At 60.6% G+C, this 101,882-nt stretch carries 99 protein-coding genes (1 of these 99 running past the window's edge); 65 read left to right on the top strand and 34 right to left on the bottom strand.

The features are described from left to right. Nucleotides 1-42: 42 nt before the first annotated feature. Nucleotides 43-756 carry a 4'-phosphopantetheinyl transferase family protein gene (locus NA619_RS02300; RefSeq protein WP_255959522.1) on the bottom strand — a complete coding sequence of 238 codons (714 nt, stop codon included), beginning with the start codon at nucleotides 754-756 and terminating at the stop codon, nucleotides 43-45. A gap of 513 nt (nucleotides 757-1,269) precedes the next feature. Next, nucleotides 1,270-2,172 carry an HTH-type transcriptional regulator ArgP gene (locus tag NA619_RS02295; RefSeq protein WP_255959519.1) on the bottom strand — a complete coding sequence of 301 codons (903 nt, stop codon included), beginning with the start codon at nucleotides 2,170-2,172 and terminating at the stop codon, nucleotides 1,270-1,272. A gap of 124 nt (nucleotides 2,173-2,296) precedes the next feature. On the opposite strand from NA619_RS02295, the gene NA619_RS02290 reads away from it, so the two are divergent. Both NA619_RS02290 and NA619_RS02285 read left to right on the top strand, forming a co-directional pair. After that, nucleotides 2,297-2,923 (top strand): trimeric intracellular cation channel family protein, encoded by a 627-nt coding sequence (locus NA619_RS02290; RefSeq protein WP_255959518.1) that lies wholly within the window; start codon nucleotides 2,297-2,299, stop codon nucleotides 2,921-2,923. Nucleotides 2,924-3,051: 128 nt separating this feature from the next. Then, nucleotides 3,052-5,805 (top strand): response regulator, encoded by a 2,754-nt coding sequence (locus NA619_RS02285; protein ID WP_255959516.1) that lies wholly within the window; start codon nucleotides 3,052-3,054, stop codon nucleotides 5,803-5,805. Between the two features lie 250 nt (nucleotides 5,806-6,055). On the opposite strand, the gene ggt is transcribed toward NA619_RS02285, so the two are convergent. Next, nucleotides 6,056-7,849 carry a gamma-glutamyltransferase gene (ggt, locus tag NA619_RS02280; protein WP_255959514.1) on the bottom strand — a complete coding sequence of 598 codons (1,794 nt, stop codon included), beginning with the start codon at nucleotides 7,847-7,849 and terminating at the stop codon, nucleotides 6,056-6,058. 232 nt (nucleotides 7,850-8,081) lie between these two features. On the opposite strand from ggt, the gene cysM reads away from it, so the two are divergent. The 6 genes from cysM (at nucleotide 8,082) to NA619_RS02250 (ending at nucleotide 15,834) form a co-directional block, all read left to right on the top strand. Next, nucleotides 8,082-8,981, top strand: a complete 900-nt coding sequence (gene cysM / locus NA619_RS02275) for a cysteine synthase CysM (RefSeq protein WP_255959512.1) — start codon at nucleotides 8,082-8,084, stop codon at nucleotides 8,979-8,981. A gap of 27 nt (nucleotides 8,982-9,008) precedes the next feature. After that, entirely contained in the window at nucleotides 9,009-10,364 is a 1,356-nt protein-coding gene (gene rlmD / locus NA619_RS02270; protein ID WP_255959510.1) for a 23S rRNA (uracil(1939)-C(5))-methyltransferase RlmD, read from the top strand. A 96-nt stretch (nucleotides 10,365-10,460) separates the two neighbouring features. Further along, nucleotides 10,461-12,707, top strand: a complete 2,247-nt coding sequence (relA, locus tag NA619_RS02265) for a GTP diphosphokinase (protein ID WP_255959506.1) — start codon at nucleotides 10,461-10,463, stop codon at nucleotides 12,705-12,707. 829 nt (nucleotides 12,708-13,536) lie between these two features. Further along, the gene (gene mazG / locus NA619_RS02260; protein ID WP_255959505.1) at nucleotides 13,537-14,367 is read left to right on the top strand and encodes a nucleoside triphosphate pyrophosphohydrolase; all 831 of its coding nucleotides are present in this window, start codon (nucleotides 13,537-13,539) and stop codon (nucleotides 14,365-14,367) included. Between the two features lie 120 nt (nucleotides 14,368-14,487). Then, a complete protein-coding gene (locus NA619_RS02255) occupies nucleotides 14,488-15,027 on the top strand; it encodes a DUF2058 domain-containing protein (RefSeq protein ID WP_255959504.1) in 540 nt (179 codons plus the stop codon). A 657-nt stretch (nucleotides 15,028-15,684) separates the two neighbouring features. Continuing rightward, the gene (locus tag NA619_RS02250; protein WP_255959502.1) at nucleotides 15,685-15,834 is read left to right on the top strand and encodes a hypothetical protein; all 150 of its coding nucleotides are present in this window, start codon (nucleotides 15,685-15,687) and stop codon (nucleotides 15,832-15,834) included. Nucleotides 15,835-15,840: 6 nt separating this feature from the next. Here NA619_RS02250 and NA619_RS02245 read toward each other — a convergent pair whose 3' ends face one another. Then, nucleotides 15,841-16,518 (bottom strand): phosphoribosyltransferase, encoded by a 678-nt coding sequence (locus NA619_RS02245; protein ID WP_255959501.1) that lies wholly within the window; start codon nucleotides 16,516-16,518, stop codon nucleotides 15,841-15,843. A 3-nt stretch (nucleotides 16,519-16,521) separates the two neighbouring features. Beyond that, entirely contained in the window at nucleotides 16,522-17,853 is a 1,332-nt protein-coding gene (locus tag NA619_RS02240; protein ID WP_255959500.1) for an erythromycin esterase family protein, read from the bottom strand. Between the two features lie 184 nt (nucleotides 17,854-18,037). On the opposite strand from NA619_RS02240, the gene NA619_RS02235 reads away from it, so the two are divergent. Continuing rightward, nucleotides 18,038-18,271: a hypothetical protein gene (locus tag NA619_RS02235; protein ID WP_122164329.1), complete on the top strand. Its 234-nt coding sequence runs from the start codon at nucleotides 18,038-18,040 to the stop codon at nucleotides 18,269-18,271. A gap of 7 nt (nucleotides 18,272-18,278) precedes the next feature. Here the strand turns inward: NA619_RS02235 and pdeM are convergent, their stop codons facing one another. The 6 genes from pdeM to NA619_RS02205 form a co-directional block, all read right to left on the bottom strand. Then, entirely contained in the window at nucleotides 18,279-18,935 is a 657-nt protein-coding gene (gene pdeM, locus NA619_RS02230) for a ligase-associated DNA damage response endonuclease PdeM (RefSeq protein WP_255959497.1), read from the bottom strand. 677 nt (nucleotides 18,936-19,612) lie between these two features. Continuing rightward, nucleotides 19,613-22,213 carry a ligase-associated DNA damage response DEXH box helicase gene (locus NA619_RS02225; protein ID WP_255959495.1) on the bottom strand — a complete coding sequence of 867 codons (2,601 nt, stop codon included), beginning with the start codon at nucleotides 22,211-22,213 and terminating at the stop codon, nucleotides 19,613-19,615. After that, nucleotides 22,210-22,503: a hypothetical protein gene (locus NA619_RS02220; protein ID WP_255959493.1), complete on the bottom strand. Its 294-nt coding sequence runs from the start codon at nucleotides 22,501-22,503 to the stop codon at nucleotides 22,210-22,212. Before NA619_RS02220 ends, NA619_RS02225 begins: the two co-directional genes overlap by 4 nt. A 50-nt stretch (nucleotides 22,504-22,553) precedes the next feature. Beyond that, nucleotides 22,554-24,263 (bottom strand): ATP-dependent DNA ligase, encoded by a 1,710-nt coding sequence (locus NA619_RS02215; RefSeq protein WP_255959491.1) that lies wholly within the window; start codon nucleotides 24,261-24,263, stop codon nucleotides 22,554-22,556. Nucleotides 24,264-24,981: 718 nt separating this feature from the next. Next, nucleotides 24,982-25,995: a ligase-associated DNA damage response exonuclease gene (locus tag NA619_RS02210; protein ID WP_255959489.1), complete on the bottom strand. Its 1,014-nt coding sequence runs from the start codon at nucleotides 25,993-25,995 to the stop codon at nucleotides 24,982-24,984. A gap of 81 nt (nucleotides 25,996-26,076) precedes the next feature. Then, nucleotides 26,077-26,652 (bottom strand): hypothetical protein, encoded by a 576-nt coding sequence (locus tag NA619_RS02205; protein ID WP_255959477.1) that lies wholly within the window; start codon nucleotides 26,650-26,652, stop codon nucleotides 26,077-26,079. 248 nt (nucleotides 26,653-26,900) lie between these two features. Between NA619_RS02205 and NA619_RS02200 the strand changes: the two genes are divergently transcribed. The 4 genes from NA619_RS02200 to mdoH all read left to right on the top strand — a co-directional run bounded on the left by NA619_RS02200 (nucleotide 26,901) and on the right by mdoH (nucleotide 34,404). Continuing rightward, on the top strand, nucleotides 26,901-27,440 hold the full coding sequence (locus tag NA619_RS02200) for a DUF3087 domain-containing protein (protein WP_255959474.1): 540 nt from the start codon (nucleotides 26,901-26,903) through the stop codon (nucleotides 27,438-27,440). Nucleotides 27,441-27,732: 292 nt separating this feature from the next. Continuing rightward, entirely contained in the window at nucleotides 27,733-30,024 is a 2,292-nt protein-coding gene (bglX, locus tag NA619_RS02195; protein WP_255959472.1) for a beta-glucosidase BglX, read from the top strand. A gap of 287 nt (nucleotides 30,025-30,311) precedes the next feature. Next, nucleotides 30,312-31,829: a glucan biosynthesis protein G gene (locus NA619_RS02190; protein WP_255959548.1), complete on the top strand. Its 1,518-nt coding sequence runs from the start codon at nucleotides 30,312-30,314 to the stop codon at nucleotides 31,827-31,829. Between the two features lie 4 nt (nucleotides 31,830-31,833). Continuing rightward, on the top strand, nucleotides 31,834-34,404 hold the full coding sequence (gene mdoH / locus NA619_RS02185; protein ID WP_423836787.1) for a glucans biosynthesis glucosyltransferase MdoH: 2,571 nt from the start codon (nucleotides 31,834-31,836) through the stop codon (nucleotides 34,402-34,404). Between the two features lie 45 nt (nucleotides 34,405-34,449). Here mdoH and NA619_RS02180 read toward each other — a convergent pair whose 3' ends face one another. From NA619_RS02180 to NA619_RS02150, 7 genes are all read right to left on the bottom strand, one after another. Continuing rightward, nucleotides 34,450-35,121: a c-type cytochrome gene (locus tag NA619_RS02180; protein WP_255959468.1), complete on the bottom strand. Its 672-nt coding sequence runs from the start codon at nucleotides 35,119-35,121 to the stop codon at nucleotides 34,450-34,452. Between the two features lie 12 nt (nucleotides 35,122-35,133). Next, nucleotides 35,134-36,081 (bottom strand): copper resistance protein B, encoded by a 948-nt coding sequence (locus NA619_RS02175; RefSeq protein ID WP_255959466.1) that lies wholly within the window; start codon nucleotides 36,079-36,081, stop codon nucleotides 35,134-35,136. After that, nucleotides 36,071-36,400 (bottom strand): hypothetical protein, encoded by a 330-nt coding sequence (locus NA619_RS02170; RefSeq protein WP_255959464.1) that lies wholly within the window; start codon nucleotides 36,398-36,400, stop codon nucleotides 36,071-36,073. Before NA619_RS02170 ends, NA619_RS02175 begins: the two co-directional genes overlap by 11 nt. A gap of 11 nt (nucleotides 36,401-36,411) precedes the next feature. After that, nucleotides 36,412-38,244 carry a copper resistance system multicopper oxidase gene (locus tag NA619_RS02165; RefSeq protein WP_255959462.1) on the bottom strand — a complete coding sequence of 611 codons (1,833 nt, stop codon included), beginning with the start codon at nucleotides 38,242-38,244 and terminating at the stop codon, nucleotides 36,412-36,414. A 157-nt stretch (nucleotides 38,245-38,401) separates the two neighbouring features. Further along, nucleotides 38,402-38,752 (bottom strand): DUF3147 family protein, encoded by a 351-nt coding sequence (locus NA619_RS02160; protein WP_255959460.1) that lies wholly within the window; start codon nucleotides 38,750-38,752, stop codon nucleotides 38,402-38,404. Between the two features lie 49 nt (nucleotides 38,753-38,801). Beyond that, nucleotides 38,802-39,257, bottom strand: coding sequence for a DUF411 domain-containing protein (locus tag NA619_RS02155; protein ID WP_255959458.1), 456 nt, complete (start codon nucleotides 39,255-39,257; stop codon nucleotides 38,802-38,804). 26 nt (nucleotides 39,258-39,283) lie between these two features. Continuing rightward, nucleotides 39,284-39,556 (bottom strand): heavy-metal-associated domain-containing protein, encoded by a 273-nt coding sequence (locus tag NA619_RS02150; RefSeq protein WP_255959456.1) that lies wholly within the window; start codon nucleotides 39,554-39,556, stop codon nucleotides 39,284-39,286. Nucleotides 39,557-39,774: 218 nt separating this feature from the next. Here NA619_RS02150 and NA619_RS02145 point away from each other — a divergent pair, with 218 nt between their 5' ends. Next, complete coding sequence (locus NA619_RS02145) at nucleotides 39,775-40,458, top strand: heavy metal response regulator transcription factor (protein ID WP_255959455.1); 684 nt, start codon at nucleotides 39,775-39,777, stop codon at nucleotides 40,456-40,458. Then, nucleotides 40,455-41,816: a heavy metal sensor histidine kinase gene (locus tag NA619_RS02140; RefSeq protein WP_255959453.1), complete on the top strand. Its 1,362-nt coding sequence runs from the start codon at nucleotides 40,455-40,457 to the stop codon at nucleotides 41,814-41,816. The genes NA619_RS02145 and NA619_RS02140 overlap by 4 nt, the downstream gene beginning before the upstream one ends. Here NA619_RS02140 and NA619_RS02135 read toward each other — a convergent pair whose 3' ends face one another. Both NA619_RS02135 and NA619_RS02130 read right to left on the bottom strand, forming a co-directional pair. After that, the gene (locus NA619_RS02135) at nucleotides 41,817-42,269 is read right to left on the bottom strand and encodes a DUF305 domain-containing protein (RefSeq protein WP_255959451.1); all 453 of its coding nucleotides are present in this window, start codon (nucleotides 42,267-42,269) and stop codon (nucleotides 41,817-41,819) included. A 136-nt stretch (nucleotides 42,270-42,405) separates the two neighbouring features. Next, nucleotides 42,406-42,528: a hypothetical protein gene (locus NA619_RS02130; protein WP_255959449.1), complete on the bottom strand. Its 123-nt coding sequence runs from the start codon at nucleotides 42,526-42,528 to the stop codon at nucleotides 42,406-42,408. Nucleotides 42,529-42,596: 68 nt separating this feature from the next. Between NA619_RS02130 and NA619_RS02125 the strand changes: the two genes are divergently transcribed. Then, nucleotides 42,597-43,052 carry a hypothetical protein gene (locus NA619_RS02125; protein WP_255959447.1) on the top strand — a complete coding sequence of 152 codons (456 nt, stop codon included), beginning with the start codon at nucleotides 42,597-42,599 and terminating at the stop codon, nucleotides 43,050-43,052. Between the two features lie 23 nt (nucleotides 43,053-43,075). On the opposite strand, the gene trhA is transcribed toward NA619_RS02125, so the two are convergent. From trhA to NA619_RS02100, 7 genes are all read right to left on the bottom strand, one after another. Beyond that, nucleotides 43,076-43,693, bottom strand: coding sequence for a PAQR family membrane homeostasis protein TrhA (gene trhA, locus NA619_RS02120; protein WP_255959445.1), 618 nt, complete (start codon nucleotides 43,691-43,693; stop codon nucleotides 43,076-43,078). A 27-nt stretch (nucleotides 43,694-43,720) separates the two neighbouring features. After that, on the bottom strand, nucleotides 43,721-44,407 hold the full coding sequence (locus NA619_RS02115) for a DUF4197 domain-containing protein (RefSeq protein WP_255959443.1): 687 nt from the start codon (nucleotides 44,405-44,407) through the stop codon (nucleotides 43,721-43,723). 147 nt (nucleotides 44,408-44,554) lie between these two features. Further along, nucleotides 44,555-46,189 (bottom strand): choice-of-anchor Q domain-containing protein, encoded by a 1,635-nt coding sequence (locus tag NA619_RS02110; RefSeq protein WP_255959441.1) that lies wholly within the window; start codon nucleotides 46,187-46,189, stop codon nucleotides 44,555-44,557. Between the two features lie 148 nt (nucleotides 46,190-46,337). After that, nucleotides 46,338-48,821 carry a glycerol-3-phosphate 1-O-acyltransferase PlsB gene (gene plsB / locus NA619_RS02105; RefSeq protein WP_255959439.1) on the bottom strand — a complete coding sequence of 828 codons (2,484 nt, stop codon included), beginning with the start codon at nucleotides 48,819-48,821 and terminating at the stop codon, nucleotides 46,338-46,340. 306 nt (nucleotides 48,822-49,127) lie between these two features. Beyond that, complete coding sequence (locus NA619_RS25185) at nucleotides 49,128-49,424, bottom strand: hypothetical protein (RefSeq protein ID WP_423836786.1); 297 nt, start codon at nucleotides 49,422-49,424, stop codon at nucleotides 49,128-49,130. Beyond that, nucleotides 49,370-49,783, bottom strand: coding sequence for a VOC family protein (locus NA619_RS25180; protein WP_423836785.1), 414 nt, complete (start codon nucleotides 49,781-49,783; stop codon nucleotides 49,370-49,372). Before NA619_RS25180 ends, NA619_RS25185 begins: the two co-directional genes overlap by 55 nt. An 83-nt stretch (nucleotides 49,784-49,866) precedes the next feature. Further along, the gene (locus tag NA619_RS02100) at nucleotides 49,867-50,190 is read right to left on the bottom strand and encodes a YdhR family protein (protein ID WP_255959437.1); all 324 of its coding nucleotides are present in this window, start codon (nucleotides 50,188-50,190) and stop codon (nucleotides 49,867-49,869) included. Nucleotides 50,191-50,415: 225 nt separating this feature from the next. On the opposite strand from NA619_RS02100, the gene NA619_RS02095 reads away from it, so the two are divergent. The 5 genes from NA619_RS02095 to NA619_RS02075 all read left to right on the top strand — a co-directional run bounded on the left by NA619_RS02095 (nucleotide 50,416) and on the right by NA619_RS02075 (nucleotide 55,129). Continuing rightward, on the top strand, nucleotides 50,416-50,892 hold the full coding sequence (locus tag NA619_RS02095) for a YqhA family protein (RefSeq protein WP_255959435.1): 477 nt from the start codon (nucleotides 50,416-50,418) through the stop codon (nucleotides 50,890-50,892). Nucleotides 50,893-51,178: 286 nt separating this feature from the next. Beyond that, complete coding sequence (locus NA619_RS02090; protein WP_255959433.1) at nucleotides 51,179-52,102, top strand: ABC transporter ATP-binding protein; 924 nt, start codon at nucleotides 51,179-51,181, stop codon at nucleotides 52,100-52,102. Beyond that, nucleotides 52,099-52,830, top strand: a complete 732-nt coding sequence (locus tag NA619_RS02085) for an ABC transporter permease subunit (protein WP_255959432.1) — start codon at nucleotides 52,099-52,101, stop codon at nucleotides 52,828-52,830. Before NA619_RS02090 ends, NA619_RS02085 begins: the two co-directional genes overlap by 4 nt. A 10-nt stretch (nucleotides 52,831-52,840) precedes the next feature. Next, nucleotides 52,841-54,676, top strand: coding sequence for a GldG family protein (locus NA619_RS02080; RefSeq protein WP_255959431.1), 1,836 nt, complete (start codon nucleotides 52,841-52,843; stop codon nucleotides 54,674-54,676). A 243-nt stretch (nucleotides 54,677-54,919) separates the two neighbouring features. Then, on the top strand, nucleotides 54,920-55,129 hold the full coding sequence (locus tag NA619_RS02075; protein ID WP_255959430.1) for a cold-shock protein: 210 nt from the start codon (nucleotides 54,920-54,922) through the stop codon (nucleotides 55,127-55,129). Between the two features lie 246 nt (nucleotides 55,130-55,375). Here the strand turns inward: NA619_RS02075 and NA619_RS02070 are convergent, their stop codons facing one another. Next, nucleotides 55,376-57,031, bottom strand: coding sequence for an electron transfer flavoprotein-ubiquinone oxidoreductase (locus NA619_RS02070; protein WP_255959429.1), 1,656 nt, complete (start codon nucleotides 57,029-57,031; stop codon nucleotides 55,376-55,378). Between the two features lie 332 nt (nucleotides 57,032-57,363). Between NA619_RS02070 and NA619_RS02065 the strand changes: the two genes are divergently transcribed. The 7 genes from NA619_RS02065 to NA619_RS02035 all read left to right on the top strand — a co-directional run bounded on the left by NA619_RS02065 (nucleotide 57,364) and on the right by NA619_RS02035 (nucleotide 63,270). Further along, the gene (locus tag NA619_RS02065) at nucleotides 57,364-58,113 is read left to right on the top strand and encodes an electron transfer flavoprotein subunit beta/FixA family protein (RefSeq protein WP_255959428.1); all 750 of its coding nucleotides are present in this window, start codon (nucleotides 57,364-57,366) and stop codon (nucleotides 58,111-58,113) included. Further along, nucleotides 58,114-59,043: an electron transfer flavoprotein subunit alpha/FixB family protein gene (locus tag NA619_RS02060; protein ID WP_255959427.1), complete on the top strand. Its 930-nt coding sequence runs from the start codon at nucleotides 58,114-58,116 to the stop codon at nucleotides 59,041-59,043. Between the two features lie 126 nt (nucleotides 59,044-59,169). Beyond that, nucleotides 59,170-59,994: a substrate-binding periplasmic protein gene (locus NA619_RS02055; RefSeq protein ID WP_255959426.1), complete on the top strand. Its 825-nt coding sequence runs from the start codon at nucleotides 59,170-59,172 to the stop codon at nucleotides 59,992-59,994. 48 nt (nucleotides 59,995-60,042) lie between these two features. Next, the gene (locus tag NA619_RS02050; RefSeq protein ID WP_255959546.1) at nucleotides 60,043-60,354 is read left to right on the top strand and encodes a DUF4398 domain-containing protein; all 312 of its coding nucleotides are present in this window, start codon (nucleotides 60,043-60,045) and stop codon (nucleotides 60,352-60,354) included. After that, entirely contained in the window at nucleotides 60,351-61,157 is an 807-nt protein-coding gene (locus NA619_RS02045; protein WP_255959423.1) for an OmpA family protein, read from the top strand. Before NA619_RS02050 ends, NA619_RS02045 begins: the two co-directional genes overlap by 4 nt. Before the next feature lie 118 nt (nucleotides 61,158-61,275). Next, nucleotides 61,276-62,706, top strand: a complete 1,431-nt coding sequence (locus NA619_RS02040; protein WP_255959422.1) for a PLP-dependent aminotransferase family protein — start codon at nucleotides 61,276-61,278, stop codon at nucleotides 62,704-62,706. A 24-nt stretch (nucleotides 62,707-62,730) separates the two neighbouring features. Then, nucleotides 62,731-63,270: a hypothetical protein gene (locus NA619_RS02035; protein WP_255959421.1), complete on the top strand. Its 540-nt coding sequence runs from the start codon at nucleotides 62,731-62,733 to the stop codon at nucleotides 63,268-63,270. Between the two features lie 200 nt (nucleotides 63,271-63,470). Here NA619_RS02035 and NA619_RS02030 read toward each other — a convergent pair whose 3' ends face one another. Beyond that, entirely contained in the window at nucleotides 63,471-63,638 is a 168-nt protein-coding gene (locus NA619_RS02030; RefSeq protein WP_255959419.1) for a DUF2897 family protein, read from the bottom strand. Nucleotides 63,639-63,797: 159 nt separating this feature from the next. Here NA619_RS02030 and pyrF point away from each other — a divergent pair, with 159 nt between their 5' ends. Beyond that, nucleotides 63,798-64,493 (top strand): orotidine-5'-phosphate decarboxylase, encoded by a 696-nt coding sequence (gene pyrF, locus NA619_RS02025; RefSeq protein WP_255959417.1) that lies wholly within the window; start codon nucleotides 63,798-63,800, stop codon nucleotides 64,491-64,493. A 27-nt stretch (nucleotides 64,494-64,520) separates the two neighbouring features. Here pyrF and NA619_RS02020 read toward each other — a convergent pair whose 3' ends face one another. Next, nucleotides 64,521-65,525 carry an NADP-dependent oxidoreductase gene (locus tag NA619_RS02020; RefSeq protein WP_255959415.1) on the bottom strand — a complete coding sequence of 335 codons (1,005 nt, stop codon included), beginning with the start codon at nucleotides 65,523-65,525 and terminating at the stop codon, nucleotides 64,521-64,523. Nucleotides 65,526-65,740: 215 nt separating this feature from the next. Here NA619_RS02020 and NA619_RS02015 point away from each other — a divergent pair, with 215 nt between their 5' ends. Beyond that, entirely contained in the window at nucleotides 65,741-66,502 is a 762-nt protein-coding gene (locus tag NA619_RS02015; RefSeq protein ID WP_255959413.1) for an SDR family oxidoreductase, read from the top strand. Here NA619_RS02015 and NA619_RS02010 read toward each other — a convergent pair whose 3' ends face one another. Continuing rightward, nucleotides 66,503-67,714 carry a benzoate/H(+) symporter BenE family transporter gene (locus NA619_RS02010; RefSeq protein WP_255959411.1) on the bottom strand — a complete coding sequence of 404 codons (1,212 nt, stop codon included), beginning with the start codon at nucleotides 67,712-67,714 and terminating at the stop codon, nucleotides 66,503-66,505. Nucleotides 67,715-68,017: 303 nt separating this feature from the next. Between NA619_RS02010 and fliE the strand changes: the two genes are divergently transcribed. From fliE to flhB, 18 genes are all read left to right on the top strand, one after another. Continuing rightward, nucleotides 68,018-68,347, top strand: a complete 330-nt coding sequence (gene fliE / locus NA619_RS02005; RefSeq protein WP_255959409.1) for a flagellar hook-basal body complex protein FliE — start codon at nucleotides 68,018-68,020, stop codon at nucleotides 68,345-68,347. Nucleotides 68,348-68,361: 14 nt separating this feature from the next. Then, nucleotides 68,362-70,149, top strand: a complete 1,788-nt coding sequence (gene fliF / locus NA619_RS02000; protein WP_255959407.1) for a flagellar basal-body MS-ring/collar protein FliF — start codon at nucleotides 68,362-68,364, stop codon at nucleotides 70,147-70,149. After that, nucleotides 70,142-71,161 carry a flagellar motor switch protein FliG gene (gene fliG / locus NA619_RS01995; protein ID WP_255959405.1) on the top strand — a complete coding sequence of 340 codons (1,020 nt, stop codon included), beginning with the start codon at nucleotides 70,142-70,144 and terminating at the stop codon, nucleotides 71,159-71,161. Before fliF ends, fliG begins: the two co-directional genes overlap by 8 nt. A gap of 17 nt (nucleotides 71,162-71,178) precedes the next feature. After that, complete coding sequence (fliH, locus tag NA619_RS01990; protein ID WP_255959404.1) at nucleotides 71,179-71,967, top strand: flagellar assembly protein FliH; 789 nt, start codon at nucleotides 71,179-71,181, stop codon at nucleotides 71,965-71,967. After that, on the top strand, nucleotides 71,957-73,315 hold the full coding sequence (gene fliI, locus NA619_RS01985) for a flagellar protein export ATPase FliI (RefSeq protein ID WP_255959403.1): 1,359 nt from the start codon (nucleotides 71,957-71,959) through the stop codon (nucleotides 73,313-73,315). The genes fliH and fliI overlap by 11 nt, the downstream gene beginning before the upstream one ends. Nucleotides 73,316-73,318: 3 nt before the next feature. After that, a complete protein-coding gene (fliJ, locus tag NA619_RS01980; protein WP_255959402.1) occupies nucleotides 73,319-73,771 on the top strand; it encodes a flagellar export protein FliJ in 453 nt (150 codons plus the stop codon). A 168-nt stretch (nucleotides 73,772-73,939) separates the two neighbouring features. Further along, a complete protein-coding gene (locus NA619_RS01975; RefSeq protein WP_255959401.1) occupies nucleotides 73,940-74,245 on the top strand; it encodes an STAS domain-containing protein in 306 nt (101 codons plus the stop codon). Continuing rightward, nucleotides 74,245-75,948, top strand: a complete 1,704-nt coding sequence (locus tag NA619_RS01970) for an ATP-binding SpoIIE family protein phosphatase (protein ID WP_255959400.1) — start codon at nucleotides 74,245-74,247, stop codon at nucleotides 75,946-75,948. Before NA619_RS01975 ends, NA619_RS01970 begins: the two co-directional genes overlap by 1 nt. Nucleotides 75,949-76,024: 76 nt before the next feature. Then, a complete protein-coding gene (locus NA619_RS01965; RefSeq protein WP_423836789.1) occupies nucleotides 76,025-76,333 on the top strand; it encodes an Hpt domain-containing protein in 309 nt (102 codons plus the stop codon). A gap of 133 nt (nucleotides 76,334-76,466) precedes the next feature. Then, a complete protein-coding gene (locus NA619_RS01960; RefSeq protein WP_255959398.1) occupies nucleotides 76,467-77,699 on the top strand; it encodes a flagellar hook-length control protein FliK in 1,233 nt (410 codons plus the stop codon). Nucleotides 77,700-77,901: 202 nt separating this feature from the next. Beyond that, entirely contained in the window at nucleotides 77,902-78,432 is a 531-nt protein-coding gene (gene fliL / locus NA619_RS01955) for a flagellar basal body-associated protein FliL (protein WP_255959397.1), read from the top strand. 12 nt (nucleotides 78,433-78,444) lie between these two features. After that, entirely contained in the window at nucleotides 78,445-79,416 is a 972-nt protein-coding gene (gene fliM, locus NA619_RS01950; RefSeq protein WP_255959396.1) for a flagellar motor switch protein FliM, read from the top strand. Between the two features lie 40 nt (nucleotides 79,417-79,456). Beyond that, nucleotides 79,457-79,927 carry a flagellar motor switch protein FliN gene (gene fliN, locus NA619_RS01945; protein WP_255959394.1) on the top strand — a complete coding sequence of 157 codons (471 nt, stop codon included), beginning with the start codon at nucleotides 79,457-79,459 and terminating at the stop codon, nucleotides 79,925-79,927. 1 nt (nucleotide 79,928) lies between these two features. Further along, complete coding sequence (fliO, locus tag NA619_RS01940) at nucleotides 79,929-80,348, top strand: flagellar biosynthetic protein FliO (RefSeq protein ID WP_255959392.1); 420 nt, start codon at nucleotides 79,929-79,931, stop codon at nucleotides 80,346-80,348. Continuing rightward, nucleotides 80,348-81,124: a flagellar type III secretion system pore protein FliP gene (gene fliP, locus NA619_RS01935; protein ID WP_255959389.1), complete on the top strand. Its 777-nt coding sequence runs from the start codon at nucleotides 80,348-80,350 to the stop codon at nucleotides 81,122-81,124. Before fliO ends, fliP begins: the two co-directional genes overlap by 1 nt. Before the next feature lie 19 nt (nucleotides 81,125-81,143). Further along, nucleotides 81,144-81,413: a flagellar biosynthesis protein FliQ gene (fliQ, locus tag NA619_RS01930; protein ID WP_255959387.1), complete on the top strand. Its 270-nt coding sequence runs from the start codon at nucleotides 81,144-81,146 to the stop codon at nucleotides 81,411-81,413. 36 nt (nucleotides 81,414-81,449) lie between these two features. Further along, nucleotides 81,450-82,229 (top strand): flagellar biosynthetic protein FliR, encoded by a 780-nt coding sequence (gene fliR, locus NA619_RS01925; protein ID WP_255959385.1) that lies wholly within the window; start codon nucleotides 81,450-81,452, stop codon nucleotides 82,227-82,229. A gap of 36 nt (nucleotides 82,230-82,265) precedes the next feature. Beyond that, on the top strand, nucleotides 82,266-83,402 hold the full coding sequence (flhB, locus tag NA619_RS01920; protein WP_255959383.1) for a flagellar biosynthesis protein FlhB: 1,137 nt from the start codon (nucleotides 82,266-82,268) through the stop codon (nucleotides 83,400-83,402). Between the two features lie 191 nt (nucleotides 83,403-83,593). Here the strand turns inward: flhB and sodC are convergent, their stop codons facing one another. Continuing rightward, entirely contained in the window at nucleotides 83,594-84,115 is a 522-nt protein-coding gene (gene sodC / locus NA619_RS01915; RefSeq protein WP_255959381.1) for a superoxide dismutase [Cu-Zn] SodC, read from the bottom strand. 239 nt (nucleotides 84,116-84,354) lie between these two features. Here sodC and flhA point away from each other — a divergent pair, with 239 nt between their 5' ends. The 15 genes from flhA (at nucleotide 84,355) to NA619_RS01840 (ending at nucleotide 99,173) form a co-directional block, all read left to right on the top strand. Next, the gene (gene flhA / locus NA619_RS01910) at nucleotides 84,355-86,475 is read left to right on the top strand and encodes a flagellar biosynthesis protein FlhA (protein ID WP_255959379.1); all 2,121 of its coding nucleotides are present in this window, start codon (nucleotides 84,355-84,357) and stop codon (nucleotides 86,473-86,475) included. 16 nt (nucleotides 86,476-86,491) lie between these two features. Beyond that, the gene (gene flhF, locus NA619_RS01905; protein WP_255959377.1) at nucleotides 86,492-87,766 is read left to right on the top strand and encodes a flagellar biosynthesis protein FlhF; all 1,275 of its coding nucleotides are present in this window, start codon (nucleotides 86,492-86,494) and stop codon (nucleotides 87,764-87,766) included. 92 nt (nucleotides 87,767-87,858) lie between these two features. Continuing rightward, nucleotides 87,859-88,686 carry a flagellar synthesis regulator FleN gene (fleN, locus tag NA619_RS01900; protein ID WP_255959375.1) on the top strand — a complete coding sequence of 276 codons (828 nt, stop codon included), beginning with the start codon at nucleotides 87,859-87,861 and terminating at the stop codon, nucleotides 88,684-88,686. A 16-nt stretch (nucleotides 88,687-88,702) separates the two neighbouring features. After that, nucleotides 88,703-89,428, top strand: coding sequence for an RNA polymerase sigma factor FliA (gene fliA / locus NA619_RS01895; RefSeq protein ID WP_255959373.1), 726 nt, complete (start codon nucleotides 88,703-88,705; stop codon nucleotides 89,426-89,428). 117 nt (nucleotides 89,429-89,545) lie between these two features. Continuing rightward, nucleotides 89,546-89,920 carry a chemotaxis response regulator CheY gene (locus tag NA619_RS01890; protein WP_172830728.1) on the top strand — a complete coding sequence of 125 codons (375 nt, stop codon included), beginning with the start codon at nucleotides 89,546-89,548 and terminating at the stop codon, nucleotides 89,918-89,920. A gap of 23 nt (nucleotides 89,921-89,943) precedes the next feature. Beyond that, complete coding sequence (locus NA619_RS01885; protein WP_255959371.1) at nucleotides 89,944-90,738, top strand: protein phosphatase CheZ; 795 nt, start codon at nucleotides 89,944-89,946, stop codon at nucleotides 90,736-90,738. A 12-nt stretch (nucleotides 90,739-90,750) separates the two neighbouring features. Beyond that, the gene (locus NA619_RS01880) at nucleotides 90,751-92,943 is read left to right on the top strand and encodes a chemotaxis protein CheA (RefSeq protein ID WP_255959369.1); all 2,193 of its coding nucleotides are present in this window, start codon (nucleotides 90,751-90,753) and stop codon (nucleotides 92,941-92,943) included. A 47-nt stretch (nucleotides 92,944-92,990) separates the two neighbouring features. Continuing rightward, on the top strand, nucleotides 92,991-94,103 hold the full coding sequence (locus NA619_RS01875; RefSeq protein WP_255959368.1) for a protein-glutamate methylesterase/protein-glutamine glutaminase: 1,113 nt from the start codon (nucleotides 92,991-92,993) through the stop codon (nucleotides 94,101-94,103). Continuing rightward, on the top strand, nucleotides 94,103-94,843 hold the full coding sequence (locus tag NA619_RS01870) for a flagellar motor protein (RefSeq protein WP_255959366.1): 741 nt from the start codon (nucleotides 94,103-94,105) through the stop codon (nucleotides 94,841-94,843). Before NA619_RS01875 ends, NA619_RS01870 begins: the two co-directional genes overlap by 1 nt. Nucleotides 94,844-94,982: 139 nt before the next feature. Then, on the top strand, nucleotides 94,983-95,810 hold the full coding sequence (motD, locus tag NA619_RS01865; RefSeq protein WP_255959363.1) for a flagellar motor protein MotD: 828 nt from the start codon (nucleotides 94,983-94,985) through the stop codon (nucleotides 95,808-95,810). Nucleotides 95,811-95,899: 89 nt separating this feature from the next. After that, nucleotides 95,900-96,688 carry a ParA family protein gene (locus NA619_RS01860; protein WP_255959361.1) on the top strand — a complete coding sequence of 263 codons (789 nt, stop codon included), beginning with the start codon at nucleotides 95,900-95,902 and terminating at the stop codon, nucleotides 96,686-96,688. 86 nt (nucleotides 96,689-96,774) lie between these two features. After that, nucleotides 96,775-97,611, top strand: coding sequence for a CheW domain-containing protein (locus tag NA619_RS01855; RefSeq protein WP_255959359.1), 837 nt, complete (start codon nucleotides 96,775-96,777; stop codon nucleotides 97,609-97,611). 85 nt (nucleotides 97,612-97,696) lie between these two features. Continuing rightward, the gene (locus NA619_RS01850) at nucleotides 97,697-98,176 is read left to right on the top strand and encodes a chemotaxis protein CheW (RefSeq protein ID WP_122164264.1); all 480 of its coding nucleotides are present in this window, start codon (nucleotides 97,697-97,699) and stop codon (nucleotides 98,174-98,176) included. 3 nt (nucleotides 98,177-98,179) lie between these two features. Next, entirely contained in the window at nucleotides 98,180-98,593 is a 414-nt protein-coding gene (locus NA619_RS01845; RefSeq protein WP_255959357.1) for a DUF2802 domain-containing protein, read from the top strand. Nucleotides 98,594-98,732: 139 nt separating this feature from the next. Beyond that, a complete protein-coding gene (locus NA619_RS01840) occupies nucleotides 98,733-99,173 on the top strand; it encodes a rhodanese-like domain-containing protein (protein ID WP_255959356.1) in 441 nt (146 codons plus the stop codon). Here the strand turns inward: NA619_RS01840 and NA619_RS01835 are convergent. Next, entirely contained in the window at nucleotides 99,154-99,486 is a 333-nt protein-coding gene (locus tag NA619_RS01835) for an EscU/YscU/HrcU family type III secretion system export apparatus switch protein (RefSeq protein WP_255959354.1), read from the bottom strand. The two genes, NA619_RS01840 and NA619_RS01835, sit on opposite strands and share 20 nt — an antisense overlap. Further along, nucleotides 99,483-101,006 (bottom strand): flagellar hook-length control protein FliK, encoded by a 1,524-nt coding sequence (locus NA619_RS01830; RefSeq protein WP_255959352.1) that lies wholly within the window; start codon nucleotides 101,004-101,006, stop codon nucleotides 99,483-99,485. Before NA619_RS01830 ends, NA619_RS01835 begins: the two co-directional genes overlap by 4 nt. A 130-nt stretch (nucleotides 101,007-101,136) precedes the next feature. Here NA619_RS01830 and ccmA point away from each other — a divergent pair, with 130 nt between their 5' ends. Both ccmA and ccmB read left to right on the top strand, forming a co-directional pair. Then, complete coding sequence (gene ccmA / locus NA619_RS01825) at nucleotides 101,137-101,772, top strand: cytochrome c biogenesis heme-transporting ATPase CcmA (RefSeq protein WP_255959350.1); 636 nt, start codon at nucleotides 101,137-101,139, stop codon at nucleotides 101,770-101,772. Next, nucleotides 101,769-101,882: the beginning of a heme exporter protein CcmB gene (ccmB, locus tag NA619_RS01820; RefSeq protein WP_122164258.1), read on the top strand. Its footprint extends 558 nt past the window's final position; 114 of the gene's 672 nt are visible here — the first part of the coding sequence; its start codon is at nucleotides 101,769-101,771; its stop codon lies beyond the right edge, outside the window. The genes ccmA and ccmB overlap by 4 nt, the downstream gene beginning before the upstream one ends.

The following is a 101,882-nucleotide window of genomic DNA, read 5'->3' as shown; positions in this document are numbered from 1 at the left end:
TTGCACCACGTAGGACGGGTTGAGCTTGCGATACCCATCAGCTCACGCCGGAATGCTCACCAGACTCAGCAGATAATCCTCGAATTGCACGAATTGCCCGTCCAGCTCAGCGCCTGATTTCCATTCATCCGACAGGTCGCTCAGCAGACGCAGGCGGGCGTGGCCGGTGTTGTCGTGGTGGATGAGTTCGGCTTCCTGGAAATAGAAGCGCTTATTCACCAGTGGGTAGAGCGCCTTGAACAGGCTTTCCTTTATTGAAAAGGTCAGGGTCACGAGCAGTGCGCGCTGGGCCTCGTCCAACTCGGCGTAACCCTCAAGCTCCCGCGGGGTGAGGATTTCGGCAACGAGGCGGTCGGCGCGGGCGGCGGGCAGCCGTTTTTCCACATCTAGCCCGAGACCGCGCCACTGTTCGCGGCATGCCACGACGGCCGCCGCCCAACCGGCACCATGAGTTATTGACCCGACCGCTCCCGTCGGCCAGCAGGGCGAACGATCTTCGTTCACCGCTGGGGTGGAGGGCTCGCCGGTCGCCTTGCGCAGGGCTTCGCGGGCGCATATTCGACCGGCGAGGAATTCGGTCTGACGTTTGCTCACGGCGCTCATGCTCGGCACGCCGCAGCGGGGGAAGTCCTCAGGGTCGAGCAGGGTGGGATCGAAACGGGTGCTGATCAACTGCACGCCCGGCAAGGCAAAGGGCAGCGGCCAGTGATCCTGCAAAGGTGAGCAGCAAGCTGGATGATGTGAAATAGGCGTCATGGCGTAAGTTTGCCTCACTGCTTGGGCCGACGCAGCTCGCGATGCGCGCTCGTTCTTCGCGTAGTTGGAATACGGCTATGTGGCCCCGGTGTTTTTCGCTGCCTTTGATCGCCAGCAAGCTGGCTCCTACGGATTCATTTAGGGTTGGGATGGCCCCACCGTTTCTTTACCAGCCCCAGCACGCGCATCGCAGCATCGGCTTGCATGCTCTTCGCATAGTTTGAATGCAACTACGAGGCCCCGGTGTTTTCCGCTGCCTTTGATCGCCAGCAAGCAGGCTCCTACGGATTCATCTAGGGCCGGGATGGCCGCGCCGTTTCTTCACCAACCCCAGCACCCGCATCGCAGCATCGGCTTGCATGCTCTTCGCATAGTTTGAATGCAACTACGTAGCCCCGGTGTTTTTCGCTGCCTTTGATCGCCAGCAAGCTGGCTCCTACGGATTCATTTTAAGGGTCGGGATAGCCGCACCGTTTACTTGCTAACCCCAGCGCAATACCGGCTTGCACGCGATTACGTTCCTTCAGGTCGCGCAAGAATTCTTGGCGCAGCCTCGACGATCTGGCGAGAGAGATTTTCCATGCGCGGCGATTGCACCTTCCAGGTGTGCCAGTACAAGGCAATATCCAGTGGCGCATCGGGGGCCAGATCGACCACGGCGCCATCACTCTTCGGATCGGGTAACAGCAGCTCCGGCACCATGCCATAGCCGAGGCCGAAGCGGATCGCACTGAAACGCGGCTCGGCGCCGGGGACGTAATGACAGGGGTAGGCACCGTCGGGCAGGCCCAGATGCTGCAGCAGAAAGGAGGACGTGAGGCGGTCGCGACGGGTATAGGCGACCACCGGCGCGTGGCGCGCAGCATTGCGATTGAGCCCGTTGGGGAAGTACTGCTGGCGAAAGCCGCTGGAAGCTACTAGTCGGTAGCGCATGCTGCCCAGCGCGCTCGCCGTACAGCCTCGCATGGGTTTGGGTTCGGTGCTGATGCAGCCGATGGCCAGGCCTGTCTCGAGCAGGCTGTAGGTGTGGTCCTGATCCTCGACGGTGAGATCCAGCAGCACCCGCTCCTTGAGCAGCACTTCGGCCAGCGCGGGGAAAAACCAGGTGCCGACGCTGTCAGCGTTCAGCGCTGCAACGACTACCAGCGGCGCGTCACTGCGTTCGGCGAGTTCGGCCATCAGGTCTGCTTCGAGCAGGGTGGCGCGCTTGAGGTATTGCATCAGGCGCTGGCCGGTTTCGGTCGGGCGGCAGGGCCGGCTGCGAACCACCAGTGCACTACCCAGCGCACTTTCCAGCGCACGTACCCGCTGTGAGATGGCCGGTGGCGTCAGGTGCAGCCGTAGCGCGGCCTGCTCGAAACTGCCGGTGCGGATTACGGCGCGGAAGGCCTCGGTCTGCTTGGGGTCGAGATTCAAGAGATTTCGCTCTGATTAAGTAAATATTTGTATAGCCTAAATTTCTTTAGCCAGGACTAGTATTCCGCAGTCTGCCCCATACTGGCGCAACTTTCAGTTGCCTTGCCCCTTATGGAGTCGCTCCGTGACCTTGCTGCACATCATCTACCTCATTGCGATCACTGCCGAAGCCATGTCCGGCGCCATCATGGGCATGCGTCGCGGCATGGATCTGTTCGGCATCTGCATGCTAGGCACGGTAACGGCCCTGGGCGGTGGTACGGCGCGCGACGTTCTGCTCGGGCACTATCCGGTAGGCTGGATCGCAAACCCCGAGTACCTGGCGTTCACCATCGGAGCGGCCATCGTCACGGCGATGGTTGCGCGGCACATGCATCACCTGCGGCAGGTCTTTCTTCTCGTTGATGGCCTCGGCCTGGTGGCTTTCACGGTGATCGGTTGCGGGGTAGGCATGGAGATGGGCGCGCACCCGGCCATCGTGGTGCTGGCTGGTGTGATAACCGGCGTGTTCGGTGGCCTGCTGCGCGACATCCTCTGCAATCAGGTGCCGATGGTGTTGCAGCGGGAGCTTTACGCCACGGTGGCATTGTTCACCGGTGTGCTTTACGTCAGTTTGCTGTGGCTGGGCGTCAGTACCGAAATTGCCTCCTTGGCCACGATCTGCGCAGGGTTCCTGTTCCGCGTGCTGGCCATGACCTTTCACTGGAGGCTCCCTCACTTTCAGGAGCGCGACATACAAGGACTGGACTGATTGATGGCTGCGTCTGCTGGCCATCCATCGATGGATTGATAGCACCCCGTCACCCGGTGGCTCTGGCATGCAGATTCCCGCTCGACGAGCCGCTACACTAGCGGCCGGTCAACCAGGGGAATGGATCCGTGCTTAGAGACCTAGGAATCAAGAGTCGCGTGCTGGTGCTGATTTTGCTGCCCAGTACGGTGTTGGCCGTGGCGCTTGGCATTTATTTCACCTGGATGCAGCTGTCGGAAATGCGCCATCAGCTCGATGCGCGCGGCGAGCTGATCGCCGAACAGCTCGCTCCTCTGGCAGCGCCGGCCATGGCGCAAGGCTATGGCAAGCGGTTGCAGCGAATCCTCAATCAGGTGCTGGATCAGCCCGATGTGCGGGCCGTGTCGATTCTCGATGTCGAACGCAACCTGCAGGCTCACGCCGGCCCGAAGATGATCACGCCCTCGCCACCCAGCGACCCGGAAGCGCTGACTCAGGTCAGCAGCGTCGATACCACGCGCATTCTGCTTCCGGTGCTGGGCAAGCACCTGAATCTTGCCGCCGACAATCCGGAAAACGATCTTCGTCAGATCGGCTGGCTGGAGCTGGAGCTGTCCCATCAGGGCACCTTGTTGCGCGGTTACCGCAGCCTGTTCACCAGCCTGCTGCTGATCGGTGCGGGGCTGATCATCACCGCACTTCTGGCGCTGCGCATGAGCACGGCCATCAGCAAGCCGTTGCACAAGGTCAAGGTGGCGGTCGCACAACTCAAGGACGGTTATCTGGAAACCCGCCTGCCCGCGCTCGGCAGCCATGAAATGGACGAGGTAGCAGCGGGCATCAACCGCATGGCCGAGGCCTTGCTCAGTGCGCGCGAGGAACTGCAGCAGAGCATCGACCAGGCCACCGAAGACGTGCAGCAGAATCTGGAAACCATCGAGATCCAGAACATCGAGCTGGACCTGGCGCGCAAGGAAGCCCTGGAGGCCAGCCGCATCAAGTCCGAGTTCCTGGCCAACATGAGCCATGAGATCCGCACGCCGCTCAATGGCATCCTCGGCTTTACTCATCTGCTGCAGAAAAGCGACCTGACGCCACGGCAGCAGGACTACCTGTCGACCATCGAGAAATCCGCGGACAGCCTACTGGGCATCATCAACGAGATACTCGACTTCTCTAAAATCGAGGCCGGCAAGCTGGTGCTCGATAGCATTCCGTTCAATCTGCGCGACCTGATCGAAGACACCCTGACCATTCTCGGCCCCGCGGCGCATTCCAAACATCTCGAACTGGTCAGCCTGGTTTACCGCGATACGCCGCTGTCGCTGGTTGGCGACCCGCTGCGGCTCAAGCAGGTGCTGACCAATCTGGTCAGCAACGCCATCAAGTTCACCAACGAGGGCACGGTAGTCGTGCGTGCGATGGTCGAGGACGAGCGTTCCGATCGCGCCCAGCTGCGTATCAGTGTGCAGGACACCGGCATAGGCCTGACCGATCAGGACCTGCGCGCCTTGTTCCAGGCCTTCAGTCAGGCCGACAACTCCCTGTCCCGCCAGCCGGGTGGTACAGGACTGGGGTTGGTGATTTCCAAGCGCCTGATCGAGCAGATGGGTGGGGAAATCGGCGTCGACAGCATTCCGGAGGAGGGCTCCGAATTCTGGATCAGCCTGAGCCTGCCCAAGGCGCGTGACGATATCGAGGATCTTCCGCGGGCGGGCCTGCTGGGGCGTAAGGTCGGCCTGCTCGAACAGCATCCGCTGGCACGTCAGGCGCTTCAGCATCAGCTGGAAAGCTGTGGCATGGAAGTTTTGCCCTTCGACAGCCTCGACCTGCTGCAGGGCGCGGTCGCCGGGGCGCAGATCAGCGACCGGCCCATCGAGATCGCGGTGCTTGGCGTCACTCATCGGGAGATCGCGCCGCAGCAACTGAGCCAGCGACTGTGGGAATTCGAAGGCCTGGGCTGCAAGTGCATCGTGCTGTGCCCGACCAGCGAGCAGGCGCAATACCACGACGCGCTGCCCGAGTCGCACACCCATGCCCAGCTGCAAAGCAAGCCGGCCTGCACACGCAAGTTGCAGCGCGTATTGCTGGACCTGCTGCGTCCGCCGCAAGCGCTGGTCGAGAGCGTGGCGATACCGGAAACCCGTCCGCCCCGCGTGCTTTGCGTTGATGACAACCCGGCCAACCTGCTGCTCCTGGAGACGCTGTTGACGGACATGGGGGGCGAGGTGGTCGCCGTCAGCAGCGGTCAGGAAGCGCTCGAAGCGGTCAAACGCAAGTCCTTCGATCTGGTGTTCATGGACGTGCAGATGCCCGGCATGGACGGCCGCCAGACCACCGAGGCGATCCGTCACTGGGAGAATGACAGTGGTCAGTCACCGATGCCAATCGTCGCGCTCACTGCCCACGCCCTGTCCAACGAAAAGCGCTCCCTGTTGCAGGGTGGGCTGGATGATTACCTGACCAAGCCGATCAGCGAGCGGCAGTTGGCCCAGGTGATATTGAAGTGGACCGGGCTGCCCCTGGCGCGCAGTTTTCTCGCAGCGCCCGCTGAGGTGCTGCTACCGGAAAACACCCTCAAGGTGCTGGACTCGGAAGAGGGGTTGCGTCTGGCAGCGGGCAAGGCGGATCTCGCTGCGGACATGCTGAGCATGCTGCTGGCGTCGCTGGAGGATGACCGCCAAGTGATACGTGCGGCGCGGCAGACCAATGACCGGCAGGCGATGATCGACCGTATCCATCGCCTCCACGGGGCTACCCGCTATTGCGGTGTGCCGCAGTTGCGCGCGGCCTGTGAGCGCAGTGAGACCTTGCTGAAACAGAACCATCCAAGCTCGGCCCAGGCGCTGGATGATCTCGACGAAGCCATCGAAAGCCTGGAGAACGTGGCTCGCGTCGTTTAGTGCGAATGTCGTCCACTTGGGCGCATTCGCCCGAGGTCGGCCCTCCCTCAAGAGCAGCAGATGAACTCTTGATCTGTAGGAGGCGCGCCCTCGCGGGGGATACGGGCCTATGGCCTATCAGGGACTGAAAAGCTTCGCCCCGAGGTCAGGCCTCATACAAGAGCAGCAGATGCACCCTCGATCTGTAGGAGGCGCGTCCCGCGACGATTGCAAGCCGCAGGACTGCCCAAAAGGCTAGCTACGCAGCGCCTCACTCACCCATCACAACACCTTCGCGGCGAGGATCGGCACCGCCGAACCAGCCAGTGTCGGTGCGCTGGATCGCTTGCAGGCCGCTGGTCATTTCCATCTCGTTGACCTCATGGCCGCGCGCTTTCAATGCTTCCACCGTTGCGGCCGGGAAGCGGCCGGCTTCGAGCACGGTCGGGCCGTTGAAGCTGCCGAAGTTCGGCAGATCGATCGCGCGCTGCGCATCCAACCCCCAGCCATACATGCCCAGCAGAGTTTTCGCGGTGAAGTGGATGATCGCCGCGCCGCCGGGTGAGCCAACGCTCGCCAGCAGCTGCTCGCCGGAAGCGTCGAAGACCAGCGTCGGACTCATGCTCGAACGCGGACGCTTGTTGGGTTCGACCCGATTGGCTACCGGCCGCCCCTGATCGTCACGCGGCTCGAAGGCAAAGTCGGTGAGCTCGTTGTTCAGCAGATAGCCACCGGGCAGACCGGTGCCGCCATCGTTGAGCAGCCGCGAGCCGAAGGCCTGCTCGATGGTGGTGGTCATGGCCAGCGCATTGCCTTCCGCATCGACGATGCTGATGTGGCTGGTGCCGTACTCCGGCTGCGTCGGCTGTGGCGCAAAAGCGACAGGCATCTCGCCGGGTTCGCCCGGTTTGGCAGTCCCCATGCTGCGCGGCCCGATCAGCGCGGCACGCTGCTTAAGATAGTCCGGGGCGAGCATGCTGTTCCACGTGCGTCCGGGCACCGGTACGAAATCAGGGTCGGCGAGGTACATGGCGCGATCTGCGTAGGCCAGCCGAGCCGCTTCGGTATAGCGATGCAGGAATTCGGAGCCTGGTACGCCCTGATCAAGCGCCGGCAGCGGTGGCAGCTGTTCGAGGATGCCGAGAATCTGCATCTGCGTGATGTGCCCAGAGGAGGGCGGCGGGAAGCCGCAGACCTGGTAGCGCTGCTGCCAGAGGTTGCACAAGGCATCGCGCTGGCGCGGCTTATACACCTCCAGATCGCTCAAGGTCATGGCGCCGGCGTTTTGGTGCTCCGTGACTTGGCGGACCAGGGACTGGGCGTTGGCGCCACGGTAGAAGGCCTCGCTGCCGTTGTCGGCAATATTCTTGAGCAACGCGGCGAGCGCCGGGTTTTGCAAGCGGTGGCCGACTGGCCAGGGCGTGCCGTCCGGCTGGTAGTAGAAGGCCGCGGCTGACGGATTGCTCCGAAGTGACGGGTCGCTTGCCAGCAAGCCCTGCAGACGGGGGCTGATCTCAAACCCGTCCTCGGCAAGCCGGATCGCGGGCTGCAGCAGCTCCCGCCAGGGCAGCTTGCCGTATTGCCGGTGCGCCTGTTCGAGCATCTTCACGGTGCCCGGAACGCCGACCGATCGCCCCCCGACCACCGCTTCCTGGAAATCCATGGGCTTGCCGTCAGCCTTGATGAAAAGATTTTCGTCAGCGGCTGCCGGGGCGGTTTCGCGTCCGTCCAGAGCGGAAACGGTTTTGCCGTCCCAATGCAGCAGGAAGGCGCCGCCACCGAGGCCACTGGATTGCGGCTCAACCAGCGTCAGCACCATCTGCACGGCAACAGCCGCATCCATCGCGCTGCCGCCGGCCTTGAGTATCTGGTAACCCGCCTCGGTAGCCAGCGGGTTGGCCGCGGCCACGGCAAAGCGCTCGGTAGCCCAGCCCGGCTTGGCCGTGTAACCGCTGGACGCCTCCGGCGCGGGCGGCGTCTGGCTCGGTGGCCCCTCGGGGTGGGTGCAGGCGGCAAGTCCGGCGAGCAGAAAGGGAACGACCAGAACATGAGGTCTGACGGGCATCGGGTGTTTCCTTGTGGCAAGGATCGGAGGGGACTGTTTATAGGCCTAGACCACTGACAACTATCTGCCAAGCTTGATCGCTGCGTCTGTTTCGGCGCGTCAGTCATTGCGCTCGGTTGCAGCATGCGCCCATGAGTGGATTGCCAATAGGCCGAGGCCGAGCGGTCTGCCCGTGTCGGGTCGTTGCCGGTATCATGTGCGCCTTTCCGAGGCCGTGCGGTTTATCGACGCCATGACAATTCAGTACCCCACCATTGCCGATTGCGTCGGCAACACCCCTCTGGTTCGCCTGCAGCGTCTGCCCGGCGAAACCAGCAATACCATTCTGGTCAAGCTCGAAGGCAACAATCCGGCCGGTTCGGTCAAGGACCGGCCGGCGTTGTCAATGATCGCGCGCGCCGAAGCGCGTGGTGACATCAAGCCTGGCGATACCCTGATCGAAGCCACCTCCGGCAATACCGGCATCGCCCTGGCCATGGCGGCGGCCATCAAAGGCTACAAGTTCATCCTGATCATGCCGGATAACTCCAGCGCCGAGCGCAAGGCGGCCATGACCGCCTATGGTGCCGAGCTGATTCTGGTGAGCAAGGAAGAGGGCATGGAAGGTGCCCGCGACCTGGCCGTGAGGTTGGCAGCCGAAGGGCGTGGCAAGGTGCTCGACCAGTTCGCCAACGGCGACAATCCCGAGGCGCACTACAGCAGTACCGGGCCCGAACTCTGGCAGCAGACCAACGGAAGGATCACCCATTTCGTCAGCTCCATGGGCACCACCGGCACCATCATGGGCGTCTCGCGCTATCTCAAAGAGAAGAACCCCTCGATCGAGATCATCGGCCTGCAGCCCATGGAGGGCGCCTCGATTCCAGGCATCCGTCGCTGGCCGCAGGAATACCTGCCGAAGATCTACCAGGCAGACCGAGTCGACCGCATCATCGATATGGCGCAAGCCGAAGCTGAGCACGTGATGCGTCGTCTGGCCCGCGAAGAAGGCATCTTCTGCGGTGTGTCGTCTGGCGGTTCCGTCGCGGCGGCGCTGCGCCTGTCGCGGGAAGTCGAGAACGCGGTGATCGTTGCGATCATTTGCGACCGTGGTGATCGCTACCTGTCGACGGGCGTGTATGACCAGCCCTGATCCGATGCTCAACGGCGGTAGCTGCTGATGGCCAAACGCAGCAGTGGGTTGCGCTTCCAGCCCAGCGGCGGTGAGAAAAAACCGCAGATCCCGACGGGCAAGAAGCAGCGGCTGAGTATTCAGCGGCTGGCAAACGATGGTCGCGGAATCGCATTTGTCGACAATCGCACTTGGTTCGTCGAAGGGGCTTTGCCCGACGAAGAGATCGAGGCGCGCGTGCTGAACGCGCGCAGCCAGATCGTCGAAGCCCGCACCGAGCGGGTTCTTGGAGCCAGCAAGCTGCGCCGCCCCGAGCCCTGCCAGCATGCGCGTGTCTGCGGCGGCTGCAACCTGCAGCACCTGAGTGCGCACGATCAACTTGAGTTGAAGCAGCGCAGCCTGGCCGAGCAATTGTCGCGAGTGGCGGCCATCGAACCACAGCAATGGGCCGCGCCGCTCAGCGGCCCGGAATTCGGCTATCGGCGCCGGGCCCGGCTGGCGATCCGCTGGGATCACAAGACACGTCGGCTGGATGTAGGCTTTCGCGCCAGTGCCAGCCAGGACATCGTCGCCATTCAGGAATGTCCGGTGCTGGTACAGCCCTTGCAGACGATGCTGCCTGCATTACTGGGTGTGTTGCACGCGTTGGAGAAGCCACAGGCCATTGGGCATCTGGAGTTGTTCAGCGGTACGGCTGTCGCGGTGTTGGTGCGCCATACCGCTGCGCTGGCAGCGACGGACTTGCAGCGTCTGACCGCCTTCTCTCAAGAGCAGGATGTGCAGCTCTGGCTGCAAGGCGAGGGCGCGCCGCAACCGCTGGACCCTGCGTATCGGCTGGGTTACCGACTACCCGCGTGGGATCTGGAACTGGCCTGGCGGCCCGGGGATTTCGTTCAGGTCAATGCGCCCGTGAACGAAGCGATGGTGGCGCAGGCGCTCGACTGGCTTGCACCGCAAGCGGGCGAGCGGGTTCTGGATCTGTTCTGCGGGCTGGGTAACTTCTCCATGCCGTTGGCTCGAAAGGGTGCGCAGGTGGTCGCGATCGAAGGCGTGGGCGAGATGGTCGAGCGGGCCCGCACCAATGCGGAGCGCAACGGTCTGGATACTGCGCACTTTTATAAGGCGGATCTGTCGAAGCCGCTTATCGAGGCGCAGTGGGCAGGCGGGGGTTTTCAGGCGGTGCTGCTCGATCCGCCACGCGATGGCGCGTTGGAAATAGTCCGGCAGATGGCGACTTTAGGAGCACGGCGTGTGGTCTATGTTTCGTGCAATCCTGCAACCCTGGCACGTGATGCCGCCGAGCTCATCGCTCAGGGCTATCAGCTCAAGCGAGCCGGGGTGTTGGACATGTTTCCACAGACGGCGCACGTCGAGGCCATGGCACTCTTCGAGCGGCCTGCATAAGCAGAATTTTTGGCAGGCGAACGGCCTGCAGTTCAGTCGACCGGCTCTTAGAAAGCCGGCGTATTTGGCGCAGATGATGCGCAGAGGGAAGGATAGATGGTCCAGGTCAGAGCGCTTCAGCCGATCAACACCGACGGCAGCATCAACCTCGATGGCTGGCTCGATCATGTGCTGGGGATGGACCCGGCACTCGACCGCGACGCACTCAAGCAAGCCTGTGAATTCGCCCGAGCGGCGGAGCAGCAAGCCAATGCAGCACAGAACCTCTGGAGTGAAGGCACCTCCAGTTACCAAACCGGGCTGGAGATCGCTGAAATCCTGGCGGACCTCAAGCTCGATCAGGACAGCCTGGTCGCCGCAGTGATCTACCGTGGCGTCCGCGAAGGCAAGATTCAGCTGGCGGACGTGCAGCAGCAATTTGGCCCAGTGGTGGCCAAGCTGATCGAAGGCGTGCTGCGCATGGCGGCCATCAGCGCCAGCCTCAACTCCCGCGAGTCGCTGGTGCTCGGGACCCAGACCCAGGTGGAAAACCTGCGCAAGATGCTCGTCGCCATGGTTGATGACGTGCGTGTCGCGCTGATCAAACTGGCCGAACGAACCTGCGCCATCCGCGCAGTGAAGAACGCCGACGATGACAAGCGCCACCGCGTCGCCCGCGAAGTCTTCGACATCTATGCGCCGCTGGCTCATCGCTTGGGCATCGGCCATATCAAATGGGAGCTGGAGGACCTTTCCTTCCGCTACCTCGAACCCGAACAGTACAAGCAGATCGCCCAGTTGCTGCACGAGCGCCGGCTGGATCGTGAGCACTACATCCAGAACGTCGTCCAGCAGCTCAAGGACGAACTGACCGCCACCGGCATTCACCCGGATATCGACGGCCGCGCCAAGCACATCTATTCCATCTGGCGGAAGATGCAGAAGAAGGGGCTGCAGTTCAGCCAGATTTACGATGTTCGCGCAGTTCGCGTGCTGGTGCCGGAGGTGCGCGATTGCTACACCGCGCTCGGCATCGTGCATACTTTGTGGCGGCACATTCCCAAAGAGTTCGACGATTACATCGCCAACCCCAAGGAAAACGGTTATCGCTCGCTGCATACGGCAGTGCTCGGCCCTGAGGGCAAAGTGCTGGAGGTGCAGATCCGTACCCAGGCCATGCACGAAGAGGCCGAGCTCGGCGTCTGCGCGCACTGGCGCTACAAGGGCACGGACGTCAATTCCGGCTCCAACCACTACGAAGAGAAGATCGCCTGGCTGCGTCAGGTGCTCGAGTGGCACGAAGAACTGGGCGACATCGGCGGTCTGGCCGATCAGCTGCGCGTCGATATCGAGCCTGATCGTGTCTATGTCTTCACGCCGGACGGGCACGCCATCGACCTGCCCAAAGGCGCGACGCCGCTGGACTTCGCATATCGTGTGCACACCGAGATCGGCCACAACTGCCGGGGCGCCAAGATCAACGGGCGCATCGTGCCGCTCAACTACAGCCTGCAGACCGGCGAGCAGGTCGAGATCATCACCAGCAAGCACGGCTCGCCAAGCCGCGACTGGCTGAACCCCAACCTCGGCTACATCACCACTTCACGCTCCCGGGCCAAGATCGTGCACTGGTTCAAGCTGCAGGCCCGTGATCAGAACGTGGCGGCGGGCAAGGCATTGCTTGAGCGTGAACTGGGGCGCCTCGATCTGCCGCCGGTGGATTTCGACAAGCTGGCAGAAAAAGCCAACCTGAAAACCGCCGAGGACATGTTCGCCGCACTGGGCGCCGGTGACCTGCGCCTTTCGCAACTGGTCAACCACGCCCAGCAGCTCGTAGAGCCGGACAGCCATTCTGCCGATCAGCTGGAGCTGATCCCTCGCCGGCCGACGAGCACCAAGCCGGGCAAACGCGGTGATGTGCAGATCCAGGGTGTCGGCAATCTGCTGACCCAGATGGCTGGCTGCTGCCAGCCGCTGCCGGGCGATCCCATCGTCGGCTACATCACCCTGGGCCGCGGCGTCAGTATCCACCGACAGGATTGCGCCTCGGTGCTGCAGCTGTCCGGACGCGAGCCGGAGCGGATCATTCAGGTCAGCTGGGGCCCGATCCCGGAGAAGACCTACCCGGCCGACATTGTCATCCGCGCTTACGACCGTTCCGGTCTGCTGCGAGACGTCTCGCAAATCCTGCTCAACGAGCGGATCAACGTACTGGCCGTGAATACCCGCTCGAACAAGGAAGACAGCACGGCCCAGATGACGCTGACCATCGAGATCCCGGGGCTGGATGCGTTGGGTCGATTGCTCAGTCGGATCTCGCAGCTGCCCAATATTATCGAGGCCAAGCGCCAGAGAACCACCTGACCTGCTCCGCTCGGCCATACGCCGTTGCAAGCTGCTGAAAAATGCTCATTGGCAGAAGCCAACTCCGCTTTTTCAGCAAGCTTGCGCCTTGTCTGGTCTTCGCTCGCGACGGTCAGGCTTGCGATGGTCCGAGCTGCTGCGCTCGATCTGGCGTTGTTGAGTGCCTACCGAAAAATGCTCATTGGCAACAGCCACTCCGCTTTTTCGGTAGGCCCTCGCCTAGCCAGCTCTTCGCTCGCGACGCTCGTGGCCAGGCGCTCGTAAATTCATGATGAATGGGTTAGGCGTCATCCACCCTGCGTGGCGCGACGTCCCACACCGATCCCACCGTAGGATGGCGTTGACCGAAGCGATACCCATCAATCTGGAGCCATCACCGATGGGTATCGCAAGCTCCACCCATCCTACGTCTGCTCCAGCACCGTAGGGTGGATGTCGCTTTTCACATCCACCATAAGGATGTAAGGCCGGGCTAAAATCGTTATGGGCGGTGCTCGGTGGATGGGTGAAGGTCATCCATCCCTCCTGGCGCGACGTCCCACACCGATCCCACCGTAGGATAGCGTTGAGCGAAGCGATACCCATCAATCTGGAGCCTCACCGATGGGTATCGCAGGCTCAACCCATCCTACGTCTGCTCCAGTGTCGATTTGAAAGCGTTTATCGAGACACCTATTGCGCACCGTAGGGTGGATGTCTCTTTTCACATCCACCATAAGGATGTAAGGCCGGACTAATATCGCTATGGGCGATGCTCGGTGGATGGAAGAGGCGTCATCCGTCCAACAATGGCCTCAGCTTCAATCTCCGGCTTTGATCGAGGAATTCCATGTACCAACTCAACGACCTGCTGCACCTGATGGCCCGGCTGCGTGATCCAAAGCATGGCTGCCCGTGGGATCTGCAGCAGGACTACGCCAGCATTGTCCCGCATACGCTGGAAGAAGCGTATGAGGTGGCGGATGCCATCGAAAGCGGCGATTTCGATCACCTGCCGGGGGAGTTGGGCGATCTGCTGTTTCAGGTCGTTTATTACAGCCAGCTGGCCAAGGAAGAAGGGCGGTTCGAGTTCGATGCGGTGGTCGACGGCATTACCCGCAAGCTGTTGCGCCGACATCCTCATGTGTTCCCCGACGGCGATCTTTACGGCTCTCCCGAGTTGCCGCGCCTGGACGAGGCGGCGATCAAGCAGCGCTGGGAAGCGATCAAGGCCGAGGAGCGTGCGGAGAAATCTACGGCGCCCGAACAGCTTTCCTTACTCGACGACGTACCGAATGCACTGCCGGCTCTGAGCCGGGCTGCCAAGTTGCAGAAGCGTACCGCGCAGGTTGGCTTCGACTGGCCGGATGCTCTTCCGGTGGTCGACAAGGTCCGCGAAGAACTGGATGAAGTGCTCGAAGCCATGAGCGAGAACGACCCCGAAGCCATAGCCGAGGAGATCGGCGATCTGCTGTTCGTCGCGGTGAATCTGGCGCGGCATTTGAAGGTCGACCCAGAGAATGCGCTGCGCGCAGCAAACCGCAAGTTCGAACGGCGTTTCCGCTTCATCGAGCAAGCCTTGCGGGAAAGTGGCCGACCCATCGCGAATTGCGGCCTCGAAGAGTTGGATGCGCTGTGGGGCGAGGCCAAGAAAGCCGAGCGATCGTCGTCCTGCGGTTGAGACGATGGTGATCGAGTAGGGTGGATGTCGTATCTCGTATCCACCACAATGCTGCCGGCGGATCGATACGCGCGATCTGCCCTACGTCTAATTTGAATTCACGACGAGACGAGCCGACACATGAGTCTTTCCCTTCGCGATCAGCTGCTCAAAGCCGGGCTGGTCAATGAGAAACAGGCCAAACAGGCCGGCAAGCAGCAGCAGAAACAGCAGCGTCTGGTGAAGAAAGGCCAGATCGAAAAAGACGACTCGCAGCGCGAAGCAGCACTGAAAGCACAGGCTGAAAAGCTCGCTCGCGATCAGGAGCTCAACCGTCAGCAGCAGGAAAAGGCCGAGCAGAAAGCGCGCACCGCGCAGGTCAAGCAATTGATCGAAGGCAGCCGCTTGCCCAAGTTGACCACCGAGGACTACTACAACTTCGTCGACGACAAGAAGGTCAAGCGGCTGTCGGTGAACAAACTGATGCGGGACAAGCTTTCCAGCGGCTCGCTGGCCATCGTCCGGCATGGGGGAGGCTATGAGGTTATTCCGCGGGAGGCGGCCTTGAAGATTCAGGAACGCGACCCGCGCCGCATCGTGCAACTCAATACCCAGACCGAAGCGCCGGATGCGGACGACCCATACGCCGCTTATCAAATCCCTGATGATCTGATGTGGTAACGGACCTGCCCGAGGTCGATGCATATAACGTCGATGTGTAGAGCTAGCATGCTCGCGATCAGTAACGACCGCGTGGGTGCGGGATCGCCAGCAAGCTGGCTCCTACAAGAAGGATGCAGCCGGCTTATCAGCGTGATGATGAATTGGTGTGGTAATTCCTCCTGCCTGACCCGGCGCTCGTGTAGGAGCGAGCTTGCTCGCGATCAGATAGCCGCATGGGTGCGGGATCGCCAGCAAGCTGGCTCCTACAAAACGGAGGCAGCAGGCATATCAGGGTGATGATGATTTGATGCTGTAACTTCTCCTGCCTGAACCGGCGCTCGTGTAGGAGCGAGCTTGCTCGCGATCAGATAGCCGCATGGGTGCGGGATCGCCAGCAAGCTGGCTCCTACAAAACGGAGGCAGCAGGCTTATCAGCGTGATGATGATTTGATGCTGTAACTCCCCTTGGCTGAACCGTCGCCCACGTAGGAGGGAGCATGCTCGCGATCAGAAACGACCGCGTGGCTGCAGGATCGCCAGCAAGCTGGCTCTTACAAGGAAAGAAATAGCCATTGGTGCGTCCAGCGCCCGACAGAAGGACGGATTTATGCCGGCCAGACAGCCTCTACTGCTATAGCCCATCCGGGCTAATCGGTTACAGCAGGAGGACGCGATATGGAAACCACCCCTTACTCGGACGACAAGCTCACCTGGCACGCCCAGGGCGTACCCGGTGATCCGGAAGAGCCCGGCGTGCCGGATCTGCCGAGCGAGCCCGGTGAGCCGACCCTTCCGGATCAGCCACCGCCAGCGCCTGTGGCCTGATTCGCGTCAAGCAGGCGATCTCTCCGAAACCCGTGCGAGCAGGTCGATCACCTGCTCGTCGCTGGTTTGATCGAAGTTGCCGTAGTGACAGCCCACCCCGATGAAAGGCTCCGGCATCGCCAGGCAGACCAATTCGTCCACATCTGATCTCAGCATTTCCATTTCTGCACGCGGACCGACCGGTACTGCGAGCACGATCCTGCTCGGCTTCGATTGCCTCAGGCCCTTGAGCGCAGCCCTCACGGTTGCTCCGGTCGCCACGCCGTCGTCGATCAGAATGACGCAGCGGTCGCCGATATGTGGCGCAGGCCGATTACCGCAATAGCGCTGACGCCTGCGCTCCAGCTCGCTCAATTGACGCTGCATTTCTTCCTCGAACCAGTTCGGTGGCGGTGCGATCTGGCTGAGCAGCTCCTGATTGATCACCCACTTGGGCTCGGCGCCGTCAATTACTGCTCCCAGCGCAAGCTCTTCGTTGCCGGGCGCGCCGATCTTGCGCACCAATACGAGATCGAGCGGGGCGCCGAGTACACGCGCGACCTCGAACGCCACCGGCACGCCGCCTCGTGGCAAGGCGAGTACCAGCGGGTGTCGGTCCGCCAGGTGGTGCAGGGCCTCGGCCAACTCCTGGCCCGCATGGCAGCGGTCGCGAAACAGATGAGCTTCGGGCATGAAGGCGCGCATGGTTCACTCTCCGAACGGGTAGGTATCCGGAACGATCTGATCATCGATCTCCTGTGGCCCAATAGGCGCCACCGCTGAGGTCTGTTCGAGCCAGATCAACGCATCGAACTGCTCTGAAAGTATGGCCTGGAAATAATGGCTTTGCCGCTCGGTGGCCGGCCGATAGATCACGCCGATAGCGCGCTCCAGGCGTGGTCGTGCCAACGCCGCTCGTAACTGAGGGTTGTCGCGCCAGCTGGTCAGCGATGCAGGAATGCCGGTACGCAGGAACAGCTGCTCCCAGCTGTCCGGACGAGACGGGCGAACCTGTTTGATCTGCATCGGCTCGTCCCAATCGTCCGCCGCTGCGACTTCACCGCGGTCGGTCGCCATGCCTATCAGCACCGCGTCACGGCCAAACGCGGTACGGCACAACTCGCCGATATTGAACTCGCCGCCCCAACCCATGGACGTCGATGCGGCGTTGCCGATATGCGAGTTATGCGCCCACACCACGGCCTTGGCGTCGCCGCCGCGGTGGTCCAGCAGGGCGTGCAGGGTGTCGAACATGTGCCTGTCACGCAGGTTCCATGATTCCGTCGAGCCCCGGTACATGGCGCGGTAATACTGTTCGGCGGCAAGCACGACGCGGGCGTTGCGTTCGGCATTGAAAAAGCTGCCGCCGTCCCGCTGCAGGTATTCGAGTTGCTGGTCCAGCAGCGCGCGGAGTTGCTCGACCACCTCATCCTCGCAGGACGGCTCGCCCAGCATCACCTTGCGCCCGTAGGTTGCGGGCTCTTCGTGCCATGGGCTGAGACAGCCGTAGCGACGGCGCGCGGCGCTGGCCGCTTGCGGGTCGATTCGGTCGAGGTAGTCGAGCACCTCCCGAATTGACGTACCGAGGCTGTAGACGTCCAGCCCACGGAATTCGACCCGCTGCTCCGGTGCCAGTGCTTCGTTATGGTTGCGCAGCCAGCCGGCGAAACCCGAGACGTCCTGGTTCCGCCACATCCAGCTCGGGAAACGCTTGAACCCTTCCTCGACCCAATTCGGCTGTTGCAGATGCCGCGTGTAGCGATCGATCTTGGCTGCGTCTGGCCAGTCCGCTTCCACGGCGATAATGTTGAAGCCGTGCCGCTCGACCAGCCGTCGGGTAATGGCCGCTCTGGTGCTATAAAACTCCGACGTACCGTGGCTGGCTTCGCCGATCAACACCACACGGGCATCGGCGAACGCGCCGAACAGTTCGCCGAACGCAGGATCTTCGATCGATGGCAGCGGGGCCGCATGGCGGCGGAGCATCTCGACCAGATCGTCTTCGGTCGGCTCCGAAAGTTGTGGGCGTGATTGGTTCATGACCTCGTCCCCAGCTTGCTCTCTAGCGAAAGACCGATGCCGCAATGGCCCTGTTCAGACCGTTCGGCAGGTCATCCGATCAAGCGCAAGCGGCAGAACTGAAAGCGACGGACTAGTCTCTAAACAAAGCAACGCCCAGATCGGTGAGCGGTTTACCGACGGCGATAGAAATAAGGGGGCATGCATGACGACTTGGATCATCGCGTACAGCAAAGACGGCAACACTTCCATTCTCAGGACCGAGTCCGATCGTCAGCCGGATATAGACGAGGCGGTGGCGCTGGTAACCCAGAAAGCCGAACAGGACTATGCAGGAGAGGAGGACGCCTACGAGCACGACCCGGATGTCGAAGAAACCCCGGCCACGCGCCTGGCCGAGCGGTTCGGCATCACCGTGACCGGAATCTCGCAGGCCTGATCCCCGGTCAGCCCACGCGCCAGACCGCACCATCCCCTACCACGAACAGACGCCGGCCCGGGTCGGCGTCTATTTCCATCATTCCTGTAAAGCTGCCGAATGCTGGCAGCAGGCTGAGCCGCTCGCCGACGCAGAAGCAGGGCAGGCGCAGGCTTTGCCGCCCTCGTCCGGTAAGGCGAAACGCCGGGTGAAGATGGCCGGCCAGGACGTGATGCGTGGGATGCGGGTCGGGTTCGTGCTGCAGAGCGAACGGGCCGAGCAATAGCGGCTCGGGCACAACGTTCATCCCCAGGCTTGTCGGCGGATCCCCGGCGCGCCGGTCGTGGTTGCCGCGGATCAACGTGATCGCAAGGCCTGGGTGCCTGGCTCTCCATTCGTGCAACTGCGCGAGAATCGCTGGCGTCTGCGATTCCGGGGCGTGAAGAAAATCCCCGAGAAAGATCAGCTGCTCGCAGCGGTACCGACCGAGCAGGACGTCGAGCCGTTGCAGATTCGCCTGTGTGGTGCCCTGCGGCACCGGCTGGCCCAGACGTCGGTAGGCGGCGGCCTTGCCGAAATGGATGTCGGCGATCAGCAGTGCCTGTTGTTCCGGCCAATAAATGGCTTTGTCGGCGAGCAGCCAGAGCTCGGAATTTTCAAGTTGAATCGACAGGTAAGGGTTCATTGCCGCAGTTTATCTCAGGCTCTGCGCGCGCCGACTGGCAGATCGCGGCTGACGGGCTCGGGTTGTGCCTTTGGGCCGTGGTCTGTTGGGGCGCGGTGCGGATGACCCGTCCACGAATTGAGTTGTGACGCTGAAGCACGATCTTGTCTGGCTATCGTTGCCGTGCTTTGCAGAGATTTCCAGTTCCGGAAGTCCTGAGTTCGCATCGCCGCGGGGCATTGCTCCCCAGATTGGGGTTTACTTGCTGTTTTTTGTGGGAGGCCACACCCCGGGGGGGAAGCTTTGGCTTTTGAGCGGGCGGAAACACTTACTTGCCGCGGGGCGTTGCTCCCACAGATTGGGGTTTACTTGCTGTTCTTTGTGGGAGGCCACACCCCGGGGCGAAGCTTTGGCTTTTGAGCGGTCGGAAACACTTACTTGCCGCGGTGCGCGCCCTCCCACTGACCGGCCTGTACATGCTGTTCTTGTGGGAGGCCTCACCGCGGGGCGAAGTTTTGGCTTGAGCGGACGGAAAACACGTATTCGCCGCGGTCGCGCCTCCCGTTGATCGGGGTGTACTTGCTGTTCTTTTTGGGAGGCCCAATCCGGGGCGAAGCTTTTTGCTGTCGGGTGAGCAAAAAACCACGCTCCTGCAGGCAGCTTACCTCGGATCGGGGCGCGTGCCACCTCCGTGGTCGTTAGGTTTTCGGCTTCTTCAAGCGCGGGGTACCGTCCTTTGTCGCCCGAGGTTTGCGCTTGGGGCTGGTCTCGCGCTCGACAGCGATATTGGCGTCCGCCTCTGGCTGATAGCCGCCGGGACCAGCCGCCTTGTCCAGCTCGGCGACCATGCGGCGGATGCGGTCGGCCAGTTTTTCCGAACTCATGCTTTCGCGAAAGCGTTCGACCATCAACGGAAACGCAAGCGGCGTGGTGCGTTTGACCTGATGGATGTCCAGTTGGCGCCCTTGCAGCCGGCTCATGGTCTGCTCCAGCCGCTCGACCTCCAGTTCCTGGCGCAGCACTTCTTCCTCGGCCTGGGTCAGTAAAAGGTTGGCCGGGTCGTACTGGCGAAACACGTCGAAGAACAGGCCGCTGGAGGCCTGGAGCTGGCGCGCGCTTTTCTGCGCGCCGGGGTAGCCGGAGAAAACCAGCCCCGCGATGCGCGCGATCTCCCGGAAGCGCCGGCGCGCCAGTTCGCCAGCGTTGAGACTGGCGAGCACGTCCTGCAGCAGATTGTTCTGGCTGAACAGTGCGGGCGTCAGCCATTTCAGCCAGTCCACCTCGGTCGCAGAAAGCAGTTCGAAACCGTAGTCGTTGACCGCAATCGAAAAGGTCAGCGGCTGCTGCTGGCCCATGCGCCAGGCCAGCAGGCTTGCGAGGCCCAGATGTACATGGCGGCCGGCGAAAGGGTAGAGGAACAGGTGCCAGCCCTCGCGGGACTTCATCACCTCGGCCAGTAACGTGGTTTCGGTGGGCAGCGCAGACCAGTCCATCTGTACGCGGAGCAGGGGCTCGACCAGGCGCATCTCGTCACTTTCGAAACGGCCACGCGAGGCGGCGCCGAGTTGTTCCACAACCGCATCGGCCAGTTCGCTCGATAGCGGCATACGGCCGCCGTTCCAGCGGGGCACGGCGGCCTTCTTACCCGTGGCGCGGCTGACGTAGGCGGTCATGTTTTCGACCCGCACCAGCTCCAGCAAACGGCCGCCGAAGAGAAAGTTGTCGCCCGGTCTCAGGCGCGCGATGAAGCCTTCCTCGATAGTGCCCAGCGAGCGGCCGCTGCCGCCCTTGGCCCAGAACTTCACCGTCAGGCTGGCATCGCTGACGATGGTGCCGATGCTCATGCGATGGCGCAGCGCCACACGGCGGCTCGGTACTTTCCACAGCCCGGTGTCGTCCGGCTCGACACGCTGGTAATCCGGGTAGGCGGTCAGGGAATGTCCGCCGTGCCGTACGAAGGCCAGCGCCCATTGCCAGTGATCGTCAGTGAGATCGCGGTACGACCAGGCCTGCCTAACCTCATCGAACAATTCTTCCGGACGAAACCCACCGCCCAGCGCCATGCTCACTAGGTGCTGCACCAGTACGTCCAGTGGTCGATGGGGCGCGCTGCGGGCTTCGATGCGGCGTTCGGCGATCGCGATCTGGGCGGCAGCGGCTTCCACGACTTCGACGCTGTGTGTAGGCACCAGCGTGACGCGGGAGGTCTGGCCCGGCGCATGCCCGGAGCGACCGGCCCGCTGCATCAGCCGCGCCACGCCTTTGGGCGAACCGATCTGCAGGACCCGCTCGACGGGTAAAAAATCGACCCCGAGATCCAGGCTCGAGGTGCAGACTACCGCTTTCAGCGCACCTTGTTTGAGGCCCAGCTCCACCCAATCGCGAACCTCTCGCGCCAGCGAGCCGTGGTGCAGGGCGATCAGCCCGGCCCAGTCCGGTCGCGCGCCGAGGATCGCTTGGTACCAGATCTCCGACTGCGAGCGGGTATTGGTAAAGACCAGCGTTGTGGCCGCCGAGTCGATCTGCTCGACCACTTGCGGCAGCATGCGCAGCCCGAGATGGCCGGCCCAAGGGAAGCGTTCGATGCTCGGCGGCAGCAAAGTATCGACCCGCAGATCCTTGTCGACCCGACCTTGCACCAGCTTGCCGCGCCCCGGATGCAACAACACCTCCAGCGCATGGGGCTGGTTGCCGAGGGTCGCCGACAGCCCCCACACGATGAGCCCCGGCATCCACTGACGAAGCCGCGCCAGCGCCAGTTGCAGCTGCACGCCACGCTTATTGCCCAGCAGCTCATGCCACTCGTCCACCACCAGCATGCGCAGGCCCGCAAAGGCCTGGCGCGCATCGGCACGGGTCAGCAGCAGGGTCAGGCTTTCCGGTGTGGTCACCAGCGCGGTGGGCAGCCTTCGGCCCTGGCGCGCTCGTTCTGAACTGCTGGTGTCGCCGGTACGCAGGCCGATGCTCCAGTTGATGCCCAGATCATCCAGCGGTGCTTGCAGAGCCCGCGCGGTATCGGCCGCCAATGCGCGCATCGGGGTGATCCAGAGGACGGTGAGGGGAGCGGGTTTGTCTGCCGCCTTTGGCTGCGGTTCGTCAGCGGTGTGCCTTGCGGCCTGGGCAAACCGATTCAAAGCGCCCAGCCAAACGGCGTAGGTTTTGCCCGATCCCGTCGTGGCGTGAAGCAGGCCGGATTGACCGTTCTTTACCGCCTCCCAGACCTCGCGTTGGAAGGGGAACGGCTGCCAGGTGCGGTTGGTGAACCAACCTACCGCTAGAGAGGCGGGTGGCGTACTCATACCTCTAAAACCACCGAATCCAAGCGAAGGGCGTGCTTCTGCTCTTCGTAGGCGCGCGCTCCCTCGCGATCCTGGGGTTCTGTGTGGGCGACGATCGCCAGCAAGCTAGCTCCTACACGGGAGTCGTGCTTCTGCTCTTCGTAGGAGCGAGCTTGCTCGCGATCTTGGGGCTCCGCAGGGTTGCTGATCGCCAGCAAGCTGGCTCCTACACGGGAGTCGTGCTTCTGCTTTTCGTAGGAGCGAGCTTGCTTGCGATCTTGGGGCTCCGCAGGGTTGGTGATCGCCAGCAAGCTGGCTCCTACGTGGGACTCGTGCTTCTGCCTGACTTCTCTAGGCCACATCATCCGAGCAGTTCCTTCAATGTCTCCAGCGTATCGGCCTCAGCCACCGACTTGTCGAGGCGCCAGCGCAGCATGCGTGGAAAGCGCACAGCGATGCCGCTCTTGTGTCGGCTGCTGGCGGCGATGCCTTCGAAAGCCAGCTCGAAAACCAGCGTCGGCGTCACGCTGCGAACGGGGCCGAACTTCTCCACGGTTGTCTTGCGCACGATGGCGTCGACTTTGCGCATTTCCTCGTCGGTAAGTCCGGAATAAGCCTTGGCAAAGGGCACCAGCTTGCGCTCCGGGTCGCCGGGCTCGCCGTCCCATACGGCAAACGTGTAGTCGGTGTAGAGGCTGGCGCGTCGGCCATGGCCGCGCTGGGCGTAGATCAGCACGGCGTCGATCGAATATGGGTCGATCTTCCATTTCCACCAGACGCCGACGTCCTTGGTCCGGCCGACGCCGTACTGCGCCGCGCGGGCCTTGATCATCATCCCTTCGACGCCGCGAGCACGGGACGCTTCGCGCTGGCGCGCAAGATCGTGCCAGTCATTTCCGCTCACCAGCGGCGAAAGCATGAGCCTGGGATTGGCGCATCGGGCGACCACAGTTTCGAGCTGTTGCCGCCGATCGCGGTGGGCGCGCTGGCGCCAGTCGTCGCCTTGCCATTCCAGCAGGTCGTACGCGAGCACCGCGACGGGGGCGTCAGCCAGCACTTTCGCCGTGAGATTCTTGCGGCCGATACGCTGCTGCAGCAGCGAGAAGGATTGCACGCCGAAGCGTTCGGCTGTCTCAGAATCATCGCTATCGGAATGTTCGAAAAGATTGGTCGTAGGCTCGCCGGGGGCGTGCTTCCAGACCAGGATCTCGCCGTCGATCACAGTACCGTCCGGCAGTTCGCTGGCCAGCTCGGAGAGTTCCGGGAAGCGCTCGCTGACCAGCTCTTCGCCACGCGACCAGACCCAGATCTGCCCGTCGCGCTTGACCAGCTGGGCTCGGATGCCGTCCCACTTCCATTCGACGAACCAGTTCTCCGGCGCGCCCAGCAAGGTATCGAATTCTTCGACCGGTGCTTGCAAGGGGTGCGCAAGAAAGAAGGGGTAGGGCTGGCCGCCGCGCTGCGCATGTTCGTGTTCGGACTCGTCGGCAATTAGCGCGAGGTAGCCTTCGGCGCTGGGACGGTGCGACAGGTCGGTATAGCCAACCAGCCGCTGCGCGACCCGTTTCGGATCGAGATCGACCAGCGAGGCCAGCGCACGGGTGACCAGCAATTTCGAGACGCCCACACGAAAGGCGCCGGTGATCAGTTTGATGCAGACCATCAGGCTGAGCCGGTCCAGCTGCGCCCATAGTGCCGGCAAGCGCTCGGCCAGCACCTCTGGTGGCATCCCGCGCAGGGGCAGTAGCATGTCTTGCATCCATACGGCGAGGCCATCGTCGGAGCTGTGCTCGGCCTCGGGCATCAGCAGCGAAATGGTCTCGGCCATATCACCGACCGCCTGATAGCTTTCCTCGAACAGCCATTCCGGCAGCGCGGAAACCTTCATGGCGGTTTCGCGCAATACCTTGGTCGGCACAAGTTGGCGAGGTCGACCGCCGGAAAGAAAGTAGACCGCCCAAGCGGCGTCCGCAGGATCGGCCTCGCGGAAATAGTCGCGCATTGCCGCCAGCTTGGCGTTGCTCGAGGTGGTGGCATCGAGGCGGCTGTAGAGCGTGGCGAAGGCTTTCATACTTCACCACTGTCGCATTTCGTCACGGCCCGATCATCAACGCCAGGCCGGAGTTTTTGATATGCACAGAGTTGCTGCCGGTTCGCGAGCAACGTTGCAGCTGTCAGGCCGGCGAAGATTGCTGTTGTTTTACCTTCGTAGGAGCCGGCGGGACGCCCAGTTCCTTGCTGGCTATCCGTGATGACGCAGAGGTTCCGGATCGCCAGCAAGCTGGCTCCTACAGAAGCGGTGAGGTGATTTGTTTCGAGTGGGTACCCGGAAGAGCTTTCGAAACCCCAGCGCCGGGCTGGGATTTTGCAACTGCGCCGAGCTGCGGGTTCGCGATCAATCTCACCTCTACGAGGGTGGTAGCAAAGCTCTGTGTTGTTGCGCTTTGGTAGGAGCCAGCTTGCTGGCGATCTATGGCAACGCAACGGTTCGGAATCGCGAGAACGTCCGATCCCACTGGGGTAATAACGAAGCTCTGTGTTGATTCGCTTCGGTAGGAGCCAGCTTGCTGGCGATCCGTGGCAACGCGATGGTTCGGAGTCGCGAGTACGTCCGATCCTACAGGGGTAATAACGAAGCTCTGTGTTGTTGCGCTTTGGTAGGAGCCAGCTTGCTGGCGATCCATGGCAACGCAATGGTTGAGGATCGCGTGCAAGCTCGCTCCTACACGGGCGGCGTCGGATTTCTGCGCGGATGTTCTTCGGTACGAAGCCCGGAGCATGACTGCGGATCATCCGGCCTCCTGGGCGGCATCGTCTTCTTCGCCGTATTCGGTCTCGAAGGCCTGGGCATCGAGCCCGCGCATCTCACGCAGGTAGCGCACCAGGATCGGCACGGAGCCGTGAGTCACCATCACCCGCTCGGCGCCGGTCTGTTCGATGGCCCAGAGCAGGCCCGGCCAGTCGGCGTGATCGGAAAGCACGAAGCCGCGGTCGACCCCGCGCCGACGGCGGGTGCCGCGCAGCATCATCCATCCGCTGGCGAAGGCATCGGCGTAGTCGCCGAATCGGCGCATCCAGGTGCTGCCACCCGCTGACGGCGGCGCAAGGATGATGGCCTGCTTCAGCCGCGGGTCGCCCTTTTTCAGGTCGCCGGCATAAACGGTTGGTGGAAGATAGACGCCGCCTTCGCGATAGACCTTGTTCAGCGGCTCCACCGCACCATGGACGACGATGGTGCCGATGCTTTCGTCCAGCCCATGCAGGATGCGCTGCGCCTTGCCGAAGGCGTAGCAGAACAGCACCGAGGCGCGCCCGGCCGCGGCGTTGGCGCGCCACCAGTCATTGATGTCGCGGAATACCTCGGCCTGGGACGGCCATTTGTAGATCGGCAGGCCGAAGGTGGATTCGGTAATGAAGGTGTGGCAGCGAACCGGCTCGAACGGCGCGCAGGTGCCGTCCGGCTCGACCTTGTAGTCGCCCGAGGCCACCCAGACCTCGCCCTTGTATTCCAGTCGCACCTGAGCCGAGCCGAGCACATGGCCAGCCGGGTGGAAGCTGAGCTTGACGCCGTGATGCTCGATGGATTCGCCGTAGGCCAGCGTTTGCAGCGGCATATCGGCGGCGATCCGCGAGCGGAGGATGCCTTCGCTGTCGCTAGAAGCCAGGTAATGGCCCATGCCCCAGCGGGCGTGGTCGCCATGGGCGTGGGTGATGACAGCGCGTTCGACTGTCCGCCAGGGGTCAATGTAGAAATCACCGGGCGGGCAGTAGAGGCCTTCGGGGCGGGCAACGACGAGGTCCATTGATACAGGCACTTTAAGGGCTTGTAAGGTTGGAGCGCCTCGGTTGGTGTTGAGTTCGGGCGCACGGCGCCCGAAGGTGAATCAATCCAGCAATTTCAGGTGCGAGGTATCGGGAACGGGTGCATCGCTGGCGCGGCGCCTTTCGCCCATGTCGCTGCCCACGGGCGCCAGGCTGAACTGCGACAGATCGACGTCCGGCGCCTTGGGTGCAGGACGCGCATCCTGGAGATCGACGCCCGCGGGTGCGATGCCGAAGTCCGGCGCCTCGACGTCGACGAAGGCGGCCATGTACTCGTCTCTCGGTGTTACTTTCAGTGGTCGAGGGGCGGGGCCGGTAGACGAACTCTGCGCTGGCGCGGCAGACGCCGGCGGGGCAGTGGCAGGCTCCTCGGCGGGCGGTGGTGCCAGCTCGATTTCCTCGACCTCCACCGGCATCGGCCGCACTTCGGCGATTGCGCCGGCACGAGCCATGGCCTGACGGTATTTCTCGACGCTGGCGTAGTCGAGGTCCTGCTTGATGACGATGCGACGGCCCGAGAACAATGCGGCAATGCGCTGGGCATCGGCCTGGAACAGCCGGGTCAGATTGGCTTCGACCTGCTCCAGCTTGGCGCCCGGTGCGAGTTCACCGGAGTACGCGATCTCATAGCGGCTCATGAATGGACGTCCTTCTTGTGGGCAGGTGGATGCGCTGATCATAGAGGCTGAGCCAGGTCCATGAAAGTCGGCATGACAGATGCTCAGCTGGTGCTGCGACGCTGTTGGCAGCGCAGCACTATCGCATCGCCTGACGAACCTTTCGGGTACAGAGACAAAAGCTGTCCGGAGTCAGCGGCGAGCGGGCGGGGTGAGTGATAATGCGGCGCCAGAAGATCCGTCTTTCAGCCAACGCAAGGAACCCGTACATGGTGGTGTTCGAAATCCAGTCGCTCAGCCCGGAAGCCTATCGACAGCAGACCCGTCGTAGCACCCTGGTGGTGGTTGCCACGTTTGCGGTGCTGGCAATGGGGCTTGCAAGTCTGGCGGTTGCGTTATTCGGCGAAGCCGGCGGCGATAACCTGCGACTGAACATCGCCGGTGTCGTCTCAGGGCTGCTGCTGACTGTTGGACTGGTGCGCTTCGTGTACTGGAAACAAGGCTGGATGACTGCTGCGGTGTACGGCTGGCGCCTCAAACGCAGCCTGATGCGTGTCACCAACGTCATGCATCACGTGATCGCTGGCGTCGAGGCTGGCGATCCTGATGCGATCAAGCTGCTGCGTTTCTACCATCTCGGGCTCACGCAGATGCACATGCTCGACGGCAACACCGCCTCGCTCAGCGAAGTAACAGCCGATATCGACCGTCACCGCGAGTTGATGCAAGCGCGTGGGCTGGAGATGGAGCAGAGCCGCTTGCACGATGAGTGGCTCAGCGCCGTCAAAGGGTTTGCCGCGACCAGATAGTCGGGGCTCATCGTGTTCTGCCCCGCTAAATAGGCCGCGCCGATACGGACATAAGTACCCCAGCTCAGGGGGCGAAACCGATCCAGCGCATGACAGTCCCGCTGCTTTCTTAGCCGGCCACGCATCTGACCCGTCAGCGGTTCTGACGACTGGTGCCTGACGTGCGAATTCAGACGCTGCGCAGCTGGTTGTTAGGCACCGAAATATACATACTCGCCAGCTTCCCCAGCCGGTCACTCCGGCGTCCGTGCGGTCTGCTTCTGTCGCCTCGTAAGCCAAGGAATATCCAACGATGAAAAGGCTGTATTTGCTCGGTCTCATGGCCGGTGTGTCCTTGCACTCAATCGCCGCCGAAGCCCCGTCGCCGTTACTGGATGACAAGCCGGCTTTCATAGCCAGCCTAATCGAACAGATGACGCTGGAAGAGAAGATCGGCCAGTTGCGGTTGATCAGCATCGGTGGCGACATGCCGCGTGAGCGCATGCTCGACGAGCTGCAGGCAGGCCATATCGGCGGCACCTTCAATACCGTGACCCGCCCCGATAACCGCCCGATGCAGGAAGCTGCGCTGCGCAGCCGTCTGAAGATTCCGGTGTTCTTCGCCTACGACGTGGTACACGGCCACCGCACCATCTTTCCCATCAGTCTCGGACTGGCCTCCACCTGGGACCTTGCTGCCATTGCAACCAGCGGACGGGTGTCGGCTATCGAGGCCAGTGCTGACGGCCTGGACATGACATTTGCGCCCATGGTCGATATCTCTCGTGACCCGCGTTGGGGTCGCACCTCCGAGGGCTTCGGCGAGGACCCGTACCTGGTGTCGGAGATCGCCCGCACCATGGTCCAGGCCTATCAGGGCAAATCGCCGGCGGCCGCCGATAGCGTAACGGCCAGCGTCAAGCACTTCGCGCTGTATGGAGCTGTGGAAGGTGGGCGCGACTACAACGTGGTGGACATGAGCCCGCTGCGCATGCACCAGGATTACCTCCCGCCTTATCGTGCTGCCACCGATGCCGGGGCGGGCGGTGTGATGGTGGCGTTGAACTCGATCAACGGCGTGCCAGCCAGCGCCAATCGCTGGCTGCTGAAGGATCTATTGCGGCGAGACTGGGGTTTCGACGGCGTCACCCTCAGCGACCATGGCGCGATCAGCGAACTGATACGTCATGGCGTAGCGCGTGACGAACGCGAGGCTGCGCTGCTCGCGATCAAGGCTGGAGTCGACATGAGCATGGCCGATACGCTGTATCGCCAGGAGCTGCCGGGGCTGGTGGCATCTGGGGATGTCGAGATCGGCGAAATCGACACGGCGGTGCGCGAGGTGCTGGGCGCCAAGTACGACATGGGCCTGTTCCACGATCCATTCCGTCGTATCGGCCAGGCCAAGGATGATCCTGTTGACCGCAACGCGGAAAGTCGCCTCCATCGAAAGGAAGCGCGAGAAGTAGCCCGGCAGTCGATCGTGCTGCTTGAAAATCGCGATCAGGCGCTGCCGCTGAAAAAAGGCGGCACCATCGCGCTCGTCGGACCGCTGGCCGATTCGCCCATTGACATGATGGGGAGCTGGTCGGCCTCGGGTGTTGCCAAGCAGGCCGTGACCTTGCGCCAGGGCATGCTCGAGGCGTTGGGTGATAGGGCAAAGCTGCTGCACGCCACCGGCGCCAACATTACTGACGACAAGCACATGTTCGAGTACCTGAACTTCCTCAACTGGGACAACCCCGAGGTGGTGCAGGACCCGCGCTCGCCAGAGGAAATGATTGCCGAAGCCGTTGCCATTGCCGAGAAGGCCGATGTGGTCGTGGCGGCGGTGGGTGAGTCCCGTGGTATGTCCCACGAGGCGTCCAGTCGCACCTCGCTGCAGATCCCCGCCAGCCAGAAGGCGCTTCTGATGGCCTTGAAGAAGACCGGAAAGCCGCTGGTCCTGGTCGTCATGAACGGTCGTCCGCTGGACTTGAACTGGGCGAAAAACAATGCCGAGGCCGTACTGGAGACCTGGTTCACGGGCACCGAAGGCGGCCACGCCATCGCTGATGTGCTGTTTGGTGATTACAACCCCTCCGGCAAGCTGCCGATTTCCTTTCCGCGTTCGGTAGGGCAGATCCCGACGTATTACAACCATCTTCGGGTTGGCCGTCCCTACATTGAGGGCAAGCCGGGCAACTACACGTCCCATTACTTCGAAGAGCCCAATGGTCCGCTGTATCCCTTCGGTTATGGCTTGAGCTACACCGACTTCGAAATCTCAGATGTGCGCCTGTCCAGTTCGACAATGGCGCGCGACGGTGGGATCAAGGCAAGCGTAACCTTGAAAAATGTCGGGCAGTTGGAAGGCGCAACGGTAGTGCAGTTGTACATTCGCGACGAAGTGGCGTCAGTTATCCGCCCCGTCAAGGAGCTCAAGGACTTCCGCAAGGTCTCTCTCAAGCCTGGCGAGGCTCGGGAGGTTACGTTCCAGATCGATGAAGACGATCTGGAGTTCGTCAACGCGCAGCTTCAGCGCGTTGCCGAGCCGGGCGCGTTCGAAGTGCAGATCGGGCTGGATTCGCAACGGATCAAACCCGCGCAATTCACATTGTTGTGATGCAGTGCGGCTACCGCAGGGTAGCCGCAAGCCTCCGCCTTTAAGAAACGCAGCATCGATAGTCCTCGTCCATAAAAAGACTTCTCCCACCCGCTATCCGGCCGTAGTGCCGCATGGGATGATTTGCCGCTTCGCTCGTCTGCCCAGGGAATCATTTGCCCCTGGGATAGACCAACGAGGGCAAACCGGGCCGCAGAGCGGTCGGCGGTAATCGTGATAGCTCAGGAGGCGATGTGTCACGTACCTTTCATTTCGAAACAGGCGCTCGCAAAAGTCGGGCACTGGGAATGACGTTGAGTCTGTGCTTGGGGATGTTTGCCAGCCAAGGCTGGGCATTCAGCCTCGATGATGTGGCGGCCAAGGCCGAGAAACTGGCGGGGGAAAGCTACGCGGCTCCGCAGAGCAATCTGCCGCCGGTTTTTCGCAACATGGCATTCGCCGATTATCAGCAGCTGCGCTTCCGCGGCGATAAGGCCCTGTGGAAAGACCAGCCGACGCCGTTCGAGCTGCAGTTCTACCATCAGGGTATGCACTTCAACGTGCCGGTGAGGATCAACGAGATCACCGCCAGCGGCGTGGAGAAGATTCGCTACGAGCCGGAGATGTTCGATTTCGGCAACGTGGACATCGAGCCTGCCGCACTGGAAGACCTCGGTTTTGCCGGTTTCAAGGTGCTCTATCCGCTAAACAAGGCGGACAAGGCGGACGAGCTGATGACGCTGCTGGGCGCCAGCTACTTCCGGGTCATCGGCAAGGATCAGGTGTACGGCCTGTCCGCACGCGGTCTGGCGATCGATACGGCGCTGCCGAGCGGCGAAGAGTTTCCGCGTTTCCGCGAATTCTGGGTCGAACGTCCGCAGGCGGATCGTCGCAATCTGGTGATCTATGCATTGCTCGACTCGCCACGCGCCACCGGCGCGTACCGGATGGTCGTCACTCCGGGTAAGGACAGCACCGTCGATGTGAAAGCACGTGTCTATCTGCGCGAGCCGATCGAGAAGCTCGGCCTTGGCGCGCTAACCAGCATGTACCTGTTCGGGGCCAACCAGCCCAGCAATGTGCTCAATTACCGTCCGCAGTTGCACGATTCCGAGGGGCTGGCGATTCACACCGGCACGGACGAGTGGATCTGGCGGCCGCTGAACAATCCCAAGCGACTGGCGATCAGCAGTTACAGCGTCGAGAATCCGCGCGGCTTCGGTCTGCTCCAGCGCACCCGCGATTTCGACCGCTACGAGGACCTGGACGACCGCTACGAGCTACGCCCCAGTGGTTGGGTCGAGCCCAAGGGCGACTGGGGAAAGGGCAGGGTGGAGCTGATCGAGATACCCACACCCGACGAAACCAACGACAACATCGTTGCCTTCTGGGTGCCTGACGAGCGTCCGGAGCCAGGCGAGCCGCTGGACTTCGAGTATCGGCTGCACTTCACCATGGACGAGCCGGCGCTGCATGATCCCAAGCTCGCGTGGGTCACCCAGACCCGACTCTCTACCGGTGACGTCAAGCAATCCAATTTGATTCGCCAGCCTGATGGCAGCACGGCGCTGATCGTCGATTTCGTTGGGCCTAACTTGGCCGAGCTGCCGGCCGATGCGCCAGTGAGCACGCGCGTGAGCATCGACGACAACGCCGAGCTGGTTGAGAACAACTTGCGGTACAACCCGGTGACCAAGGGTTGGCGTCTGACCTTGCGTTTAAAAGTGCGCGATGCGAAGCGCGCGGTGGAACTGCGGGCAGCGTTGGTGGAGGGCGAGAAGACGCTTTCCGAAACCTGGAGCTATCAGATTCCAACCAATGAGTAATTCTGTGGAACCTTCGATTACTGGTCGCTACATCAGCCAGCTGCCGCTCGATGACGAGCAGCGCCAAGCCCTGAGTCAGCGAGTGGCACAGGGCGACGGTGGGCTTGAAGATGTGCATCGGGCGTTAGGCCGCAGCGTGTCGGGTAGCAGCGATGCCGAACCGAGCGGAGGTGATCTGCTGGGTTCAGTTGCCGCGCGTCTACAGCTTGGCTGGGGTGAAACCCTGGAGCGGGCGAAGGCACTCGTTCGTGATCATCAGGACCGTGTCTGCATCAACTCGACTCCGCCAATCGTGCGTACCCGCATGGTGCCGGAGCCCTGGCACACCAACGTGCTGCGGTTGAGCTGGTGGCGCTTTCTGCGCAAAAAAAACCGCACCGTCGAGCTGCCGCCGCCGGTTGTGGATCGATCCGGCTGGCGCCAGGTGGCAGCCTTCCGCCGGACGACCTTGCTGGTGCTGATGCTGGTGCAGACGGTCATTGCCACTTGGCACATGAAATCTGTATTGCCCTATCAGGGGTGGGCGCTCATCGATCTGCAGGAGGTGCTCCAGCAGCCGCTGATGGAGTCGGCGCGCCAGATTCTTCCCTACGTAGTACAAACCAGCATTCTTATGTTGTTTGCGCTGCTGTTCTGCTGGGTTTCCGTGGGTTTCTGGACCGCGCTCATGGGGTTCTTCCAGCTGCTCAAGGGTCACGATCACTACAACATTTCCGCCAGCACCCTGGATGACGGGCCTATCCCACGCGAGGCGCGGACGGCGCTGGTGATGCCCATCGCCAACGAAGACGTTCCTCGCGTATTTGCCGGTCTGCGTGCGACTTTCGAGTCGCTCAAGGCAACCGGGCAGATGGAGCACTTCGACATCTTCGTGCTCAGCGACAGCAATGATCCTGATACCTGTGTCGCGGAGCAAAAAGCCTGGCTGGAGGTGTGCAGGGAAGTCGACGGCTTCGGCCATATCTTCTACCGTCGCCGCCGTCGTCGCGTTAAGCGCAAGAGCGGCAACATCGACGACTTCTGCCGTCGCTGGGGCAGCAGCTACCGCTACATGGTGGTGCTCGACGCAGACAGCGTGATGAGTGGCGAATGCCTGACCAGTCTGGTGCGGCTGATGGAAGCCAACCCCGGTGCGGGCATCATCCAGACGGCGCCCAAGGCGTCCGGAATGGACACCCTGTATGCACGCATGCAGCAGTTCGCGACACGCGTCTATGGTCCGCTCTTCACCGCCGGACTCAACTTCTGGCAGCTGGGCGAATCCCATTACTGGGGCCACAACGCGATCATCCGGGTCCAACCTTTCATCGTGCACTGCGCCTTGGCACCCTTGCCAGGTAAAGGCTCCTTCGCCGGTGACATCCTTTCTCACGACTTCGTAGAAGCCGCACTGATGCGCCGTGCAGGCTGGGGTGTGTGGATCGCCTATGACCTGCCGGGCAGCTACGAAGAATTACCGCCGAACCTGCTCGACGAACTCAAGCGGGACCGCCGCTGGTGCCACGGCAACCTGATGAACTTCCGGCTGTTTCTGGTCAAGGGCATGCACACCGTGCACCGCTTCGTATTCCTGACCGGCGTGATGTCCTATCTGTCGGCACCGTTGTGGTTCACGTTCCTTGCATTGTCCACCGGGCTGCTGGCCATTCATACGCTGATGGTGCCGGAATACTTCCTGCAGCCCAATCAGCTGTATCCGCTATGGCCGCAGTGGCATCCGCAAGAAGCCATTGCGCTGTTCTCGGCGACCTTGACGCTGCTGTTCCTGCCCAAGCTGCTCAGCGTGCTGCTGATCTGCATCCAGGGTGCCCATGAGTACGGGGGGCGCCTGAGGCTGGTGCTCTCGATGCTGCTGGAGACACTGTTCTCGATGCTGGCAGCGCCGGTGCGCATGCTGTTTCACACAGTCTTCGTTACGGCTGCGTTTCTCGGCTGGTCTGTGCAGTGGAATTCGCCTCAGCGCGCCGACAATGCGACGCCTTGGGGCGAGGCCCTGCGTCGTCACGGTCCGCAAATGTTGCTCGGTGCTCTCTGGACGGGTCTGGTGGCCTGGCTCGATCCGTCGTTTCTCTGGTGGCTGGCACCAATCGTGGTCTCGCTGATGCTGGCCGCACCCGTATCGGTGATCACCAGCCGTACGGGACTCGGCCTCGCCGCGTTCCGGCGCAAGCTGTTCCTGATTCCGGAAGAATTCAACCCGCCCCAGGAGCTGTCTTCGACCGATCGTTACACGCGCGAGAATCAGGCCAACGCCTTGCACGATGGCTTCATCGCGGCGACCGTGGATCCGATCTACAACGCGCTGGTGTGCGGCATGGCGCGGGCACGTCACGCCAAGGTCGTTCACGGCGCCGAGGTGTTGCGCGAGCAACGCATGCAGCAGATCCTCGATGCAGGTCCGGACGGCGCTGCAGAAGCGGCGCGCTGGCGATTGTTGAACGATCCGGATGGAATGGCGCGGTTGCATCTGCGGGTCTGGCAGGACCAGCAGTATCAGAACTGGCGCGACGCTTATCGCAAGCCGGCACTTGTCGGGGACGTTTCAGCCGAGACAGCGCAAACCCCGCAAAGCTGACCGACAGCCACCGCTGCGTCTGTAAAGAAGCCGCAGTGGCGATCGTCAATGAGGGTGATTGGTGCCGTCAGCATGACGGTGCAAATTGGTCGGCGCGGGCTGGGCCGGATGATGCTCCTCAGCCGGGCGCCCGCCTTCGTGGTGCTGAGCGTCTGTACGCACTGGGTTCTCAGTAGCCATGTGAGTCTCGCCACCGCCGTGCTGGTGGCCGCCGCTCGTCGCGACCAAGGCTTGATAGTCCATGGCCGTCAGCGCTGGCAGCTGCTCCAGCAGGGCGATCAGTCCCCATATGTAGTGATCTTCCATGCTTTGGCCCCACGCGGGCATGCCGGTGGCTTTGATGCCGTGTTTAACAATCCAGAAATCATGCGCGGCGTCGCGCTTGCGGTGTTCGGCCGTGAGGTCCGGCGGGGCAGGGTTAAGGCTTTTGCTTAGCTCAGTTGACTCGACGCCCGGCGCTAGGTGGCAAATCGCGCACATCGCATCGTAGTTGCCCGCGCCTGATCTGATCAGTTCCGGATCGCTCAGGTCCGGCACTTCGATACCCTTGGCGCGAACGGCGATTGAGCGTTCGCGTGCCGTTTCCAGTAGCGCCCGGATCGGCGCGCTATGAGGCGTATCGGCAGCCACATTGACGATCCCGAAATACACCACGCCGGCACCAATCAGCATCAGCACAAGTGCAGCCAGCAGCAGTGTCGTTAACGTTTTGAACATGGTTGTTCAGCCTCAGAACCAGAATCGGATACCCGCCACCAGGCGAGCTTCACTGGTGTCTTCGGCCTCGGCGCGCCGCATATCAGCGGTGTTGCCATAGGCGCGGTGCCAGCTCACGCCCACATAGGGCGCGAACTGACGGCTGATCTCGTAGCGTAGGCGCAGACCAACGCCTGCGTCGCTCAAACCCGAACCGATGCCTCGCCGCTCGTCGTTGCGCCCATGCAGGTTAACTTCGGCGGTGGGCTGCAACACCCAGCGCTGCGTCAGCAACAGATCGTACTCAGCCTCGATGCGCAACGCAGTCTGGCCACCCTCGCCAACGAAAGCCGTCGCTTCGGTTTCCAGTCCGTATAGCGGCATACCCTGCACGCCGAAAGCGGCCCAGGTTTGTGGCGAGCCGGGTTTGAAGTCCTGGCGCACACCGGCAACCGTTTCCCACCATGGGCCGATGGCATGGCTCCAGAGCAGCTGCAATTCGGCTTCTTCGGTATGACCGTTCGTTCGCTCGCCTTCTGAGCGAAAGGCTAGACGGTCGATATCACCGCCCGCCCAACCGCTCAGATCCCAGGCCAGCGTGCTGCCGTCATCGGCGTCCTGCCATTCCAGCTCGTCGGCGACAAACATGAAATGGGTACCCCCTTGGTGCATGCCATGATCGGGAATATCCGGAAAGGCTGCCGCTATGTCTGCTGGGTTGAGCGTCGGGATCGGGCTGCGCGTTTGCTGGCTTGGTGGGATTCCCGTTTTTGGCGGATGCGGCATTGAATGTTCCGAATGGTCCATCGCGCCGTGATCCATCTGGCCGTGGTGGGGCTGGGCGGTACCGTGGCTCGGCGATGTATGCGCCGGGGCATTTGGCGAATGACCACCATGACCCGAGTGATCCTCGGCTTCTTGCGCGTGGCTGGTGGCAGCAGCCAGACAGAGCGCGCTGATCAGCGGCAGCTTAATGGTCATGCTTTGGGCTCTTGCTGCTGGTTCCATCAGGCTGATGCTGCCCTTGCCCCATGTCGCCGTGGCCCATCTGTCCTGAGCCCATGTGCTGCTCGTGCATCTGCATCATCTTGTCGTGATTCATGCCCTCATGATTCATGCCGTCGCGTTTCATCGTTGCTCCGGGTTGCGCCACTGGAGCGTCGGTCTCAGGCGCCTGCTTTGTCGCGGCGGAGCTGTGCGAATGGTGATTGCCGTGCTCGCCTTGCGCTTGAGCGCCGCCAAAGGGCAGGGCGGCAATCAGGCCGAGAGCGAGCAGGGCGTTGCGATTGGAAATGCTCATAATTTTCTCCGTCATTGCTCGACGCGGACTTCGCGGAACATCCCGAGGTCCATGTGCATCAGCATGTGGCAGTGGTAGGCCCAACGGCCAAGAGCGTCGGCCGTGACGCGGTAGCTGCGTCGGGAGCCTGGCGGCATGTCGATGGTGTGTTTGCGCACCATGAAGTTGCCCTGTTCGTCCTCCAGATCGCTCCACAGCCCGTGCAGGTGGATCGGGTGATGCATCATGGTGTCGTTGACGAGCACGAAGCGCACCCGCTCGCCGTATTTGAGCCGGATCGGATCGGCATCCTTGAACGGAATGCCGTCGAAGGACCAGGCGAAGCGTTCCATGTGGCCCGTCAGGTGCAGCTCGATGGTGCGTGTCGGCTCGCGGCCGTCCGGGTCGGGAAAGGTGCTGCGCAGATCAGCGTAGGTCAGCACACGACGGCCGTTGTCGCGCAGGCCGATACCCGGGTCGTCCAGCTTGGGCGCCGGCATCATCGTCTGCATGTCCACCAGCGGATTGCCGTCTTCGCTTTCGGGGTGGGACTGCATCGCAGTAGGCGCTGGATCTTTCTTCGTGGGCGAATGCGCCATGTCTTGATGATTCATCTGGCCATGATCGCCGTGCCCAGCGTCGCTGCTCCCATGACCCATCTGTCCATGGGTTGTTGCGCCGTGATCACCGCTGTGTCCTGCCGGCTGCGGTTGCTCATCGTGGCCACTATGCGCGCCATGATCGCCGTGGCCCATGTCGTCCATGCTCAGCTCTGGCCGTGGATCGGGATTGGGCACCGGCGCGCTCAGGCCATTGCGTAACGCCAGCGTCCCGCGCGCATAACCGCTGCGATCCATGGATTGTGCGAAAAGGGTGTAAGCGTCCCGGCTGCCGTCCGGCGCGACGATGACATCGATTGTTTCCGCCACTGCCAGGCGCATTTCGTCCACCTCGACCGGCTCGACGTTCTGGCCGTCCACCGCGACCACGGTGAGCTTCAGCCCCGGAATGCGGAAGTCGAAGTAGGTCATGGCCGAGCCGTTGATCAACCGCAGGCGCACCCGCTCGCCCGGTTCGAACAGGCCTGTCCAGTTTCCGTTCGGTGCCTGGCCGTTGAGCAGGAAGGTATAGGTTTCGCCGCTGACGTCGGCGAGATCAGTGGGCGTCATGTTCATTTTTGCCCAGGCCCAGCGATTGCCCACCGTCTCGCGCCAGCCCTGATCTGCGACATCGTTGATGAAGTCGCCGAGCGTGCGGCGCCCGCGGTTGTAGTAGTCGGACTGTTTCTTCAGCTTGTCGAGGACGCGCATCGGACTTTCATCAGTCCAGTCGGTAAGCATCACCACGTAGTCGCGTTCGTAGGCGAACGGCTCGGGTTCGAGCGGATCGATCACCAGCGGCCCGTACACACCCAGCTGCTCCTGGAAGCCCGAATGGCTGTGATACCAGTAGGTGCCGCTCTGCTTCACGGGGAATCGGTATTCGTACATGCCGTCCGGCGCGATGCCGGCAAAGCTGAAACCGGGCACGCCGTCCATGTTGGCCGGCAGCAGAATGCCGTGCCAGTGGATAGAGGTGTCCTGGGGCAGTCGGTTATGCACCCGCAGGGTTACGGTGTCACCCTCCCGCCAGCGCAGCAGAGGGCCCGGGATGCTTCCGTTGATCGCCATTGCGGTGCGGCGTTTGCCGGTGAAATCGACCGACAGCGAGTCGATGGTCAGGTCGAATCGATCGCCGCTGAGTACCGTGGGCTGGCCTGGGCTGGTCAGCGCCCAGACGGGTTGGCGCCACAGCCCGAGGCCGGCAATGGTGCCTCCAGCGGCCAGGCTTTTGACGAAGGTGCGCCGAGAGCGGGTGAATGGCATACGGGTCCTGTCGAGGGAGGTGAAGAAGAGCGCGTGATACATCGCGGGGCGAAGCGCAGCGCGATAGGGCACTGTAACGCGGCGGATCTGACAGCAAGCTGATCCGGAGATTACGGTTTTGTCAGCTCGCTAACGCTTGCGGTAGAGGGCGTACGGCTTAGAGCAGCTCAATGCCGAAGCGCCGCACTAGCAAGGTCAGCAGACCGAAGCAGGTGACGGTCAATACCGCGCAGGCCAGAAGCGTCGGCCAGAAGCCCAGGCGCGGTAGTAGCCAGGGGATGACGAGAAACATCGGCAAAGTCGGCAGCACGTACCAGAACGTATACCAGGCATGGTTGGCGATCTTCTCCGAGGGCTGACGTTCGACGTACATCCAGATCAGGGTGAGCAGGGTAATCAGCGGCAACGCGGCTAGGAAGCCGCCGAACCTGTCGCTGCGTTTGGCAACTTCCGACACCAGCACCACGACGGCGGCGGTCAGCAGAAATTTGGTGATGATCCAGCTCATTGGGACCTTCAAGGTACTCACAGCTGTTCATTTGCCATCCGATCCGGTCTCAGCGAACAGGCTGAGTACCGAGGTAGTCGGCCAATACCTGATCGCGGCCCTCGGTGGTCAGCCCAATAACCTGATAAGGCTGGGGCGCCTGACCATAATCCATCCCCGGTGAGCCGGCGGGCATGCCCGGCACGGCGACGCCTGCGAGATCGTCCCGTTTATTCAATTCATGTATGGCTGCCACCGGCACATGACCTTCGATGAACTTGCCGTCGATCACGCCGGTGTGGCACGAGCCGAGGCGCGGGGCGACGCCGAGCTTTTGCTTGACCGCGGACATGTTGCTTTCAACATGATCCCGCACTTGGAAGCCGTTGGTCTCGAGATAGCTGATCCAGTCTTTGCAGCAGCCGCAATTGGCATCCCGGTGCACATCGATCACGGTGGCGGCATGTGCGCTGCCAGCCATAAAAAGGGCTGCGAGAAGAGCGAGTCTGGCTTTGATAGAAGGCATGTGAAGCACTCCGAGGGAAAAAGAATTCAGCGACAACCGCAGCCGCTTCCACAACCTTGCTTGGCTGTCGCCGCGGTCGTAAGAGATGGGGCCTGGCTGGCGAGATGACCTTCGTAGCCCGCGGCGTCCAGCGCGGCGAGCAGGGATGTACCGTCGGGACTGCCGTCGACGAGAACCCGGCCACTGTCGAGGTCCACCTGCACAGCCTTGACGCCGGTGACGGCGGTGAGCGCTTGGGACACGTGACGTACACAGGCGCTACACGTCATGCCCTGTACCTGGAGATTGATCGTGCTCATTGGAATAGTCCTCAAGAGGCCGGCTCAATCCGGCTTGGCTTGATCTTCAACCTTTCCCTTGTGGCAAGGTCAAGCCAGCGCGACTGTGGTTTATCTGGTGATCACCATAGCTGGAAGCGGCTTTCGACAAGCTGAGCGGAACATTACTTTTCTGTCAGCTTGTGGCCGGTAGAGATCGATCCCGTCACACTCGACCCGGAGATCTAAAGGATGAACCGATGAAACTTCTGGTCGCTGAAGACGAGCCAAAAACCGGCATCTACCTGCAGCAAGGCCTTACTGAGGCAGGCTTCACCGTGGACCGGGTGACGACTGGCACCGATGCGTTGCAGCATGTGCTGAGCGCACCCTATGACCTGTTGATACTCGACGTCATGATGCCCGGGCTCGACGGCTGGGAAGTGCTGCGTCTGGTGCGCGCCGCGGGGCAGGATGTGCCGGTACTGTTCCTGACTGCGCGCGACCGGGTGGAAGATCGGGTCAAGGGTCTGGAGCTGGGCGCCGATGATTACCTGGTCAAACCCTTCGCCTTTTCCGAGCTGCTGGCACGGGTTCGGACCTTGCTGCGTCGAGGCCATGCGGCCGCGCTGCAGACCCAGCTGAAGATCGCCGACCTTGAGGTCGACCTGCTGAAACGGCGTGCGGTGCGTGCCGGCCAGCGTATCGATCTGACCGCCAAGGAGTTCGCCCTGCTTGAGCTTTTGCTGCGCCGGCGCGGCGAGGTACTGCCCAAGTCGCTCATCGCCTCGCAGGTATGGGACATGAATTTCGACAGCGACACCAACGTTATCGAGGTAGCGATTCGACGCCTGCGTGCCAAGATCGATGACGGCTTCGAACCCAGGCTGATCCATACCGCGCGGGGCATGGGCTACATGCTCGATGAGCCGGACGCACCGTGAATCGGTTATCGCTCACCGCCAGGCTCAGCCTGATGTTCATGCTCGCCGTCACGGGTGTGCTCGGGGCGGCAGGCGTCTTCTTCAGCCTGCTCAGCCAGCACCATTTCGACGAACTGGACCGGCATACCCTGGACGAGAAAATCCAGGCCAGCCGGCAGATGTTGCAGCAACTCGACGATCTGCGCGATTTCGATGCGCTGATTCCGCAGTTTCACGCGCTGCTGGGCGGGCACAGTGACCTCTCGGCACAGATAATCGACGCCCAGGGTCGGCTGCTGTTTGCGACGCAAGGTGCGCATGTCGCCCATGAGGGCTCGGACGGGACGCGTAGCGGCGACGGCGAGCATCGGCATGCCGGGCAGGTCTGGCGCAGCATGAGCGCGGTGGCCGACGTGGCTGGCCAACCGGCGAAAGTGGTGCTGTCGCTCGACGTCACGGCTCACAAGATGTTCTTTCATACCCTCACCGGCTGGCTGTGGGGCGCTCTGCTGTTGTGCGCGTTGATCAGCGGACTGCTGGGCTGGTTACTGGTGCGCAGCGGTCTGCGCCCGTTACGAGAAGTCACCCAGGTGGCCGCTTCGGTATCCGCCAAGTCGCTCACCGAGCGCATACCTGCCGAGTCGACCCCGGCCGAACTGGAACAACTGGTGGTGGCATTCAACGCCATGCTTGCGCGGCTAGAGGACGCCTTCGTGCGGCTGTCCAACTTTTCCGCGGACATCGCCCACGAGTTGCGCACGCCGCTGAGCAACCTGATGACCCATACCGAAGTCGTGCTGAGCCGGGACCGCAGCAGCGAGGACTACCAGGAAAATCTCTATTCCAACCTGGAAGAGCTGCGACGCATGGCGCGGATGATCGACGACATGCTGTTTCTCGCCAAGGCCGACAACGGGTTGATCATCCCCGAGGCGCAATCGATCGAATTGCGGGAACTGTGCGAGAAGCTGTTGGAGTTCTACCAGATGACTGCGGATGACCGGGGCATTCGGTTCGAGTTGTCCGGCGCGGCACGTATTCTGGGGGACGCCGCCATGCTACGTCGGGCGCTGTCCAATCTACTGTCCAATGCGTTGCGTTACACCGCCGACGGCAAGGTCATTCGTGTCGACATCGTGACGGCGGCCAACGGAGTTGCGCTGAGGGTTGGCAACCCGGGCGATACCATCCCGCTCGCGCATCAGTCACGGCTGTTCGACCGCTTTTATCGGGTCGACCCCGCGCGCCGGGAGGGTAGCCCGAGCAACGCTGGGCTCGGCCTGGCAATCACCCGCTCGATCGTCGAGGCGCACCGCGGTGAGATTCGCTGCTCGAGCAACGATGGCTGGACCTCGTTCGAAATCTGGTTCAGCGCCTGATTACTTCGCGTCTTCGAGCTCGCTGATCAAGCGCTCCATCTCGGCAATCTCCTCGCGCTGGGCCTTGATGATCTGATCTGCCAGTTCCCGTACGCGCGGATCGGTGATGGTGGCGCGTTCACTGGTAAGGATCGCAATCGAATGATGGGGGATCATCGCCTTCATCCACGACACCTGGTCCACCGTCTGCTGGCTGCGTACCAGCCAGAGCGACACGGCGAACACCACTACGCTGCCGACGAAAATGCCGATGTTGACGCCACGTTTCTTGTACATGCCAAGCATGAACGCCAGCATGATCACCGCCATAGTGGCCCCCATCACCAGCGCCATATATGCGCGCGTTTCGCTGAAGAAAATGTGGTCAAGTTGAAAGACGTTCAAATACATCAAGCCAAACATCACGAGCGTAGACGTGGCGATCATCGCGCCGAATCGGGCGTAGTTGTTCATTCGGTCCTCCGTCTGGCGAATCGGTAACGAGAATTTTTAGCGGCGCCGTACTAGAGGTGACCGGATTCGTTATCGGTCGTTCGGTTCTGTAAGTCAGCAACCATGCGGCATTGCTGTCAGTCTGCTGACAGAAACGTCAGCTGAGCACGTCGTCAGCGTCGACTGCACATACGCGCTTAAACGTCAGTTTGAGTTGCAGACGCCGATGCCGGTCAGCCGATGCCCAGCACTGGTCAAGCCGGTCCGGACGTGTTTGCATCGGGCTTCCGTTTTGCCCATCACGTGCCGGCTATTACGCCGGCAGAAAACGGCAGCGGAGGAGGCGCCGTGAACATCGAACGATGCGAAGACCTGATCGATTGGACCCGCAAGGCCCATGCTCTGTTAGCCGACTGCATGGCAGAAGGCGCCAAGGAAAGAAGCGATTCGCTAGCGAAAATGTTGCTGGACTACCTGGCGCAGCATGAGCGGGAATTGACGGCCACCATTGCGCGGGTCAAGGAGCACGCTGAAGCAAGCGCCTTGCAAGCTCCGCTGCACGATGCGGTCCAGGGCGACATGCTGAGGCTGGATATCGACGGCGAGACTTTCGCGCAGATGACTGTCGATGAAATTTCACAGCATGTGTTTGCCCTGCATAACCGCATCATCGATCTGTACCGCTCCCTGGAAAAACGCCGAGAACTTCACAAGGCGAGCGGTTTACTCGGTGAGATGCTTCAGCTCGAAGAGCGCGAAACCATGCTGCTGGCGCATCAGGTCAATCGCATGCACGAAATGTGAGCTCATGAGCAGGCGATTCGGCGCTAGACCACATGGCGCAGGATGGCTACGAAATGCAGCAGACTCCCTGCCATGACGAACAGGTGCCAGATACCGTGCCAGTGTCGGAAGCGCTGGTCGTATGCGTAGAAAATGATCCCCACGGTGTAGAGCACACCGCCGGCGACCAGCCAGCTAAAGCCGGCAGTGCCCAGCGCAGCGAGTAACGGCTTGACCGCTACCAGCACGATCCATCCCATTACCGCGTAGATCACGATCGACAGTACGCGGGCCTCCGAGCGCGGCTTGATCTCTTGCAACATGCCGATGACGGCCAGGGACCAGACGATGCCGAACAACCACCAGCCCCAGCTGCCGCGCAGGGTGACAAGGCAGAAAGGCGTATAGCTGCCGGCGATCAGCAGGTAGATCGACAGGTGATCGAGCTTCTGCATGATGCTCTTCGCCCGGCCCCGAACGCTGTGATAGAGCGTCGAAGTGCTGTAGAGCAGTACAAGCGTGAAGCCATAGATAGCCACGCTGACGATCTTGGTCAGGTCGCCATCCATGGCCGCGAGGATCAGCAGCCACACCGTTCCGATCAGCGCCAGCACCCCGCCGGCAAGGTGCGTCCAGGCGTTGAATTTTTCTCCGTGATACATCCGTTCAGCCTTGATACAGATCGCCGATCAATTGCCCATCAGTGCGCCAAATACCTTCTTCGCCATGCTGGTCGCCGCCTGGGCCGGGTTCTGGCGAATGCTGGCTTCTTGCTCGGCAATAACGGTGAATAGCCCATCTAGCGCCTGTTCGGTTACGTAGCCTTCGACTGAACCGTAGCGAGCGTCGACAGCGCCGAGTCCTGATGCCTTGCTCGCCAAAGCGTTGTACTGCTGGGCAACCCCAACCTTGTCCGTGGCCTGTTTGATGATCGGCATGAACTTGGCGCGGATTTCCTCGCGGCTGCTCTTGTTCAGATACTGGGTTGCTGAGTCATCGCCACCGGCCAGGATCGCCTTGGCATCGGCCACGGTCATCTTTTTCACCGCATCCAGCAGCAGCGCCTGCGCCTGCGGTACTGCTGCTTCAGCGGCCTTGTTCATGCCGGTTTCCAACTCTTCGACCTGAGCGCCCATGCCCATCATTTTCAGCATCCGTGAAGCCTTGCCGATATTGCCCGGCAATTCGATTCGCACGTCCGGATCGTTGCTGAAACCCCCTGGCTTACCAAGCTGCTGGACTGCCACCTTGGTGCCCTGGCTGAGGGCATCTTTCAGCGCCTTGTTGGCGTCGCCCTGACTGAGGTCGGACAGTGAGAGAGCGTAGGCGCCGGCGGATAGCAGCAGCCCGGCGATGAACGTAGTGGTGCGCAGCATGGAAAATCCTCTGAGTGATGCAGCAGGCAGGCGAAGAGCTTAAAGCCCCAGGCGCAGCGTGCCAAACGATCGCTGACAGTTCCGATGACGCGCTTGGCGAATTCGTCGAGCGGCCTGCAACATCGGGCCGGTTCCACGTCGAACGCTTCAGAACTCGAAAGCTCCAGCGTCGCAACTGCCGTCGTCGCGCGGCCGGCCTCGCTGATCCGTGTCAGGGCAAAGCACGCCGCCCATATCGATAGGGTTGAAGTAAGGGCTGCCTGAGTACGGCTCCCGCAAGCCAATGGTTCGGGTGGGTCCGCCGTTATCCTGCAAGGCGCCAAGGCTGAGCCGTATCTCGGTCTCATCGGCAGTGGATGGTACGAAGCCGCAGCCGCTGAAGAAGTCGGCCAAGTCGGTGGAGCCGCCGATGGCATTGAAGCTGCCGCTGGTCAATGAACCACTACAGAACGGCATATCGTTAAAGTTCTTGATCTCGACCAGGCTGTTGGCCAGTCGAAACGATTCTGTACCGGAGTGACTGAACAGCTGCGACCGATTACTGAAGGTCGAATTTCTTATATCAACCCGGCCTTCCAAATTGCCTATTTCGGTCGCGCGGACTCCGCTGGTGGTGCTCTGATTATCCGCGAATGTCGAATTCTGAATGTCGACCAGACCCTGATAGTTGACCAGGCCTCCCCAGAAGCGCGCGTCATTGGTGGCAACTAGACTGCTTCGCAGATAAAGCTTCGCGTTGCGGCCCATGCTCGAGATACCTCCGCCGTGGCCCGATACGTTGCCGGTAGAGTTTCGTTCTATGGTCGAGCGGACAATCAACGCCTGGCCCTCATTGAACAAGCCGCCGCCTCGGTTGCACAGCCGCTTGCTGGGGAAGGCAGCGCAGGAGTGTTCGACCGTGTGGTCAATCTGGTTCGCGCTGAGCATCATTCGATCCATACGCAGGTTGCCTCGGTTCCAGATAGCACCGCCGCCGCTGTTCATCGGCCGACCGTTTTCCAATCGCAGATAGCTGAGTGTCACGGCCTGCGGCGCGGCCGGGTAGATATCGAAAATCCGATCGATACCTCCGCCGTCGATGATTACCTGGAGATCGTCATTCTTCGGAGCTCGTCCGAGCCCTGTCAGCGTGACCCCGTCGGTGATATCCAGGTCGCCGATCGCATCGTTTGGCACATCCACCGTTTCGCTGCCGGCCAATGAAAGCACGTATGTTCCCGACGGCACCTCTATCACGTCATGACCCTGGTGCGCGTTGCTTTCCATCACCGCCGCCCTGAGCGTGCAGCGATTGGATACGGACCGGCAATCGCCATCGCCAGGCTCGATGTCCACCTCGTCGGCCGTGTGCTCCACACGCAACGTCAGGCCGATAGGTGCCGCGCAATCGTCCGGCACAGGTTCGCCAGTCACTTGCAGAAGGTTGCCCGAGGCCTCGGGAAAACGCTTCTCGTGAACGGTGCTTGAATAACCGGAACCGAGCCAGTTGCGGCGCTGGTAGCCGACTTCGTAGTGATAGGCGATGTTGGTTTCGCACGTTTCAGTGAAATATCCCACTGCATGCTGGCCGGTCGGGAGCAACATCATCGACCAAGGCGTACCGTGAATTACCGCATTGACATGGGCGATACGATTGCCTCGGTCGTCGACCTGCGCACGTAATGGGTAGAGCGGCACTGGCGAGCGCGCAACCGAAGTAGGTGTGAGATTGGTCAAGCTGGGGGTTGCGCAGCCACCCAGGCCGACTATGAGCGACAAAGCGATCGCACTGACGCGTTTCATACAGGCCCCTCTCGGCGATCGCCGAAGGATTGTTGTTGGATAGCCTGATAAGTATGGAATGCGTCCTTATATGTGATTGACCGATTCGGCATTACACCGGATCGGTCTTAGCGTGATTTTTGTTCACGCCTGTCGGAGGCGCTGATTGTTAAGTTGCCGGCGCTTCGTCCTCGTCCCGCTCCAACGCAACCTGCCTAATCGACAGACGAATCTCTGCGGGTAACACGCGCTTGGCAACGCCTTCTGCCAGCTCGCCAAGCTTGTCGTGGTAGCCAAGCTTGCCGTGCTCGTCCTGACGTAGAACGTCCTGGTCCTGCAGGCTCTTGATGAAGTGACGGAACAGGCTTTTGTCGAAAAACTCCGGCGCGTTGAGGCCATGCAGTATCGATAGCCGCTGGGCCATGACTGTGCAGAGATTCTCCAGCTCTTCCGCATTGAGTGTGTGCTGGCCGCTGTTGAGCAGCAGCGAGATCGCCATGTAGAAGCGTTGCAGCGTCTGCATGATTACCCGCGAAAGCAGCGTCAGCAGCACGAACTGGCGCGAGCTGGGGGCCGGTCGGACGTAGCTTTCGCCGTCGAGCTTGAGCAGGCCCTGTTCGACGAAAGCGGCCAACCACCGATCGACCACCGCTTCGAGTGCTTCCGGCTCCCAGCGAATGAACAGCTCCGCACGCAGGTAGGGATACAGCGCTTCGGTGAAACGCAGGATCTGTTCGCGGCTGATCCTGGAGCTGCTCTGGAAGAAGCTTGCCAGCAGTGACGGGAGCGCAAAGATGTGCATGACGTTGTTGCGGTAATAGGTCATCAGGACGGCATTCTGCTCGTCGAGATAAAGGATGTTGCCCAAGGCGTCCTTCTGCTCAGCGAGCAGGCCCAGATCCTTCACGTAACGAATCAGGGTCGCACCGTCGCCGTCAGGCAGGGTGACATGAGGCGAGTAGGGCACTGCGCGCAACAGGATCTGATAGAGGTCGAGCACGCGTGCGAGGGAACGGTTGTCCAGTGCCTGGCGACTGGTGGACAGCATAGCCAGCGCTACCAGATTGACAGGATTGACCGCAGCCGCTTCGTTGAGGCGCTGCGCGATGCGTTCGGAAAGGCGGTTGGTGGTTTCGTTCAGCCACTCCGGGCGGAAATCCGGCGCGAGATTCTGCTGTCGCCAGCCCGGCTGCTGTTGTTCGAGGAAGTCATTGAGCTTCAGTGGCTCGCCAAAATTCACCCACACTTGGCCGAAGCGTTGCTTGAGCGCGCCGATGACCTTGAAGATGTCGAAAATCGACTCCTTCTTTTTCGTCGCTCCGCGCAGCTCGCCGAGGTAGGTGCGGCCTTCCAGTACGCGCTCATAGCCGATATACACAGGCACGAAAAGAATCGGCAGGCGTGACGAACGCAGATAACTGCGCAGGGTGATCGCGAGCATGCCGGTCTTGGGCTGCAGCATCCGGCCGGTGCGCGACCGGCCGCCCTCTACGAAGTATTCGACCGGAAAGCCGCGGCTGAACAGCGTGTGCAGGTATTCGTTGAAGACCGAGGTGTAGAGCGGATTGCCCTTGAAGGTGCGGCGCATGAAGAACGCCCCGCCGCGACGCAGCAGGCTGCCGATCACCGGCATGTTGAGGTTGATCCCGGCGGCGATGTGGGGCGGCGTCAGGCCGCTGCGGAACAGCAGATAGGAGAGCAGCAGGTAGTCGATATGACTACGGTGGCAGGGTACATAGATGACTTCGTGACCTTGCACCGCGTCCTGCAGCGGCTCCAGATGATTGACACGGATGCCGTCATAGATCTTGTTCCAGAACCACGAAAGCACCACTTCAAGAAAGCGCACAGCCGTATAGGCGTAGTCGGATGCAATCTCATTGCCGTAGCGCAACGCGCGGGCTTCGGCCTTTTCCAGCGAAATGCCCTCGCGTTCGGCTTCGTCCTTGATTGCCTGGCGTACCTGCGGTCCGTGCACCAGGCCCTTGACCAGATTGCGCCGGTGCGAAAGGTCGGGGCCGATTACCGCGGTTTTCTGGTGGCGGAAATGCACCCGCAGCATGCGGTGTGCCATGCGCAGCGTGCGCTCGTGTCCCTTGTTCTGTGCCACCAGTTCGTTGAGTTGTATAGGCGTGGAAAATTGCACGCGGGTCTTACGACCGAGCATGACGATGCTCAGCAACTTGCGTAGCCGGCCGGTAACGGCCCAGCTGTCGGCGAATAGAAGCTTCCAGGCGCTGGTTTCGCGGTCCGGCGAACGCCCCCAGAACACGCTCACTGGAATGATCTGCGCGTTGTCCACCGCGTTCTGCTCCAGTGCACCGACCAGTCGTACCAGCGCCTCAGGCGTGACGGCGCGCGCGCGGGTCCCAAACCAGCTTGCTGCAGGATTGAGGAAAATGAACGCCGCTGGTTCGACGTGATCTCCCACCGCTACATCGGCAACGGGGCGCGGTAATCCCGCCTTGCTGCACTCGTGATCAAGTACGGCAAGATCACTCAAGGATGCCCGCGGCAGCACGTAGAACACCGGTTTGCTGCGGTCGAGCTTGAGTGTGAATGCGGACTGATTGATGGTCTCCGAGCGCACCCAGAAATAGAGCACACGGCGAACCAGCGAGAAGAGCAGGCGGCGAACGGGGGAGCGCGTCATACGATGGATTTGGCCAGATGATTGGGGCAGCGCCCTGGAAGGCGGCAAGTGTGCCGTAAGCAGCTGTGAGGGGCAAAATTCTGAGCGGCTGGGTGTGAGTGCGATCGCCAAGGCATGTCACGATCAACCGTATGGGGCTCAGGGATCGTTTGATCCGAACTGGCACACATGGCGCAGAACGCTGCGTTTTATAGGGGAGGGACTTCTGCCGAAACGATCATGCGTCGATGGTCGAAGTTACGAGGCGTTGTTCACGTTCAGCAATCCGGTCCAACTGACGAAGGACCGCTCGACCAAAGCTGTCCACTAACGAACGACAGGGCTAGGCCCTCTTATGGTTCGCAGACCTTCTGCGGTGTTTATATGAGCCACGAGGCCCGGCACGGCTGACTTTTGGATAGTGACAGCTACGTCGGGCTCGGAAAAATCGAGAGCGTCGAGCAACCCGCTTATCACCAACGGTTCAGGATGGTGGATCTCGAGTGCCACAAGAGAACATCCCAGGTCTTGCATAGTGGTTGCAGGGTGCTCCGCAGCAAGCCATTCAATCAGCATAGGTGCCGCTCCACCACGTAGCAGATGGCCGTCTTCGGGGATCGACATAAGCCATTCCAGAGCTCCTCGTGACATAGGCTCGGGGGGCCAAGTGGTTCAGTGGCTGCGGACGTCGACTCGTGAATGCTCGGTGTACGCGCTACCCAGCACGCAAGCCTCGGGGGCGCATCAGGGGGCAAGGCATCGAGATGGAACCACCGGGCATGTAATGTCCGGGCAGCCGCATGGTTGATGGCAATGACCTCGAGAAAGATGGAATCACCGAGACGCAGCAGCAGGTTGTGCGTGCCCATACGTGGATGCTCACCGCCCTGTTGCGGCCGCACGCCAAGGCTCTCATATACGAGATCGCTCCCCTTGCTAAGTGATGGGGCGGTAATGGTGATGTGATCGATGCGGCAGGCCATGGCGATGCCCTCGTGGTCAGTGCTGGGACAGCTCAGGCAATCAGCTCAAGTGGACCATGAAGGCTGACCCGTCACTTACAGGCTCAAGCAAGCTCATCATCCGAGAGGATTTCTCGGGACAAATTATCGACCACGACGGGGCTGTCGAAATAAGTAACTGAAGGCTCGGTGCCGTACTTCTCCCGCACGAATTTCTTCCAGCTGTCTGTGTACATTGCGTCTGCATCCGCCTGGGAGTTCCAGACATAGATCCCACCGGCTGTGCTTCCATCCTGTGAAAGCACATAGTGCTTACGAACCAGCCCAGCCACTCCTTGATAGGTCGGTGCGGTACTCAGGAATATGTCTCGCGCCTCGTCGGACGTGATGGGTTCGGGCAGCTGAAATCGGGTGATGGCTATGATCATGCGGAGTCCTCCGAAGGTTGATTCAGGGTTTGTATGAGTGGTCATTTTTCGGCGCAGGGAGGGCTTGCCAGCGGCAAGCTCGCTTGAGGTTAGTGCAAGAGGCGCACCTGCGCATTGCGATATCGAGCGCTCTGCAACCGCGCCGGTCGGACGCTCGATATCTGCATCGCAACCTTCGACCTGCACTAGCCTCAAGCGAAGCAACTGAGACCCGGACCTCAAAACATGATCGAACAAATCTTTCGCAGCAGCCGATTTCTGGTATTGGTTGCCGTAGCAACGACGGCGGTGTCTGCCGTGCTGCTCTACGGCGTAAGCCTGAACACCATGGTTCATCTGCTGACAGAACTGTTCCAGCAGTTTCCCAGTACCCCGAACGACAGCAAAAGTCTGGCCGTAAAGCTCTTGAAGCTATTAGACCTCCTGCTGATTGCAATCACCTTTCAGCTCATTGCCAACAGCCTGTATCGACTTTTCATCAAGCCATTGTCCGAAGAACAAAGCGCCTCTCTCGGTCCGCTGGATATCAGATCATTTCATGACCTGAAGAAAACCCTGATACAGGTCTCAGTGGTTATCATCGTCATCTTGTTTCTTGAGCATGCCGTTGAAGTGGGCGCACAGCTGGAGACCCTTTATTTCGGAGCAGCAGTAAGCCTTGTGGTGTTCTCGGCTGTCTATGCCTGGAAAAATATGACGTAATCTTGGCGGTCGATAATTGTGATGTTGAAAGCACCAGCCCAATGTGTCCGGTGGGCCAGCAAGTCAAACGGTGTCCGCTTCTTACCAGACATTTTGCCCGCAAAGCTCGCATGCGGCACACTCGCGCGCTTCAAGGACATTAATCCTTCCTCAATCGAATTTGCCGCATAACGCGCTCCCCCGTTCGCCGCCTGCTCTTCTCGCTGGTTCGCCGTGTGCTCTATTTCTGGGTACGCTCGGAGACCATCTGGGAGCGGCGAAGGGCCCGCCAGGACGGTGAGAGCCAATGATCGAACTGAACAAACTGACGAAACGATTTGCCCAGCACACCGCTGTCGATAACTTGTCGTTCAGCGTGCATCCGGGCGAAGTGCTTGGCTTCCTCGGCCCGAATGGCGCCGGTAAGTCCACCACGATGAAAATGCTGACCGGCTTTCTTGTGCCCACCTCGGGCACAGCAAGCATCTTTGGCAGCGATATCCAGCGCCAGACTCTGAACGCCCAGCGCCAGATCGGTTATCTGCCAGAAGGGGCGCCCTGTTATGGGGACATGACGGTGCGCGGCTTCCTTGAATTCATTGCCGAGGTGCGCGGCTATCGTGGTGCGGACAAGCGCGTGCGAGTCGAAACCGCTGCCGGGCAGGTCGAGCTCGACGCCGTGCTTGGTCAGAGCATCGATACGCTTTCCAAGGGATTCAAGCGTCGTGTCGGATTGGCCCAGGCCATCCTGCATGACCCGCGGGTGCTGATCCTGGACGAGCCTACTGACGGCCTTGATCCAAACCAGAAACATCAGGTTCGCGAGCTGATCAGGGGACTCGCACAGGATCGGATCGTGATCATCTCCACCCATATTCTCGAAGAGGTCACGGCGGTCTGCACCCGCGCGGTGGTGATTGCCAGCGGACGGCTGGTGGCCGACGGCACGCCATTCGAGCTGGAAAGCCAATCCAGGTATCACCAGGCCGTCACGCTCGTCAGCGACGGTCCGTTGGATGACGTCGCCCTGGCGGCCTTGCCAGGGGTGGCTGGGGTCGAGTTCAACGAGCTGGAGCGGAGCGTGACTGTACTGGCGATACCGGGCGAGGTGATCTTTCCCCATATCAATGCCTTGATCACTCAGCAGGGCTGGCCAGTGAAGGAGCTGAATGTGGAACGCGGGCGGTTGGATGAGGTGTTTCGTACATTGACGCGCGGGGAGGCGCTATGAGCCAGTTGCCGGTGATTTTCAAGCGCGAGCTGGGCAGCTATTTCGCAACCCCGTTGGCCTACGTATTCATCCTTATCTTCCTGGTGCTGTCGGGTGTGTTCACCTTTTATCTGGGCGGATTCTATGAACGAGGTCAGGCGGATCTCGTCCCGTTCTTCAGCTACCACACCTGGCTTTATCTGTTTCTGATTCCCGCCATCGCTATGCGGTTATGGGCCGAGGAGCGCAAGTCCGGCTCAATCGAACTGCTGATGACCCTGCCCATCACCCGTTTCGAGGCGGTTACGGGCAAATTCCTCGCGGCCTGGGTATTCGCCGGTATCGCTCTGGCGCTGACCTTTCCCATGGTCATCACCGTCAATTACCTCGGCGAGCCGGACAACGGTGCCATCGCCGCCGGCTATTTCGGTAGCTGGTTGCTGGCCGGCGCCTTTCTGGCAATTGGTTCCTGCATGTCGGCGCTGGCCAAGAATCAGGTCATTGCCTTCATTCTGGCGGTGAGCCTGTGCTTCCTGTTCATCGTCAGCGGCTTGCCAATGGTGCTCGACGCCTTTGCCTGGGCGCCGAATTGGTTGGTGGATGCGGTGGCTTCGCTGAGTTTTCTGATCCGTTTCGATTCGCTCAGCAAGGGCGTCATCGATCTGCGTGACCTGTTGTATTTCGTCACGCTAATCATGACCTGGCTGGCTGCCACCGCAGTGGTCGTCGATCTGAAGAAAGCGGCATAAGGGAGCCCACATGAAACGAGTGATGTATTCCGGCGCCGGGCTGCTGCTGATCGCATTGGCTTTCCTGGCCTTCAACGCTTTTTCCAGTCTGGTGTTCACCGATGCGCGGCTCGACCTGACCGAGCAGAAGCTCTACACCATCTCGAACGGTACCGAGAGCATTCTCGAATCCCTCGAGAAACCTATTGAGTTGAATTTCTTTTATTCCGATGACGCAACCAAGGATCTGGTTGTGCTGCGCAACTATGCGCGGCGTGTGGAAGAACTGCTGCGTGCCTACGACCGTGAAGCCGGGGGGAAGCTGACGCTGAAGGTGATCGATCCTGAACCTTTCTCCGAAGACGAAGACCGTGCAGCCGAGCTCGGCTTGCAAGCCGTGCCGCTGAATCAGGGTGGCGACAAGGTCTATTTTGGCCTGGCCGGTACCAACGCTGAGGGTCAAACGCAGAGCATCCCGTTCTTCGCGCTGGATCAGGAGGAATTTCTGGAGTACGAAGTGAGCCGGCTTGTACAAAGCCTGGCGTCGGCTCAAATGCCTGTGGTTGGCATTCTTTCCGGTCTGCCGCTGACCGGTGGTTTCGACATGCGTACCCAGCAGGCGACGCCTCCGTGGATGGTGCTGGAAAACATTCGCCAGCTGTTTCATATCGAGATTCTCAAACGCGACATCGACATGATTCCGGCCAACGTGTCGGTACTGATGCTGGTCCATCCCAAGGATCTGTCGGAACAGACGCTGTATGCCATCGACCAGTTCGTCATGCGCGGCGGCAAGTTGCTGGCATTCGTCGACCCTTTGAGTGAAGCCGATCCGGGTATGGGCATCGGCCCGGGTGAGTTTGGCGAGGGCAGGGCATCAGACCTCGATCCGTTGTTCGAGGCCTGGGGCGTGCGGATGCCGTCCGGCCAGGTGGTGGCGGATGCCTCCTACGCAATGTCGGTAGGTGTTGGTGCCGAGCGCCGGCCTGTCAGGCACCCGGGCTGGCTGAGCCTGCCACAAGGCACCATGGATAATGACGATGTAACCACGGCCTCGCTGGAAAGCCTGACCATGGCGACTTCCGGCTTTCTGGAACCGTTGGAAGACGCCACCACGCAGTTCTTGCCGCTGATCCAAAGCTCCAGTTTTGCCATGCCGATGGACTCGGAACGCTTCGCGACACTGGAAAACCCCGAGGAGTTGCTGCGTGATCTGGAGCCTACAGGCGAGCGTTACACGCTTGCGGCGCGAATCCAGGGTTCAGCTAAGTCCGCTTATCCTGACGGCATCGAAGGCCGCCAGGATGGACTGAAAGAGGCTGCAAACATCAATGTGATCGCAGTCGCCGACTCGGATGTTCTGGCTGATCGCATGTGGGTGCAGGTGCAGGATTTCTTTGGTCAGCGCATGCCGCAGCCCTGGGCTGATAACGGCACCTTCGTGGTCAATGCACTGGATAATCTCTCGGGGTCCGACGCACTGATCAGTGTTCGTTCACGCGGTCGCTTCGCTCGTCCGTTCGTGGTCGTTGAGGAACTGCAGCGCCAGGCCGAGAACCGTTTCCGGGAGAAGGAGCAGGTGCTGCAGCAGCGCCTGGAAGCAACCGAGGCGCAACTTTCCGAGCTGCAAGGTCCTGACGCGGACGGCGCGGTCGAACTTTCCGCCGAACAGCAGTCCGCTCTGCAGGGCTACATGCAGGAGAAGCTGCGTATCCGCAAGGAACTGCGCGAAGTGCGTTACCAGCTAAATGCCGATATCGACGGGTTGGGGCGTGTACTGAAGTTCTTCAACATTGCCCTGGTTCCGCTGGTCCTGACGCTCGGAGTCCTGCTCGCATGGCTATGGCGCAGACGCAGGGCTGGCTGATTGAGCGGTCTGCAAGGTGCGTCCAGCCTGTGAGGGCCGTAGATAGGGGCAGATCACGTCCCCCCTCATGAACTGTAAAAACTGGAAGACGACAATTCTCCCTGTTCTATACTCGTTCGCTGATCACGCTGAAACATGCTTGTCACGCCTGCTTCGCTATATTGGCGCAGGCGGACTCGACAAGGTCAGGCCTGATCGTCCTCCCCGCGTGGGGAATAATAAGAATCGAGTTGGAGAAGTAGGATGGCTGAGCGCGAAACCGGAACCGTCAAGTGGTTCAATGATGCCAAGGGTTATGGATTCATCCAGCGTGGCAATGGTGCGGATGTGTTTGTGCATTTCCAAGCAATTCGTGGCGATGGCCACCGCTCTCTGGCCGAAGGTCAGCAGGTGGAGTTCTCGGTCACTCAGGGTCAGAAAGGCCTGCAGGCCGAGGACGTGGCAGGGCTCTGAGCTTCAGCTATGGCTGAATAGCTGCAGGTCTTATGACCGAACCCCAAGAAAAGCCCTGGTTATGACCAGGGCTTTTCTTTTTTGGGAGAAGTCATTGATGCCACCCAATCCGTTCAGTCGCTCGGTGACGCATCGCGAGCCTTCAAGCAATGAAGCCGCGCAGGCGGAGCATCGAAATCGTCGCCGCGCCATAACGAAGAACCCCGCCAACAGGCGGGGTTCTTCAACGTCTCCATCAGTGCGCTATTACATGTTGGGGTAGTTAGGTCCACCGGTGCCTTCAGGGGCTACCCAGGTAATGTTCTGCGCCGGGTCCTTGATGTCGCACGTCTTGCAGTGCACGCAGTTCTGCGCGTTGATCTGGAAACGCTTGCTGCCGTCGTCGTTAGCTACCACTTCGTAAACACCTGCCGGGCAGTAGCGCTGGGCGGGCTCGTCATACATGGGTAGGTTCTTATCGATCGGAATGCTCGGATCGGTCAGTTTGAGGTGAACGGGCTGCTCTTCTTCATGGTTAGTGTTGGAGAGAAACACCGAACTGAGCTTATCGAAGCTGAGCTTGCCGTCAGGCTTTGGATATTCGATCTTCTTCGATTCGGCAGCGGTTTTCAGGCATGCGTAATCCGGCTTGGTATCGTGCAGTGTGAAGGGAATCTTACCGCCGAAGATGTTCTGATCGATGAAGTTGAACGCGCCACCCTTGACGGTCCCCCACTTGTGGATCGCCGCTCCGAAGTTACGGCTCGCCTGCAGTTCCTCATAGAGCCAGCTGGACTTGAAGCCTTCTTCATAACCGGTCAGCTCATCGCCCCCTTCACGGCCGGCGAACAGCGCGTCAGCGACCGCTTCGGCAGCCAGCATGCCGGATTTCATGGCGGTATGGCTGCCCTTGATCTTGGCGAAGTTCAACGTACCGGCATCACAACCGATCAGTGCGCCACCATTGAAGACCATCTTCGGCAGCGAGTTGATACCGCCTTTGGAGATCGCGCGCGCACCGTAGGACACTCGCTTGCCGCCCTCGAGGTACTGCTTGACCACCGGATGATGCTTGTAGCGCTGGAACTCGTCGAAAGGCGAGAGGAACGGGTTGCTGTAGGACAGATCGACGATCAGGCCGACAACGACCTGGTTGTTCTCGAGATGGTAGAGGAAGGAACCACCCGTGTTCTCGTCGTCCAACGGCCAGCCCGCTGTATGCACGACCAGACCCTGCTCATGCTTGGCAGGATCGATGTCCCAGAGCTCCTTGATGCCAATCCCGTAATGCTGCGGATCAACGTTGGCGTTTAGCTGGAACCGATTGATCAGCTGCTTGCCGATATGGCCTCGGCAGCCCTCGGCGAACAGGGTGTACTTGGCTCGCAACTCCATGCCCGGTGTGTACATGCCTTCTTTCGGATTGCCCTCGCGGTCTACGCCGAGGTCACCGGTAAGGATGCCGCGAACGATCCCCTGTTCATCAATGAGCGCTTCCTGAGCTGCGAAGCCAGGATAGATTTCGACGCCGAGATTTTCCGCCTGCTGGGCCATCCAGCGGCATAAATTACCCAGGGAGATAATGTAGTTGCCCTCGTTATGCATGGTCTTGGGGACCAATACGTTGGGCAGCTTGCGAGCGGCTTCGGCGCTCTTGAGCAGGTAGATATCGTCACGCTTGACTGGGGTGTTCAGCGGGGCTTCAAGCTCTTTCCAGTTGGGGAACAGCTCGGTCAGCGCGCGAGGCTCGAACACGGCACCAGATAGAATGTGGGCGCCTACTTCGGAACCCTTTTCAACGACGCAGACGCTAATTTCCTTTCCGGCATCGGCGGCGCGTTGCTTCAGTCGGCAGGCAGCGGACAGGCCCGCGGGGCCGGCGCCGACGATCACTACGTCGAATTCCATGTATTCGCGTTCCATTGGCTATCTCCTACTCAAGGCTTGATTATTTTATAGATAGTGGAGGGCTGGATCGTGATCCCTGATCAAGCCGAGCTGCCGCATTATATATAGACGCCTGAAAGGGTCCAATACAAACGTTTGTTTGAATTTCTTCCAAGCCTGCTAGAATCCGGAAACTGCGGCTTATGACGGGTCATTTGCGTTGTTGACCCCGGTTGATGCCAGCAGTCAAGATACGTGCAGTTTTGTGCTCGCCGAACAGGTCTGAAGGCAGAAATTATGCCCGGTCCTGGAGCATGGCTCGGTTCGCCTCGGCGAAATTCTATTCACCGGAGAGTAACGAGGAATCCATGAAGATTCTTGTAGCTGTCAAACGAGTGGTCGATTACAACGTCAAGGTTCGCGTCAAGGCGGACAACTCCGGCGTCGACCTCGCCAACGTCAAGATGTCGATGAACCCCTTCTGCGAAATCGCTGTAGAAGAGGCGGTACGCCTTAAAGAGAAGGGCGTAGCAAGTGAAATCGTCGTGGTTTCCATTGGTCCAACTGCAGCTCAAGAGCAGCTGCGCACCGCGCTGGCACTGGGTGCTGACCGCGCCGTGCTGGTCGAGTCGACCGAAGAGCTCAATTCCCTGGCAGTAGCCAAGCTGCTAAAAGCCGTTGTCGATAAGGAACAGCCACAGCTGGTAATCCTGGGCAAGCAAGCCATCGACAGCGATAACAACCAGACCGGCCAGATGCTCGGCGCACTGACCGGCTTCGCCCAGGGCACCTTCGCTTCGAAGGTTGAAGTTTCCGGCGATAAAGTGAATGTCGAGCGCGAAATCGACGGTGGCGCACAAACCGTTGCGTTGAACCTGCCGGCTATCGTGACCACCGACCTGCGCTTGAACGAACCGCGCTACGCGTCGCTGCCGAACATCATGAAGGCCAAGAAAAAGCCGCTCGAAGTCCTGACTCCAGATGCATTGGGTGTAGCCACGACTTCCACCGTCAAGACCCTGAAAGTCGAAGCGCCTGCCGCACGCAGCGCGGGTATCAAGGTCAAGTCCGTAGCGGAACTGGTCGAGAAACTGAAGAACGAGGCGAAGGTACTCTAAATGACTATCCTGGTTATCGCTGAACACAACAATGCCGTTCTGGCTGCTGCCACTTTGAACACCGTGGCTGCGGCCAAGGCGATCGGCGGCGACATTCATGTGCTGGTAGCGGGCGCCGGTTGCGCGGCCATCGGTGAAGCGGCAGCTCAGATCGAAGGTGTATCCAAGGTTCTGGTTGCCGATGATGCCGCTTATACCAATCAGCTTCCTGAAAACGTCGCGCCACTGATCGCTGGTCTGGCGAAGGATTATTCCCACGTACTGGCTGCTGCAACTACCAACGGCAAGAACTTCCTGCCGCGTGTTGCCGCCCAGCTGGATGTCGATCAGATCTCCGAGATCATCGCTGTTGAAAGTGCTGATACTTTCAAGCGTCCTATCTATGCCGGTAACGCCATTGCCACCGTGCAATCCAGCGCGGCGATCAAGGTCATCACCGTGCGGGCTACCGGTTTCGATCCGGTCAATGCTGTAGGCGGTTCGGCATCGGTGGAGCAGGTTTCAGGTACAGGTGATGCCGGTGTTTCCGCATTCGTTGGTGAGGAACTCGCCAAGTCCGATCGTCCTGAGCTGACCGCTGCAAAGATCGTCGTATCCGGCGGTCGTGGGATGCAGAACGGCGACAACTTCAAACATCTGTATTCGCTGGCGGACAAGCTGGGCGCTGCTGTTGGCGCTTCGCGTGCTGCGGTCGATGCGGGCTTCGTTCCGAACGACATGCAGGTTGGTCAGACTGGCAAAATCGTTGCTCCGCAGCTGTACATCGCGGTGGGCATCTCTGGCGCCATCCAGCACTTGGCTGGCATGAAGGACTCCAAGGTGATCGTTGCGATCAACAAGGACGAAGAGGCGCCGATCTTCCAGGTTGCCGATTACGGCCTGGTAGGCGATCTGTTCGAGATTCTGCCGGAGTTCGAGCAGCTGGTTTAACCAAGCCGCTCGCCGAAAAAACCCGCTCTCGTAGCGGGTTTTTTTTGGGGCGCTTGGCGATGCTGGCCGGTGGTAACATTCGCACGACCTACGGGCGCTTGCCCGATCCGAACGATGAGGTAACCCATGCGATGTGCCGTTCTGCTGAAGTCCGCTTTGTTTGCTTTGCTCGCCACAACCTCCTTCACGGCGAGCGCGGCAGCTGCAAAGTGCGACCGGCTGATCGCCACAGGTGGAGCGAACAATCCGCCGTTTCTCTGGCGTGATCCGCAGAACCCCAAGCGTCTGGTTGGCGCCAATGCCGACTTGCTGAAGCAGATCACCGACTCACTCGACCTCAAGCTCGAAATGCTCTACACCGGCGACGCCGCCAAAGCGCTCGAGCAGGTGCGCAGTGGGCGGGTCGACGTGCTTGCCGATGCGTTGCTTGATCAGGAGGAGCTCGCTTATCTGGACTTCGTTCACCCGGCCATCGCTTCGATGCAGATGTCGGCCTGGGTTCGGAACGATCCAGGTTTTCTTTATTCGAGCCGGAACGAGCTGATGGGTCGCTCAGGTACCTCTATCGCTACAACCCGTTTCGATAGAGCATTCGAGCGCTTTGCCAAGGAAAACCTGCGTCTGCGCTCGGCGCCCAGCCTGGAAGACGCCTTGCAGAAGCTGATAGCAGGGCAGACTGACTATGTATTGCATGAGCGGTACAGCACTGTGGCCCAGGCCGGGCAGCTTGGGTTGCTCGGCGACATTCAGCGGCTGGAGCCGGCGGTATCGAGTCGCGGCTTGCACTTTGCAGTTGCGCATGACTCGGCTTGCAACGGGCCGTGGCTGCGCGGACAGCTGGCGATAAAAATGACAGAATTGCGTGCCGCCGGGGTGCCAGAGCAGCTGCTGGTAGAAAACCTCGAGCGCTGGAAGCAGCAATCGAACCCAGCCGGCAAACCGAAACGCTAGGACCTTCATGTGAATAAAACGCTTATCTTGGTGCTCGTACTGTCTGCGATGGTCGGATGCGTCAGTGATCCCGCACCCAACGAGCAGCTGCGCCTCACCGAGCAGGCCCTGACTCAGGCGCGCTCGGCTGGCGCCTCGGAGCAAATGGCGGAGCTGACGCAAGCCGAGGAGAAATTGGCCGCTGCGATCGCAGCGATGAAGGATGCGGACTACCGAGAGGCACGTTTGCTGGCTGAGCAGGCTGAACTGGATGCCCGGCTGGCTGAGGCCCGGGTGTTGAACGAAAAAAGTCGATTGGAGATGGCTGAATTGGGCCGTCGCATCGCGCGCCTGCGTGAGCAACTGGGAGCCATTCAGTGAAGCGGGCCGCTCTTGCCTCAGTCATCCTGATAACCGTCGCTGCCGTGCAGGGCTGTTCGAGCCAGCAATCGCAGCAGCACCTGGATCAGGCTTTGATGACATTTGAATCCGTCAACGCCGATCAACAGGTGGCACTTGACGCCCCCAAAGATGTGGTTCGCGCGAGCGAGTCACTGGAGCGAGCCAAACGCTTCGCCAGCTACTGGGGCAGCGCTGAAGACGTCATTCATTACGCATACCTCAGCCAGCGCTATAGCGAGATTGCGCTTCAGCACAGCGAACAGATGCAGAACCAACGTCGGACGACCCAGTTGGCGATGGAGCATGAGCGTCTGCGGCAAGCCGTTCAGCAAGCCAAGCTGCTCGATATGCAGGACCAGGGGCGTTGGCTGGAAGATCTGATGATCAGCCTGGCGGCTACCGAAACGGATCGTGGTCTGGTCATGACGCTTGGCGATGTACTGTTCAAAGCTGCGAGCGCCGATCTTGGGCCATCTGCAAACAGTACGCTGCTCAAGGTTGTTCATTTTCTGCAGCTCAACCCCAAGCGCAGAATCCGGATTGAAGGCTATACCGACAATCGTGGTGACGCGGCAGAGAACCTCGCCTTGTCAACGGCGCGTGCGCACGCAGTCGGCGAGTTCTTGCAGAGTCTTGGGGTGGATGACACGCGCATCGAGGTGGTGGGTTACGGCGAACAGTTCCGTGTAGCCGAAAATGCCTCGGCCCGCGGGCGGGCACAGAATCGGCGAGTCGAGATTCTCTTTTCTGACGAGAAAGGCCAGTTAGGCAATCCGCGCTGATTTCTCGCCCAATCTGCAAACGTAACCGACTGTGTCGGCTAGTTAGCCGCTAACTGTATTGCTCGGCCATAACAGTGTTGTACTACTGTTATGGTTCAGTTGGCGGGAGACGGATCAGATGACCAATCTGTTGCTTTATCAGCGCATTGCGCATCAGCTTGCCGAAGATATTCGGCAAGGCGTTTATCGCCCGGGCGAGCGTGTGCCCTCCGTGCGCAAGATGAGCATGCAGCTGAACGTGAGCCACGCCACCGTGCTGCAGGCTTACGCCAATCTCGAAGACCAGGGGATGATCCGCGCGCGTCCGCAATCGGGATTCTATGTTCACCACACGCCCGCCCTGACTGCGCCCACGCCTGATATTGCACAGGTGGAGCGGCCGACCCTGGTTACTCGCAGCAGCATCATCAATCAGGTACTGAGCGAGTCGAGGCGTGACGGGCTGATCCCGTTGGGTGCTGCGGTGCCGCATGTAGATTATCTGCCGGCACGTGCGCTGCATCAGCAGCTTGCCAAGGTCACCAGATTCCAGAGCCAGCGCGCATTCAGCTATATGTTCAGCCCTGGCTATGAGCCCTTGCGCCGGCAAGTTGCGATTCGTATGCGCGACGCCGGGGTGGTGGTCGGACCGGAGGAGGTGGTGATTACGCACGGCTGCGTTGACGCATTACAGATGTCGTTGCGCGTGTTGACCAAGCCCGGAGACCTTATTGCTGCCGAGTCGCCCAGTTATTACGGTTTGCTCCAGCTCGCTGATCTGCTTGGGCTCAAGGTAATCGAGATTCCCTGTGATCCTGACACCGGGCTCAGCCTCGAAGCGCTGCAGCTCGCGGCCAGTCAATGGCCCATCAAAGCACTGGTGTTGACTGCCCGTCTGAGCAACCCACTCGGTGGGAGCATCCCCGACGCACGGCAGAAACAGTTGCTTAAATTGGCGGCGAATTTCGACATCCAGATTGTCGAAGACGATATCTATGGCGAATTGCTGTTCGACGTCGGATCGATCCGGGCGCTTAAATCCAACGATGTCGAAGGTCGAGTGATCTACTGCTCGAGTTTCTCGAAAACGATCTCGCCGGGCGTTCGCATTGGCTGGATCGTCCCGGGGCGCTATCGAGAAGAGATTCAGCGGTTGCAGACGTTCAGCACGCATTCGGCCTGCAGCGTTACGCAAATGGCGGTGTCCTCGTATCTGGAAAATGGAGGTTACGACCGGCACCTCAGGTACATCCGTCACGAGTATCGGAAGAATCTCAGCGCCGTGCAGTTGGCGGTGCAGCGTTACTTTCCGGAGGGCACTCAGATGACGCGGCCAACCGGCGGCTTCATTCTCTGGGTCAGCCTGCCGGCCCGGGTCAATACCAAGGAGCTTCATGTGCAAGCCCTGGAGCGCGGCATCAGCATTGCGCCGGGGCTTATATTCAGTAACACCGAGCAGTTCAATCATTGTGTGCGGCTCAATTGCGGTTTGCCGTGGTCAACTGAAGCAGAACGGGCATTGAAGACTCTTGGCGAACTCGCAGGAGAGCTTTGCCGACAGTCGAACTGATCGGATATGAGGAGACGCTAGCTTATGAAATGGTTGAGTCTGCCGCTGGCGCTGCTTCTGCTCAGCGCATGTGACAACGACAAGCTCCCCCCTCGCCCCGAGCCACCGGCTACGCCCAGAGTGGAAACGCCTGCCGACCCGCCGGAACCGGCTGTCTCTGTGATACCGGAGTCGGATCTGGAGGAAATGGCAGGGGATGATAGTGACGAGCCTCCTGAAATTCAGGTCGAGCTTGAGCCGATTGCTGAGGGCGATCCAAAGGAGCTGCCGTCCGAGCGAATCGCCACCGCACCTCCGGCTAAGCCAGCTGCTCCGAAGATCAAGAAGAAGGTTGCGGTAGAAGATGTCGAAGTACCCGAGGCGGAGCTGGATTTGAGCCTTCCCGAAGACTGGGCGGAAGATGCCGAGCCGGAGCAGAGCGCTGCCTCGATGAGCTTGTTGCCACCTCTCTTCGAAGGGGAGCGTGCTCGCTCCGTGCAGTTGACCGGCAGTCTCCTACCCCCGCTGGATGGAGATGACGCGCTGATCGATGGTGCGCAGCTGAACTTCGAACTCAAGCGCTGACCGGAGCTCCCGGGTCGCGCCGGATTTGGCTGGGGCTAGGGCTGCTGCCAGGGTGTGCAACCAATCGCCTGGCTACGGGACAGCGCACTTAACAGTGACCTCAGATCAAGTGCTGGGTCCATCGAACACGCTGCGACCGATTGAGACCGCCCGGCTAGTCGGTTGACCGCGGGCAAACCTCATACGTATTGACGACAAGCCTATCGGTTACGCGCATCCTCGGCGTCTGCTTCGGCATTGCGCTGAGCGATACGCTGTTTCTGTTCGTCAGTAAGCGGAATCTTCCGTGCGCCCGCGCGCAGCATCAACAGGCCGCCGACAATGGTGCCGATTACCAGTGCCAGCAAAAGCCAGATATACCAAGGCATGTTTATCTCCTGAACGAATTGGACTGCGTTCAACCTTACGCCACGCCAGTTGGCAGCGCCATTGCGCGGTTGATGAGCTGGCAGTAGGCGCTTCGCCTGAAGCCGCATCGCTGTTGGATTTCTGCGACAATGCGCGCCGAATTTTGCCGAGGATTTTTCATGCCCTGCCAGACTCCGATCATCGTTGCGCTCGATTTCCCCACTCGTGATGCCGCGCTGGCGTTAGCCGGACAGCTCGATCCGGCACTGTGCCGCGTGAAGGTCGGGAAGGAGTTGTTTACCCGTTGCGGTCCGCAGATTGTCGAGGCGTTGCAGGCCAAAGGTTTCGAAGTCTTTCTCGATCTGAAATTCCATGACATTCCCAACACCACGGCGATGGCGGTTCAGGCGGCCGCGGAGCTCGGTGTGTGGATGGTCAATGTGCATTGTTCGGGCGGGCTGCGAATGATGGTCGCGTGTCGTGAAATGCTTGATAAGGCGAATGGGCATACGCCACTGCTGATCGGCGTCACGGTGTTGACCAGCATGGAGCAGGCGGACCTGGCTGACATCGGCCTGGATATGGCACCTCAGGAGCAGGTGTTGCGCCTCGCGGGGCTGGCGGCACAAGCAGGACTGGATGGACTGGTCTGTTCGGCCCATGAGGCTCGGGCATTGAAGAGCGCCTATGCGCAACTGCAGTTGGTGACACCGGGTATACGCCCAGCTGGCAGCCAGGCGGACGACCAGCGTCGGATCCTCACTCCGACAGAGGCGATGGTGGCGGGATCGGATTATCTGGTAATCGGCCGCCCGATTGCTCAGGCGGCCGATCCGGCTCAGGCGCTGGCTGCTGTGGTTGCCGAGCTTGCCTGAACCTGGCGTAGCTGAGGTGGCTGAAGGTCAGCTGACCTTCAGCACCAGCTTGCCGAAATTGCCTCCGGTGAACAGCTTCATCAGCGTCTCGGGGAAGGTCTCCAGCCCCTCGACGACGTCTTCCTTGCTCTTGAGCTCGCCGCTCTGCATCCAACCCGCCATGTCCTTCATGGCTTCGGGATAGCGCGAAACATAGTCCATGACCACCATGCCTTGCATGCGTCCGCGATTAACCAGCAGCGACAGGTAGTTGGCAGGCCCTTTGACCGCTTCCTTGTTGTTGTACTGGCTGATGGCGCCACAGATGACGATGCGGGCGCCGACCGCAATGCGCGTCAGAACCGCGTCGAGGATGTCTCCGCCCACGTTGTCGAAATAGACATCGACGCCTTTCGGGCATTCGCGCTTGAGTGCAGCGTGCAGGTCTTCGTTCTTGTAATCGATGGCGGCGTCGAAGCCGAGCTCTTCGGTCAGGAACCGGCACTTGTCGGCGCCACCGGCAATGCCGACCACGCGACAGCCTTTGATCTTGGCGATCTGCCCTGCGACGCTACCCACTGCGCCTGCTGCACCGGAAATCACGACAGTTTCGCCCGACTTAGGCTCGCCGACGGATAACAACCCGAAGTAGGCGGTCATGCCGGTCATGCCCAGTGCTGACAGGTAACGCGGCAACGGCGCCTGTTTCGGGTCGACCTTGTAAAAGCCTTTCGGCTCCCCGACGAAGTAATCCTGCACACCAAGCGCGCCGTTGACGTAATCACCTTCCGCATAGCCGGAATGATTGGACGCGATGACCTTGCCGACGCCCAGCGCCCGCATCACCTCGCCGATGCCCACCGGGGGAATATAGGATTTGGCATCGTTCATCCATCCGCGCATGGCCGGGTCGAGCGACAGATATTCGTTCTTGACCAGGATCTGATTCTGGCCAAGCTCGGGCAGGGGCTTTTCAACGAGCTCGAAGGTTTCGCGGTCTGGCGCGCCGACAGGGCGTTTGGCCAGCAGAAATTGGCGGTTGGTCTTGTCCATGGAAGCCTCTTGTTTGTGCAAAAGGTTGGTTTAGCCTTCCGTAGGCGTCACTGCAAGCAAGACGGGAATGTTGGAATGCATTGGCATCCGCGTGAGTGATATCGCCAGCTCCTGCTTAATAGCCGGCAAAGTTGCCGGTATAACCATGACCAGCGTTAGGTTTGTGGTCACGTTCGGACTCACTGCCTTTATATTCATTCGATCAGGGTATCTACATGAGCATGAGTTTTTCCGGTCAGGTTGCGTTGGTTACAGGCGCTGCGGCGGGTATCGGTCGAGCGACGGCGCTGGCGTTCGCCGAGCAGGGCCTGAAAGTGGTTGTCGCGGATCTGGAAGAGGCGGGCGGTGAGGCGTGCGCAGAAGCGATCCGTGAAGCAGGCGGTGAAGCCATCTTCGTTCGCTGCGATGTCACGAAGGATTCACAAGTCAGGGCGATGGTCGAGCAGGCGGTGGCGACTTACGGGCGTATCGATTACGCGTTCAACAATGCCGGTATCGAGATCGAGCAGGGCCGCCTGGCTGAAGGCAGCGAGGCGGAGTTCGATGCCATCATGGGCGTAAACGTCAAAGGCGTCTGGCTGTGCATGAAGTATCAGCTGCCGGTAATGCTGGCCCAGGGCGGTGGGGCTATCGTCAATACCGCTTCGGTTGCCGGCCTGGGAGCGGCGCCGAAGATGAGCATCTATTGCGCATCCAAACACGCGGTCATCGGCCTGACCAAATCAGCGGCCATTGAATATGCGAAGAAAAAGATCCGGATCAATGCGGTTTGCCCGGCCGTGATCGATACGGACATGTTTCGGCGAGCCTACGAGGCGGATCCGCGCAAGGCGGAATTCGCCGCGGCCATGCATCCGGTGGGACGCATCGGCAAGGTTGAAGAAATCGCCTCGGCGGTGCTTTATCTCTGCAGCGATGGCGCCGCCTTCACCACCGGACACGCGCTTGCCGTGGACGGCGGAGCTACCGCGATCTGATCACCGCGATGGTTCGGCCTGAGCCTTTGGCGCGCTGACAATCAACAGCGTCAGCACGCCGGCAACCAGCCCCCACAGCGCCGAGCCGATGCCGAAGAGCGTCAGCCCAGATGCGGTCACCATGAAGGTAATGAGCGCCGCTTCGCGCTCCCGGGGCATTTGCATGGCCTGGGTCAGCCCGCTGCCGATCGAGCCGAGCAGCGCCAGCGCAGCGATGGACAGTACCAGCGCCGAAGGAAATGAGGCGAACAGTGCGGCCAGCGTGGCGCCGAATATGCCAGCGATGCCATAGAACACACCACACCACACGGCTGCGGTGTAGCGTCTTGCGGGGGCCGGATGCGCCTCCGGGCCACTGCATATGGCCATTGTGATCGCTGCCAGATGAATGCCGTGAGAGCCAAAGGGCGCCAGCAGTACCGAAGCGATGCCGGTGACCGAAATAAGCGGCGAGGCCGGCGCCTGATAGCCCTCTGCGCGCAGTACCGCCAGTCCTGGCATGTTCTGCGAGGCCATAGCGATCACGAACAACGGAATACCGATGCTGAAGATCGCGGCGAACGACAGGCTTGGCGTGGTCCAGACCGGTACGGCAATCTCCATACTCAGCTCGCGAAAGTCCAGCAAGCCCAGTGCGGCCGAGAGAACGCAACCGACCACCAGTGCTGAAAGGACGGCGTAACGGGGCATCAGCCGCTTTGCGATCAGATAGCTGAAGAACATCCCCAGCACCAGCAGAGGCTGTACCTCGACTGCGCGAAATATCTCGCTGCCGATATTGAACAGAACACCCGCCAGTAAAGCCGCCGCCAGCGACGCAGGCACTTTGCTCATCAATCGCTCGAAGCTACCGGTAAGCCCGCACAGCGCGATCAATGCAGAGGCAAAGATAAAGGCGCCGATAGCTTCCCCGTAGGGCACGCCCGGCAGGCTGCTGATCAGTAGCGCGGCGCCGGGCGTCGACCAGGCGATGACCACCGGCGTTCTATAGCGCATGGACAGGCCGATGCTGCAGATCGCCATGCCGATCGATAGCGCCCAGATCCAGGATGAAATTTGCCCACCCGTTAGCCCTGCGGCCTGCCCGGCCTGGAACATCAGTACAAGCGAACTGGTATAGCCGGTGAGCATGGCGATGAAGCCGGCCACGACGGTGGACGCGGAGCTGTCCCTGAAGAAATGGCGGTGAGCCGGCGGAGTGGCGGAGGTCATCGTCTGGTTCGTATCCGGTTGATGGGCGTGCATGGAGGTGGGCGGGAGGCGTGCTGGTCAACGATCCGCCAGCGGCCGCGGCATGTTCCCTGCTAGCTGTGAATGCAGGCTATGCCAGCGATAGATCTAAGTCGCGGTACAGCCGCCGGGTTGATTTGCGTAACAGTAGCTGGCCATTACCGATGCCATTCGTCTCCTGTCATTCCCTCAGCCGCGTCTTCCTCGCAAACACTGGCACCGATGTTGCTATTACCTCTATGCCTGCTGCGAGGCGTCAAAAAAACCGCAGCTGTTGGAGGAATGATGAGTCAGGGTATCGAATTCAATCGCTTGATGCTGGAAATGCGGGCCATGCAGACCGATGCAATGGCACGTTCCAAGCCTGTGACTGCGGCTCCTGAAGTGGGTGCGCCCAGCTTTTCCGACATGCTCGGCCAAGCCGTCAACAAAGTGAGCGAAACCCAGCAAGCATCCAACCAGCTATCCACTGCCTTTGAAATGGGGCAGGGCGGCATCGATCTGACCGAAGTCATGATTGCGTCGCAGAAAGCCAGCGTTTCCTTCCAGGCCATGACCCAGGTGCGTAACAAGTTGGTCCAGGCTTATCAAGACATCATGCAGATGCCGGTTTAAGGCAGGGTTGAATAATGGCTGAAGCGCTTAGCAAGGTTCCCGTACCGGTCGACTCGGATACTCCGAAGAAGCCGCTGCTTGGCCTGTCTTTCCTTGAAAACCTGTCCGACATGTCGATGCTGCGGCAGATCGGCCTGCTCGTCGGGCTGGCTGCGAGCGTGGCCATCGGTTTTGCCGTGGTGCTCTGGTCCCAGCAGCCGGATTACCGTCCGTTGCTCGGCAGCCTCGCCGGAATGGACGCCAACCAGGTCATGGAAACCCTGACGGCGGCCGACATTTCCTACACCGTTGAGCCCAACTCCGGCGCCTTGCTGGTCAAGGCCGACGATCTCGCACGTGCACGCCTGAAACTTGCCAGTGCCGGTATCGCGCCGACCGACAGCAATATCGGTTTTGAAATCCTCGATAAAGAGCAGGGCCTCGGCACCAGCCAGTTCATGGAAGCCACCCGCTATCGTCGCGGCCTCGAAGGCGAACTGGGCCGCACCGTATCGAGCCTCAACAACGTCAAGGCCGCTCGCGTGCACCTGGCCATTCCCAAGAGTTCGGTGTTTGTTCGTGACGAGCGCAAGCCAAGCGCATCGGTACTGGTTGAGCTTTATCCCGGCCGCAACCTCGAGCCGAGCCAGGTAATGGCGATCATCAACCTGGTTGCCACCAGCGTGCCCGAGCTGACCAAGTCGCAGATCACTGTCGTAGACCAGAAAGGCAACCTGCTGTCCGATCAGCAGGAGCTCACCGAGCTGAGCATGGCTGGCAAGCAGTTCGACTACAGCCGTCGCATGGAGAGCCTCTACACCCAGCGCGTGCATAACATCCTGCAACCGGTACTGGGCAGCGGCCGCTACAAGGCAGAAGTATCGGCCGACGTGGATTTCAGCGCCGTCGAGTCAACCTCCGAAACCTTCAACCCGGATCAACCGGCTCTGCGCAGCGAGCAAAGCGTCAGCGAACAGCGTCAGAGCAGCCTCGGTCCGCAGGGCGTGCCGGGCGCGCTGAGCAACCAGCCTCCGGGGCCTGCTGCTGCCCCCGAGAACGCCATTGCTGGTGCGGCTGGTGCAGCTGGCGCCATCGCTTCGGGACAACCGCTGCTCGATGCCAATGGTCAACAGGTCATGGATCCTGCCACCGGTCAGCCGATGCTGGCGCCCTATCCGGCTGACAAGCGTGAGCAAGCGACCCGCAACTATGAACTGGATCGCTCGATCAGCTACACCAAACAGCAGCAGGGGCGTCTGCGCCGCTTGTCGGTCGCGGTGGTACTCGACGATCAGATGACGGTCTCTGCAGAAGGACAGGCCACTCGTGTGCCGCGGACCGCCGAAGAGTTGGCGCGCTTCACGCGCCTGGTGCAGGACGCCGTCGGTTTCGACGTCAGCCGTGGCGACAGCGTCAGCGTGATCAACGCGCCGTTCGCGCCTGATACGTTTAACGAGGCCTTCGCCGACGTACCTTTCTACTCGGAGCCATGGTTCTGGGACATCGTCAAACAGGTGCTCGGTGTACTGTTCATCCTGGTGCTGGTGTTTGGAGTGTTGCGTCCGGTCCTGAACAACCTGACCAACGCCGGCAAGAGCAAAGAGCTGCAAGCGGTTAGCGATGATGCAAGCCTCGGCGATATGGAAGGCATCGATGGTGCGTTGAGCAGTGACCGAGTAAGCCTGAGCGGGCCGCAGAGCATCATGCTGCCGAGTCCGACCGAGGGATACGATGCGCAATTGAATGCCATCAAGAATCTGGTAGCAGAAGATCCGGGCCGGGTGGCTCAGGTCGTCAGAGAGTGGATCAACGCAGATGAGTGATGCTCGAGTTCCCGCCAACAAGCTGAACAAGGTCGACAAGGCTGCGATTCTGCTGCTGTCTCTGGGTGAAGCGGACGCGGCGCAGGTCCTGCGTCACCTCGGCCCGAAGGAAGTGCAGAAGGTCGGCACGGCCATGGCGCAGCTGCGCAATGTGCAGAAGAATCAGATCGAACAGGTGATGGGCGAGTTCGTCGAAATCGTCGGCGATCAGACCAGTCTCGGCGTGGGTTCGGATGGTTACATCCGCAAGATGCTGACTCAGGCGCTGGGCGAGGACAAGGCAGGCGGCCTGATCGATCGCATCCTGCTGGGCGGCAACACCAGCGGTCTGGACAGTCTGAAATGGATGGAGCCGCGTGCCGTCGCTGACGTGATCCGCTACGAACACCCGCAGATCCAGGCCATCGTAGTGGCCTATCTGGACCCTGACCAGGCGGGTGAGGTGCTCTCGCACTTCGATCACAAGGTGCGGCTCGATATCGTGCTTCGCGTATCCTCGCTGAACACCGTGCAACCAGCGGCGTTGAAAGAACTCAATCTGATCCTGGAAAAGCAGTTCTCGGGCAACTCCAACACCACACGTGCAACGCTGGGCGGCGTCAAGCGTGCGGCGGACATCATGAACTACCTCGACAGCTCGGTCGAAGGCCAGCTGATGGATGCCATCCGCGATGTGGACGAGGATCTTTCGTCGCAGATCGAGGACCTGATGTTCGTTTTCGACAATCTTGCCGATGTCGACGACCGGGGCATTCAGGTGCTGATGCGCGAAGTATCCTCCGATGTACTGGTCATGGCGCTCAAGGGCGCGGACGAGGCGATCAAGGAAAAGATCTTCAAGAACATGTCCAAGCGTGCCGGCGAATTGCTGCGCGACGACCTGGAAGCGAAAGGGCCGGTGCGCATCAGCGAAGTCGAAGGCGCCCAGAAGGAAATCCTCACCATCGCCCGCCGAATGGCCGAAGCCGGAGAAATCGTGCTCGGTGGCAAGGGCGGCGAAGAAATGGTCTAGCAAGGCACTGAGAACCAATGTCCAAGGAAAACCCCAGCGACGTCATCCGCGCCAAAGACGTCAATGTCTTCGATCGCTGGGCCTTGCCGAGCTTCGATCCGCACGGCGCAGCGCCGGACGAGTTGGAGCCGGTTGCACAGCCGATGCCCGAGGAAGAGCTGTCGCGCAGCGAAGACGTCCCGTTCGAGGAAGTCAAACCGCTGACGCTCGATGAACTCGAGGCGATCCGGCAGGAGGCTTATAACGAGGGCTTCAGTACCGGCGAAAAAGATGGTTTTCATGCCGGCCAGCTAAAGGCTCGCCAGGAAGCGGACGCTGCGCTGGCGCCCAAACTCGCAAGCCTCGAGCAGTTGATGACGCAACTGCTCGAGCCCATCGCCGATCAGGACCGTAACCTCGAACACGCCATGGTCACATTAGTCAGCCAGCTGGCGCGTGAGGTCATTCAGCGCGACCTGCTGGTCGACTCCAGCCAGATCCGCCAGGTATTGCGCGAAGCGCTGAAGTTGCTGCCTATGGGCGCCAGCAACGTTCGCATCCATATAAACCCGCAGGACTTCGAGCTGGTCAAGGCGCTGCGCGAGCGCCACGAGGAAAACTGGAAGATCGTCGAAGACAGCGATCTGCTGCCAGGCGGCTGCCGGATCGAGACCGAGCAGAGTCGGATCGACGCCAGTGTCGAGACCCGCCTTGGTCAGGCCATCAGCCAGCTGTTCGAGCAGCAGCGCGAGAACGCCACCAGCCCGCCCGAAGCCGATCTGCATCTGGAGTTGGGCGCTGGCGTGGAGCATCCCGATGCGCCTTGAACGCACCAGTTTCGCCAAACGCTTCGAAGCCTACGGCGACGCAATCAAGCTTCCCAGTCAACCGATCCTCGAGGGTCGGTTGTTGCGTATGGTTGGCCTCACTTTGGAGGCCGAAGGGTTGCGTGCGGCGGTCGGCAGCCGCTGCCTGGTAATCAACGAAGACAGCTACCATCCGACTCAGGTCGAAGCTGAAGTGATGGGCTTTTCCAGCGGCAAGCTGTATCTCATGCCGGTCGGTAGCCTTGCGGGAATTGCGCCGGGTGCGCGGGTCGTGCCACTGGCGAACACCGGTCGCCTGCCGATGGGAACCTCGATGCTGGGGCGCGTGCTCGATGGCGCGGGCCGTGCGCTGGACGGCAAGGGCGGTATGAAAGCCGAGGACTGGGTGCCGATGGATGGCCCCGTGATCAACCCGCTCAAGCGCCATCCGATCAGCGTTCCGCTGGACGTCGGCATCCGTAGCATCAACGGCTTGCTGACCGTCGGCCGTGGCCAACGTCTGGGTCTGTTCGCCGGTACCGGTGTGGGTAAATCAGTGCTGCTCGGCATGATGACGCGTTTCACCGAGGCCGACATCATCGTGGTCGGGCTGATTGGCGAGCGTGGTCGGGAGGTTAAGGAGTTCATCGAGAACATCCTTACCGAAGAAAGCATCAAGCGTTCGGTCGTCGTCGCCTCACCCGCCGACGACGCGCCGCTGATGCGCTTGCGCGCGGCCATGTACTGCACGCGCATCGCCGAATACTTCCGCGACAAGGGCAAGAACGTTCTGCTGCTCATGGATTCCCTCACACGCTTCGCCCAGGCCCAGCGCGAGATTGCCCTGGCCATTGGTGAGCCGCCAGCGACGAAGGGTTATCCGCCATCGGTATTCGCCAAGCTGCCGAGTCTGGTGGAGCGCGCCGGCAATGCGGAGGAGGGTGGCGGATCGATTACTGCGTTCTACACCGTACTGTCAGAAGGCGATGACCAGCAGGACCCGATCGCCGACGCCGCGCGTGGTGTGCTTGACGGGCACTTTGTGCTGTCCCGCCGCCTGGCGGAGGAGGGGCACTACCCAGCCATCGACATCGAGGCCTCGATCAGCCGGGTCATGCCGCAGGTGGTCAGCGCCGAGCATATGCGCAATGCCCAGCGCTTCAAGCAGCTCTGGTCGCGCTTTCAACAGAGCCGCGACCTGATCAGCGTCGGCGCCTATGTTCCGGGCGGCGATCCGGAAACCGACCTCGCTATCGCCCGGCAGGCTGAGATGGTTCGCTATCTCCGGCAGGGCCTGAACGAAGCCGAGGGTCTGGCTCAAAGCGAGGCTTCGTTGAGCCAGGTCTTCAGTCCCAAGGCCGCGGGCTAACCGATGGCGGCGAGCCGTGCGGTGCGTCTGGCGCCGGTGATCGACATGGCCGAGCGTGCCGAGCGCGACGCCGCCCGGCTGTTCGGCCAGGGGCAGACGCAGTTGGCTCAGGCCGAATCCAAGCTGGGCGAGCTGCAGCAGTATTTCGGCGACTATCAGCAGCAGTGGATGACCCAGGGCAGCCTGGGCGTGTCCGGCCAGTGGTTGCTCAATTACCAGCGCTTCCTGTCTCAACTTGAATCGGCCATCGGGCAGCAGCAGCGCAGTGTGGACTGGCATCGCAGCAATCTCGACAAGCTGCGCGAGCAATGGCAGCAGCGACGCGCGCGGCTCGATGGGTTGCGAAAGCTGGTCGATCGCTACCTGCAAGAAGCAAGAACAGCTGCAGACAAGCGCGAGCAGAAATTGCTCGACGAATTTTCGCAGCGTCTGGCAAGCAGGCCGAAACAGGAATGAAGCTTGCTGTGGCGGGTTTTGAATGCTAAATCTTCATGCAGCTCGCGCGCTGCGATACCGCTGCTCATCTGACGCAGGCGCAACTTGGCTACGCGTCAGCCCGGCGAGGCGCCACCGCCGGACAGCAGCATCGCAGCCACCGTTACCGCTTAGGATCAGGAGTATTAAATGACCATCAGTTCACAGCTATCGGCAGATGGACAGGAGCTGACGATTACCATCCAGGGGCGCTTCGATTTCAACACTCATCAGGCATTCCGCGACGCCTATCAGCGCGCTGGTGACGCTCCCCGCCGTTACGTGGTCGACCTCAGTGGCGCAACCTATCTCGACAGTTCGGCGCTTGGCATGTTGCTGTTGTTGCGTGATCACGGCGGCAGCGACAAAGCCGACATCCACCTGATCAACTGCAACCCGGACGTACGCAAGGTCCTTTCGGTTTCCAATTTCGAACAATTGTTCGCGATAGCCTGATGCCAGGCCGGCTCTCCATACTCATCGCCGAGGATGGTGCGGCCGACCGCATGCTGCTGGCCGCCATCGTCAGCCGTCAGGGGCATCGGGTGTCGACGGCAGCAAATGGTGCCGAGGCTGTCCGCCTTTTCGAGAGCGAGCGGCCCCAGTTGGTGCTGATGGATGCATTGATGCCGGTGATGGACGGCTTCGATGCGGCAAGAGAGATCAAACGCCTGGCCGGCAACGAGCTGGTACCCATCATCTTCCTCACCTCCCTGACGGAAAACCAGGCGTTGGTGCGCTGTCTCGAAGCGGGTGGCGACGACTTCATTGCCAAGCCATACAACCCGATCATTCTTGAAGCGAAGATCCAGGCCATGCACCGCCTGCGTCGCCTGCAGGCGACTGTGCTCGAGCAGCGAGATCTGATCGCCAGGCGCAATCAACAATTGATTGACGAGCAGCGCGCGGCCAAGGCGATCTTCGACAAGGTTGCCCATGCGGGTTGCCTGAACGCTCCGAATATCCGCTACCGGCAGTCCCCACGCGCGCTGTTCAACGGTGATCTGCTGCTTGCTGCACAGGCGCCTGCCGGGCGCATGTTCGTGCTTCTCGGAGACTTCACCGGCCACGGCTTGCCAGCGGCGATCGGCGCCATGCCACTGGCGGAGACCTTCTATGGCATGACCGCCAAGGGCTACTCCAGCAACGAAATCATTCGCGAGATCAACGCCAAGCTAAAGCTCATTCTGCCAGTCGAGATGTTCTGCTGTGCCACGTTGCTGGATATCAACCTCGAGCAGGGCATCCTTCGCGTCTGGAACGGCGGCCTGCCGGACGGCTATCTGCTCAAGGCGGATGGCGAGCGGCTGGCGCTGCGCTCCAGGTTTCTGCCGCTCGGCGTGCGTGATGTGTCTTCATTCGATGACAGCTTCGAGACGTTGCCGATCTCCATTGGCGATCGGCTGTTGCTGATGTCCGACGGCGTGCTGGAAAGCTTCAATGCTGACAACGAGTTATTCGGCGAACACCGGTTGCTCGCAGTGATGGACGCAAACCGTGATCCGGCAGCCCTGTTTGACGACATCGAAGAAGCGCTGCATGCCTTCCACGGTCAAACCCTTGACGACCTCAGCCTGGTCGAAGTGAGTCTGATCGCCGATGACAACGCACTTGCCCATCCGCAGCTCGATAGCTATCCGAAGAACGCTCGGGATCTGAACGCGCGGGACTGGACAACTCAGTTCGAGCTGCGCCCTGGCAGTTTGCGCATGGCCAACCCGCTGCCGATGGCCATGCAGTTGCTGCTGCAGATCGCCCCACTTCGACCGCGTGCCGGGATCATCTATATGGTGCTCACTGAGTTGTATGCCAACGCCCTGGAGCACGGGGTGCTGCTGCTTGATTCAGCCCAGAAGTGCGATGCGGCGGGATTTGCCAATTACTACGAAGAGCGCCAACGACGGTTGAGCGAACTCAGTGAAGGCTTCGTGTCCATCGATCTGAGTGTGAAGTCGGACGGTCCCACCGGCTGTCTGCGCATTGCCGTGCGCGACAGCGGCCCGGGCTTCGACGTGCAGACCGTGTTGAACAAGCAGTACTGCGCCGAGGGCCTGGGTGGGCGCGGCTTGCGCATGATTCGGCAACTGAGTGAGCGCTTCTACTGGACGCCGGATGGCAAGGTGTTGAGCGTGGAGTTTCACTGGGGCGGTCATGCATAATCGGCCGTTTCCTGCCAGGAGCCTTTCCGTGGCCGATCATCTGGACAGCGACGTGCTGGCGACGCTTCAGGACGTGATGGAGTCGGAGTATCCGGTGCTGCTGGACACTTTTCTCGTCGACTCTGAAGAGCGGCTGCGCCTGCTGCAGAGTGCCTGTCAGAGCGGCGAAGCGGAAAAGCTGCGTCAGGCGGCGCATAGCTTCAAGGGGAGCTGCAGCAACATGGGCGCGACGCTGCTGGCAGAACTTTGTCGCGAGATGGAGGAGATGGCCCGGCGTGAACGGCTCGATGAAGCCCCGGAGCTGATCGAGCGCATCGAAAGGGAGTTTGCCATCGTGCGCATTCTCTATCGTGCCGAACGCCAGCGCTGGAGCGCATCCAGCTGATTGCTGCCGGTCAGGCGTGGCATTCGGCTCTGGCGTTTTGCCCCTCATTAGAGCTCGCTAATCATCAGCGCTGCGTCGATGGCCTGGAGTTTGCTTAGGGATCTGCACGATCCCATTCTCAGCGGAAAGATCCATGGCCGTTTCCCCCGATCTGTTGCTCAACATCAAGGCCCCGACTGCAGCCGCCAAGGCGGCGAACGCCGCCCCTAAAGCAGCCTCTCAGCCCAGTAAAGACGGGGCGTCCAGCTTTGCCAACGTCTACGCCAAAGAGCGCCAGGGTAAGCCTGCCGAGGCTCAAAGCGCGTCGACCAAGCCGAGCCGGGACAAGCCAGTCGGCGAGAAGCCGAGTCAGGAAACCGACAAGGCAATCGGCACCGACAAGCCGGTTGCCAGCGAGCCCGGCAAAGACTTGCCCGTCGAGGCAGAGGCGCTGGACAACGAGATCGCGAACCCCGAAGTCGAGCTTGATCCACTGCTGCTGTTTGGCATGGGTGGACTGGGTGAGGCCAGCAAGGAGCTGCCATCCGATCTGCCGCCGACAGGCGACGAGTTTCTGGCTGGTCTGGCTCTTCCGCAGGTAGCGATTGAAGGCGACATGGAAGCCGAAGGCGAGACACCGCTAACCGGACAGCAGAAGCTGGACATGCAATCGGCCACTCAGAAGAGCCCATTTGCAAGCTTGCTGCCGCCAGACGAGGCGTCTCTGGAAACCCAGGAGACGCTCTCGGCCAGCCTGCTCGGCGAGGAGCTCAGCGAAGAGTCAGACGAAAGCACCCTCGAAGAGGGCTTCGGCGAGCTGCTTGAGAAGCTGGACGCGCCCAAGGAAAACCGTACGAGCGCCGCTGATGCTGCGATCAACCGACTCAATCCTTTGACTCAGGCCATCGCCCAGCAGAATCAGGCGCAGCAGATTCAGAAGCCGCCGGTGGTGCCCGGGCAGCCGGTCCAGATGCAGCAATCCGGCTGGACCGAAGCGGTGGTCGATCGCGTGATGTGGTTATCCAGCCAGAACCTCAAGTCAGCCGAGATCCAGCTCGATCCCGCGGAGCTTGGTCGTATGGAGGTTCGGATCGACATGAACAAGGATCAGACTCAGGTCACCTTCATGAGCCCGCATGCGAACGTGCGTGATGCGCTGGAAGGCCAGATGCAGCGACTGCGCGACAGCTTCGCTCAACAGGGCATGAGCATGGACGTGAACGTATCGGACCAGTCCCGGGGCTGGAGCAACGAAGGCAGTGAGCGGCGCGGTCGCGGTGTTGCCGGCGGGTCGGATGCTGGGGATGAGGAAATCGTTCAAGGAACGATGGAGATAAACACCGGACGCATGGGAGGCGACCGCGGTCTGGTGGACTATTACGCCTGATGCCGGGCGGCTTATCGAAACCGGGCTTCGCGCCCGGTTTTTTGTTGGCGGCACCGCGCAGCGCGGGGACTGTTCGTCCGCTTATCAAACACGGCGTATGGCAATCGTTTACGCCGCTCCCTCCCTGACCGATACTTTGGCACAGCAGTTGCTCGTAACGTTTTGATGCGAGTGAAAACCCTCGATATGACGGATATTTGGCATGGCGAAGAAACAGGGACCTCCAGACGTACCGAGTCCTGGGGCTGAGGCCGGTGGGAAGGGCAAGCTTAAACTGATCATCTTCATCGTTATTGGCTTGCTGTTGGCGGTCGGGCTGTCTGTCGGCGGGACTTTCTACTTCATGTCCCGAGGCGGCGAGAAACCACCGGCCGATGAAGCTGCCGATGCGCAAGCTGCACCTCAGCGACAGGCGGCGATTTACGAAGTGCTGGCGCCGGCCTTCATAGTCAACTTCCCCAACACCGGCGGTCGCCAGCGCTACATGCAGGTAAGCGTCGCGTTGATGTCACGCGATCAGGCTGCGCTGGACGGACTGAAGGAACACATGCCTCTGTTACGCAATCAACTGGTCATGCTGTTTTCCAGCCAGGATTTTGCCAGCCTTACAACGCCGGTCGGTCAGGAGATGCTTCGCCAGGAGGCAACGGCTAGTGTTCAGGAACTGGCACAAAAGGAAATCGGCAAGCTCGCGATCGAGCAAGTACTGTTCACCAACTTCGTATTGCAATAGGGGTCGTTGTAGATGGCTGTTCAAGACCTGCTCTCGCAAGACGAGATCGATGCGCTCCTGCATGGAGTCGACGACGGTCTGGTCGATACCGACAGCGACGCCGAACCGGGCAGCATCAAGAGTTACGACCTGACCAGCCAGGACCGTATCGTCCGCGGGCGTATGCCTACGCTGGAGATGGTCAACGAGCGTTTTGCCCGTTACACCCGTATCAGCATGTTCAACCTGCTGCGTCGCTCTGCTGATGTCTCGGTCGGCGGCGTTCAGGTGATGAAATTTGGCGAGTACGTCCACTCGCTGTATGTGCCGACCAGCCTAAATCTGGTCAAGATCAAGCCGCTGCGCGGCACTTCGTTGTTCATCCTAGACGCCAAACTGGTGTTCAAACTGGTGGACAACTTCTTTGGTGGCGACGGGCGCCACGCCAAGATCGAAGGGCGAGAGTTCACGCCCACCGAGCTGCGCGTGGTGCGGATGGTGCTGGATCAGGCCTTTGTCGATCTGAAGGAAGCCTGGCACGCAGTACTGGACGTCAACTTCGAGTACGTGCATTCGGAAGTGAACCCGGCCCTTGCCAACATCGTCAGCCCCAGCGAAGTGGTGGTGGTGTCCACCTTCCACATCGAGTTGGAAAGCGGTGGCGGGGATTTCCACGTGACCATGCCGTACTCGATGATCGAGCCGATCCGCGAAATGCTCGACGCCGGTTTCCAGTCGGACGTCAGCGATCAGGACGAGCGCTGGGTCAACGCGCTGCGTGAGGACGTGCTGGACGTAAAAGTGCCGCTCAGTTCGACGGTCGTGCGGCGTCAGCTCAAGCTGCGCGACATCCTGAACATGCAGCCGGGCGATGTTATTCCGGTGGAAATGCCAGACGACATGATCATGCGCGCCAACGGCATGCCGACCTTCAAGGTCAAGCTCGGGGCACACAAGGGCAACCTGGCCCTGCAGGTGGTCGAGTCGGTCATGCGGCCTCGTTGATTCAGCCCATATTCAATTACCAGCCGGTCGAGGATTAGCGATGGCAGACGATTACGAAAACACATCCCCTGAAGAGCAGGCGCTGGCCGATGAATGGGCTTCGGCACTGGCCGAGGCGGGTGATGCCGATCAGGACGATATCGACGCCCTGTTGAATCAAGGCCCGGCTTCGGCACCATCGCCGCCCCGCGCGCCGCTGGAAGAGTTTGGCAGTAGCCCCAAGGGCGCGCCGATTCAGGCCGGACTCGAAGGGCCGAATCTGGACGTGATTCTGGACATCCCGGTTTCGATCTCGATGGAGGTCGGAAGCACCGAGATCAGCATCCGTAATCTCTTGCAGCTCAACCAGGGCTCCGTAGTCGAACTCGACCGTCTTGCGGGCGAGCCGCTCGATGTACTGGTCAACGGCACCCTGATCGCCCACGGTGAAGTGGTGGTGGTGAACGAGAAGTTCGGCATTCGTTTGACGGACGTAATCAGTCCTAGCGAACGCATCAAGAAGTTGCGCTGATATGCGAATTCTGGCTTTCCTCCCGCTGCTGCTGGCCCTGCCGGCAGTGGCTGCCGAGCCCGCGGCAAACATGAGCAGTACCGGGATGGGCACGCAGATGACCAAGCTGCTGTTCGGCCTGTTGCTGGTGATCGGTCTGATCTTCGTGCTGGCCTGGCTGCTGCGGCGAATGCAGCAGATCAACCCGCGCAGCAATCAGGCGATCAAACTGATCTCCAGCCACGCGCTGGGCCCTCGCGATCGACTGGTGCTGGTGCAGGTCGGAAGTGAGCAGGTGCTGCTTGGGTTGAGTGCTGGTCGCATTACACCGCTGCATGTACTCAAGGAGCCGGTGCATCTGCCGGACGCCGAGCCTGCCAATCCGGAGTTTGCCCAGCGCCTGATGGAGCTGCTTGGCCGGGACCAGAAGGACAAGCCCTGATGCTTCGATTGTTGCTGGCGGTCCTGCTGGTGCTGGCCGCTCCGTTTGCCGTGGGTCAGGACGCCGGTGGGCTGATCATGCAGGGTGACAATCCGCTGTCGATACCGGCGATCACTCTGAGCACCGACGCCGAAGGGCAGCAGGAATATTCGGTCAGCCTTCAGATTTTGCTGATCATGACCGCGCTTAGCTTTATCCCGGCGTTCGTCATGCTGATGACCAGCTTCACGCGGATCATCATCGTGTTTTCCATCCTGCGGCAGGCGCTGGGCCTGCAGCAAACTCCGTCTAACCAGATTCTCGTCGGGCTGACCATTTTTCTGACGCTGTTCATCATGGCCCCGGTGTTCGAGCGGATTAACAATGAGGCCGTCCAGCCCTATCTGAACGAGCAGTTATCCGCGCCGGATGCGATTGCTCGGGCGGAGGTCCCACTGAAGAACTTCATGCTGGCGCAGACCCGCGAAAGCGACCTGGAGCTGTTCGTACGCCTGTCTCGCCGGACCGATATCCTTACGCCGGATGCCGCGCCGCTGACCATTCTGGTTCCCGCATTCGTCACCTCCGAGCTGAAAACGGCGTTCCAGATCGGCTTCATGATCTTCATTCCGTTCCTGATCATCGACATGGTCGTTGCCAGCGTACTGATGGCGATGGGCATGATGATGCTTTCGCCGCTGATCATTTCGCTGCCGTTCAAGATCATGCTGTTCGTGCTGGTCGATGGCTGGGGCCTGATCATCGGTACGCTCGCCAGCAGTTTCGGCACGCTTTAGCGGAGCAAGGGAGACACGCATGACACCCGAAGTCGCGGTTGATCTGTTTCGTGAAAGCCTCTGGATGACGGCCATGATCGTCGGTGTGCTGGTGGTGCCGAGCCTGCTGGTCGGTCTGGTCGTGGCGATGTTTCAGGCGGCTACCCAGATCAACGAGCAGACACTGAGCTTTCTGCCGCGCCTGCTGGTGATGCTGATGACGCTGATCTGGGCCGGACCCTGGCTGGTCCGCGAGCTGATGGAGTACACCGAAGGCCTGATTCAGAACATCCCGATGATCATCGGGTAACGATCATGACCCTTTTCTTGCGCAGGGCACGCGCCAGTGCTTGATCTCAGCGATGCGCAGATTGGCGGCTGGGTTGCGCAGTTTCTGTTGCCCCTGTTTCGCATCGCGGCATTGCTGATGAGCATGCCGATCATCGGGACTCAACTGGTGCCGATGCGGGTTCGCTTGTACCTGGCGGTCGCGATCGCCGTAGTGTTGGTCCCGGGGTTGCCGCCTGTACCAGTGGTGGACGCGCTGAGCGCGCAGGCGCTGGTGCTGATTGCCGAGCAGATCCTGGTCGGGGTGATGCTGGGGTTCGTGCTTCAGCTGTTCTTTCAGGTGTTCATCGTCTCGGGGCAGCTACTTGCCATGCAGATGGGGTTGGGCTTTGCATCGATGATCGATCCGGCTAACGGCGTCTCGGTGCCAGTGATTGGCCAATTCTTCAACATGCTGGTGATCCTGCTGTTTTTCGCCATCAACGGGCATCTCGTCGTGCTGGAGATTCTCACTGAAAGCTTCACCACGCTGCCGATTGGCGGCTGGCTGGTCGGCACCAATCACTTCTGGGAAGTCGCTGGCAAACTTGGCTGGGTGCTGGGCGCCGGGTTGTTGTTGGTGTTGCCGGCGATCACTGCGTTGCTTGTGGTCAACGTGGCCTTTGGCCTGATGACGCGCGCGGCACCGCAGTTGAATATTTTCTCGATCGGCTTTCCGCTCACACTGGTGCTTGGCCTGATCATCGTATGGATCGGGATGGCCGACATCCTTGCCCAGTACCAGATTTTCGTCAGCGAAGCGCTGGCGATGCTGCGCGAGCTGATCGGTCTACGCTGATGCCTATACCTTCCTTACTGCTGCCGGAGGCCAACCATGGCTGAGAGCGAAAGTGGCGCCGACAAAAGCGAGGAACCCACCGAGAAACGTATTCGCGAATCGCGGGAGAAGGGCCAGCTGGCTCGCTCCAAAGAGCTGAATACGGTGGCGGTGACGCTTGGTGGTATCGGCGGGTTGCTCGCTTCGGGCGGCAGCCTGGCGGGCAGTCTGATGGCGATGATGCAGGGTGGTTTCGAGCTGAGCCGCGAAACCGTGCTCGACGAATCGGCCATGGTACGGCTGTTGATGAGCAGCGGCATGATCGCGCTTGAAGCCATCATGCCGCTGCTCATCGTGCTCCTGATCGTGTCCATCATCGGGCCGATATCCCTCGGCGGCTGGCTGTTCTCGGCCAAGTCAATGGCGCCCAAGTTCAGCCGCATGAACCCTGGTCCTGGCTTGAAGCGGATGTTCTCAACTCATGCACTGGTGGAGCTGCTCAAGGCATTAGGCAAGTTTCTGGTAGTCCTCGCGGTGGCGCTGGCAGTACTCAGTGCCTATCAGGATGACCTTCTCTCTATCGCCAAGCAGCCTCTAGATCTGGCCATCATGCACAGCGCCGAGGTGGTGGGCTGGTGCGCTTTGTGGATGGCCTGCGGGCTGATTCTCATCGCCGTCGCCGACGTGCCCTTCCAGCTCTGGAGTAACAAGCAGAAGCTGATGATGACCAAGCAGGAAGTACGCGACGAATACAAGGACAGCGAGGGCAAGCCCGAGGTCAAGTCGCGGATCCGGCAGCTGCAACGCGACGCGGCTCAGCGCCGGATGATGCAGGCCGTGCCGGAGGCCGATGTGGTCATCACCAACCCGACCCACTTCGCCGTGGCGCTGAAATACGACGGCAGCAAGGGCGGAGCGCCAATGTTGGTGGCCAAGGGTGGCGACTTCGTTGCGTTGAAGATCCGCGAAATCGCCAATGAGCATCAGGTTACCGTGCTCGAATCGCCGGCTCTGGCGCGGGCGGTGTACTACTCGACTGAACTGGATCGGGAAATCCCGGCGGGGCTGTATCTCGCAGTGGCGCAGGTGCTGGCCTATGTCTATCAGCTGCGCCAGTATCGAACCGGTAAAGGCAAGCGCCCCGACCCTCTGAACAATCTGCCGATTCCGCCAGACCTTCGCAGGGATGAGTGAAAGGCGCTAGAGCGTTATGCAGTCGTCATAACGGCGGATGAATAAATCGTCGCTGCGGTCAGGAAGTGGTAGAGCGGGGCGGGACAGTCCGCTCCGCATAAACGGCAGGGCAGGGCTAAACCCACTGCGTGCGAATCAGTCGCACGCTACCCCGCCCGTTAACCGCCCACGTTTTCATCGGTACGCCCGATTTACTCGATCAGACCACAGGCAACCCGAGCGCCCCCGCCACCGAGCGGCTCAGGGTGGTCGGAGTGGTTATCACCGCCCTTGTGGACCATCAATGCCAGGCCCTTGATGTCGCCAAGGCTTTTCAGGCGTGGCGCCAGAACAGGTTGAGCGGCTTTGCCGTCGCTGCCAACCATCAGTGCCGGGAGATCACCCATGTGGCCGTCGCCCCACGGCTCGTCGTGCTTGCCGGTGTTCTTTGGATCCCAATGGCCACCTGCTGCCCCCGCGGGAACTGGCTTGCCGTCCTTGTCCTCGGGGCCACAGCTGCCCTTGGCATGGATGTGGAAGCCGTGGGTGCCGGGTTCGAGGCCTGACAGCTCGGGGCGGAAGACCAGCCCGTATTCGTTGGTTTCGATCTTGACCGTGCCAACGGATTCGCCAACGCCTTGGGCGTTTACCGAATTGACCTTCACGTTCAGCGTTTCGGCCTGTACGCCGAGTACCGTGCAGCCGGCAATTGCCGCGATGATCCACTGTTTCATGGGTAGCTCCTGTGACTGTTCATGGCGGTCGCGCCACCAGATGAGTTGTCGGGCGATCGAGCCGCCACGACGACGCCTCTCGTGAGACTACCCGGGGTGCCGTCGGTTCGTAATCGACGTGGTCGGCACTCGTCCGACGCGTCTGCGCAGCACTGTTTCAAAGTTGGACCCCTTCTTGCTATAGCCCTGGCAGGACGCTTTCTTGCGTCAATTCTTTGGTTCTGTCTGTCGGGGTCTACGTGGATCGCACGCAACTCATCAATATGCGCAATGGCCTGACGGGCGCAGGGCGCGGCAACCTCGGCGTGCCACTGCTGTTGCTCGTGATGATGGGCATGATGATGTTGTCGGTGCCGCCGTTCCTTCTGGATCTGCTGTTTACCTTCAACATCGCTCTGTCGATCGTCGTTCTGCTGGTCAGCGTATACGCGCTGCGCCCGCTGGACTTTGCCGTGTTCCCGACGATCCTGCTGGTGGCAACCCTGATGCGTCTGGCGCTGAACGTGGCGTCGACGCGGGTTGTATTGATCAACGGTCACGAGGGCGGCTCGGCTGCCGGCCATGTGATCGAAGCCTTCGGTAACGTGGTAATCGGCGGCAACTACGTCGTCGGTATCGTGGTGTTCGCGATCCTGATGATCATCAACTTCGTGGTGGTGACCAAGGGCGCTGGGCGTATTTCGGAAGTCAGTGCACGATTCACGCTTGACGCGATGCCCGGCAAGCAGATGGCGATCGACGCCGACCTCAACGCCGGATTGATCGATCAATCCGAAGCCAAGCTGCGCCGTGTCGAAGTTGCCTCCGAAGCGGACTTCTACGGCTCCATGGACGGTGCCAGCAAGTTCGTGCGCGGCGATGCCATTGCCGGCCTGCTGATCCTGTTCATCAACCTGATTGGTGGCGTCGGCATTGGTATGGTTCAGCATGGGATGAGCTTCAGTGAAGCCGGCCAGGTATATGCACTGCTGACCATCGGTGACGGCCTCGTCGCTCAGATCCCGTCGCTGTTGCTGTCGACCGCTGCAGCCATCATGGTGACCCGCGTCACCAGCTCCGAAGACATGGGCCAGCAAATCAACCGTCAGATGTTCGCATCGCCGAAAGCACTGGCGGTTTCGGCAGGCATCATGATCGCCATGGGCCTGGTACCTGGCATGCCCCACATGTCCTTTCTTGGTCTCGGTGGTGCCGCCGCTGGCGCTGCATACTGGATATGGCACCGTCAGAAGCAGGTCAAGCAGCAAGCCGAGCAGGAGGTGCAGAAGCAGCAGGAGCTACTCCCTGCACAGCGCACCGCTGAAACCAAAGAGCTGGGCTGGGATGACGTCACGCCCGTGGATATGGTCGGTCTGGAGGTCGGTTATCGGCTGATCCCGCTGGTAGACCGCAATCAGGGTGGCCAGCTGCTGGCGCGGATCAAGGGTGTACGCAAGAAGCTGTCGCAGGATCTCGGCTTCCTGATGCCGTCGGTTCACATTCGCGACAACCTCGATCTTCTGCCCAACGCCTATCGCTTGACGCTGATGGGGGTGAGCCTCGCCGAGGCCGAGGTCTATCCGGATCGCGAGCTGGCGATCAACCCGGGTCAGGTTTTCGGCCCGCTCAACGGAATCGCCGCCAAGGACCCGGCATTCGGTCTGGAAGCCGTGTGGATCGAGGCCAGCCAGCGAGATCAGGCACAGTCGCTCGGCTATACGGTGGTCGATGCTAGCACCGTGGTCGCGACGCACCTGAACCAGGTCCTCCACAAGCATGCGCACGAGCTGCTTGGTCATGAAGAAGTCCAGCAGCTGATGCAGCTGCTAGCCAAAAGCTCGCCAAAGCTGGCCGAAGAGCTGGTGCCCGGGATGATTTCGCTGTCGACGCTGCTGAAGGTGCTGCAGGCATTGCTTCAGGAGCAGGTGCCGGTACGTGACATCCGCACCATCGCCGAGGCCATCGCCAACGTAGCTGCCAAGAGTCAAGATCCCGCCGCGATGGTGGCTGCGGTACGCGTGGCACTGTGCCGCGCAATCGTGCAAAACGTTGTGGGGCTTGAGCCGCAGCTGCCTGTGATCACCCTTGAGCCAAGGTTGGAACAGATATTGCTCAACAGTCTTCAGAAGGCAGGACAAGGTTCGGAAGATGGCATTCTTCTCGAGCCGGGAATGGCCGAGAAATTGCAACGTTCTCTGGTAGATGCGGCACAGCGTCAAGAAATGATGGGTAAGCCAGCGATTCTGCTGGTGGCAGGTCCGGTCCGCGCGATGTTGTCGCGATTCGCCAGACTGGCAGTCCCCAACATTCATGTCCTGGCCTATCAGGAAATACCGGATAACAAGCAGGTCACCATCGTTTCGACGGTGGGTCAGAATTAACTGAGGGTAACAGGCCATGCAGGTCAAACGTTTCTTCGCAGCCGACATGCGTATCGCCATGAAGATGATTCGTGACGAGCTGGGCGCCGATGCCGTGATTACGGGTAACCGTCGTGTTGCCGGCGGCGTAGAGCTGACCGCTGTGCTTGATTACCCGATGGAGCCGGTAGCGGCCAAGCAGCCGAATGCGGAGCTTGAAGCCGAACTGCGCAAGACCCAGGCCCGTATCGCCAGTGCCCACGCTGAAGTGAGTGCGCCGGCGCGCAGTGCGGCTGGTCAGGATCGCCAGCTGAGCCCTGAGAAGCCTGCCGCAGCGCCAGCTCCGACGCAGAATTCATCGTTCGACTCCTCGCGTGCCGTCGAAGCGATGCAGTCGGAATTGCAGGGTTTGCGTGAGCTGATCGAAGTCCAGCTTGGCTCGATTGCCTGGGGCCATGAGCAGAGCCGTCGTCCTCAGCAAGCCGGCCTCTGGCGTCGCTTGCAGCGCATCGGTCTGCCGGCCGAACTGTCCCGCGCATTGCTGGAAAAGGTTTCCACCGTATCCGAGCCCCGTCAGGCCTGGCGCATGGTGCTCGCATACCTTGCGCAGTCGATCAAGGTCACCAAGGTTGAGCCGCTGGACGAGGGCGGTGTGATTGCCCTGGTCGGCCCGGCTGGTGCTGGCAAGACCACCACGCTAGCCAAGCTGGCTGCTCGCTACGTGCTCAAGCACGGCCCGCAGAGCATTGCGCTGGCCAGCATGGACAACTACCGCATTGGTGCTCAGGAGCAGCTCAAGACCCTGGGTCGTATTCTTGACGTGCCGGTGATTCAGATCGATCCAACCCAGCCGCTGAGCAAGTCGCTGGAATCGGTAGCCCGCAAGCGCCTGATTCTTGTCGATACTGCCGGCTTGCCAGCAAGCGACCCGATGATGCGCATACAGCTCGAAGCACTGGCAGAGCGGGGCATCCGGGCGAAGAACTATCTGGTGCTGCCGGCTACCAGCCAGAGCCAGGTGCTCAAGGCGACTTGGCATCACTATCGTCCGTGCGGGTTGGCGGGCTGCATTCTGACTAAACTGGATGAGGCTGGAAGCCTCGGTGATGTGCTTGGCCTGACCATCAGTCAGCATTTGCCCATCGCTTACCTCGCCGACGGTCCGCGAATCCCGGACGATCTGCATTTGCCGCGCAGTCACCAACTGGTCAGCCGTGCAGTGAGCTTGCAAACCGAGGAGAATCCCAGCGAGGAAACCATGGCCGACATGTTTGCCGGTCTGTACAACGGTTCCTCTCGGAAAGCCGGATGAACGCTTTGCTCCGTGACAGGTACAAAGAAGACGCGTTCTGGCTGAACGCATCGATAGCCCTAGGGCTCAAGCAAGAGATAGGCGTGTAGAAAATGGGTATTCATCCCGTACAGGTTATTGCAGTGACTGGCGGCAAGGGCGGTGTTGGCAAGACGAACGTGTCGGTCAATCTGTCCCTGGCCCTGGCCGAACTCGGACGCCGGGTCGTGCTGCTGGATGCCGACCTCGGTCTGGCCAACGTCGACGTGCTGCTGGGTCTGACGACCAAGCGCACCTTGGCTGACGTTATCGCTGGCGAGTGCGATCTGCGTGACGTTCTTATTCCAGGGCCCGGCGGCATTCGCGTCGTGCCGGCAGCTTCCGGCACCCAAAGCATGGTGCAGCTATCCACCCTGCAACACTCAGGGTTGATCCAGGCATTCAGTGATATCGGCAACGACATCGACGTGCTGATCATCGATACCGCGGCGGGCATTGGTGACGGTGTCGTGAGCTTCGTGCGTGCTGCTCAGGAAGTGCTGCTCGTGGTTACCGATGAGCCAACCTCGATCACCGATGCATACGCGCTGATCAAGTTGCTCAATCGCGATTACGGCATCAGCCGCTTCCGCGTACTGGCGAACATGGCGCATGCGCCGCAGGAAGGCCGCAACTTGTTCGCGAAATTGACTAAGGTGACAGAACGCTTCCTCGACGTTGCGTTGCAATACGTCGGCGCCATTCCGTACGACGAGGCGGTGCGCAAGGCGGTGCAGAAACAGCGCGCCGTGTATGAGGCCTATCCGCGCGCCAAGTGCTCGCTGGCATTCAAGGCCATCGCACAGAAAGTTGACACCTGGCCGCTGCCGGCATCGCCACGCGGTCATTTGGAGTTCTTTGTGGAGCGCCTGGTCAGGCCCGCCGCAGAGCCTAACCAATAAGCGGGCTGGAATCGGTATGTATAACAGCAAAGCTCAGGCTAAAGACTCGCAGTACCAGCTCATCGACCAGTACGCACCCTTGGTCAAGCGAATCGCCTATCACCTCCTGGCGCGTTTGCCGGCGAGCGTGCAGGTCGACGATCTGATGCAGGCCGGCATGATCGGCTTGCTGGAGGCGTCAAAGAAATACGACGCAGGCAAAGGGGCGAGTTTCGAGACCTATGCAGGTATCCGTATTCGCGGCGCGATGCTCGACGAGGTCCGCAAGGGTGACTGGGCACCGCGCTCCGTGCATCGCAATTCACGCATGGTCAGCGAGGCAATTCGAGCAATCGAAGCTAAAACCGGTCGAGACGCTAAAGATCAGGAAGTTGCGGCCGAACTTAAATTGAGTCTCGATGAGTACTACGGCATTCTGGGCGACACCCTGGGTAGCCGCCTGTTCAGCTTCGATGATTTGCTGCAGGAAGGTGAGCACGGTGAATTCGACGAGGATGCTGCCAGCACCCATCCGGAACCGTCCCGCGATCTTGAGGACGAGCGCTTTCAGCAGGCGCTGGCCGAGGCCATCAGCAACCTGCCTGAACGTGAAAAACTGGTGCTTTCGCTGTATTACGACGAAGAGTTGAATTTGAAGGAAATCGGCCAGGTACTCGGTGTCAGCGAGTCACGGGTCAGTCAGTTGCACAGTCAGTGCGCAGCACGTCTGCGGGCTCGGCTTGGTGAGTGGCGGGCCCGATAACGGCAGGTTTTGCAAAAAGCATTAGAGGCCGCTTACGAGCTTCATCCATGAGGCCCGCAACAGACCGTGAGCAGGTTCTGAGATTCGTGATTTACGGAGGTGTACTTGGACAAGAACATGAAAATCCTCATCGTCGACGACTTTTCGACCATGAGACGGATCATCAAGAACCTCTTGCGCGATCTGGGATTTACCAACACTGCCGAAGCAGATGACGGCACCACCGCGCTGCCAATGCTCAAGAGCGGCAGTTTCGATTTCCTCGTCACCGACTGGAACATGCCCGGCATGAGCGGCATCGACCTGCTGCGCGCAGTACGTGCCGATGAACGCCTGAAGCATCTTCCGGTGCTGATGGTTACCGCTGAAGCCAAGCGCGATCAGATCATCGAAGCGGCGCAGGCTGGCGTTAACGGATACGTGGTCAAGCCATTCACGGCTCAAGTGCTCAAAGAGAAGATCGAAAAGATCTTCGAGCGCGTCAACGGCTGAAGCAGTACCGCCGCGAGGGCACTATGACGCAACCAGACCAAAGCCTGGCAGAGTTCGAAGCAACTCTGAAGGCTCACGCACCCCAATTGATTGAAAGTCTGCAACAGGGTCGTTTCGACGAAGCGACGCAGATGTTCAATGAGCTCAATCAAGCGCGCAATCACGGGATTTACCTGGAAGTTGGCAAGCTCACCCGTGAGCTGCACAACGCCATCGTGAAGCTCGAGATGGATACCTGTGCCACCGGGGGTGATCCGTCACCGATCACCGATGCGACTGATCGGCTGTCGTACGTGGTGGAGATGACCGAGAAAGCGGCCAACCGCACCATGGACCTGGTTGAAGAATCGGCGCCCCTGGTCAATTACGTGAGTTACGAGGCGCAGAGCCTCACTGCCGATTGGCAGCGTTTCATGCGTCGTGACATGAACGCGGAGCAGTTCCGTGATTTGGTCAAACGCATCGATCAGTTTCTGCAGCGCACCATGAACGATGGCACCCAGCTATCGCAGAATCTCAGCGAAATCATGCTGGCTCAGGACTTTCAGGATCTGACCGGGCAGGTGATCAAGCGGGTAACCCGTCTGATCACCGAACTCGAAAGCAATCTGCTCAATCTTGTGCTTATGGCCGGCCAGGTAGACCGCGTAGCGGGTATCCAGCACGACCGCGACGCAATGCGCGCCGAGCAGGAAAAGAAAAAACAAGAAAAAGAACCTTCCAACGGTGAAGGTCCGCAGATGCATGCCGATATACGTGAGGATGTCGTATCCGGGCAAGACGATGTCGATGATCTGCTTTCGAGCCTGGGCTTTTAGGGGAAGGTGAATATGAGCTTCGACGCCGATGAAGAAATCCTCCAGGACTTCCTGGTAGAGGCCGGCGAGATTCTCGAACTATTGTCAGAGCAACTGGTGGAGCTGGAAAGCAGCCCCGACGACACAGCGTTGCTCAATGCGATTTTTCGCGGTTTCCACACGGTCAAAGGCGGTGCCGGTTTTCTCCAGCTGCATGAGCTGGTCGAATGCTGCCACATTGCCGAAAACGTCTTCGACATCCTGCGCAAGGGTGAGCGTCGCGTCGACTCGGAGTTGATGGATGTCGTGCTGCAGGCACTGGATTCCGTCAACGAAATGTTCACCCAGGTGCGTGAGCGTACAGCGGTGACACCGGCTACTCCGGAATTGCTGGCTGCGCTGGCTCGTCTGGCCGAACCGGCAGGGGCAGACTCTGTCGTTGAAACCATTGCCGAGCCTGAGCCTGAAGTGGCGTCGGCTGACAATGAATTCGAACAGTTTCTTGGCGCGCTGGACCAGTCCGCCGAGACCTCGGCTGCTGGTACTGCTGACGAGATCACTGACGACGAGTTCGAGTCGCTGCTTGATCAGCTCCACGGTAAGGGGCAGTTCGCTGCCGACGCGGCTCCAGCACCTGCTGCAAGCAACGCGGTAGTGGCCGACAAGTCAGCCGGCGACGAGATTACCGACGACGAGTTCGAGGCATTGCTCGATCAGCTCCATGGCAAGGGTCAGTTCGTTGAACCGGCTGCCGCTGCGCCAGCTCCCACTGCAGCCGCTGAGAGGCCTGCTGGTGCAGGTGGCGATGAAATCAGCGATGACGAATTCGAAGCACTGCTTGATCAGCTGCATGGCAAAGGCAAGTTCGAGCCTGAGGTGGCCGCTCCTGTAGCCGCTGCATCGGAGCCCGCTCCAAAGCCTGTGCAGGCTCCTCCTGCGAAAAAGGCCGCTGTAGCCAAACCTGCCGCAGCGCCTGTGCCGAGCAAGGCGGTTGCCGCGCCCGCAAAAGCGGATGCATCGTCCAAGGCCGCTCCGCCGCCTGAGAAGCCGGCGAGCGAAGCCGAGACAACTGTCCGAGTCGACACCGCGCGCCTCGATGAAATCATGAACATGGTTGGCGAACTGGTGCTCGTGCGTAATCGCCTGGTGCGTCTGGGTTCCAACAGCGCCGATGAAGCCATGGCCAAAGCGGTGTCGAACCTCGATGTAGTGACAGCCGACTTGCAGAGCGCCGTCATGAAGACGCGCATGCAACCGATCAAGAAGGTGTTCGGCCGCTTCCCGCGCCTGGTTCGCGATTTGGCCCGCAGCCTCAAGAAAGAAATCAATCTGGAATTGGTCGGCGAAGAAACCGACCTGGACAAGAACCTCGTCGAAGCCTTGGCTGATCCGCTGGTGCACTTGGTGCGCAACGCGGTCGACCACGGTATCGAAACGCCGGAAGAGCGCGAAGCGGCGGGTAAGCCGCGTACGGGGCGAGTCGTATTGTCAGCCGAGCAGGAAGGCGACCACATCCTGTTGCTGATCACCGATGACGGCAAAGGCATGGACGCAGACGTCCTGCGCGCCAAGGCGGTCGAAAAGGGCTTGCTGGACAAAGATGCTGCCGATCGTCTGAGCGACCTGGATTCCTACAACCTGATCTTTGCGCCGGGTTTTTCGACCAAAACCGAGATTTCCGACGTATCCGGCCGCGGCGTTGGCATGGACGTCGTCAAGACCAAGATTTCGCAGCTCAACGGCACGGTCAACGTGTTCTCTAACAAGGGTCAGGGTTCGCGCGTCGTCATCAAGGTGCCGCTCACGTTGGCAATCATGCCGACCCTGATGGTGATGCTGGGCAATCAGGCTTTTGCCTTCCCGCTGGTCAGCGTCAACGAGATCTTTCACCTCGACCTGTCGCGTACCAATGTGGTGGACGGTCAGGAAGTGGTCATCGTCCGCGACAAGGCGCTGCCGTTGTTCTATCTCAAGCGCTGGCTGGTGCAGGGCGCCGAACATGAGGAGCAAGGCGAAGGCCATGTGGTGATCCTGAACGTCGGCAATCAGAGCATCGGCTTCGTCGTCGATCAGCTGGTTGGGCAGGAAGAGGTCGTGATCAAGCCGTTGGGCAAGATGCTGCAGGGCACCCCGGGCATGTCCGGCGCGACCATTACCGGCGATGGGCGTATAGCCCTGATCCTGGACGTCCCGAGCATGCTCAAGCGGTACGCACGCCGGATCTGATCAGTAGCAAGCGGTTTTAAACGGACCGCTGTCGCTAGGAGTGTTTTATGGCAGTCAAGGTCCTGGTGGTGGACGATTCCGGCTTCTTCCGCCGCCGTGTTTCGGAGATTCTTTCCTCAGATCCCAATATTCAGGTGATTGGCACCGCTACCAACGGGCGTGAGGCAATCGACCAGGCGCTGGCGCTGAAACCGGACGTCATCACCATGGACTATGAGATGCCGATGATGGATGGCATCACGGCGGTCCGGCAGATCATGCAGCGGTGTCCGACACCGGTGCTGATGTTCTCTTCGCTTACTCACGAAGGCGCGCGGGTTACGCTCGATGCGCTTGACGCCGGCGCAGTCGACTTTCTGCCGAAGAATTTCGAGGACATCTCGCGCAACCCGAACAAGGTCAAGCAACTGCTCTGCGAGAAAATTCATACTATCTCGCGCAGCAATCGGCGCTTCAGCAGCACAGCCAGTTCACCTGCCACGGCGCCGGCAGCTCCGGCATATGGGGCACGTCCGGCCAGTAGTGCTCCGGCTGCTACACCCGCTGCTCGGTCCACTGCACCGGCACATTCCGCGCCCGTGCCAGCGCCCCGGCGCAAGTCATATAAGTTGGTGGCCATTGGTACTTCGACCGGCGGCCCAGTAGCGCTTCAACGCGTACTGACGCAACTGCCTGGCAATTTCCCGGCGCCCATCGTGCTCATTCAACATATGCCGGCTGCCTTCACCAAAGCTTTCGCTGAGCGCCTGGACAAACTGTGCAAGATCAGCGTCAAGGAAGCCGAAGACGGTGACCTGTTGCGTCCCGGCCTCGCGCTGCTGGCCCCGGGCGGTAAGCAGATGATGGTCGATGGACGTGGCGCAGTGCGGATCCTGCCGGGGGATGAGCGACTCAATTATCGACCCTGTGTAGACGTCACCTTTGGCTCTGCTGCCAAGGCGTTCGGCGACAAGGTGCTTGCGGTCGTGCTGACCGGAATGGGTGCCGATGGTCGTGAAGGGGCGCGCATGCTCAAGCAGAGCGGAAGCCAGGTATGGGCGCAGGATGAAGCCAGCTGCGTGATCTACGGCATGCCGATGGCGGTTGTGAAAGCCAATCTCAGCGACGCGGTTTACGGGCTCGACGACATCGGCCGGCATTTGAGTGAGGCGTGCCTCTGATGGATGTGCTCAGCCTTATCGGGCTGGTTCTCGCGTTCGTTGCGATCGTCGGAGGTAACTTTCTCGAGGGCGGCCATGTTTCCGCGCTATTGAATGGGCCAGCGGCATTAATCGTGCTCGGCGGTACGCTCGGGGCAGTCCTGCTGCAGACCCCCATGGCTGTTTTCATGCGTGCCATGTCGGTCGTGAGCTGGATACTGTTCCCGCCGCCGATCGACATGACCCGTGGCATCAGCCTGGTTACGGGCTGGAGCGCCACGGCGCGCAAGGAAGGGTTGCTGGGGCTCGAGCCTATTGCCGAGACCGAACCTGATCCCTACGCCCGCAAGGGCCTGCAGTTGCTGGTCGATGGTGCCGAGCCAGAGGTGATCCGCAGTATTCTCGAGGTGGACCTGTATACCCAGGAAACCCGTGATCTGCGTGCGGCAAAGGTGTTCGAAAGCATGGGCGGCTATTCGCCGACCGTAGGCATCATCGGCGCCGTGATGGGCCTGATTCACGTAATGGGCAATCTTGCTGACCCTAGTCAACTCGGAAGTGGTATTGCCGTTGCGTTCGTAGCCACTATCTACGGTGTGGCTTTCGCGAACCTGCTGGTGCTGCCGATGGGCAACAAGCTCAAAAGCGTGGTGCAGAAGCAGACGGCCTATCGTGAAATGCTGCTCGAAGGCGTTCTATCGATTGCCGAGGGTGAGAACCCTCGCTCGATCGAAATGAAGCTCCAGGGCTTCATCGATTAACTGACGGAATGCCAACGGCGCCATCGCCGCTGCGGTCCTGGGAACGAACATGGTAAAGGCTCAAGTCACAACTGCCGTCCGCCCAGGGTCTGTCACGCCGTGCTGCTTGAGCTGCGCGCAAAACCCCGGAGGCTTCTGAATGGGCCGCCGTCGCACTCATGAGGAGCCGGAAAACCACGAGCGCTGGCTGGTTTCCTACGCGGACTTCATCACGTTGCTGTTTGCCTTCTTCGTGGTGATGTATTCGATCTCTTCGCTCAATGAAGGCAAGTACAAGATCCTGTCGGATTCGCTGGTAGGCGTGTTCAGCCAGGTCGACCGTGCGGTCAAGCCGATACCGATTGGAGAAGAACGACCTCGAACCACTCAGCCCGATATCTCGCAGGTTGACGAGCCACTGTCATCGCAGGACCCCATCGATCCGCTGCAAAGCATCATGCAAAGCATGCAGCAGGCCTTTGCCGACCTCATCGACTCGAAACAGATCACGGTGCGTGGTAACGAACTCTGGGTCGAGATCGAGCTGAATTCGAGCCTGCTCTTCCCCAGCGGGGATGCGCTGCCGAACAATCATGCGTTCGATCTGCTGGAAAAAGTCGCCGGGATTCTGGCACCGTTCGATAACCCGATACACGTGGAAGGCTTTACCGACAACCTGCCCATTAATACCGACAAGTTTCCAACCAACTGGGAGCTCTCTGCGGCCCGCGCAGGCAGTGTGGTGCGCATGCTGGCGGCCGATGGTGTCGATCCGTCCCGCTTGGCCGCAGTGGGCTATGGAGAATTTCAGCCCATTGCCGATAACGCTACTGCAGAGGGAAGGGCGCGTAACCGGCGGGTGATTCTCGTCATATCCCGCAACCTGGATGTACGCCGCAGTGTCAGCGGGGTTGGTAGCGGAAATGCGCGAGCGGTGGACGGGACGGTTCAATCTGGCACACAACGTGCTGTTCCTTCTCCTCGTTAGGCACCGAACGCGGTGTCGTCAATTCTCCGTCGTCGGCGCTGCCGGCACGGCCGTTCCCGGTCTGGTTCAATCCGGATGGAAAGAGAGTTATGAGAGTCTGGGCTGTTGCCAATCAAAAAGGCGGGGTGGGTAAGACCACGACCTCCATTGCGCTTGCGGGCTTGCTGGCTGATGCCGGCAAACGGGTCGTCGCGCTCGATCTCGACCCCCATGGCTCGATGACGAGCTATTTCGGACATGATCCCGATAACCTCGAGCACAGCGTCTTCGACCTGTTTCAGCATCAGGGCGTGGTGCCTGAAGGCCTGCCCAGGCAATTGCTGTTGCCGACCAGTCATGAGCGTCTTTCGTTGCTGCCGTCGAGCACCATCCTGGCGACGCTGGAGCGCCAATCGCCCGGGCAGAACGGGCTGGGCCTGGTCATCGCCAAAAGCCTGTCGCAACTCTGGCAGGATTTCGATTACGCGATTATCGACAGCCCCCCATTGCTTGGCGTGTTGATGGTCAACGCGTTGGCGGCCAGCCAGCAGTTGGTCATCCCTGTGCAAACCGAATTTCTGGCGATGAAGGGATTGGAGCGGATGGTCAGCACGCTGAAAATGATCAACCGGTCCCGTCGCCAGGCGTTGCCTTACACCATAGTGCCGACCATGTTCGACCGGCGTACGCAGGCATCGATGAACACGCTCAAGGTGTTGCGCAACGGCTACCAGGAGCATCTCTGGCAGGCATTCATACCGATCGACACTCGCTTGCGTGATGCAAGTCGCGCAGGTGTCACGCCGTCCCAGCATGATCCGAACAGCCGCGGTGTGCTGGCATATCGCGCGCTGCTCAAGACCCTTCTGGCTGCACAAGCCTCGCCGCAGGTGGCCTGAATGACGACGTACGGGCATCTCCGTGGTTCAAGTTCGGCGTTGTTGCGGCCGATAGCCTATCCAGTGGGTTCGCACGAGTTGGTTTCATGAGCCGTACCGTTCTTAAAGAAAGCCGTTCACAACAGACGTTGCAGTCGTATCTCGACGCGCTTTTGCAGGATGCTGTCATTGGGCTGACCGAGTCGGTCAGTCACGACGAGTTCCAGGCAGCTGTGCTCGAGGAGCAGCAGCGCGACGTTCAGCGCGTGGTTCCGATGCTTCAGGTCGTCATGCCTGAGCCCGAGCCTGCACCCGAGCCGATGATCGCGCCAATAGTGGTCGAGCCGGAGGTATTGCTTGAGCTGCCGCCGGAGCTGCCGCCACAAGCGCCACCCGTGCCGGTCGAGCCGATTGCTGACTTCGTATCCCAGGACCAGACGCCTGGTGGACCGCCTGCCCGAATGAACAGCCAGCCCGAATGGGGCGAGGAGCCGTTCGAGTGCTTGCTGTTCGACGTGGCCGGCCTCACCTTGGCCGTGCCGCTGGTAAGCCTCGGTTCGATCTATCCGCTTGCCGGACATGATCTGACGCCGCTGTTTGGCCAGCCTTCCTGGTTCCTCGGCATACTGCCGAGTCAGGCTGGCAACCTGAAGGTGCTGGATACCGCGCGGTGGGTCATGGCTGAACGGTATCGCGATGATTTCCGAGATGGTCTTCAATACGTGATATCGGTACAGGGGTATGAATGGGGGCTGGCGGTACATCAAGTCAGTCGCTCGATTCGATTGGACCCCAAGGAAGTGAAATGGCGCTCGCAGCGCTCGCAGCGGCCATGGCTGGCCGGCACGGTGATCGACCATATGTGCGCGCTGGTAGACGTGGCTGCGCTTGCTGAGCTCATAGCCAGCGGCGCAACGCGTCATCTCAAGGGCGTGCCGTCGTAACGAATTGAACAATCACAGGGGCACGCAAGCGCCCCGAGCAATCGATAGAATCGACCGCCATCGCGGTACATGAAGAGGTGGGGCTATGAAGATGACTTCCGCACAGGGTTCCGATGATCCGGTCCTGCAGTGGGTAACCTTCCGTCTGGACAACGAGACCTATGGCATCAATGTGATGCAGGTTCAGGAAGTGTTGCGCTATACCGAAATCGCACCGGTGCCGGGTGCGCCCAGCTATGTGCTTGGCATCATCAACCTGCGTGGCAACGTGGTCACCGTGATCGACACGCGTCAACGGTTCGGACTGGAAACCGCGCCTGTGTCGGACAATACCCGTATCGTGATTATCGAAGCGGATCGCCAGGTCGTCGGCATTCTGGTCGATAGCGTGGCCGAGGTTGTTTATCTCCGCCAGTCAGAGATCGAGACAGCCCCTAACGTCGGTAACGACGAGTCGGCCAAGTTCATCCAGGGCGTATGCAACAAGAACAACGAGCTGCTGATTCTTGTCGAACTGGACAAGATGATGAGCGAAGAAGAATGGGCGGAACTTGAGAGCATCTGAGTCATGATTGCGTCGCTGGTGGCTGCGGTCGTCGTGCTTGCGCTGTGCTGCCTGGGACTGCTCGGCTGCTGCATCTGGCTGTTTAGGCGCCAGCGACAGCAAGCCGAGCTGCAAGCGCGTGAAAACGCCGCTCGCGACGAGCGAATCAAGGTGCTGGCCGCTCGGCTGGACACCTACCTCAAAGGCAGTGTGCGCATGGGCAAGGAGCTGCACGAGCTGTCTCGCGTCGTATCGCCGCTGCCGGACAAATTCAGCAAGCTGGAGCAACGCGATCCGAACAATTTCGTGTTCTCCCAGGCTGCCAAACTGGTCGGTATGGGTGCCAGCGTTGATGATCTGACGCAATCTTGTGGCCTGTCCCAGTCGGAAGCTGAACTGATGCGCAAACTGCATCAGGGGCGCCGCAAGCCGGACTAGCCTCCGCCTCATATCCTTTCGGCATCTCGGCGCTGCCCGCTGGTCAGTGCAGGGAACATTACAATCATTAATCCCTCCAATCTGGACAAGGCTTCGCCATGTCCGGTGCTCGCCTGTGCCTGTGAGCAAGGAGGATGTGATGCTGCGCATTCTGATGCTGTGTCTGTTGGCAAGTCCCGCTTGGCTTAATGCGGCTGAAGCACCCGTTGAGATTGATGGTGCGATGACCATCAGCGTCTCCCAAGCCAAGCAACTCCATGAGCTTGGCGCGGTGTTCGTCGACGTTCGTCCCCGACGCGAATGGGCATGGGGACATGTAGAGGGTGCGGTGAACATGGATCTGGCGCACGAGTTCTTTGGCCTTTCCCGTTCGGAGTGGCCAAGAAGCGTCCCGCTCGTGGTGTATTGCGACAGTGAAGTCTGTCCGGCCAGCGCCGAGGCGGTTCGGCTCGCGGTCCAGTGGGGATACCAGCAGGTGTTCTATTTCCGCCAAGGCTATTTCGCGTGGATGCTGGCGGACTTGCCGCAGCAGAAAGCTCAGCTAAAAGATGTCGCTACGCTTAATGCCTGGGTGCATTGAGCCGCGGGATGTCGGGCATGTCCGGTGTCGTTTGGCGATCGGTAAAGCCGGGTGGGCATTTGCCTTTCAAGTACCAGGCGAAGGCGATGATCTCGGCGATGGTGCGGTAAAGCGCCTCGGGGATCGCATCACCCAATTCCAGGCGTGCCAATAGCTTGACGAGCTCGGCGTTTTCATAGATGGGTACATCGTGCTCGCGGGCGATGGCCAAAATAGCTTCGGCCAGCTCGTCGTCGCCCTTGGCAGACAGGGTGGGCGTGGTCACCCCGTCATAGGTCAGTGCGATGGCCTGGCGTGGTGGGTTGGCGCTCATGCGGTTTCATCCACGAATCGTTGGTCTAGGGAAGTCCTGGGCCCCTGGGGAGGCGTGCCTTGTCGGCAAGCCAGTTCGCCCACGTTCAACCCGGCTGTGACCAGTCGCTGGCGCAGGTGATCGAGTTCTGCCGCGATCAGCGCAGCGGTGCGGCTGTTCTCAGCCCAAATCTGGCTCGACAGGCTGCCCTGTAGCAGCTGCGCTTGTACCTGAAGTGGGCCGAGAGGCGCGACATCGAAGGCGAGTTCGACCTTCCAGAGTGTTTCGGTTTTCTCCTTGCGATTTTGCTGGGCCTCTTCTTCGCGCTGGAATTTTACCTGTAGCGGGACGATGTCTCGCTGGTCGCGCATTGGCACCTCTATCTGCCAGGTCGTCACCTGCGTACCGTCCGGGTTGGTTTGGGTCTGGGCAAGGCTCGATAGCTGGTGAGTTTGCAGGCGCGATACCGCGGCCGCAGCGAGCTTCAGTATCAACTCCAGATCAGCTTCCTCATCGGCACCGGAAAGCAACCGTCCCGGCAGTGGAAAGCTCTGAGCCTGTTGCCGAATGTTCGGCTGCCCCAGCGCGCCAAGCGCGTTGCGGGCGAAAGCAGGTAAGGCCTGACCCAGCGCAGCGCCTGCTTGAGCGGCAGCCATTTGCCCGCCGCCCGGAAGGCCCGGCAGTTGAGCAATCAGGCGAAGCAGGGAGGCTTTCATATCGGCGGGCAGGTTGTCCGCTTCGCCGCTGAGCAGACCGCTCTCGAGGAACACACCGCTCCTGGCCAATGCTTGTGCGAGGACCTTGGCGTCGCCGAGTTTCTGCATGTCCGGGATCAGGCCAAGCAGTCGTTCAGCTGCACCGCGCAGTTGTTCAGGCACGGCATTGCCAGAACCAAGCGCGCCAAGCAAACCCTCCATCGATCCCTGTCGGCTGTGCTGTGCGGTCAGCTGCTGGCCCAGCAGGAGCTGATCGAGCCGACCACTGAGCGGCATGAACGCTAACGATTGATCACCCTGAACGCGCGCTGTTATCAGGCTGCCCGGCGCAAGAGGCATGGCCGATTCGACGTTGAGCTTCTGTCCGGCCAGCGGCGAGTTGAGCAGGCTGATTACGACCTTGAACAGGATCTTTCCATCCTGCTGGACCTGCTGACTGGCGGTAACCTTGCCTTGCACCACACTGCCTACTGGCAACTGAGACAGGTCGATGCTGCTCTGCGGCTGTCTACTGCCGGCTTGCAGTGCGGCCAGCAGACGGGTGTCGGATACGGCCGTGATCAGCATGGCCGCACCTGGTGCAGCGGCGCGGGGACTGCTGGTTTCGACGGTCGCCTGCCTGCCGTTGGCAAGAGTCAGGCGCAGCGTCAGCTGAAAGCTCTGCAGTGCCTCTTTGATGCTGACAACTTCAGCCTCGGCGCTTTCTCCGGCCAGCAACAGCCCCTGCATCGGTTGCAGCAGTTTCAACGCCAGATCAGCCGCCGCCGCTGCCGGGCGAGACGGTCCGGAGGCGGGGATTGCCGGAGTGCTTTTGATCTCGGTCATCTTACTTAAATGCTCTTACAACCTTTCGACATTGCGGCCTTTGGCGCCAGGGTTCGGCATGTATAATTCCGGCCGCCCGGCGTACCACGGTGTAACGGCCGGGCTCCTTTCATCTTGAGGTGGCCCTAGCGTGTCCAGTCCCTTCCTAGAAGCAGTGGCGCTTACATGCGAGCGAGACTGGCGCCTTCTGTTCGAGAGGTTAGACCTGCAGATCGCTAAAGGGGAAATGTTGCAGATCGCCGGCCCCAACGGCAGTGGCAAGACCAGCCTGCTGAGATTGCTTTCTGGTCTCATGCAACCCACCGCTGGGAAGGTGTTGCTCAACGGTAGCGATCTCGAGAGCCAGCGCGGTGAACTGGCCCGCAGCCTCTTGTGGATCGGTCATGCGGCCGGCATCAAAGGCCTGCTCACCTCTGAAGAAAACCTCAGCTGGCTGTGCGCACTGCATCAACCTGCGACACGCGACGCAATCTGGCAAGCCCTGGATTCCGTTGGGTTGCGCGGCTTCGAAGACGTTCCCTGTCATACGCTTTCAGCAGGCCAGCAACGACGCGTGGGTCTCGCCCGGCTGTATCTTTCACCACCACCCCTCTGGATTCTGGATGAGCCTTTCACCGCTCTCGACAAAAGCGGGGTCGCGCAGCTTGAGCGGCATCTGGCGGTGCATTGTGAGGAGGGTGGCATGGTGGTGCTTACCACTCATCATTCTCTAAATGAGAAACCGGCAGGTTTCCGCGAGATCGACCTCGGGCAGCGTGCCGCATGAGTAATGTCTTCACCTTGCTGCTGGCACGTGAATCGCGCCTGCTGTTTCGCCGGCCGGCTGAACTGGCAAACCCTCTGGTGTTCTTTGCCATTGTCATTGCCTTGTTTCCG

Origin of the sequence: Stutzerimonas stutzeri, from assembly GCF_024448895.1 — a bacterium.
In the GTDB taxonomy this organism is placed as follows: Bacteria; Pseudomonadota; Gammaproteobacteria; order Pseudomonadales; family Pseudomonadaceae; genus Stutzerimonas; species Stutzerimonas stutzeri_Q.
This window is presented reverse-complemented; position numbering and strand designations above follow the sequence as displayed.

What these genes read in the sequence shown, in the direction of transcription:
- NA619_RS02015 (WP_255959413.1), top strand. Translation starts at nt 65,741, where the DNA reads ATGAGCATGAGTTTTTCCGGTCAGGTTGCGTTGGTTACAGGCGCTGCG.
- NA619_RS02080 (WP_255959431.1), top strand. Translation starts at nt 52,841, where the DNA reads ATGAAACGAGTGATGTATTCCGGCGCCGGGCTGCTGCTGATCGCATTG.
- NA619_RS01965 (WP_423836789.1), top strand. Translation starts at nt 76,025, where the DNA reads ATGGAGTCGGAGTATCCGGTGCTGCTGGACACTTTTCTCGTCGACTCT.
- fleN (WP_255959375.1), top strand. Translation starts at nt 87,859, where the DNA reads ATGGGTATTCATCCCGTACAGGTTATTGCAGTGACTGGCGGCAAGGGC.
- motD (WP_255959363.1), top strand. Translation starts at nt 94,983, where the DNA reads ATGGGCCGCCGTCGCACTCATGAGGAGCCGGAAAACCACGAGCGCTGG.
- NA619_RS02215 (WP_255959491.1), bottom strand. Translation starts at nt 24,263, where the DNA reads ATGAAAGCCTTCGCCACGCTCTACAGCCGCCTCGATGCCACCACCTCG.
- NA619_RS02030 (WP_255959419.1), bottom strand. Translation starts at nt 63,638, where the DNA reads ATGCCTTGGTATATCTGGCTTTTGCTGGCACTGGTAATCGGCACCATT.
- NA619_RS02055 (WP_255959426.1), top strand. Translation starts at nt 59,170, where the DNA reads ATGCGATGTGCCGTTCTGCTGAAGTCCGCTTTGTTTGCTTTGCTCGCC.
- NA619_RS02110 (WP_255959441.1), bottom strand. Translation starts at nt 46,189, where the DNA reads ATGAAACGCGTCAGTGCGATCGCTTTGTCGCTCATAGTCGGCCTGGGT.
- fliG (WP_255959405.1), top strand. Translation starts at nt 70,142, where the DNA reads ATGAGTGATGCTCGAGTTCCCGCCAACAAGCTGAACAAGGTCGACAAG.
- NA619_RS02165 (WP_255959462.1), bottom strand. Translation starts at nt 38,244, where the DNA reads ATGCCATTCACCCGCTCTCGGCGCACCTTCGTCAAAAGCCTGGCCGCT.
- fliJ (WP_255959402.1), top strand. Translation starts at nt 73,319, where the DNA reads ATGGCGGCGAGCCGTGCGGTGCGTCTGGCGCCGGTGATCGACATGGCC.
- NA619_RS01850 (WP_122164264.1), top strand. Translation starts at nt 97,697, where the DNA reads ATGAAGATGACTTCCGCACAGGGTTCCGATGATCCGGTCCTGCAGTGG.
- NA619_RS01975 (WP_255959401.1), top strand. Translation starts at nt 73,940, where the DNA reads ATGACCATCAGTTCACAGCTATCGGCAGATGGACAGGAGCTGACGATT.
- NA619_RS01845 (WP_255959357.1), top strand. Translation starts at nt 98,180, where the DNA reads ATGATTGCGTCGCTGGTGGCTGCGGTCGTCGTGCTTGCGCTGTGCTGC.
- NA619_RS02245 (WP_255959501.1), bottom strand. Translation starts at nt 16,518, where the DNA reads ATGCGCGCCTTCATGCCCGAAGCTCATCTGTTTCGCGACCGCTGCCAT.
- NA619_RS02210 (WP_255959489.1), bottom strand. Translation starts at nt 25,995, where the DNA reads ATGGACCTCGTCGTTGCCCGCCCCGAAGGCCTCTACTGCCCGCCCGGT.
- NA619_RS02100 (WP_255959437.1), bottom strand. Translation starts at nt 50,190, where the DNA reads ATGATCATAGCCATCACCCGATTTCAGCTGCCCGAACCCATCACGTCC.
- NA619_RS02075 (WP_255959430.1), top strand. Translation starts at nt 54,920, where the DNA reads ATGGCTGAGCGCGAAACCGGAACCGTCAAGTGGTTCAATGATGCCAAG.
- NA619_RS02205 (WP_255959477.1), bottom strand. Translation starts at nt 26,652, where the DNA reads ATGAGCCGCTATGAGATCGCGTACTCCGGTGAACTCGCACCGGGCGCC.
- NA619_RS02240 (WP_255959500.1), bottom strand. Translation starts at nt 17,853, where the DNA reads ATGAACCAATCACGCCCACAACTTTCGGAGCCGACCGAAGACGATCTG.
- NA619_RS01890 (WP_172830728.1), top strand. Translation starts at nt 89,546, where the DNA reads ATGAAAATCCTCATCGTCGACGACTTTTCGACCATGAGACGGATCATC.
- cysM (WP_255959512.1), top strand. Translation starts at nt 8,082, where the DNA reads ATGACAATTCAGTACCCCACCATTGCCGATTGCGTCGGCAACACCCCT.
- ggt (WP_255959514.1), bottom strand. Translation starts at nt 7,849, where the DNA reads ATGCCCGTCAGACCTCATGTTCTGGTCGTTCCCTTTCTGCTCGCCGGA.
- NA619_RS01870 (WP_255959366.1), top strand. Translation starts at nt 94,103, where the DNA reads ATGGATGTGCTCAGCCTTATCGGGCTGGTTCTCGCGTTCGTTGCGATC.
- NA619_RS02190 (WP_255959548.1), top strand. Translation starts at nt 30,312, where the DNA reads ATGACGTTGAGTCTGTGCTTGGGGATGTTTGCCAGCCAAGGCTGGGCA.
- NA619_RS02145 (WP_255959455.1), top strand. Translation starts at nt 39,775, where the DNA reads ATGAAACTTCTGGTCGCTGAAGACGAGCCAAAAACCGGCATCTACCTG.
- mazG (WP_255959505.1), top strand. Translation starts at nt 13,537, where the DNA reads ATGTACCAACTCAACGACCTGCTGCACCTGATGGCCCGGCTGCGTGAT.
- fliE (WP_255959409.1), top strand. Translation starts at nt 68,018, where the DNA reads ATGAGTCAGGGTATCGAATTCAATCGCTTGATGCTGGAAATGCGGGCC.
- NA619_RS02035 (WP_255959421.1), top strand. Translation starts at nt 62,731, where the DNA reads ATGAAATGGTTGAGTCTGCCGCTGGCGCTGCTTCTGCTCAGCGCATGT.
- NA619_RS02095 (WP_255959435.1), top strand. Translation starts at nt 50,416, where the DNA reads ATGATCGAACAAATCTTTCGCAGCAGCCGATTTCTGGTATTGGTTGCC.
- NA619_RS02250 (WP_255959502.1), top strand. Translation starts at nt 15,685, where the DNA reads ATGGAAACCACCCCTTACTCGGACGACAAGCTCACCTGGCACGCCCAG.
- NA619_RS01970 (WP_255959400.1), top strand. Translation starts at nt 74,245, where the DNA reads ATGCCAGGCCGGCTCTCCATACTCATCGCCGAGGATGGTGCGGCCGAC.
- NA619_RS02050 (WP_255959546.1), top strand. Translation starts at nt 60,043, where the DNA reads ATGGTCGGATGCGTCAGTGATCCCGCACCCAACGAGCAGCTGCGCCTC.
- NA619_RS02175 (WP_255959466.1), bottom strand. Translation starts at nt 36,081, where the DNA reads ATGACCATTAAGCTGCCGCTGATCAGCGCGCTCTGTCTGGCTGCTGCC.
- NA619_RS02085 (WP_255959432.1), top strand. Translation starts at nt 52,099, where the DNA reads ATGAGCCAGTTGCCGGTGATTTTCAAGCGCGAGCTGGGCAGCTATTTC.
- fliO (WP_255959392.1), top strand. Translation starts at nt 79,929, where the DNA reads ATGCGAATTCTGGCTTTCCTCCCGCTGCTGCTGGCCCTGCCGGCAGTG.
- NA619_RS02180 (WP_255959468.1), bottom strand. Translation starts at nt 35,121, where the DNA reads ATGTTCAAAACGTTAACGACACTGCTGCTGGCTGCACTTGTGCTGATG.
- NA619_RS02170 (WP_255959464.1), bottom strand. Translation starts at nt 36,400, where the DNA reads ATGAGCATTTCCAATCGCAACGCCCTGCTCGCTCTCGGCCTGATTGCC.
- flhB (WP_255959383.1), top strand. Translation starts at nt 82,266, where the DNA reads ATGGCTGAGAGCGAAAGTGGCGCCGACAAAAGCGAGGAACCCACCGAG.
- NA619_RS01840 (WP_255959356.1), top strand. Translation starts at nt 98,733, where the DNA reads ATGCTGCGCATTCTGATGCTGTGTCTGTTGGCAAGTCCCGCTTGGCTT.
- fliF (WP_255959407.1), top strand. Translation starts at nt 68,362, where the DNA reads ATGGCTGAAGCGCTTAGCAAGGTTCCCGTACCGGTCGACTCGGATACT.
- flhF (WP_255959377.1), top strand. Translation starts at nt 86,492, where the DNA reads ATGCAGGTCAAACGTTTCTTCGCAGCCGACATGCGTATCGCCATGAAG.
- NA619_RS01860 (WP_255959361.1), top strand. Translation starts at nt 95,900, where the DNA reads ATGAGAGTCTGGGCTGTTGCCAATCAAAAAGGCGGGGTGGGTAAGACC.
- NA619_RS02040 (WP_255959422.1), top strand. Translation starts at nt 61,276, where the DNA reads ATGACCAATCTGTTGCTTTATCAGCGCATTGCGCATCAGCTTGCCGAA.
- bglX (WP_255959472.1), top strand. Translation starts at nt 27,733, where the DNA reads ATGAAAAGGCTGTATTTGCTCGGTCTCATGGCCGGTGTGTCCTTGCAC.
- fliH (WP_255959404.1), top strand. Translation starts at nt 71,179, where the DNA reads ATGTCCAAGGAAAACCCCAGCGACGTCATCCGCGCCAAAGACGTCAAT.
- fliQ (WP_255959387.1), top strand. Translation starts at nt 81,144, where the DNA reads ATGACACCCGAAGTCGCGGTTGATCTGTTTCGTGAAAGCCTCTGGATG.
- fliM (WP_255959396.1), top strand. Translation starts at nt 78,445, where the DNA reads ATGGCTGTTCAAGACCTGCTCTCGCAAGACGAGATCGATGCGCTCCTG.
- NA619_RS02130 (WP_255959449.1), bottom strand. Translation starts at nt 42,528, where the DNA reads ATGCAAACACGTCCGGACCGGCTTGACCAGTGCTGGGCATCGGCTGAC.
- NA619_RS25180 (WP_423836785.1), bottom strand. Translation starts at nt 49,783, where the DNA reads ATGGCCTGCCGCATCGATCACATCACCATTACCGCCCCATCACTTAGC.
- fliL (WP_255959397.1), top strand. Translation starts at nt 77,902, where the DNA reads ATGGCGAAGAAACAGGGACCTCCAGACGTACCGAGTCCTGGGGCTGAG.
- NA619_RS02065 (WP_255959428.1), top strand. Translation starts at nt 57,364, where the DNA reads ATGAAGATTCTTGTAGCTGTCAAACGAGTGGTCGATTACAACGTCAAG.
- NA619_RS01960 (WP_255959398.1), top strand. Translation starts at nt 76,467, where the DNA reads ATGGCCGTTTCCCCCGATCTGTTGCTCAACATCAAGGCCCCGACTGCA.
- NA619_RS01880 (WP_255959369.1), top strand. Translation starts at nt 90,751, where the DNA reads ATGAGCTTCGACGCCGATGAAGAAATCCTCCAGGACTTCCTGGTAGAG.
- NA619_RS01875 (WP_255959368.1), top strand. Translation starts at nt 92,991, where the DNA reads ATGGCAGTCAAGGTCCTGGTGGTGGACGATTCCGGCTTCTTCCGCCGC.
- fliI (WP_255959403.1), top strand. Translation starts at nt 71,957, where the DNA reads ATGCGCCTTGAACGCACCAGTTTCGCCAAACGCTTCGAAGCCTACGGC.
- NA619_RS01885 (WP_255959371.1), top strand. Translation starts at nt 89,944, where the DNA reads ATGACGCAACCAGACCAAAGCCTGGCAGAGTTCGAAGCAACTCTGAAG.
- NA619_RS02200 (WP_255959474.1), top strand. Translation starts at nt 26,901, where the DNA reads ATGGTGGTGTTCGAAATCCAGTCGCTCAGCCCGGAAGCCTATCGACAG.
- NA619_RS02060 (WP_255959427.1), top strand. Translation starts at nt 58,114, where the DNA reads ATGACTATCCTGGTTATCGCTGAACACAACAATGCCGTTCTGGCTGCT.
- NA619_RS02300 (WP_255959522.1), bottom strand. Translation starts at nt 756, where the DNA reads ATGACGCCTATTTCACATCATCCAGCTTGCTGCTCACCTTTGCAGGAT.
- pyrF (WP_255959417.1), top strand. Translation starts at nt 63,798, where the DNA reads ATGCCCTGCCAGACTCCGATCATCGTTGCGCTCGATTTCCCCACTCGT.
- NA619_RS02090 (WP_255959433.1), top strand. Translation starts at nt 51,179, where the DNA reads ATGATCGAACTGAACAAACTGACGAAACGATTTGCCCAGCACACCGCT.
- NA619_RS25185 (WP_423836786.1), bottom strand. Translation starts at nt 49,424, where the DNA reads ATGTCGATCCCCGAAGACGGCCATCTGCTACGTGGTGGAGCGGCACCT.
- NA619_RS02160 (WP_255959460.1), bottom strand. Translation starts at nt 38,752, where the DNA reads ATGAGCTGGATCATCACCAAATTTCTGCTGACCGCCGCCGTCGTGGTG.
- NA619_RS02070 (WP_255959429.1), bottom strand. Translation starts at nt 57,031, where the DNA reads ATGGAACGCGAATACATGGAATTCGACGTAGTGATCGTCGGCGCCGGC.
- NA619_RS02225 (WP_255959495.1), bottom strand. Translation starts at nt 22,213, where the DNA reads ATGAGTACGCCACCCGCCTCTCTAGCGGTAGGTTGGTTCACCAACCGC.
- relA (WP_255959506.1), top strand. Translation starts at nt 10,461, where the DNA reads ATGGTCCAGGTCAGAGCGCTTCAGCCGATCAACACCGACGGCAGCATC.
- NA619_RS02235 (WP_122164329.1), top strand. Translation starts at nt 18,038, where the DNA reads ATGACGACTTGGATCATCGCGTACAGCAAAGACGGCAACACTTCCATT.
- NA619_RS01855 (WP_255959359.1), top strand. Translation starts at nt 96,775, where the DNA reads ATGAGCCGTACCGTTCTTAAAGAAAGCCGTTCACAACAGACGTTGCAG.
- NA619_RS02115 (WP_255959443.1), bottom strand. Translation starts at nt 44,407, where the DNA reads ATGCTGCGCACCACTACGTTCATCGCCGGGCTGCTGCTATCCGCCGGC.
- NA619_RS02155 (WP_255959458.1), bottom strand. Translation starts at nt 39,257, where the DNA reads ATGCCTTCTATCAAAGCCAGACTCGCTCTTCTCGCAGCCCTTTTTATG.
- NA619_RS02020 (WP_255959415.1), bottom strand. Translation starts at nt 65,525, where the DNA reads ATGGACAAGACCAACCGCCAATTTCTGCTGGCCAAACGCCCTGTCGGC.
- fliA (WP_255959373.1), top strand. Translation starts at nt 88,703, where the DNA reads ATGTATAACAGCAAAGCTCAGGCTAAAGACTCGCAGTACCAGCTCATC.
- NA619_RS02255 (WP_255959504.1), top strand. Translation starts at nt 14,488, where the DNA reads ATGAGTCTTTCCCTTCGCGATCAGCTGCTCAAAGCCGGGCTGGTCAAT.
- NA619_RS02010 (WP_255959411.1), bottom strand. Translation starts at nt 67,714, where the DNA reads ATGACCTCCGCCACTCCGCCGGCTCACCGCCATTTCTTCAGGGACAGC.
- plsB (WP_255959439.1), bottom strand. Translation starts at nt 48,821, where the DNA reads ATGACGCGCTCCCCCGTTCGCCGCCTGCTCTTCTCGCTGGTTCGCCGT.
- NA619_RS01835 (WP_255959354.1), bottom strand. Translation starts at nt 99,486, where the DNA reads ATGAGCGCCAACCCACCACGCCAGGCCATCGCACTGACCTATGACGGG.
- fliP (WP_255959389.1), top strand. Translation starts at nt 80,348, where the DNA reads ATGCTTCGATTGTTGCTGGCGGTCCTGCTGGTGCTGGCCGCTCCGTTT.
- trhA (WP_255959445.1), bottom strand. Translation starts at nt 43,693, where the DNA reads ATGTATCACGGAGAAAAATTCAACGCCTGGACGCACCTTGCCGGCGGG.
- NA619_RS02135 (WP_255959451.1), bottom strand. Translation starts at nt 42,269, where the DNA reads ATGAACAACTACGCCCGATTCGGCGCGATGATCGCCACGTCTACGCTC.
- NA619_RS02150 (WP_255959456.1), bottom strand. Translation starts at nt 39,556, where the DNA reads ATGAGCACGATCAATCTCCAGGTACAGGGCATGACGTGTAGCGCCTGT.
- pdeM (WP_255959497.1), bottom strand. Translation starts at nt 18,935, where the DNA reads ATGAACCCTTACCTGTCGATTCAACTTGAAAATTCCGAGCTCTGGCTG.
- NA619_RS01830 (WP_255959352.1), bottom strand. Translation starts at nt 101,006, where the DNA reads ATGACCGAGATCAAAAGCACTCCGGCAATCCCCGCCTCCGGACCGTCT.
- rlmD (WP_255959510.1), top strand. Translation starts at nt 9,009, where the DNA reads ATGGCCAAACGCAGCAGTGGGTTGCGCTTCCAGCCCAGCGGCGGTGAG.
- sodC (WP_255959381.1), bottom strand. Translation starts at nt 84,115, where the DNA reads ATGAAACAGTGGATCATCGCGGCAATTGCCGGCTGCACGGTACTCGGC.
- fliN (WP_255959394.1), top strand. Translation starts at nt 79,457, where the DNA reads ATGGCAGACGATTACGAAAACACATCCCCTGAAGAGCAGGCGCTGGCC.